98 protein-coding genes, 1 tRNA gene and 1 pseudogene (2 of these 100 cut by a window edge) are annotated in these 115,343 nt (G+C 64.3%); 50 read left to right on the top strand and 50 right to left on the bottom strand.

The annotated features are described in order from the left end of the window. Positions 1-987: the 3' portion of a hemolysin family protein gene (locus D3876_RS03200; RefSeq protein ID WP_119759642.1), read on the top strand. The gene continues 327 nt to the left of window position 1, outside the view; only the last 987 of its 1,314 coding nucleotides appear in the window; its start codon lies beyond the left edge, outside the window; it ends in the stop codon at positions 985-987. A 168-nt stretch (positions 988-1,155) separates the two neighbouring features. Further along, on the top strand, positions 1,156-1,698 hold the full coding sequence (locus D3876_RS20715) for an endonuclease domain-containing protein (RefSeq protein WP_238475219.1): 543 nt from the start codon (positions 1,156-1,158) through the stop codon (positions 1,696-1,698). 81 nt (positions 1,699-1,779) lie between these two features. Here the strand turns inward: D3876_RS20715 and D3876_RS20355 are convergent, their stop codons facing one another. Both D3876_RS20355 and purD read right to left on the bottom strand, forming a co-directional pair. Further along, on the bottom strand, positions 1,780-2,646 hold the full coding sequence (locus tag D3876_RS20355; RefSeq protein WP_182911849.1) for a hypothetical protein: 867 nt from the start codon (positions 2,644-2,646) through the stop codon (positions 1,780-1,782). Between the two features lie 184 nt (positions 2,647-2,830). Continuing rightward, complete coding sequence (gene purD / locus D3876_RS03180) at positions 2,831-4,108, bottom strand: phosphoribosylamine--glycine ligase (protein ID WP_119759639.1); 1,278 nt, start codon at positions 4,106-4,108, stop codon at positions 2,831-2,833. Between purD and xseA the strand changes: the two genes are divergently transcribed. The 3 genes from xseA (at position 4,107) to D3876_RS03165 (ending at position 6,624) form a co-directional block, all read left to right on the top strand. After that, positions 4,107-5,483 (top strand): exodeoxyribonuclease VII large subunit, encoded by a 1,377-nt coding sequence (xseA, locus tag D3876_RS03175; protein ID WP_119759638.1) that lies wholly within the window; start codon positions 4,107-4,109, stop codon positions 5,481-5,483. The two genes, purD and xseA, sit on opposite strands and share 2 nt — an antisense overlap. 32 nt (positions 5,484-5,515) lie before the next feature. After that, entirely contained in the window at positions 5,516-5,716 is a 201-nt protein-coding gene (locus D3876_RS03170) for a DUF2093 domain-containing protein (protein ID WP_119759637.1), read from the top strand. 104 nt (positions 5,717-5,820) lie between these two features. Then, positions 5,821-6,624 (top strand): M23 family metallopeptidase, encoded by an 804-nt coding sequence (locus tag D3876_RS03165; RefSeq protein ID WP_420801933.1) that lies wholly within the window; start codon positions 5,821-5,823, stop codon positions 6,622-6,624. Positions 6,625-6,635: 11 nt separating this feature from the next. On the opposite strand, the gene D3876_RS03160 is transcribed toward D3876_RS03165, so the two are convergent. Continuing rightward, positions 6,636-7,181, bottom strand: a complete 546-nt coding sequence (locus D3876_RS03160) for a hypothetical protein (RefSeq protein ID WP_119759636.1) — start codon at positions 7,179-7,181, stop codon at positions 6,636-6,638. 280 nt (positions 7,182-7,461) lie between these two features. Here D3876_RS03160 and D3876_RS03155 point away from each other — a divergent pair, with 280 nt between their 5' ends. From D3876_RS03155 to D3876_RS03135, 6 genes are all read left to right on the top strand, one after another. Continuing rightward, positions 7,462-10,650: a TonB-dependent receptor domain-containing protein gene (locus D3876_RS03155; protein ID WP_238475218.1), complete on the top strand. Its 3,189-nt coding sequence runs from the start codon at positions 7,462-7,464 to the stop codon at positions 10,648-10,650. 147 nt (positions 10,651-10,797) lie between these two features. Beyond that, positions 10,798-12,795 (top strand): tetratricopeptide repeat-containing sulfotransferase family protein, encoded by a 1,998-nt coding sequence (locus D3876_RS03150; RefSeq protein WP_119759634.1) that lies wholly within the window; start codon positions 10,798-10,800, stop codon positions 12,793-12,795. Beyond that, positions 12,792-13,952: an aspartyl/asparaginyl beta-hydroxylase domain-containing protein gene (locus D3876_RS03145; protein WP_119759633.1), complete on the top strand. Its 1,161-nt coding sequence runs from the start codon at positions 12,792-12,794 to the stop codon at positions 13,950-13,952. Before D3876_RS03150 ends, D3876_RS03145 begins: the two co-directional genes overlap by 4 nt. Further along, positions 13,949-15,460 carry a 2OG-Fe(II) oxygenase family protein gene (locus tag D3876_RS03140; RefSeq protein ID WP_238475217.1) on the top strand — a complete coding sequence of 504 codons (1,512 nt, stop codon included), beginning with the start codon at positions 13,949-13,951 and terminating at the stop codon, positions 15,458-15,460. The genes D3876_RS03145 and D3876_RS03140 overlap by 4 nt, the downstream gene beginning before the upstream one ends. An 8-nt stretch (positions 15,461-15,468) precedes the next feature. Further along, entirely contained in the window at positions 15,469-15,819 is a 351-nt protein-coding gene (locus tag D3876_RS20175; RefSeq protein WP_147417569.1) for a hypothetical protein, read from the top strand. Between the two features lie 525 nt (positions 15,820-16,344). Further along, positions 16,345-19,305, top strand: a complete 2,961-nt coding sequence (locus D3876_RS03135; protein WP_119759632.1) for a TonB-dependent receptor domain-containing protein — start codon at positions 16,345-16,347, stop codon at positions 19,303-19,305. Positions 19,306-19,380: 75 nt separating this feature from the next. On the opposite strand, the gene clpB is transcribed toward D3876_RS03135, so the two are convergent. Both clpB and D3876_RS03125 read right to left on the bottom strand, forming a co-directional pair. Further along, positions 19,381-21,960, bottom strand: coding sequence for an ATP-dependent chaperone ClpB (clpB, locus tag D3876_RS03130; RefSeq protein WP_119759631.1), 2,580 nt, complete (start codon positions 21,958-21,960; stop codon positions 19,381-19,383). Positions 21,961-22,292: 332 nt separating this feature from the next. Next, a complete protein-coding gene (locus D3876_RS03125; RefSeq protein WP_119759630.1) occupies positions 22,293-23,933 on the bottom strand; it encodes a M28 family metallopeptidase in 1,641 nt (546 codons plus the stop codon). Positions 23,934-24,246: 313 nt separating this feature from the next. On the opposite strand from D3876_RS03125, the gene D3876_RS03120 reads away from it, so the two are divergent. Next, positions 24,247-27,141: a M16 family metallopeptidase gene (locus D3876_RS03120; RefSeq protein WP_420801932.1), complete on the top strand. Its 2,895-nt coding sequence runs from the start codon at positions 24,247-24,249 to the stop codon at positions 27,139-27,141. A 24-nt stretch (positions 27,142-27,165) separates the two neighbouring features. Then, on the top strand, positions 27,166-27,468 hold the full coding sequence (locus D3876_RS03115) for a hypothetical protein (protein ID WP_119759629.1): 303 nt from the start codon (positions 27,166-27,168) through the stop codon (positions 27,466-27,468). Between the two features lie 170 nt (positions 27,469-27,638). Here the strand turns inward: D3876_RS03115 and D3876_RS03110 are convergent, their stop codons facing one another. From D3876_RS03110 to D3876_RS03090, 5 genes are all read right to left on the bottom strand, one after another. Next, positions 27,639-28,463, bottom strand: a complete 825-nt coding sequence (locus D3876_RS03110) for a MipA/OmpV family protein (protein WP_119759628.1) — start codon at positions 28,461-28,463, stop codon at positions 27,639-27,641. Between the two features lie 70 nt (positions 28,464-28,533). Beyond that, the gene (locus D3876_RS03105; RefSeq protein ID WP_238475216.1) at positions 28,534-28,929 is read right to left on the bottom strand and encodes a DUF2141 domain-containing protein; all 396 of its coding nucleotides are present in this window, start codon (positions 28,927-28,929) and stop codon (positions 28,534-28,536) included. After that, positions 28,889-29,677, bottom strand: coding sequence for a sterol desaturase family protein (locus D3876_RS03100; protein WP_420801931.1), 789 nt, complete (start codon positions 29,675-29,677; stop codon positions 28,889-28,891). The genes D3876_RS03105 and D3876_RS03100 overlap by 41 nt, the downstream gene beginning before the upstream one ends. Next, positions 29,674-30,258, bottom strand: a complete 585-nt coding sequence (locus D3876_RS03095) for a TetR/AcrR family transcriptional regulator (RefSeq protein WP_119759627.1) — start codon at positions 30,256-30,258, stop codon at positions 29,674-29,676. The genes D3876_RS03100 and D3876_RS03095 overlap by 4 nt, the downstream gene beginning before the upstream one ends. 76 nt (positions 30,259-30,334) lie before the next feature. Further along, positions 30,335-31,267: a DUF808 domain-containing protein gene (locus D3876_RS03090; RefSeq protein WP_119759626.1), complete on the bottom strand. Its 933-nt coding sequence runs from the start codon at positions 31,265-31,267 to the stop codon at positions 30,335-30,337. A 102-nt stretch (positions 31,268-31,369) separates the two neighbouring features. Here D3876_RS03090 and crtY point away from each other — a divergent pair, with 102 nt between their 5' ends. From crtY to D3876_RS03065, 5 genes are read left to right on the top strand one after another with little or no spacing between them, the layout of a single operon-like run. Then, positions 31,370-32,533 carry a lycopene beta-cyclase CrtY gene (gene crtY / locus D3876_RS03085; RefSeq protein WP_119759625.1) on the top strand — a complete coding sequence of 388 codons (1,164 nt, stop codon included), beginning with the start codon at positions 31,370-31,372 and terminating at the stop codon, positions 32,531-32,533. Beyond that, positions 32,530-34,023, top strand: a complete 1,494-nt coding sequence (locus D3876_RS03080; RefSeq protein ID WP_238475215.1) for a phytoene desaturase — start codon at positions 32,530-32,532, stop codon at positions 34,021-34,023. The genes crtY and D3876_RS03080 overlap by 4 nt, the downstream gene beginning before the upstream one ends. Continuing rightward, positions 34,020-34,601 carry an LOG family protein gene (locus D3876_RS03075; protein WP_119759624.1) on the top strand — a complete coding sequence of 194 codons (582 nt, stop codon included), beginning with the start codon at positions 34,020-34,022 and terminating at the stop codon, positions 34,599-34,601. Before D3876_RS03080 ends, D3876_RS03075 begins: the two co-directional genes overlap by 4 nt. After that, entirely contained in the window at positions 34,577-35,542 is a 966-nt protein-coding gene (locus D3876_RS03070; RefSeq protein ID WP_119759623.1) for a phytoene/squalene synthase family protein, read from the top strand. Before D3876_RS03075 ends, D3876_RS03070 begins: the two co-directional genes overlap by 25 nt. Continuing rightward, the gene (locus D3876_RS03065; protein ID WP_119759622.1) at positions 35,539-36,051 is read left to right on the top strand and encodes an O-acetyl-ADP-ribose deacetylase; all 513 of its coding nucleotides are present in this window, start codon (positions 35,539-35,541) and stop codon (positions 36,049-36,051) included. The genes D3876_RS03070 and D3876_RS03065 overlap by 4 nt, the downstream gene beginning before the upstream one ends. Here the strand turns inward: D3876_RS03065 and D3876_RS03060 are convergent. Both D3876_RS03060 and D3876_RS03055 read right to left on the bottom strand, forming a co-directional pair. Next, the gene (locus tag D3876_RS03060; protein ID WP_119759621.1) at positions 36,048-36,452 is read right to left on the bottom strand and encodes a hypothetical protein; all 405 of its coding nucleotides are present in this window, start codon (positions 36,450-36,452) and stop codon (positions 36,048-36,050) included. The genes D3876_RS03065 and D3876_RS03060 overlap by 4 nt on opposite strands. Further along, a complete protein-coding gene (locus D3876_RS03055; RefSeq protein WP_119760955.1) occupies positions 36,449-36,961 on the bottom strand; it encodes a sterol desaturase family protein in 513 nt (170 codons plus the stop codon). Before D3876_RS03055 ends, D3876_RS03060 begins: the two co-directional genes overlap by 4 nt. Positions 36,962-37,082: 121 nt before the next feature. On the opposite strand from D3876_RS03055, the gene D3876_RS03050 reads away from it, so the two are divergent. The 5 genes from D3876_RS03050 (at position 37,083) to D3876_RS03030 (ending at position 41,272) form a co-directional block, all read left to right on the top strand. After that, positions 37,083-37,394 carry a hypothetical protein gene (locus D3876_RS03050; RefSeq protein WP_119759620.1) on the top strand — a complete coding sequence of 104 codons (312 nt, stop codon included), beginning with the start codon at positions 37,083-37,085 and terminating at the stop codon, positions 37,392-37,394. 91 nt (positions 37,395-37,485) lie between these two features. Next, positions 37,486-38,685 carry an ADP-forming succinate--CoA ligase subunit beta gene (sucC, locus tag D3876_RS03045; RefSeq protein WP_119759619.1) on the top strand — a complete coding sequence of 400 codons (1,200 nt, stop codon included), beginning with the start codon at positions 37,486-37,488 and terminating at the stop codon, positions 38,683-38,685. Between the two features lie 46 nt (positions 38,686-38,731). Beyond that, positions 38,732-39,481: an electron transfer flavoprotein subunit beta/FixA family protein gene (locus D3876_RS03040; protein ID WP_119759618.1), complete on the top strand. Its 750-nt coding sequence runs from the start codon at positions 38,732-38,734 to the stop codon at positions 39,479-39,481. Beyond that, positions 39,478-40,407: an electron transfer flavoprotein subunit alpha/FixB family protein gene (locus D3876_RS03035; protein WP_119759617.1), complete on the top strand. Its 930-nt coding sequence runs from the start codon at positions 39,478-39,480 to the stop codon at positions 40,405-40,407. Before D3876_RS03040 ends, D3876_RS03035 begins: the two co-directional genes overlap by 4 nt. A 166-nt stretch (positions 40,408-40,573) precedes the next feature. After that, positions 40,574-41,272: an alpha/beta fold hydrolase gene (locus D3876_RS03030; protein WP_238475213.1), complete on the top strand. Its 699-nt coding sequence runs from the start codon at positions 40,574-40,576 to the stop codon at positions 41,270-41,272. 58 nt (positions 41,273-41,330) lie between these two features. On the opposite strand, the gene D3876_RS03025 is transcribed toward D3876_RS03030, so the two are convergent. Genes D3876_RS03025 through D3876_RS03015 form a run of 3 tightly spaced genes read right to left on the bottom strand, consistent with a single transcriptional unit; the run spans position 41,331 to position 44,134 of the window. Next, a complete protein-coding gene (locus D3876_RS03025) occupies positions 41,331-41,621 on the bottom strand; it encodes a GIY-YIG nuclease family protein (protein WP_119759615.1) in 291 nt (96 codons plus the stop codon). Positions 41,622-41,675: 54 nt separating this feature from the next. Then, positions 41,676-42,077, bottom strand: coding sequence for an acyl-CoA thioesterase (locus tag D3876_RS03020; protein ID WP_119759614.1), 402 nt, complete (start codon positions 42,075-42,077; stop codon positions 41,676-41,678). Then, entirely contained in the window at positions 42,074-44,134 is a 2,061-nt protein-coding gene (locus D3876_RS03015; RefSeq protein ID WP_119759613.1) for a S9 family peptidase, read from the bottom strand. Before D3876_RS03015 ends, D3876_RS03020 begins: the two co-directional genes overlap by 4 nt. Positions 44,135-44,416: 282 nt before the next feature. On the opposite strand from D3876_RS03015, the gene D3876_RS03010 reads away from it, so the two are divergent. From D3876_RS03010 to D3876_RS02990, 5 genes are all read left to right on the top strand, one after another. Continuing rightward, positions 44,417-46,210, top strand: coding sequence for an aminopeptidase P family protein (locus D3876_RS03010; protein WP_119759612.1), 1,794 nt, complete (start codon positions 44,417-44,419; stop codon positions 46,208-46,210). Positions 46,211-46,362: 152 nt separating this feature from the next. After that, on the top strand, positions 46,363-46,686 hold the full coding sequence (locus D3876_RS03005) for an antibiotic biosynthesis monooxygenase family protein (RefSeq protein WP_119759611.1): 324 nt from the start codon (positions 46,363-46,365) through the stop codon (positions 46,684-46,686). Between the two features lie 115 nt (positions 46,687-46,801). Then, positions 46,802-47,311, top strand: a complete 510-nt coding sequence (locus D3876_RS03000; RefSeq protein WP_182911848.1) for a Rid family hydrolase — start codon at positions 46,802-46,804, stop codon at positions 47,309-47,311. 144 nt (positions 47,312-47,455) lie between these two features. After that, positions 47,456-47,827, top strand: coding sequence for a MerC domain-containing protein (locus D3876_RS02995; RefSeq protein WP_119759609.1), 372 nt, complete (start codon positions 47,456-47,458; stop codon positions 47,825-47,827). A 238-nt stretch (positions 47,828-48,065) separates the two neighbouring features. After that, a complete protein-coding gene (locus D3876_RS02990; RefSeq protein WP_119759608.1) occupies positions 48,066-49,385 on the top strand; it encodes a site-specific integrase in 1,320 nt (439 codons plus the stop codon). A gap of 35 nt (positions 49,386-49,420) precedes the next feature. Here the strand turns inward: D3876_RS02990 and D3876_RS02985 are convergent, their stop codons facing one another. The 6 genes from D3876_RS02985 to D3876_RS20350 form a co-directional block, all read right to left on the bottom strand. Beyond that, complete coding sequence (locus tag D3876_RS02985; protein ID WP_119759607.1) at positions 49,421-49,747, bottom strand: DUF736 domain-containing protein; 327 nt, start codon at positions 49,745-49,747, stop codon at positions 49,421-49,423. A 430-nt stretch (positions 49,748-50,177) separates the two neighbouring features. Continuing rightward, entirely contained in the window at positions 50,178-50,624 is a 447-nt protein-coding gene (locus D3876_RS02980; RefSeq protein ID WP_119759606.1) for a Ros/MucR family transcriptional regulator, read from the bottom strand. A 192-nt stretch (positions 50,625-50,816) separates the two neighbouring features. Further along, entirely contained in the window at positions 50,817-52,550 is a 1,734-nt protein-coding gene (locus tag D3876_RS02975; RefSeq protein WP_119759605.1) for a ParB/RepB/Spo0J family partition protein, read from the bottom strand. A gap of 93 nt (positions 52,551-52,643) precedes the next feature. Continuing rightward, on the bottom strand, positions 52,644-53,105 hold the full coding sequence (locus tag D3876_RS02970; RefSeq protein WP_119760954.1) for a DUF2958 domain-containing protein: 462 nt from the start codon (positions 53,103-53,105) through the stop codon (positions 52,644-52,646). Positions 53,106-54,057: 952 nt separating this feature from the next. Continuing rightward, positions 54,058-54,297 carry a hypothetical protein gene (locus D3876_RS02965; RefSeq protein ID WP_220475410.1) on the bottom strand — a complete coding sequence of 80 codons (240 nt, stop codon included), beginning with the start codon at positions 54,295-54,297 and terminating at the stop codon, positions 54,058-54,060. Positions 54,298-54,378: 81 nt separating this feature from the next. After that, complete coding sequence (locus tag D3876_RS20350) at positions 54,379-54,516, bottom strand: hypothetical protein (RefSeq protein ID WP_164499238.1); 138 nt, start codon at positions 54,514-54,516, stop codon at positions 54,379-54,381. Between the two features lie 160 nt (positions 54,517-54,676). Here D3876_RS20350 and D3876_RS02960 point away from each other — a divergent pair, with 160 nt between their 5' ends. Continuing rightward, on the top strand, positions 54,677-55,045 hold the full coding sequence (locus D3876_RS02960; protein WP_119760952.1) for a helix-turn-helix domain-containing protein: 369 nt from the start codon (positions 54,677-54,679) through the stop codon (positions 55,043-55,045). Between the two features lie 3 nt (positions 55,046-55,048). After that, positions 55,049-55,939 carry an ImmA/IrrE family metallo-endopeptidase gene (locus tag D3876_RS02955; protein ID WP_220475408.1) on the top strand — a complete coding sequence of 297 codons (891 nt, stop codon included), beginning with the start codon at positions 55,049-55,051 and terminating at the stop codon, positions 55,937-55,939. A gap of 129 nt (positions 55,940-56,068) precedes the next feature. On the opposite strand, the gene D3876_RS02950 is transcribed toward D3876_RS02955, so the two are convergent. The 3 genes from D3876_RS02950 to D3876_RS02940 all read right to left on the bottom strand — a co-directional run bounded on the left by D3876_RS02950 (position 56,069) and on the right by D3876_RS02940 (position 58,212). Next, a complete protein-coding gene (locus tag D3876_RS02950; protein WP_119759603.1) occupies positions 56,069-56,581 on the bottom strand; it encodes an RNA polymerase sigma factor in 513 nt (170 codons plus the stop codon). After that, on the bottom strand, positions 56,578-57,027 hold the full coding sequence (locus D3876_RS02945) for a hypothetical protein (RefSeq protein WP_119759602.1): 450 nt from the start codon (positions 57,025-57,027) through the stop codon (positions 56,578-56,580). Before D3876_RS02945 ends, D3876_RS02950 begins: the two co-directional genes overlap by 4 nt. 264 nt (positions 57,028-57,291) lie before the next feature. Beyond that, complete coding sequence (locus tag D3876_RS02940; protein ID WP_119759601.1) at positions 57,292-58,212, bottom strand: nucleotidyltransferase and HEPN domain-containing protein; 921 nt, start codon at positions 58,210-58,212, stop codon at positions 57,292-57,294. A gap of 523 nt (positions 58,213-58,735) precedes the next feature. Here D3876_RS02940 and D3876_RS02935 point away from each other — a divergent pair. The 5 genes from D3876_RS02935 to D3876_RS21185 all read left to right on the top strand — a co-directional run bounded on the left by D3876_RS02935 (position 58,736) and on the right by D3876_RS21185 (position 77,644). Next, positions 58,736-60,481, top strand: coding sequence for a ShlB/FhaC/HecB family hemolysin secretion/activation protein (locus D3876_RS02935; protein WP_147417568.1), 1,746 nt, complete (start codon positions 58,736-58,738; stop codon positions 60,479-60,481). Then, the gene (locus D3876_RS02930; protein WP_119759599.1) at positions 60,481-75,423 is read left to right on the top strand and encodes a two-partner secretion domain-containing protein; all 14,943 of its coding nucleotides are present in this window, start codon (positions 60,481-60,483) and stop codon (positions 75,421-75,423) included. Before D3876_RS02935 ends, D3876_RS02930 begins: the two co-directional genes overlap by 1 nt. A gap of 141 nt (positions 75,424-75,564) precedes the next feature. After that, positions 75,565-76,233 (top strand): hypothetical protein, encoded by a 669-nt coding sequence (locus D3876_RS02925; RefSeq protein ID WP_182911847.1) that lies wholly within the window; start codon positions 75,565-75,567, stop codon positions 76,231-76,233. Continuing rightward, a complete protein-coding gene (locus tag D3876_RS02920) occupies positions 76,214-76,945 on the top strand; it encodes a TonB family protein (RefSeq protein ID WP_182911846.1) in 732 nt (243 codons plus the stop codon). Before D3876_RS02925 ends, D3876_RS02920 begins: the two co-directional genes overlap by 20 nt. A 54-nt stretch (positions 76,946-76,999) precedes the next feature. Then, entirely contained in the window at positions 77,000-77,644 is a 645-nt protein-coding gene (locus D3876_RS21185; RefSeq protein ID WP_420801930.1) for a plasmid fertility inhibition factor family protein, read from the top strand. Positions 77,645-77,736: 92 nt separating this feature from the next. Here the strand turns inward: D3876_RS21185 and mobF are convergent, their stop codons facing one another. From mobF to D3876_RS02885, 7 genes are all read right to left on the bottom strand, one after another. After that, positions 77,737-80,487 (bottom strand): MobF family relaxase, encoded by a 2,751-nt coding sequence (gene mobF / locus D3876_RS02915; protein WP_119759596.1) that lies wholly within the window; start codon positions 80,485-80,487, stop codon positions 77,737-77,739. Then, on the bottom strand, positions 80,487-82,253 hold the full coding sequence (locus tag D3876_RS02910; RefSeq protein WP_338014305.1) for a type IV secretion system DNA-binding domain-containing protein: 1,767 nt from the start codon (positions 82,251-82,253) through the stop codon (positions 80,487-80,489). The genes mobF and D3876_RS02910 overlap by 1 nt, the downstream gene beginning before the upstream one ends. 119 nt (positions 82,254-82,372) lie before the next feature. Beyond that, a complete protein-coding gene (locus tag D3876_RS02905; protein ID WP_119759594.1) occupies positions 82,373-82,741 on the bottom strand; it encodes a hypothetical protein in 369 nt (122 codons plus the stop codon). A 207-nt stretch (positions 82,742-82,948) separates the two neighbouring features. Further along, positions 82,949-83,488, bottom strand: coding sequence for a hypothetical protein (locus D3876_RS02900; protein WP_119759593.1), 540 nt, complete (start codon positions 83,486-83,488; stop codon positions 82,949-82,951). 65 nt (positions 83,489-83,553) lie between these two features. Next, positions 83,554-83,727, bottom strand: a complete 174-nt coding sequence (locus tag D3876_RS02895) for a helix-turn-helix domain-containing protein (protein WP_119759592.1) — start codon at positions 83,725-83,727, stop codon at positions 83,554-83,556. A gap of 177 nt (positions 83,728-83,904) precedes the next feature. Further along, positions 83,905-84,756 carry a hypothetical protein gene (locus tag D3876_RS02890; protein ID WP_147417567.1) on the bottom strand — a complete coding sequence of 284 codons (852 nt, stop codon included), beginning with the start codon at positions 84,754-84,756 and terminating at the stop codon, positions 83,905-83,907. Between the two features lie 195 nt (positions 84,757-84,951). Continuing rightward, positions 84,952-85,026, bottom strand: a tRNA-Gly gene (locus D3876_RS02885). Between the two features lie 181 nt (positions 85,027-85,207). Between D3876_RS02885 and D3876_RS02880 the strand changes: the two genes are divergently transcribed. Genes D3876_RS02880 through D3876_RS02870 form a run of 3 tightly spaced genes read left to right on the top strand, consistent with a single transcriptional unit; the run spans position 85,208 to position 86,924 of the window. Beyond that, a complete protein-coding gene (locus tag D3876_RS02880; protein ID WP_119760949.1) occupies positions 85,208-86,119 on the top strand; it encodes a tetratricopeptide repeat protein in 912 nt (303 codons plus the stop codon). After that, a complete protein-coding gene (locus D3876_RS02875; RefSeq protein ID WP_119759590.1) occupies positions 86,119-86,751 on the top strand; it encodes an LON peptidase substrate-binding domain-containing protein in 633 nt (210 codons plus the stop codon). The genes D3876_RS02880 and D3876_RS02875 overlap by 1 nt, the downstream gene beginning before the upstream one ends. Continuing rightward, positions 86,748-86,924 (top strand): Trm112 family protein, encoded by a 177-nt coding sequence (locus D3876_RS02870; RefSeq protein WP_119759589.1) that lies wholly within the window; start codon positions 86,748-86,750, stop codon positions 86,922-86,924. Before D3876_RS02875 ends, D3876_RS02870 begins: the two co-directional genes overlap by 4 nt. Positions 86,925-86,930: 6 nt before the next feature. Here D3876_RS02870 and D3876_RS02865 read toward each other — a convergent pair whose 3' ends face one another. From D3876_RS02865 to D3876_RS02855, 3 genes are all read right to left on the bottom strand, one after another. After that, positions 86,931-88,202 carry a DUF445 domain-containing protein gene (locus D3876_RS02865; protein WP_119759588.1) on the bottom strand — a complete coding sequence of 424 codons (1,272 nt, stop codon included), beginning with the start codon at positions 88,200-88,202 and terminating at the stop codon, positions 86,931-86,933. Positions 88,203-88,389: 187 nt separating this feature from the next. After that, a complete protein-coding gene (locus D3876_RS02860) occupies positions 88,390-91,548 on the bottom strand; it encodes an efflux RND transporter permease subunit (RefSeq protein WP_119759587.1) in 3,159 nt (1,052 codons plus the stop codon). A 12-nt stretch (positions 91,549-91,560) separates the two neighbouring features. After that, entirely contained in the window at positions 91,561-92,754 is a 1,194-nt protein-coding gene (locus D3876_RS02855; protein ID WP_119760947.1) for an efflux RND transporter periplasmic adaptor subunit, read from the bottom strand. Between the two features lie 245 nt (positions 92,755-92,999). On the opposite strand from D3876_RS02855, the gene D3876_RS02850 reads away from it, so the two are divergent. Both D3876_RS02850 and D3876_RS02845 read left to right on the top strand, forming a co-directional pair. Then, a complete protein-coding gene (locus tag D3876_RS02850; protein ID WP_119759586.1) occupies positions 93,000-93,260 on the top strand; it encodes a GlsB/YeaQ/YmgE family stress response membrane protein in 261 nt (86 codons plus the stop codon). A 110-nt stretch (positions 93,261-93,370) separates the two neighbouring features. After that, entirely contained in the window at positions 93,371-94,096 is a 726-nt protein-coding gene (locus D3876_RS02845) for an SIMPL domain-containing protein (RefSeq protein ID WP_119759585.1), read from the top strand. 96 nt (positions 94,097-94,192) lie between these two features. Here the strand turns inward: D3876_RS02845 and D3876_RS02840 are convergent, their stop codons facing one another. From D3876_RS02840 to D3876_RS02830, 3 genes are all read right to left on the bottom strand, one after another. Continuing rightward, positions 94,193-94,453, bottom strand: a complete 261-nt coding sequence (locus D3876_RS02840) for a GlsB/YeaQ/YmgE family stress response membrane protein (RefSeq protein WP_119759584.1) — start codon at positions 94,451-94,453, stop codon at positions 94,193-94,195. Between the two features lie 189 nt (positions 94,454-94,642). After that, positions 94,643-94,942 carry a CtrA inhibitor SciP gene (sciP, locus tag D3876_RS02835; RefSeq protein WP_119759583.1) on the bottom strand — a complete coding sequence of 100 codons (300 nt, stop codon included), beginning with the start codon at positions 94,940-94,942 and terminating at the stop codon, positions 94,643-94,645. 103 nt (positions 94,943-95,045) lie between these two features. Further along, positions 95,046-95,321: a hypothetical protein gene (locus D3876_RS02830; RefSeq protein WP_147417566.1), complete on the bottom strand. Its 276-nt coding sequence runs from the start codon at positions 95,319-95,321 to the stop codon at positions 95,046-95,048. Between the two features lie 148 nt (positions 95,322-95,469). Here D3876_RS02830 and mnmA point away from each other — a divergent pair, with 148 nt between their 5' ends. Beyond that, positions 95,470-96,579: a tRNA 2-thiouridine(34) synthase MnmA gene (mnmA, locus tag D3876_RS02825; protein WP_119760946.1), complete on the top strand. Its 1,110-nt coding sequence runs from the start codon at positions 95,470-95,472 to the stop codon at positions 96,577-96,579. On the opposite strand, the gene D3876_RS02820 is transcribed toward mnmA, so the two are convergent. From D3876_RS02820 to pdxH, 3 genes are read right to left on the bottom strand one after another with little or no spacing between them, the layout of a single operon-like run. After that, the gene (locus tag D3876_RS02820) at positions 96,576-97,370 is read right to left on the bottom strand and encodes a PhzF family phenazine biosynthesis protein (RefSeq protein ID WP_119759581.1); all 795 of its coding nucleotides are present in this window, start codon (positions 97,368-97,370) and stop codon (positions 96,576-96,578) included. The genes mnmA and D3876_RS02820 overlap by 4 nt on opposite strands. After that, positions 97,367-98,281 (bottom strand): cation diffusion facilitator family transporter, encoded by a 915-nt coding sequence (locus tag D3876_RS02815; RefSeq protein WP_119759580.1) that lies wholly within the window; start codon positions 98,279-98,281, stop codon positions 97,367-97,369. The genes D3876_RS02820 and D3876_RS02815 overlap by 4 nt, the downstream gene beginning before the upstream one ends. Continuing rightward, complete coding sequence (gene pdxH, locus D3876_RS02810) at positions 98,278-98,856, bottom strand: pyridoxamine 5'-phosphate oxidase (RefSeq protein ID WP_119760944.1); 579 nt, start codon at positions 98,854-98,856, stop codon at positions 98,278-98,280. The genes D3876_RS02815 and pdxH overlap by 4 nt, the downstream gene beginning before the upstream one ends. A gap of 109 nt (positions 98,857-98,965) precedes the next feature. Between pdxH and D3876_RS02805 the strand changes: the two genes are divergently transcribed. The 6 genes from D3876_RS02805 to D3876_RS02780 all read left to right on the top strand — a co-directional run bounded on the left by D3876_RS02805 (position 98,966) and on the right by D3876_RS02780 (position 103,678). Continuing rightward, a complete protein-coding gene (locus D3876_RS02805; RefSeq protein ID WP_119759579.1) occupies positions 98,966-99,907 on the top strand; it encodes a DnaJ C-terminal domain-containing protein in 942 nt (313 codons plus the stop codon). A gap of 6 nt (positions 99,908-99,913) precedes the next feature. Beyond that, positions 99,914-100,885 carry a YihY/virulence factor BrkB family protein gene (locus D3876_RS02800; protein WP_119759578.1) on the top strand — a complete coding sequence of 324 codons (972 nt, stop codon included), beginning with the start codon at positions 99,914-99,916 and terminating at the stop codon, positions 100,883-100,885. Continuing rightward, the gene (fabI, locus tag D3876_RS02795; RefSeq protein ID WP_119759577.1) at positions 100,882-101,685 is read left to right on the top strand and encodes an enoyl-ACP reductase FabI; all 804 of its coding nucleotides are present in this window, start codon (positions 100,882-100,884) and stop codon (positions 101,683-101,685) included. Before D3876_RS02800 ends, fabI begins: the two co-directional genes overlap by 4 nt. Beyond that, a complete protein-coding gene (locus D3876_RS02790) occupies positions 101,682-102,191 on the top strand; it encodes a GNAT family N-acetyltransferase (protein ID WP_119759576.1) in 510 nt (169 codons plus the stop codon). The genes fabI and D3876_RS02790 overlap by 4 nt, the downstream gene beginning before the upstream one ends. A 3-nt stretch (positions 102,192-102,194) precedes the next feature. Then, positions 102,195-103,262, top strand: coding sequence for a chorismate synthase (gene aroC / locus D3876_RS02785; protein ID WP_119759575.1), 1,068 nt, complete (start codon positions 102,195-102,197; stop codon positions 103,260-103,262). A gap of 170 nt (positions 103,263-103,432) precedes the next feature. Beyond that, the gene (locus D3876_RS02780; RefSeq protein WP_147417565.1) at positions 103,433-103,678 is read left to right on the top strand and encodes a hypothetical protein; all 246 of its coding nucleotides are present in this window, start codon (positions 103,433-103,435) and stop codon (positions 103,676-103,678) included. A gap of 167 nt (positions 103,679-103,845) precedes the next feature. Here the strand turns inward: D3876_RS02780 and D3876_RS02775 are convergent, their stop codons facing one another. From D3876_RS02775 to D3876_RS02750, 6 genes and pseudogenes are all read right to left on the bottom strand, one after another. Next, complete coding sequence (locus D3876_RS02775; protein ID WP_119759573.1) at positions 103,846-104,589, bottom strand: class I SAM-dependent methyltransferase; 744 nt, start codon at positions 104,587-104,589, stop codon at positions 103,846-103,848. Between the two features lie 56 nt (positions 104,590-104,645). After that, a complete protein-coding gene (locus D3876_RS02770) occupies positions 104,646-105,935 on the bottom strand; it encodes an adenylosuccinate synthase (protein ID WP_119759572.1) in 1,290 nt (429 codons plus the stop codon). Between the two features lie 63 nt (positions 105,936-105,998). Continuing rightward, a complete protein-coding gene (locus tag D3876_RS02765; protein WP_119759571.1) occupies positions 105,999-107,111 on the bottom strand; it encodes an ATP phosphoribosyltransferase regulatory subunit in 1,113 nt (370 codons plus the stop codon). After that, positions 107,108-107,359: pseudogene (locus D3876_RS02760) on the bottom strand (endonuclease domain-containing protein); the annotation flags it as partial. The pseudogene D3876_RS02760 and the gene D3876_RS02765, both read right to left, overlap by 4 nt. Before the next feature lie 184 nt (positions 107,360-107,543). After that, positions 107,544-109,130: a phosphoglycerate dehydrogenase gene (gene serA / locus D3876_RS02755; protein WP_119759570.1), complete on the bottom strand. Its 1,587-nt coding sequence runs from the start codon at positions 109,128-109,130 to the stop codon at positions 107,544-107,546. A 125-nt stretch (positions 109,131-109,255) separates the two neighbouring features. Further along, positions 109,256-110,416 (bottom strand): phosphoserine transaminase, encoded by a 1,161-nt coding sequence (locus D3876_RS02750; RefSeq protein WP_119759569.1) that lies wholly within the window; start codon positions 110,414-110,416, stop codon positions 109,256-109,258. Positions 110,417-110,587: 171 nt separating this feature from the next. On the opposite strand from D3876_RS02750, the gene D3876_RS02745 reads away from it, so the two are divergent. Together D3876_RS02745 and D3876_RS02740 are read left to right on the top strand one after the other, a co-directional pair. Then, positions 110,588-111,256, top strand: a complete 669-nt coding sequence (locus D3876_RS02745) for an extensin-like domain-containing protein (protein ID WP_119759568.1) — start codon at positions 110,588-110,590, stop codon at positions 111,254-111,256. Between the two features lie 41 nt (positions 111,257-111,297). Next, on the top strand, positions 111,298-112,182 hold the full coding sequence (locus tag D3876_RS02740; RefSeq protein ID WP_119759567.1) for an LOG family protein: 885 nt from the start codon (positions 111,298-111,300) through the stop codon (positions 112,180-112,182). Here D3876_RS02740 and D3876_RS02735 read toward each other — a convergent pair. Both D3876_RS02735 and D3876_RS02730 read right to left on the bottom strand, forming a co-directional pair. Beyond that, positions 112,179-112,781, bottom strand: coding sequence for a GNAT family N-acetyltransferase (locus D3876_RS02735; protein ID WP_119759566.1), 603 nt, complete (start codon positions 112,779-112,781; stop codon positions 112,179-112,181). The genes D3876_RS02740 and D3876_RS02735 overlap by 4 nt on opposite strands. Continuing rightward, positions 112,781-113,389: a c-type cytochrome gene (locus D3876_RS02730; RefSeq protein ID WP_119759565.1), complete on the bottom strand. Its 609-nt coding sequence runs from the start codon at positions 113,387-113,389 to the stop codon at positions 112,781-112,783. The genes D3876_RS02735 and D3876_RS02730 overlap by 1 nt, the downstream gene beginning before the upstream one ends. A 115-nt stretch (positions 113,390-113,504) precedes the next feature. Between D3876_RS02730 and D3876_RS02725 the strand changes: the two genes are divergently transcribed. Continuing rightward, entirely contained in the window at positions 113,505-114,401 is an 897-nt protein-coding gene (locus D3876_RS02725) for a prephenate dehydratase (RefSeq protein ID WP_119759564.1), read from the top strand. On the opposite strand, the gene D3876_RS02720 is transcribed toward D3876_RS02725, so the two are convergent. Both D3876_RS02720 and D3876_RS02715 read right to left on the bottom strand, forming a co-directional pair. Next, the gene (locus D3876_RS02720; RefSeq protein WP_119759563.1) at positions 114,398-115,246 is read right to left on the bottom strand and encodes a S1/P1 nuclease; all 849 of its coding nucleotides are present in this window, start codon (positions 115,244-115,246) and stop codon (positions 114,398-114,400) included. The two genes, D3876_RS02725 and D3876_RS02720, sit on opposite strands and share 4 nt — an antisense overlap. After that, positions 115,246-115,343, bottom strand: the 3' portion of a protein-coding gene (locus D3876_RS02715) for an isoaspartyl peptidase/L-asparaginase family protein (protein ID WP_238475211.1). 856 nt of this gene lie beyond the right edge of the window; 98 of the gene's 954 nt are visible here — the last part of the coding sequence; its start codon lies off the right edge, out of view; it ends in the stop codon at positions 115,246-115,248. Before D3876_RS02715 ends, D3876_RS02720 begins: the two co-directional genes overlap by 1 nt.

Here is a 115,343-nt window from a genome sequence, read left to right as displayed (position 1 = left end):
TTCGCGCTCGTCATCGTCGTCACCACCTATGCCTCGCTGATCGTGGGCGAACTCGTGCCCAAGCAGTTCGCGCTGCGCGCGCCCGAGCCGATCGCGGTGGTGGTCGCGCGTCCGATGCTCTGGCTCGCGCGCATCACCGCGCCGGTCGTCTGGGTGCTCGACAGGTCGAGCGCGCTGATCTTCCGCGTGCTCGGCATGAAGCGCGAATCCGACAGCCATGTGACCGCCGAGGAGCTGCACCTGATCGTCGCCGAGGCGAGCAAGTCGGGCGTGATCGAGGAGAGCGAGCGCGCGATCATTTCGGGCGTCGTCCGTCTTGCCGATCGCCCGGTGCGCGAGGTGATGACGCCCCGCACCGAGGTCGACTGGATCGACGCCGACAGTGATGCGGAGGCAATCCGCGCGCGATTGCTTGAAACCCCGCATACGCGCCTGCCCGTCGCGGAAGGATCGGCCGACGCGATCATCGGCGTGGTGCAGTCGCGCGACATCGTCGCGGCAATGCTCCGCCGCGAACCGCTCGATCTGCGCGCGCTGATGCGTCAGGCGCCGGTGCTGCCCGATCAGCTCGATGCGATGGATGCGCTCGATGCGCTGCGCCGGGCCGAGGTGCCGATGGCGCTCGTCCATGACGAATATGGCCATTTCGAAGGCCTGGTGACCCCCGCCGACCTGCTGATCGCGATCGCGGGCGAATTCGCGTCGGACGCCGATATCGGCACCGATCCCGCGCTCGTCGAGCGCGACGATGGCTCGCTGCTCGTCTCGGGCGCGATGGCCGCCGACCAGCTCGCCGAACGCCTCGCCATCGACCTGCCCGAAGACCGCGACTATGCGACTGTTGCAGGGCTGGCGCTGGCGGTGCTGCGCCACCTCCCCAATGCCGGCGAACATTTCACCGAACAGGGCTGGCGCTTCGAGATCGTCGACATGGACGGCCGCAAGATCGACAAGCTGCTGGTCAGCGACGCGCGCAAGCGCGGATAGCGGGGGCCATCAGGATGTCTGGAATGTCGTGGGATCCGGTCATTGGCTTGAACCCTCTCCCGCCTTCGCGGGAGAGGGTTGGGTGAGGGTCTTCTTTCTTCTACCTTGCGGTGCATGCATCCGGTCCGACGCCAGATCAGTCCACACGCTGCGCGCCTGAGGCGCGACATGACCGATGTCGAGCGCCGCGCGTGGCATGCGGTGCGCGATCGCCGGCTCGAGGGGTTCAAGTTTCGTCGCCAGGCCAGCATTGGCCCGTTCGTCGTTGATTTCCTGTGCGTCGAGGCGGGATTGATCGTGGAACTCGATGGCGGGCAGCACAGCGTGGAGGCCGACGCCCCGCGTACAGCATATCTCGAAGAACAGGGTTATCGCTTGCTTCGATTCTGGAACAGCGAGGTATCGAAACTTTCGAAGGCGTTCTCGAAACTATCGCCCGCGCGCTCGACAACGCTTGAGCAGGAAAGAAGAAGACCCTCACCCAACCCTCTCCCGCGAAAGCGAGAGAGGGCTCAAGGCATGTCTGAAATTGGGTCGATAGGCGCCATCCAGATGTGGGCGCAATTCGTGCTGTCCTACAGCCTGTTGATTGTGTCAGGCTGTATCCGTCCCATCCCTCGGACTCTTTTTCATTGTCAGTCTATGCAGCGATCCGGCGAGCCTGAGCCCGCCGAAGTTGCGGAACTATTATTTCGTCGTGGAGAAATTTAATTCCACGATTCAAGGGAAAAGTGCGAAGCCAAGACGCAAGCCGCTCGATCGCTTTCGCGAACGCGACATACTGAGTGGCGCTCAGTTCTCGCTGTCGAGCTTGCCGAACTTGGCCTCGAAGCTCTTGATGTCGCCCTTGGAGAGATAACCCGCCTGCTCGATCCACAGGTCGCGCGTGATGCGGCCCTTGAAGGTGCCGAGCTGTGCGTCGACACGTTCGATATCCGCCGGACCCCATGCCGCGATCTGCGCGAAGCTGTTGACGCCGAGGCCGTTGAGCAGCGTGACGAGCTTGGGGCCGACGCCCTTCAACTGAAGCAGATTATCGGGCTTTGCGGGCGCTGCGGCCTTGGCGGCGGGTTTTGCCGCGGCCTTGGGCTTTGCAGGCGCCTTGGCGGCAGCGGGTTTCGCAACGGGCTTTGCTGCGGGCTTGGCCGCAGGCGCCTTGGTCACCGGAGCCTTGGCGGCAGGGGCCTTTGTCACGGGTGCTTTCGTTGCCGGTGCTTTGGCGACGGGCGCCTTGGCGGTCCTGGCCGCGGGTGCTGCCGCCTTTTTGGCAGCGGGCGCGGCGGCGGTCTTCGGCGCAGCGGGTTTGGGCGCAGCCTTGGGCTTGGCCGCGGGAGCCTTGGCCGGGGCCTTAGCGGTGACGGGTTTGGGCTCGGCCTTCTTCGCTACCGCGGCCTTGGGCGCGGGCTTCACCGCGATCGGCGCAGGCGTCACGACGGGCTCCTGCGCGGGGATCTCGCCGGCAAAGGCCAGCGGCTCGGCGGGCTTGGGAGCGGGCTCGGCCGCTTTGGCGAGCGGTTGCGGAGTGGTCGCGGGGGCGGCGGGCTTGGCCGGAATCGACGGCTTGTCGGCGGGCGCGGCGCCGCGGCCCCAGACCCACCAGATGATGCCTGCACCCACGGCCAGCAGGATCAGCACAAATACCCAATTCACGTCGGTCATGTCCGCATCCCCTATTTCGCCGGGCCTTCTCGCCCCCTCAGACTGAAAAGCCTAGCGAATCGCGGTGCGCTGTCCACCCCCAATGGGTTACGCGAAGGTTACTGCCCGCCGCTGCCCCGGGAATTGCGCGATCCCGCAGAGCCCGCGAGCTTCAAGAACTCCTGCCGCCAGAAATTTTGCCGGGTTAGGTCTTTTCGCGTTCGACCTCGCGCCAGCCGATGTCGCGGCGGCAAAAACCCGAGGTGAAATCGATGGCATCAACCGCCTTGTAGGCGGCCGTCTGCGCTGCGGTGACGCTTGGGCCGGTGGCGGTGACGTTGAGCACGCGGCCGCCATTGGCGATGAGCGCGCCGTTCTTGATCGCGGTGCCCGCATGGAACACCTTGGCGCCCGTCGCCTCCGCGGCGTCGAGGCCGGTGATCGCGCCGCCCTTCTCAGGCGTACCCGGATAGCCCTTGGCGGCCATTACGACGGTGAGCGCGGTTTCCGCCTTCATCGCGGGCCTGGCCATGTCGGCGAGCCGTCCCTCGGCGGTCGCGAGGAGCAGGTCGAGCAGATCGTCCTCCAGCCGCATCATCAGCACCTGGCATTCGGGATCGCCGAAGCGGACATTATATTCGATGAGCCTGGGCCCCTGCTCAGTCAGCATCAGCCCCGCGAAGAACACACCCGAATAGGGCATGCCGGCGTCCGCCATCGCGCGTGCGGTCGGGGCGACGATCTCATCCATCACGCGTTGCTCGAGTTCGGGTGTCAGGACGCGCGCCGGGCTGTACGCGCCCATGCCGCCGGTATTGGGGCCGGTATCGCCTTCCCCGACGCGCTTGTGGTCCTGCGCCGATCCGAAGGGCAGCACGGTCGTGCCGTCGCACAGCGCGAAGAAGCTCGCTTCCTCGCCGGTCATGAACTCCTCGATTACCACCTCGGCGCCCGCCGCGCCGAAGCTGCCGGAGAACATGTCCTCGACGGCGGCCTCGGCCTCTTCGCGCGTCTCGGCGATGATCACGCCCTTGCCCGCGGCGAGCCCGTCTGCCTTGACCACCACCGGAAAGCCGAAGTCGCCGAGCGCGGCGAGCGCACCGTCCTTGCTCATCGCACGAACATAGGCGGCGGTCGGGATATTCGCGCGGGCGCAAAGGTCCTTGGTGAAGCCCTTTGATCCTTCGAGCTGCGCCGCGGCCTTGTTCGGCCCGAACACCGCGATGCCCATCGTGCGCAGATTGTCGGCGAGCCCGTCTACCAGCGGCGCCTCCGGGCCGACGACGACGAGCGCGATCGAATTGCGGATGCAGAAATCGATCACCGCGCGGTGATCGGCAGGATCGATCTCGACCAGCTCGGCATGCGCCGCTATGCCCGGATTTCCGGGGGCCGCGAACAGCCTGGTCAGCTTCGGCGATTGCGCCAGCTTCCAGGCGAGCGCATGTTCGCGGCCTCCCGCGCCCAAAAGCAGGACATTCATGAGCGATCCCTTCGACAACGATAATTCCGGGCGGCTGTTAGCCGAGGAGCGCGACGGGGACAACGCGCCCGCGCTTTCGGTCAGCGAATTGTCGGCATCGCTCAAGAGAATGGTGGAAACCAATTTCGGCCATGTCCGCCTGCGCGGCGAGATTTCGGGCTACAAGCGCGCCGCGTCGGGCCATGTCTATCTGACGCTCAAGGACGAGAATGCCTGTATCGACGCGGTGATCTGGAAGGGCCCGGCGAGCCAGATACCCTTTCGTCCCGAGGATGGGATCGAGGTGATCGCGACGGGGCGGCTCACCACCTATCCGGGCCGATCCAAATATCAGATCGTGATCGAGCGGCTCGAACTGGCGGGCGAAGGCGCGCTGATGATGCTGCTCGAGCGGCTCAAGGCGAAGCTCGGCGCCGAAGGCCTGTTCGATCCTGCACGCAAGGTTCCATTGCCCTTCCTTCCGCGCGTGATCGGCGTGGTCACATCTCCCACGGGAGCCGTGATCCGCGACATTCTCCACCGACTGGAGGATCGTTGCCCGACCCGGGTGATCGTCTGGCCCGTGCTGGTGCAGGGCGAGGGCGCGGCCGCGCAGGTAGCGGCTGCAGTCAACGGCTTCGATTTGCTGCCCGACGGCGGTCCCGTCCCGCGCCCCGATCTCGTCATCGTAGCGCGCGGCGGCGGTTCGATAGAGGATCTGTGGGCCTTCAATGAGGAAGCCGTGGTCCGCGCGGTCGCCGGCTGCTCTATCCCGATCATTTCGGCGGTGGGGCATGAAACCGACACCACATTGTGCGACTATGCCGCTGACGTCCGCGCGCCTACGCCAACCGCCGCCGCCGAGATCGCGGTGCCCGTCCGCGCTGACCTGATCGCGCATCTCGGCCAGCAGCGGCTGCGCATGATCCGCGCGGCCAATCGCTACAGGGAGCGTGGCGCCGAGAGGCTCCAGGCGCTGGCACGACTGCTGCCCAAGCCCGCGCAGTTGCTTGACCCCCAGCGCCAGCGCACCGATGAACTTGGGGAGCGCCTGCGCCGCGGGCTTGCACACCGCCTGTCCGACGCGCGCGGCGAGCTTGCGCGCGCAGGCGGGGCACTGCGCCCCGTGCTGCTCACGCACCGCATTGCACGCGACCGCGACCGGCTGGAGCGGCTATGGCGGCTCGCCCAGTCGCTCCATCCCGACAAGCCGCTTTCGCGAGGCTATGCCAAGGTCGAGAAACGCGGCGGCGGTGTGGTGACGACCGCAGCGGAAGCGCGCGCCGCGGGCGCGCTGACGCTCCATTTCGGCGATGGGGCGATCGACGCACGGGTTGAGCGTGCGGGCGGCAAGGCCTATGATCCGGCGAAGACCGAGCAGCCCAAGCTCCTTTGAGAGAGGGCTGCCAACAGGAGCATGAAGACCCGATGTTGATGTCGCATTCCGGACGGCCGGCGAAACTCCATTACATGGCGAACGGCTTCCGTGTGCTCGCATCGGGCGATCATGTCGTCTGCGCAGTGACGGGGGACAAGATCCCGCTCGATCACCTGCGCTATTGGAGCGTGGCGCGGCAGGAGCCATATGCCAGCGCCGAGATTTCGGTACGCGCTGAGCTCGATCGGTGAGGAACGCCCTGCGGCGCGGAAGCGGTGCCGCGATCGTGTTTTTGCTCGCCGGTTGCATCGCTGCTCCCGTATCGGCGCCATCGTCCGGCGCGGCGCCGGCCAGCGTGCCGATTCCTCAAAAACCGGCCGCTCCGGTGCGTCCCGATTTCGAACTTGCCGGACCTTTTATACAGGGCGGAGTCGCGCTCGGACTCGCACCTTCCGATGCCCTGTCTCTCGCGCTCGATGGCAGGCCCGTCGACATCGCCGCGGATGGCCGCTTTCTGATCGGCTTCGGGCGAGACGCCACCGCTTCGGCCGAGCTGGTCGCGCGGCGCGCCGACGGTTCGACGATCCGCCGGTCGCTGACCGTAGCGCCGCGCGCTTGGCGGATCGAAAATCTGAACAGGCTTGCGCGACAGTCACGGCCAAGTGTGGAATTCGAGCGGCTGCGCGCGCCCGAACTTGCGGAGATCAATGCCGCGCGCGCCCTCGTTTCGGACAGTCAGGGCTGGCGCCAGCGCTTCACCTGGCCTGCAACTGGCCGCATCTCCGGGCTCTTCGGATCGCAACGCATCTACCGGGGCGAGCCCGGCGCCTATCATTCAGGGGTCGATGTCGCGCGCGTCACGGGTACGCCGTTTTTCGCCCCTGCCGACGGCGTCGTCATTCTCGCTACGAACCGGCCCTTCACGCTCGAGGGCTATCTGCTGATGATCGATCACGGCATGGGGCTCAACAGCGCCTTCCTCCATCTCTCGCGGATCGATGTGAAACCGGGCGACGTCGTAAGGCAGGGGCAGGCGCTCGGTGCGATCGGCGCGACCGGCCGCGCGACCGGCCCGCACCTTCACTGGAGCATGAAGTGGCGCGACGAAAGGATCGATCCATTGCTCCTCGCGGGGCCGATGCCGCAGGCCGCCGATTAGTTTTCGCGCCGCTAATTTTCGCGCCGCACACGGACACTGGGCTGGCCGTTGAAGGAGGCGAAGTACGAACCCAGGGAGGCGCGACGGATCTTCACTTTCGTGCCGGTCCTGGGGCCCACGGCCACGGGTTTCTGGTCGATCTGCGACCAGCGCGCGCCATCTTCCAGCGTAAAGCGCCATCCACCGCCCACGGTGCGCCCGGTGCCGGCGATCGTCGCCTCGATTTCCTTGATTTCTTCCTTTTGGTCGGCGTCGTCGTTATCGCCATCGCCGAAGATCTTGAGCGACGGGAGCGTGAAGCCGAACAGCCCGCGCCGTGCTTCGCGGACCTGCTGCTTGTCGACGATGACGACGTCGCGCTGCTTTTCCGCGGTCTCGAGCGCGCTGACCTGCGCGTCGTAACAGGCGAGGCGCTGCGCGGATTCGGCGATCGCCTTGCAGTCTAGCAGATTCTGAAAGGCTTCGGCGCGCGGCTTTTCTTTGTCCGCGGTCTTCGCGGCCGCGGGATGCGCTGCGATCAGGAAGGCGAAGGCACTCAGAACGGCGGCACGCATCATTTGGCATCTCCCCTTGGTCATCGGTCTTGTGAAGTGCGCGCGGGCGCGATGCAAGATTGTTGGACGCACGGCGTGTCAGGTGTGTGTGGCATAATGGATACACACCGCGGACAACTTGGCCTTCAGCCGTGATCTGGCGTTTACAATACCGTGAACATTGGGGCATTTCGCTGCGCAGACTGCTGGGGGAGGGCCGCGCAGGGAGCGCGCGCTTGCCCAGACAGCTAACATAGTCGGGACGAGTACTTCGCCTCGATCGCTCCAGAAAAGGGACTGGATAGTGAGCAAATCTCCAAAATATACGAGCCTGCGCGGGGGCGTTGCGTCCTTTGCACTTGGCTTGGCCATGATCTCTGCGCCTGCCTTTGCGCAGGACGAGCCCCAGGCCGCCGAAGCGACCGAAGGCGAAGCCATCATCGTCACCGGTTCGCGCATTCCGCAGCCGAACCTCGAATCGGCTGCGCCCGTCACGGTCGTCAACAGCGAAGAAATCAAGCTGCAGGGCACCACCAAGATGGAGGACCTGCTCAACTCGCTGCCCGGCGTGTCCGCGAGCCAGGCCTCGACGCTTTCCAACGGCGCTGACGGCACCGCGTCGATCGATCTTCGCGGCCTCGGCACCAGCCGCACGCTGACGCTCGTCAACGGCCGCCGCCTGCTGCCGGGCGATCCGAGCCCCACCAGCGGTTCGGCCGCCGACATCAACATCATCCCCGCTTCGATCGTGAAGCGCGTCGAGGTTCTGACCGGCGGTGCGTCGTCGACCTATGGTGCGGACGCGGTTGCGGGCGTCGTCAACTTCATCATGGATACCGATTTCGAGGGTATCCGGTTCGACGGCCAGTACAGCTTCAACCAGCACACCAACCGCAACGAGTTCATGCCGCCGCTCCTTGATGCGCGCGCCAATGCGGGTCTCGACGGCTATGGCTATCCCAAGGGCAGCGTCGTCGACGGCGGCACCATCGACGCCACCGTTTCCTTCGGCACCAAGTTCGACGACGGTCGCGGTCATATCGTCGCCTATGCGGGCTACCGCAAGGCCAAGCCGATCCTGCAATCGCGCCGCGACTTCAGCGCGTGCACCCTGCAGAACACCGGTGGCGGCGCACCACGCTGTGGCGGTTCGGCTACCTCGGACAACGGCAACGTGATCGTGTTCGACACGTTCACACGTCCGCCGGGCCATCCGCAGGCGGGTCAGCCATTCGTCACCTCGACGATCTACACCTTCGCGCCCGGTGGCGGTTTCAACAATTCCACCACGCTCTACAACTTCGCGCCGACCAACTATTTCCAACGGCCGGACGAGCGCTATACCGCAGGCCTGTTCGCGAACTACGAGATCAACGACTCGATCAAGCCGTATCTCGAGTTCATGTTCATGGACGACCGCACGGTCGCCCAGATCGCACCGTCGGGTGACTTCGGCAACACGCTGACGATCAACTGCGACAACCCGCTCCTGTCGGCGGCTCAGAGCAACGTCGTCTGCGATGACGAAAACCTGATCAACGGCTTCCTGGGCGTCTTCCCGCTTGCAGTGGGCGCTCCCTACAACACCGGCGCGCCTGGCTCTGGCACGCCCGGACCTGGCGGATTGCCGATCGACTTCATCGATCCGACGACCGGTATGTCCTACAACAAGGCGTTCTTCCAGTTGCTCCGCCGCAACGTCGAAGGCGGTCCTCGCCGGTCGGATCTGCACCACGTCAATTTCCGTACGGTCATTGGTACCAAGGGCGATCTGGATGACGTCTGGTCGTACGACGCCTATTACCAGTATGGCCGGTCGAACTATACGCAGGTCTATTCGAACGAGTTCTCGGTGGCGCGTCTCAACCGCGCGCTCGATGTCGTGGTCGGTCCCAACGGTACCCCGATATGCCGCTCGGTCCGCGACGGCACCGATCCGACCTGCGTGCCCTACAACGTCTTCGGCGGCGCGGGCTCGGTGAGCCCGGCAGCGGTTTCCTATCTGTCGGCGACCGGCTTCCAGAAGGGCCAGACCTCGGAACAGGTCGCGAGCGTCTCGTTCACCGGTCTTCTCGGTGACTATGGCTTCAAGGCCCCCTGGTCCGAAGATGGCGTTGGCATCAACGTCGGCGCGGAATGGCGCAAGGAATCGCTGGAACTGAACACCGACAACGCCTTCCAGACGGGTGATCTCACCGGTCAGGGTGGCGCGACGCTGCCGCTTTCGGGCAACTTCCGCGTCTATGATCTGTTCGGCGAAGTCCAGATCCCGCTGGTGCAGGACAACTTCATCCACGACCTGTCGATCAACGCGGGCTATCGCAAGTCCTGGTACAAGACGAGCGCCGACCGCGAGTACGACACCGACACCTACAAGGTCGGCGTCGAGTTCGCGCCGATCCCGGACATTCGCCTGCGCGGCGCATATAACCGGGCCGTCCGTGCTCCGAACATCCAGGAGCTGTTCGCCACCAACACCGTCGCTTTGAACGGCAGCGTGGATCCCTGCGCTGGCGTCACGATCACGGCGGCGGATTTTGGCTGTATTGCTCAGGGTCTTCTGGTTGGCCAGCGGACCGCAGCAAATCCGGCGGGCCAGTATAACGGCCTGATCGGCGGCAATCCGGATCTACAGCCCGAAAAGGCGACGACCAAGACCTTCGGTGTGGTCCTTCAGCCCAGCTTCCTGCCGCGCTTCGCGCTGACCGTCGATTATTTCGACATCAAGGTCGACAACGCGATCCGCGCGTTCGGGCAGGACGCGGTTCTGAACGACTGCGTCGACAACTCGACCGCAACGTCCACGGCCCCATCGTGCGACCTCGTCAATCGTGACGCGGCTGGCTCGCTGTGGCTGACCCCGGGCGGTTTCGTTACCGACCTTCCGAACAATGTCGGTACGCTTCAGACCAAGGGTATCGAGGTCAACGGCTCGTACTCGCACAGCCTCAGCTTCGGTTCGATCTCGGCCAGCTTCATCGGGACCTATCTCGACAAGTACCGGATCGACAACGGTCTGACCGATCCCTTCGACTGCGCGGGCCTCTATGGTCCGACCTGCAGCCTCGGCGGCACCACCAATGCCGGTGCGCCGCTGCCCGAATGGCGGCACAAGGCGCGCGTGACGCTGAACACCGAAATGGGTCTCGGCTTCTCGGTGCAGTGGCGCTACGTCGGTGAGGTTTCGGCTGAAACGCTCGAGGACAACGAGTCGATCGGTGCACCTGTCAGCTCGCAATTCGATCCGGGTCTGAACATCAAGGCGCAGAACTATATCGACCTTGCCACCACCTACGCCATTGGCGAGAACTACCAGTTCCGCCTGGGCGTGAATAACGTGTTCGACAAGCAGCCTCCGCTGGTCACGTCGGGCAACGCCGGTCGTGCGGGCTCGAACCTGTGCCCGACCGGTCCGTGCAACGGCAACACCTATCCGGCGACCTATGATGCGCTCGGCCGTTACGTCTATGCGGGCGTGACGCTCGAGTTCTAAAGCTCGGCTCGGACTTCGATCTGGGGCGGTCGGTCTTCGGACCGGCCGCCCCTTTCTTTTTTGGGGCCGCGCCCTCCGGGGCCATGCGTATTCCGATTGCATTGGCGCGGCAGAACGGCTCAAACAGTGAAAGTGGCTACTGCATCCATGCTTGATCCAAGAACCGCCGATGTGCTCCGGCAGGCCGTGGCTGCCGCGCAGGCGGGCGATCTGCAGCGGGCGCAACGTTTGGCGGAAGGCGCGCTTGTGCAAGGCGGCGACGTTGCCGCACTCAACGCGTTTCTCGGCATGTTGCGCGCGCGATCCGGAGATGCCGCTGGCGCGATCCGCCATTTGAAGGCCGCGCATAGAGGACGGCCTGGCGATGTCACGATCGCGTGCAACCTGATCGCTGCGCTGATCGAGTCTGGTGAAACCACCGATGCTCTCGCTGTCGCGACGCGCGAACTCGCCCTTTCCGATTCGACGTTGCGCGTCGCGCGCTACCGGGGATTCCTTGCCCAATCGCTCGAACGTTTCGCCGATGCGGTCGAAGCCTATGAGCATGTGGTCAAGCACAACCCTGCGGATTTCGAGAGCTGGAACAATCTCGGAAACGCCAGGTCGGGCGTTGGCGATTTTGCGGGCAGCGTCCTGGCGCTGCAACATGCGTTCGAACTTGACCCACAGGCGCCCCCGACACGTCTGAACCTTGCCAACGCCCTGCGTGCGGCCGATCGAACCGCCGAGGCTGTGAGCATCCTTCGCGCTGCCGCCGCGGATTTTCCAGATGATGCGCGGGCGCTGTATGAGCTTTATGTGCAGTTCAAGCGCGAATCGCGGCAGGAAGAGGCGCTGCCTGTCCTGGAGGAGGCAGTGGCGCGCGACCCCAATAATGCGAGCTTGCAGCTCAAGCTCGGTGTGGAATGCGGGCTGGTAAACCGGATTGAAGACGCTGAGCGGGCCTTTCGCAAGGCGATCGCGCTCGATCTGCACATGGCCGATGCCTATCTGGGGCTGGTCATTCAATATGAGCACACCAATCGCGAGGACGAGTTCGCGCCGCTCATCGCACTCGCCGAAGAAAATGGGCTGGATCAAGGTGCACTGAGCTTCCTGCGGGCAATGGAGCACAGGCGTGCAGGACGGTTCGAGCTGGGCCTCGAATGCCTTGCGCTAGTGCCGTCGACGATAGAGCCCGAGCGAAGTGCACACATCCGCGCTACCTTGCTCGATCGCCTGGGGCGTTCCGATGAGGCTTTCGCGGCGTTTGAGGAGACCGCCAGGCTGCACGAAGCGCATCCAACCGAACCCGTGCGTCGTGGTAACGAGTTCCGCGACGAACTCCGTTCGGAAATCGAGATGCTCACGCCCGAATGGGTCGCGGGCTGGTCTGATGCGAATCCCGCACCCAAGTGCGCCGACCCGGTGTTTCTCGTCGGCTTTCCGCGATCGGGAACCACGCTGCTCGACACGATCCTGATGGGGCATCCGGGCGCGGTCGTGCTCGAGGAGAAGCCGCCGTTGAACCTTGTCGACATCGCGATCGGCGGGCTGGCGGGCATTCCGGCTCTCGATGAAGCCGGCATCGTCAATGCCCGCGCGCAATATTTCGACGAGGTCGGCAAGATCGAAGAGCTTGGTGCGTCCAGCCTGTTGATCGACAAGTCGCCGCTTTTTCTTCACAAGGCCGCGCTCATTCAGCGGCTCTTTCCCAATGCCCGCTTCATTTTGGCACTGCGTCATCCGTGTGACGTTCTGCTGAGCTGCTTCATGAGCAATTTCCGCCTGAACGCGGCCATGTCCAATTTCCTGAGACTTGAGGACGCGGCGGAGTTCTACGACCTCACCTTCCAGCATTGGGAGCGTTCGCGCGCACTGCTTCCGCTCAACGTCCATACGATCGTTTATGAACGGCTGGTCGATGACGTTGAAACCGAGGTCCGCCCGCTTTTCGATTTCCTGGGCCTCGAATGGCATGAAGGCGCGCTCGACCATCAGCGCACCGCCAAGTCGCGCGGGCTGATCACCACGGCGAGCTATTCGCAGGTGACCGAGCCCATCTACAAGCGCGCGGCGGGCCGCTGGCAACGTTATCGCAAGCATCTGGAGCCGATCTTTCCGACCCTTGAGCCCTGGGTTGAAAAGTTCGGCTATTCGCTTTGAGCGCCGAGCTGCCATCGCTGCTTGCCGAGGCCGATCGCGCCTCGGTTGCGCAGGATTTCGTGCGGGCACAGGCATTGTTGCGTCAAGCCGCCAATGCGCGCCCCGACGATGCGTCGATCTTTCTGAAGCTCGCCGGAGTAAGCCGCGCCGCTGGGGAGCCGCGCGTCGCCCTCGACGCAATACATCGCGCGCTAGCCATCTCGCCGCTCGACTTCACAGCGCTGCTCATGAAGGCGAGCCTGCTCGACAGGATCGGCGATCCATCGGCGGGGGAGGCGTGGGGGCACGCGCTCGCGCAGAAGCCTGATGGCGATCTGCCGCCACAGATCGCGGCAGTGCTCGCGCAGGGTGCGCTTCGCCATGCGGCCTGGCTCGATGCACGCGAAGATCATCTGAAAGCCGCGATGACCGCGGTTGAGGCGCGCGCTGAGGACGAGGAGCGGGGCCGCATCGCACGCTTCCGCAGCAATGTGCTGCGCAGGACGCGGCATTTCCACAGCGAGCCGACGCATTTCCAGTTTCCGGGGCTCAGCGAGCGCGAGTTCCACCCGCGCCGGCTGTTTCCCTGGCTCGCCGAGCTCGAGGCCGCAACTGATGTCATTGCCGCCGAGCTTGAGGCGGTCATGGCCGCCGAGCGCGCCGAACTCGTACCCTATATCCAGTATGCGGATCACCAGCCGCTTCGCCAGTGGCAGCCGCTCAATCACAATCCTGACTGGACCGCTATTCACCTGTGGCAGAATGGCCGACGGATCGAGCCCAATGCGCGTCATTGCCCGCGCACGCTGGCCTTGCTCGAACGCTTTCACCAGCCGGCAATCCCCGGCGCGTCACCCAATGCGATGTTCTCTCTGCTCGCGCCGGGCACCGCAATCCCGCCGCATGTCGGCGTCAGCAATGCGCGCCTGATCTGTCACCTGCCACTGGTCGTGCCCGAAGGCTGCTGGTTCCGCGTCGGCGCGGAAACGCGACACTGGCGGCGAGGTGAAGCCTTTGTTTTCGACGATACGATCGAGCATGAGGCGATGAATCCGAGCGATCAGCTTCGCGTCGTCTTCATCTTCGATCTTTGGCATCCCGATCTCAGCGAGGTCGAGCGCGAGGCGGTGACGGCGCTGATCACGGCCGATGGCGGCGCTCCGGCCGCGGGGTTGTGAGCTTCGAAGCCGTACTGGCCACGGCGCGCGGCACCCATGCCGATGCAGACAGCCTTGCCGATCTGGCCAGTATCGCGCTTGCCGAAGGTGAGGAGGACCGGGCACTCCCTCTCGTACGCGTCGCGGCGGAGCGGAACCCGGATGCACGATTGTGGCAATGGACGGGGCTGCTCGAGCGTGCGCTCGACGAACACGAAGCCGCGCTGCAGTCGTTCGCACGGGCGGCGCGGCTCGCGCCTTCGGATCCCAGCATTGCGCATGGTCATGCGCATGTCGCGCTCGAGGCGGGTGTCGATGCGGTGGAATTGTTCGAGCATGCGAACCGGCTCGGCCCGCCAAAGGGCGATGTTCTGATTGGCCTCGCGGCCGCGCGCATGGCGGCTGGGAACGGCGAGGAGGCTGCGGCCGAACTGGACGCGATCCTGCAACAAGCGCCACTCTGGGTTCAAGGGCACGCTCAACTGGCACAACTCCGCGCGACGATGGGGCGTCCCGAGCTTGCAAGCGCGTCGCTGGAGCGGGCATTGGCGGTGCTTCCGGGTGAGGCGTCGTTGTGGCAGGCGCTGTTCGATCTCGATCTTCGCCGCGAAAATTTTGCGGGACTGAGCGACAATGTGGCGCGCGCGCGCGCTGTGCAAGGCGCGCAGGCGCTATGTGCCGAATATGGGGCGATCGCGGCGGCGGAACTGGGCGACATCGAGCGCGCGGACGCGCTGTTCGAAGCGGCACCGGTGGACGCGCTTCCGGCGCTCGCGCTGTGGCGGATCCGGCACCTGCTGCGCACGGCCCGGACCGAACAGGCGTTAATGCTGATCGATCGCGAGCTTGAGACCGAGCGTGGCACAGGGGTCTGGCCCTACGCCGCCGCCGCCTGGCGGCTGACCGGGGACCCGCGAAGCGCATGGCTTGACGGCGATCAACGCCTAGTGACGGTGATGGATATCGCAGGGGAGCTTCCGGCGCTCGACGTGCTGGCCGATCGCCTGCGCGCACTGCATGTCGCCAAGGGCGAGTATCTCGATCAATCCGTGCGCGGCGGCACGCAGACCGACGGCCCGCTGCTCAGCCGCATCGAGCCTGAGCTGCGTGCTGCGCGTAGCGCGATCGTGCGTGCGGTGGAGAGCTACGTGGCGCAGCTTCCGCCCCCGGACAGCGCGCACCCGCTGCTGGGGCGTCGTCGCGATCGTCGCATTCGGTTCGCTGGGAGCTGGTCGGTACGGCTTCGAAAGAGGGGGCATCATGCCAATCATGTCCATCCACAGGGCTGGATCAGCTCGGCGCTGTATGTCTCGTTACCCGAGCGCGGGCCCCAAGAGGATCTTCACGCCGGCTGGCTCGCGCTCGGTGAGCCGCAGGCGGCGATCGGTCTCGACCTGCCCCCGATGAAGATGATCGAGCCGCGGCCGGGGAGGCTCGTGCTTTTCCCTTCATGGATGTGGCACGGCACGCGGCCTTTCGCCGAAGGCGAACGACTGACCATCGCGTTCGATGTGGCGTTGCCACGATAGATAAGGTCTTGTCGCTGGTCGAAAAATCCTTGGAACCTGGGGCCGGATGCGGCAAGTTCAATGTTATCTGGGTATCGAAAGGAGTTACGATGAGCCCTTTTGCACGTGTGACCGCATTGGGGGCTGTGATTGCCTTTGTGCTGGCGGTTCCCGCCGCGGCTGAGGATACGGCGGCTTCAAAGCCGAAGAAAGGCGATCCGGACGAGGTCGTTTGCGAGAAGCAGGAAGTGCTCGGAAGCCGACTCGCGGTGAAGAAGGTTTGCAAGACGCGCGCTCAATGGGAAGAGCAGCGGCGAGCGGATCGCGACCTGGTCCACAAGTCGCAAATGGGGTCGTGCGCGCGGCAGGCCGGTTGCTGACAAGACTGCGGAATGCCCGGATGAGGCGTTTGAGCCTCGTCCGCGCCCGTTAAATTGGTCCGCTTTTTCAAAAGCGCGCCTGGCAATGCCGGGCGCGCCGGTCGGCAGGTCGTACGATCGCCGTGCTTGATCGACGCATCGAGCCAATAAGCAAGTCGCCCTTGTGCCTTCTGCGCACGGCGCATCTCCCAGAACAAACAAGCTCTGCTGCTTCACTGCACCCAGCCGAAGTTGCTCCGGGTCCGTAGCGCCGCCGGCGTTTCGATGATTGGTGAACTCAAAAGAGGTTTTATAACAAACTTGTTAATCCGTCGTTCATGGAGGCGACGGTTGCCAAAACTGTTGCAAAAATGTGACAGCGCTTGATTCGTATTGTGTCAAACTAAAAGCCGAAATTTACAACGCCGGGAAGGTGGCTCATGGGACGCCATGCTGCGCGGGAAAGGGGTTTCCAGCGCTTCGACCAGATTTCTGGAACGGTTCTCGTTCCCAAATTAGTGTTGTATAAAAGGAAATCGACCCAAAATGAACAAGCGTTTGTTGCGTCTTCGGGCGGGTGCCGCGCATTTGGCAATCGGTCTGGCAGTCGTGTCCTTTCCTGCCCATGCGCAGGATGTCGCCGCCCAAAATGAGCCCGAAGCGATCGTCGTTACCGGCTCGCGTATTGCACAGCCCGAGATCGACTCCGTATCCCCGATCCAGGTGGTCGGCCAGGAAGCTATCGAGAATTCCGGTGTCACCAACATCCAGGAACTTCTCCTCGAAAATCCGGTTTTCGGCACGCCCGCGCTCAGCCGCACCAATTCCGCGTTCCTGACCTCGGGGACCGGAGCTGCCACCGTCGATCTGCGTGACCTTGGCTCGGACCGTACGCTTGTTCTGATCGATGGCCGTCGCGTGGTCGCTGGTCTGCCCGGCTCGTCGACCGTCGACCTCAACGTCATTCCCACGCAGTTCGTGGAGCGCGTCGACATCCTGACTGGCGGCGCGTCGTCGCTCTATGGTTCGGATGCGGTCGCCGGCGTGGTCAACTTCATCTACAAGAAGAACTTCGAGGGCCTCATTGCGGAGGGCCAATATGGCATCACCGAGCGTGGCGATGACGCGCAGTATCGCGGCAGTGTAACGTTCGGCGGCAACTTCGCCGACGATCGTGGCAACATCATGGTGCACATGGGCTATACCAAGCAGGAGGGCCTGCTGTCGCGCCAACGTGCAAACACCTTTTACGACGATGCCGACAAATGGGCCTACTTCACGGGTGATCCCGCGGATTTCGGCACCTCCGTCACGCCCTATTTCTCAAGCTTTGCGCCGCAGGGCAGCTTCCTGGCAGGCGGTCGCACCTTCACCTTCGACGCCAACAACGCGCTCAAGGAAGGCTTTTCGACCAACGGCCCGAACGGCGACGGCGTCGGTGCCGACGGCTTCAATCGTCAGTACTACCGCACGATCGCGGTGCCCGTGGAACGCTACCTTTTTGCGGCACGCGGCAACTATCAGGTGACCGACGCGATCAATTTCTTCGCGGAAGGCACCTATGCCAACACCAGCTCGTCGCGCCAGATCGAGCCCTCTGCCATCGGTTCGGACGACATCTTCAAGAGCTCGGGCGGGCTCGTGCCGATCGAGACGCGCGTCAACGGCGCCATCATGCTCAATCCCTATGTGCCCGCCGCGATCGCCGCGGCTGCTACGGACGAGGATGGCGATGGTCTGCGCGACATCAGCTTCTCGAAGCGTCTGTCGGATCTGGGCCCGCGCGATGGCAGCACCAGCCGCGATTATTACCGTTTCGTTGCGGGTCTCGAAGGCGATGTGTTCGACAAGTTCCACTGGGATGTCAGCTATGTCTATGGCCGCACCAGCGAGACGCAGCAATCGAACGGGCAACCGAACATTCTGAACTTCGCCAATGCGCTGTCCGCGGTGCAGGACCTTGGCGACGTCAACAATAACGGCCTGACCACCGACGTGATCTGCGCGAGTGCCGAGGCGCGTGCCCAGGGTTGCGTGCCGATCAACATCTTCGGCTTCAATTCGATCTCGCCGGAAGCCGCGAAGTACATCGCAGCCGAACAGTCCTACAGCACGCGGATCACGCAGCAGGTGGTGTCCGCGAACCTCTCCGGCACGCTGTTTGACCTGCCGGCGGGCGGTCTGGGCGTGGCGATCGGCGCGGAGTATCGCAAGGAAAGCAGCCGCGAGAACTGGGACGCGCTGACCAACGCCGGTCTCAACGCGGGCAATGCGCTTCCCGACACGCGCGGTTCGTTCGACGTCAAGGAAATCTACGGCGAAATCAACGTGCCGATCCTTGCCGACACACCCTTCTTCCATGACCTGTCGCTGCGCGCTGCGGGCCGTATTTCCGACTATTCGACGGTCGGGACGGTCTACACCTACAATGTCGGCGCCGAATGGTCTCCGATCCGGGATATCAAGTTCCGCGGCGGTTACGCGCGATCGGTGCGGGCGCCCAATGTGGGTGAGCTGTTCACGGGCGCATCGCAGACCTTCCCGAGCGGTCTCGTCGATCCGTGCGCGGGCATCGGTCTGACGGGCGGCGGCGCGATCGGCGACAATTGCCGCGCGGCCGCTGGCGTGCTCGCGAACATCCAGCAGAACGGTGTGTTCACGGTCAACCAGGCGGATCGCCAGGGGATCAGCGGCTATGACAGCGGCAACCCCAATCTGAAGGAAGAAAAGTCCGATTCCTACACCGTAGGCGTCGCAATCAATCCGCGCTCGATCAATGCGCTGCGCAACCTGACGCTGACCGTCGACTATTACAACATCAGCATCAAGGACGCGATCGTGGCGCCGCCGCGGCAGTTCATCCTCGACCAGTGCTACGGTCAGGGCGAGCAGTCGTTCTGCGACCTCGTCGATCGTCGTCCATCGCAGACGGCCATCAACAGCTCGGGTTCGCTCGAATATGTTGACGCACCGCTGTTCAATGGCGGGAAGCTCAAGGTCGAGGGCCTCGACGTCGCGGTGGCCTACAACACTGCGCTGAGCGCTTTCGGTGCCGACGGTCGCCTGAGCGGACGCATCGCCTATACCCGCGTCTTCGACGGCTATGTCGTTTCGGTCCCGGGCGCGGACAAGGATCCGTTCGCGGGCGAGGTCGGCAACTCCAAGGATCGTTTCACAGCGAACCTCGGCTATGGTGTGGACGATTTCAGCATCAACTTCACGGGCACCTATATCGGCAAGGCCTATGAGGACGACCAGTTGCTTGCCGCCTATGACCTCGATCCCCACGCGATCAAGATCGGTTCGGAATTCTATCTGGACACGCAGGCGCGCTTCAAGCCGACCGAGAAGGTCGAGATCTATTTCGGTGTCGACAACCTCCTCGACAACAAGGCGCCGCGCCTGCTGTCGGGAACCTCGTTCAACACGACGGGAACGGATACCGCCGCGGATGTCTACGACGTCTTCGGCCGCCGCCTCTACACCGGCGTGCAGTTCAAGTTCTGAGGCCTTCCCTTACGGCCAAAGAAGGAGGGGCAGAGCTTCGGCTCTGCCCCTTTTCTTTTGCGCCGGTTATCGGCGTCAGGTGGTGGTGAGGATCAGCGCGCCGTCGCCCTCGTCGACCTTGACCGTTGATCCGTCGGGGACCTCGCCGCGCAGGATCAGTTCGGCGAGCGGGTCCTGCAGATATTTCTGGATCGCGCGCTTGAGCGGCCGCGCGCCATAGACAGGGTCGTATCCCACGCGGCCCAGCCACGCGCGCGCAGCGTCGGTCAACTCGAGCGTGACCTTGCGGTCCTTGAGCAGCTTCTGGACGCGCGACACCTGGATATCGACGATCGGGCCCATATGCTGCTGCCCGAGCCGGTGGAACAGGATGATCTCGTCGAGCCGGTTGAGGAATTCGGGGCGGAAATGCCCGCGCACGATCTCCATCACCTGGGGCTCGACATCGGCGACTGACTGGTCGTCGGTCATGCCCGCGAGATACTGGCTGCCGAGGTTCGAGGTCAGGATGATCAGCGTGTTCGAGAAGTCGACCGTGCGGCCCTGCCCATCGGTCAGCCGCCCGTCGTCGAGCACCTGGAGCAGGACGTTGAAGACGTCCGGATGCGCCTTTTCAACCTCGTCGAACAGCACGACCTGATAGGGCCGGCGCCGAACCGCCTCGGTCAGCACGCCACCTTCCTCATAGCCGACATAGCCCGGAGGCGCGCCGATCAGACGTGCGACCGAATGTTTCTCCATGAACTCGGACATGTCGATGCGGACCATCGCGCTGTCGTCGTCGAACAGGAAACCGGCGAGCGCCTTGGTGAGCTCGGTCTTGCCGACGCCCGTGGGGCCGAGGAAGAGGAACGAACCCAGGGGACGATTGGGATCCTGAAGGCCCGCGCGCGAACGGCGGACAGCCTTCGACACCGCGTTGACCGCGGCTTCCTGCCCGATCACGCGCTTGCCAACCATCGCTTCCATCTGGAGCAGTTTCTCGCGCTCGCCCTCGAGCATCTTTTCGACGGGGATGCCCGTCCAGCGGCTGACGACCGCGGCGATGTCCTCGCTCGTCACCTCTTCTCGCAGCATCGCGCCCGCCGCCGCATTCTCGGCGTCGGCGAGTTGCTTTTCGAGCCCGGGGATCACGCCGTAGGAAAGCTCGCCTGCTTTCGCGAGATCGCCCGAACGCTGGGCCTGATCGAGCTGGAGCCGCGCGGCATCAAGCTGCTCCTTGATCCTGGCCTCGCCCGCGATCTTGTCCTTTTCGGCCTGCCAGCGCTGCGTCAGTTCGGCCGATTGCTGCTCGAGATTAGCCAGATCTTCCTCAAGCGTGGCCAGCCGATCCTTCGATGCCTGATCGCTCTCCTTCTTCAGCGCCTCGCGCTCGATCTTGAGCTGGATGATGCGCCGGTCGAGATTCTCGATCTCTTCGGGCTTGGACTCGACCTCCATGCGCAGCCGCGACGCGGCCTCGTCCATCAGGTCGATCGCCTTGTCGGGCAGGAAACGGTCGGTGATATAGCGGTTGGAGAGCGTCGCGGCCGAGACGAGCGCGCTGTCGGTGATCCGCACGCCGTGGTGCAGCTCGTATTTCTCCTTCAGGCCGCGCAGGATCGAGATCGTGTCCTCGACCGTGGGCTCGCCGACGAAGACGGGCTGGAAGCGCCGCTGGAGCGCGGGGTCCTTCTCGACGTACTTCTGGTACTCGTCGAGCGTGGTCGCACCGATGCAGTGGAGTTCGCCGCGCGCCAGAGCGGGCTTCAGGAGATTGGACGCGTCCATCGCGCCTTCGGATTTCCCCGCGCCGATCAGCGTGTGCATCTCGTCGATGAAGAGGATGATGTCGCCCTCGGCGCCGCGCACCTCGTCGAGCACGCCCTTGAGGCGCTCCTCGAATTCCCCGCGATACTTCGCGCCCGCGATCAGGCTGCCCATGTCGAGCGCCATGAGCGTGCGGTCCTTGAGGCTGTCGGGCACATCGCCATTGGCGATGCGCAGCGCGAGCCCTTCGGCGATCGCGGTCTTGCCGACGCCGGGTTCGCCGATCAGCACGGGGTTGTTCTTGGTGCGACGCGCGAGGATCTGGATGGTGCGGCGGATTTCCTCGTCGCGGCCGATCACGGGATCGAGCTTGCCGTCCTTGGCCGCCTGGGTCAGATCGCGCGCGAATTTCTTGAGAGCATCGTAGCGATCCTCCGCGGACGCGGTGTCGGCGCTCCGGCCGCCGCGCAGTTCGTTGATTGCACCATTGAGTGCATCCGCCTTCAAGCCCGCGGTCGCCAGAACCTTGCCCGCAACGGTCGTCGTCGCGAGCACGAGCGCGAGCAGCATCCGTTCGACGGTGACATAGCTGTCGCCCGCCTTCTGCGCGACCTGCTCGGCCTGATCGAGCACGCGCACGAGATCATTGTCGAGACCTGGCGTTTGCTGCGCACCACTGCCCGACACCGCCGGAATCTTGCTCAGCGCCTTGTCGACTTCGGCTGTCGCGGTTTGCGCGCTGCCGCCGGCTGCCTGGATCAGACCGGCGGCCATACCCTGTTCGTCCTCGAGCAACGCCTTCAGGAGGTGTTCAGGGCTGATCCGCTGATGGTTCATGCGGATGGCGACGGTCTGCGCGGACTGGAGGAAACCCTTGGCGCGATCGGTGAATTTTTCGAGGTTCATGAAGCTCCCCTTGTTTCAAATCGGTCGCGATATGGTGTTGTATTTATGCAACACAAGGTTTGAAGGATAAAATTTGCGAGGGTGCCAACGGGGCCACGCGCGCTTGTGTTCGCACTTTTCCCTTGAATCGTGACGCAAAATATCGCGCCCAAGACAGATAGTTACACGCGACGGCGCTTCAAGCCCGTCACAACCGGGCGGCCGACGATAATCTCTGCGCATCCGCCGAGCATGGCATGCGGGGTAGGTGTAGGACAGCCGATATTCGGAGTGGCTCCATGACGGCCATCCCTGGACCCCGGCTTCCGCCGGGGTGCCGTTGTCGGTCGAAGCTATTTTCCCGCCCTGGTTGCGGGCGCCTTTTCCTGCGCAGCGGCGAAGGTGTCACCGAAGAAGCTGCCGGCATACCAGCGCGGTGCTATCGGTGCGTCGGCGATCGCCTTGGCGATGAGATAATTGATCTTCGCGAATTTGGCGCTCGCGTCCCAGTTGAAGGGCAGGTCGATCTGGTCGCTGACACGGTGGTAATGCGTCGACAGGAAGCTCTGGAACGCCTTTTCGCCGCCATTGGCGAAGCCCGTCATCAGGAAAATAGAGGGAATTCCCTGCTGGACGAAGCGATAATGGTCGGAGCGCGTGAACAGCCCTTCCTGTGGCAGCGGATCGGGCGACAGCTTCACACCCGCGCTGGCCGCGGCCTTTGCGGTGATCGGACCGAGCGTGGAATGTTCGGCGCCGAAGGCAATCACGTCGGTGAAATCGTAGAGCAGGATCGGCATGTCGAGATTGACGACGCCAACGACCTTGCCATCCTTGGTCAACGGATGACGCGCGAGATATTCGGAGCCGAGCAGCCCGTCCTCCTCCGCGGTCACCGCCGCGAACACGACGGGGCGTTTGGGCTTGTCGGGCGCGGCCGCCATGGCGCGCGCGACCTCGAGCATCGTGGCGATGCCTGCGGCATTGTCCATCGCGCCATTGTAGATCTTGTCGCCGTCCTTTGCGTCGCCCTTGACGCCCTCATGGTCGAGATGCGCCATCAGCAGCACATATTCGCCCGCGAGCGCAGGATCCGAGCCGGGGAGGACGGCCACGACATTGGGGCTGGTGAAGCGGCGTTGCTGAACCTCACGCTCCATCTTCACCACGGACTTGAGCGCGAAGCCCTTGGGCTTGCCGCCCTTCTTGTCGGCCTGTGCGAGGATCGTGGAAAGCGTCTTCGGCGCGCCCTTGAACAGCGCGTCGGCCGCGGGCGTGTTGAGCGTCGCAGTGAAGCGGATTTCGGGCGTGTCGCTGTGCGCCTTGCCTGCCGCATCGGCCCAGGCGATGTCGGGTTCATCGGCGAACTGGACGGTGCGCGCCCAAGGACGCAATTTCTGGCGCTCGAGCGTCTGGATCGAGATGACCCCGATCGCACCGCGCGCCGCCGCCATCTTGTTCTTTTCGGAAGCGAGGTGCGCGCCGATCTCGCTCGGCGTCCCCTTGGGCGCCCCGCTCAGCACCGCGACAATCTTGCCCTTCACATCGAGCCCGGCATAGTCGTCAAAGCCGAGTTCAGGCTTGTCGAGGCCGAAGCCGACAAACACCACCTCGCCCTGCATTGCGTCGCGCGCTTCGGAGGTCTCCGCGCCGATCAGCACGTCGCCCGCATTGGCAAAGCGCGTATTGCCGATGGTGATCGCGGCGCTGTCCCTGGCCTTCAGTTTCATTTCGACAAAGGGGACCTGCTGATACCAGCCGCCGTCGGCCGCAGGCTTCAGCCCCAGCGCCTCGAAGCGCGTGGCGACGTAACGCGCGGCGATGTCGTAGCCGCGGGTGCCCGCATCGCGGCCTTCAAGCAGATCATCGGCAAGGAATTCGACATGCGCCCTGACCGCTTCGGGTCGAAATTCGGGTTGCGCGTCCGATTGCGCGATCGCCGCGGTTGAGGCCGATACGAGCGCCAGCGCCGCGGCGATTGTCGGAAATTTCATTGCGTGTCCTTGGAGATGGTGTGTGTGATGGGACTGAGGCCTATCGCATATGCGTGCGGTGAGAAAGATGCAGATGAAACGAAAGTTGTCGCCCCAGCGCAGGCTGGGGCCCAAGCAATGCTGTGAAGCATATTGAAGGTTTGGGGCTCGCGTACGCATCGTCTGGGCCCCAGCCTGCGCTGGGGCGACGGGACGCAGATGATGGCAGGGCAGTTTGCCTTCGTCGGTCCCCGTCATACCTTTGCAGAAGCGCCGCTTGTCAGTGAGATGGCGGCTGCTATTGTCCCGGCAGGTTTCGAATAAGGATGTATTGATGCGTCATATGCTCGCCGGCCTGCTCGCCGTGCCCCTGATCGCGTTCTCGTCGTATTCCGCAAGCGCGCAGCCGGCCGAACCCGCGCCCGCTCCGGTCAGCAGTCTCATCAAGAAGGTCGACATACCCTATCAGGAATTCACGCTGGCCAACGGGCTGCGCGTGTTCGTCCACACCGACCGCAAGGCCCCGATCGTCGCGGTTTCGGTGTGGTACGATGTCGGGTCGAAGCATGAGCCCAAGGGCAAAACAGGCTTTGCGCATCTTTTCGAGCATCTGATGTTCAACGGTTCGGAGAACGCGCCGGGCGATTTCTTCGAGCCGCTCCAGCAGATCGGCGCCACCGATCTCAACGGCACCACCTGGTTCGACCGCACCAATTATTTCGAGTCGGTCCCCACAGCCGCGCTCGAGCGCACACTGTTCCTCGAATCCGACCGGATGGGGCATTTGCTCGGCGCGGTGACGCAGGAAAAGCTCACCAACCAGATCGGCGTCGTCCAGAACGAGAAGCGGCAGGGCGACAACCAGCCCTATGGCCTGGTCGAATATGCGCAGATCGCGGCGATGCTGCCTGCCGATCACCCCTATGGTCATTCCACGATCGGTTCGATGGCCGATCTCGACGCAGCGAGCCTTGAGGACGTCAAGAACTGGTTCCGCCAGCATTATGGCCCCAACAACGCCATCCTCGTGCTCGCGGGCGATATCGATGCGGCGACCGCAAAGCCGCTGGTCGAGAAATATTTCGGCGACATCGCGCGCGGGCCGCAACAGGCGAAGATCGCGTCGCCCGTGCCGACGCTCAGCGCGCGCAAGGATGAGGTGATGAAGGATCGGGTCGCGACGACGCGGCTCTATCGTGACTGGATCGTGCCCGGGCTCAACGATGCCGATGCGGTACCGCTTTCGGTGGGCGCGACGGTGCTTGGCGGGCTCGCCAGCTCGCGGCTCGACAATATTCTGGTGCGCGATGAGAAGCTGGCGGTGCGCGTCTCTGCGGAGCTGCAGCAGTTCGCACAATTGAGCATGTTCGAGGTTCAGGTCGATGTGAAGCCCGGCGTCGATGCCGCTGCAGTTTCGAAACGGCTCGATGCGATCCTCGCCGACTATTTCAAGAACGGTCCCAGCGCCGAAGAGGTGAAGCGCGTTGCCACCAGGACCGTGGCGAACCGCATCTCCGGCCTTGAATCGGTGGGCGGCTTTGGCGGCAAGGCGGTCGCGCTGGCCGAGGGCGAGCTCTATTCGGACGATCCCGAATTCTACAGGAAGCAGCTTGCCGGCTATGCCGCTGCGACGCCCGCGCAGGTGACCGCGGCGATGCAGAAATGGTTGAGCCGCCCGGTTTACGCGCTGACCGTCGTGCCCGGTGAGCGCGAAGCCTATGAGGAGGCCAAGGCGTCGCGCGGGACCTTCGCGCCGTCCTATTACAAGGCGCCCGCAAAGGGCGAAAAGCCCCTTGCGGCGCCCGCCAAGATCGCGCCCCTGGAAGCGACGGAAGGATCCGGGACATCCGCCCCGCTCGCGGCGGTCGACCGTTCCAAGCTGCCCGATGTCGGACCGATTGCGGATCTCGATTTCCCGACGGTGACGCGCGCGAAGCTCTCCAATGGCATCGAGATCGTCTATGCACACCGCGACGCGGTGCCGATCACGCAGGTGTCGCTGAGCTTCGATGCTGGCAACGCCGCCGATTCCAAAGCCAGGCTCGGCACCCAGTCGCTGATGCTGGCGCTGCTCGACGAGGGCACGACGACGCGCAACTCGGTGCAGATCGCCGAGCGGCAGGAAATCCTCGGCGCGTCGATCAGCAGCTATGCCTCGATGGACCGCACCTCGGTCAACCTCTTCGCGCTGTCGGACAATCTGGCGCCTTCGCTCGAACTCTATGCCGATATCGTCCGGAACCCGGCTTTCGCCCCAGCCGAGGTCGAGCGTCTGCGCGTCCAGCAGCTCGCGCGGATCTCGGACGAGATGACGCAGCCGCAGGGGCTGGCGCTCCGGACGCTGCCGCCGCTGCTCTATGGCAAGGCGCATCCTTACGGCGTTCCCTTCACGGGTACGGGCGATCCCAAGGCGGTGGAGAAAGTGAGCCGCGACGAACTGATCGCCTTCCACCGCGCGTGGTTCCGTCCCGAGAAAGCGACGATCTTCGTGGTGAGCGATCAGCCATTGGCGACGATTACCCCGTTGCTCGAGACGCGCTTTGGCCAGTGGGCGGCGACCGGCCCGGCGGGAGCGAAGAATTTCAGCGCCGCCATCCCCGCGCCCAAGCCCCGCATCGTTCTCGTCGATCGCAAGGATTCACCGCAGTCGCTGATCGTGGGCGGGCTCGTCCTGCCCTTGAAGGGCACCGAGGAGATCACGTCGCTGCTTTCGGCCAATGACGTGCTCGGCGGCAATTTCCTGTCGCGGATCAACATGGATCTGCGCGAAACCAAGGGCTGGTCCTATGGCGTGCGCGCGCAGGTCAACCGCGTCGTCGAACGGACGCCCTATCTGGTATTCGCGCCCGTCCAGGCCGACAAGACGGGGCCGTCGATCGCCGCGCTTCAGCAGCAGATCCGCGACTTCCTCGGAAGCAAGGGGGTGACGGCCGCGGAACTAGAACGCACGAGGAACGGCAGCATTCGCGAGCTTCCGGGCAGCTACGAAACCGCGGCCGACGTGCTCGGCGGGATCCAGCGCAATGTGCTCTACCGGCGTTCGGACGATTATTACGACACGCTCGCCGCACGCTATCGCGCGATGACAGCAGCCGAACTCGACAAGGCCGCGCGCGACGCGATCAAGGCGGACCAGATGGTCTGGGTCGTCGTCGGCGATGCCGCCAAGATACGCAGCCAGCTCGACGGGCTGGGACTTCCCGTCGAGGTCGTCCCCGCAGCGCAGTGATTTTTGACCAAGGGAGGATATGACATGGCTAATGTGGACGGCGCCTGGGATTGCGTCATCAAGTCGCCGTTGGGCGATCAGAAGGCGGTGCTGACGGTGAACAGCACCGGCGGCAGCTTTGTCGGCAACATGACCGGCGCGATGGGCGCGATGGACGTCGAGGACGGCAAGGTCGACGGCGATACGCTGAGCTGGAAGATGAACCTCAAGGTGCCCATGCCGATGACGCTCGACTGCACCGCCAGAATCGACGGCGACAGCATCACGGGCAGCGCGGGTGCAGGCGCGTTCGGCAGTTTCCCGCTGACGGGCACGCGTCAGGCGTAACGCATTCCCAAATCTTAACCGTCACCCCAGCGAAAGCTGGGGTCTCTTGTCGAATTCCGCGCGAACTCTTCGGGGGATGAGCATCGGGTTGAACATGCCCCGCATGTTCAAGGATCGTCCGGCGGACGATCCGGCCCGACGCTCTTTCGCTGGCATGACGGCAATAGGATTCAGAAAGTGTAGGCCACGCCGAACGCGCCGAACCACTGGTCGTCGTCGCCCGCTTCGCTCACCACCGGGCTGCGCTTGAAGTCGCCGAGCAGCTTGGTCCAGCCGCCTACTGCAAAGAGCGACCAGCCCGCGCGCAGATCGCCCTCGAGCGACTGCGCGCCGAGCAGATTGAGCGAGACGCTCTTGAAGCCGCCATCGGCATCGAACGTGGACAGGCCGCTCGCGGCGGAGCCCGCCGGGCTGACGCTGTAATAATAGCGCGCAAAGCCATCGCCCACATAGTCGGCGGACGCGCCGACCCCGACATAGGTCTGCTTGCTGAGTGGCGTGCCATATTCGATGGAGGGGGTGATGACATAGCTCTTGTGCGCGCTTGCGACATCGGCGGTGTAGGCCACACGGAAGGCCAGGCTGTCATAGGCGCTGGTGATCACGCCGGTCTTGCCGATACCGACATAGGCGCCGAGCTCGAAAGCGGGGTCGAGCTTGCCGAGCGCACGGACCTGCGCATCCTTGATGCTCGTCACGCGGTTGAGCCGCGCACCCACCACCGGCCCGAACGAGAGATCCAGCGTCTCCTCGGGCGCTTCACGCACCAGATCAGCATAGAATTGCAGCCCGCGCATGAAGAAGCTGTAGCCGTCAACCTTGCCGCGCACCTGTGCGCCCGGGATGATCTGGTAATCGTCCGAACCCTCGTAACTGGGGCCATAGGCAACCCCTCCGCCGAGCGTGACGGTATCGTCCTCTCGGGCGAGAGCGGGGGTGGACGCGCACAGGACAAGCAATGCCGCGACGCGCAATAAGGGTGGTCGACCTGTCATCCGGTATCCTTTCAGGTGCTACCCAACAGAAACGTGGCGCGACGTCAAATAGTTGCGCAACCGTCACCGATCACAGGAAATAGCGGAACCGGACGGTCTGCTTCACGGGCGCTGTTCCAACGGCGAAGCGCGCCGAATTGAAGCCGGGCGGGCCGAAGGTGATCACGGGGTTGCGCGAGAAGCCAAAGCCCTCGCGCGGGATGCCGGCAAAGGTATCGAGCCGGGCATTGGCGTTCTCGTCATGGATCACCGAAACGGCATAGTCGCCAGCCGCAAGCGCATCGAAACGCGTGCTGCGCTGCCCAGCTTTTAGCGTGCGGGTGATGGCGCTGCTGTCCGCCTTGCAATCCGGAAAGCCCTTGGGGTTGGCGGTGAGGCAGATCTGGATCAGCCCCTTGGCCGACCGCAACCCCTCAAAGTCGAGGTCAAGCGATCCCGGCGCCGTCGCCCCGCCGAGCACGGTCATGATCAGCACCGCGCCCGCGATCCGGCGGATCGAAGCGGCCAAGCCCATTGTCGGTGCCGCACAACCGATCCCAGACGCGGAAATAGAGCCCATAGTTGCACCTGTAATCCTGATGGTGCCGCTGATGATGGCTCGCGGTGATCAGCCAGCCCCCCAAAGGCCCTGAATGGACGAAACGCGGGAAGATTTCCCACCCCATGTGATTGGTCACACCCATAACCGTCATGATCGTGAGCACAAGCGCGAGCGCGCCGACATGGATCGGGATCAGAAAGACGAGCGCGGGAATGACCACCGCGCCGGTTAGCGCCTCGATCGGGTGGAAGCTCATCGCCGCCCATGCGGTGGGCGGGCGGCTGGCATGATGGACCGCGTGCGCGATGCGGAAGGGCTGCGGACGATGCATCCAGCGGTGCGTCCAGTAGAACCAGCTATCGTGCGCGGCGAGGTAGAGCAGCACCGATAGCGGCCAGTACCAGAGCGGCCATTCGCCAAGCGTCGAATAGATCCGCGTCCAGCCCCGGTTCTGCCAGCCCCAGGCGATGACACCCGCGGGGACGCCGTAAATTGCGGCGCTGGCGAGCGACCAGCCGATCTCGCGCCGCATCTGCGCATCAAGCCCGGCATAGAGCCCAGGATGGCGCAGCCGCGTCGCGAACGCGAAGCCGCCGCTCGCGACCAGATAGCGCACGCCAACGATGAGCGTCATCGCGAGCGCCGAAAGCGCGATGGCGCCAGCGATGCTCATCGCGGCACGATCGCCTCGATTGCCTGCGCGGCGATCGCCTCGAGCGTTTCGCGGGGTTGCCCGGCGCGCACCCGGACGCCGAGCGAATGGATGGCCGCGCCGACAAGCTGCGCGCGGCCTGCGCCGTCGGCAATGCCATCGCGCACGAACCAACGCGCGATCCGCGTGTCGACGAGGGCGAGGGTGCGATCAAGCGCCGCGCGAATATCCGCGTCCCGGACGGCTTCGGCGGAAGCGGTGCCGACGGCGAGGCAGCCGCGCGCACCATGCGGGCCCGCAAGATAGCTGGCGATCGACCAGGCGAAGAGCGCGGCGATCGTGTCGCGCAGGCCAAGCGCCTCGGCATCCAGTCGGTCGAAAGACTGGGCGATCGCGTCGTGCTGGCGCGCGAGCGCGGCCAGATACATAGCCTTTTTGTCGCCATAGGCGGCATAGAGGCTGGGACGGTTGAGCCCCGTCGCCGCGGCGATCTCGTCGAGCGAGGTTGCGGAATAGCCGCCATCGCGAAAGCAATCGGCGACAATGCCGAGTACCTGTTGCGCATCGAAGCTGCGCGGGCGTCCGCGGGCGGGTTTGTTCAATTTCTATGCCGTTTCGAAGACAAGTTCTGCGCGGTCAGTTTTCTGCGAAACGATACAAAATACAAGGCGCGTGCGATCAGTGCTTCACCCGGTGCACCACCGCGACGATCGCTGCGCCGATCGCGAGACCGACGATGCCCGCGCCGATGGCGCCGACAATCCATTCGACCGCGCCCCCCGCGAAGGGCATCGCGTGACCCGCAACCTCGGCGGTGTGATGAATGAAATGGGGGATCGTCTCGAGCCCGTATTGCTCGATCCCGTGAACGATGATCCCGCCGCCGACCCAGATCATCGCGGCGGTGCCGATCGTCGCCAGCGCCGAGAGCAGCCACGGCATCGCCTTGACGAGACCTCGACCGATCTGGCGCAGGACAGCGGACGGCTTTTCCGCGAGATGGAGCCCGATATCATCCATTTTCACGATCAGCGCGACGACGCCATAGACACCCAGCGTCACGAGCACACCGACCACCGCGAGCACCGTGCCCTGCGTCCAGATCGGCCGGTCGGCGACGTCGGCGAGCGCGATCGCCATGATCTCGGCCGAGAGGATGAAGTCGGTGCGGATCGCGCCGCTGACCTTTTGCTGCTCGAGATGCGCCGGATCATCGCTTTCAGCGACGCTTTCGCCGGCATCATGCCCGCCCTCGCCGAAAAGGGACTCGATCACCTTTTCGGCGCCCTCGAAGCAGAGATAGGCGCCACCCAGTATCAGCAATGGCGTGATCGCCCAAGGCGCGAAGGCGCTGAGGAGCAGTGCTGCGGGCAGCAGGAAGAGAAGCTTGTTCTTGAGCGAACCCAGCGCGATACGCCAGATCATCGGCAGTTCGCGATTGGGATGGAAGCCGACGACATAGCGCGGCGTGACCGCGGTATCGTCGATCACGACCCCCGCGGCCTTGGCGCCCGCCTTGCCAGCCGCCGCCGAGACATCGTCGACCGACGCGGCGGCGAGCTTGGCGATGCCTGCGACGTCGTCGAGCAGAGCGGCTAGTCCCGATGGCATGGTGCGGCTGATCCCCTTTTGCGCCCCGGTGAAGCCGAAAGTCGCGCAGCGCGACTCCAGCCCTTTGAGCTTTCACAAAAAGCTCTGTAGGGCCGGGGCCAAATGCCAAGCAAGACATCCTGTGACATTGCGATCGTCGGCGGCGGCCTCGCCGGCTCGTTGATCGCACTCGCGCTCCATGCGCGCCGCCCCGAACTCGACATCCGGCTGATCGAGACGAGCGCCGTCATCGGCGGCGATCATGTGTGGTCCTTTTTCGGCAGCGACGTCGCCGCCGAGCACCGCTGGCTCGTTGCTCCTGCGGTCGCGCATATGTGGCGCGGCCATGACGTCGCGTTTCCGGCGCACAGCCGATCGCTCGATGGGCGCTATTATGCGATCCTGTCCGAAACGCTCGACCGGCATGTCCGCGCGACGCTGCCCGCAAAGGCGCTGATGACCGAGCGGCGCGTTGCCGCGCTGACGCGATCGAGCGTGGTGCTGGCGGGCGGCGACCGGATACGTGCGCAGGGCGTGATCGACGCGCGCGGCGCGGCCGATTTGTCGGCGCTCGACCTCGGCTGGCAGAAGTTTGTCGGGCAGGAGCTGGTGCTGGCCGAACCGCACCTGCGCGACCGCCCGATGGTGATGGACGCAACGGTTGCGCAGCAGGACGGCTATCGCTTCGTCTATGCGCTGCCCTTTGGCGAGGAACGTGTCTTCGTCGAGGACACCTATTACAGCGATACCCCCGGCGTCGACGCGATGCGGTTGCGCGGGCGGATCGCCGATTATGCGCGGGCGCGCGGCTGGCTGGTCGATCATGTCGCGCGCGAAGAGACGGGCGTGCTTCCAGTCTGCATGGGCGGCGATTTCGAACGTTATTGGGACATGGGAGGCACACAGGTGCCCAAGGCGGGGATGCGCGCGGGGCTGTTTCACCCCACGACAGGCTATTCGTTGCCCGATGCGGTCCGCACCGCGATCCTGATCGCGGACATGCCCGATTTCGCGGGCGAGGCGCTGCACGACCGGCTGTTCGAACATGCGCGCGACGCGTGGCGAAGCCGCGGCTTTTACCGGCTGCTCAACAAGATGCTGTTTCGCGCCGCCGAGCCCGATCAACGCTACCGGATTCTGGAGCGCTTCTATCGGCTTGATCCCGCGCTGATATCCCGCTTCTATGCCGCGCGCTCGACGGGGCTCGACAAGCTCCGGATATTGAGCGGGAAACCGCCCGTGCCGATCGGACGGGCGATCGCGGCGGTCAGGGAGAAGCGCGCTTGAGCCTGGGGGGAAAGAGGGCGGCGATCATCGGGGCGGGTTTTGGCGGGCTTGCGCTCGCGATCCGCCTGCAATCGGCGGGCGTGGACACGACGATCATCGAGGCGCGCGACAAGCCCGGCGGGCGCGCCTATTACTGGGAAAGGGACGGCTTCACCTTCGATGCGGGCCCCACAGTCATCACCGATCCGCGTTGTCTGATCGAGCTGTGGGCATTGTCTGGACGTTCGATGTCGGACGATGTGACGCTCGAGCCCGTGTCGCCCTTCTACCGGCTCAACTGGCCCGACGGGACGCAGTTCGACTATTCGAACGACGAGACGCAGCTTCGCGCCGAGATCGCGCGGCTCAACCCGATGGATCTGCAGGGATACGAGAAGTTCCTCGACTATTCCGCCGGAGTGCACGCCGAAGGCTATGAGAAGCTGGGCGCCACCGCGTTCCTCGACTTTGCGACAATGATCAAGGCCGCACCCGCGCTGGCGCGCTATCAGGCCTGGCGATCGGTCTATTCGATGGTCTCGCACTTCGTCCAGAACGAAAAGCTGCGCGAGGCGCTGAGCTTCCACACGCTGCTCGTCGGCGGCAATCCGATGACGACGAGTGCGATCTACGCGCTCATCCACACCATCGAGAAGCGCGACGGTGTGTGGTTTGCCAAGGGTGGCACCAACCGGCTCGTTGCGGGCATGGTGACGCATTTCGAGCGGCTGGGCGGCACGCTGCGACTGGGCGATCCGGTGGCGCAGATCGAAACCGTGGGCGACCGCGTCTCGGGCGTGCGCACCGAAAGCGGCTGGCACATGGAGGCCGATGCGGTGGCGAGCAATGCCGACATCATGCACAGCTATCGCGACCTGCTCGGTGGCAATCGGCGTGGGGCACGCATGGCTGAAGCGCTGTCAGCCAAGCGCTTCTCTCCCTCGCTGTTCATCGTCCATTTCGGGATCAAGGGTACCTGGCCGGGGATCCCGCATCATTCGATACTGTTCGGCCCGCGCTATCGCGGACTGCTGACCGATATTTTCGACCACGGCGTGCTGAGCGAGGATTTCGCGCTCTACCTCCACCACCCGACGGTGACCGACCCATCGCTCGCACCCGAGGGACATTCGACCTTCTACGCGCTCGCGCCCGTCCCCCATCTCGGCAAGCTGCCCGTCGACTGGGGCGAGATCGGTCCGATCCTCGAGAAACGCATTCTCGACGAGATCGGGCGGCGGCTGATCCCCGACATTCATGAGCGGATCGTGACCAAATTCCATTATGCGCCGAGCGACTTTGCGGTCGATCTCCGCGCGCATCACGGCAGCGCCTTTTCGCTCGAGCCGATCCTGACGCAGAGCGCGTGGTTCCGTACGCACAACCGCGACGACGCGATTTCCAACCTTTACTTCACGGGCGCGGGCACGCATCCCGGTGCGGGCATCCCCGGCGTCGTTGCGAGCGCCAAGGCCACCGCCGGGTTGATGCTGGAGGATTTGAGACGATGACGAACTTCACGGTCTTTTGCGGTTCGAGCCCGGGCTTCGACCCGGCGCACCGCGAGGCCGCCGCCGCGCTCGGCCGCGAACTCGCGAGCGCGGGGATCGGGCTCGTCTATGGCGGCGGCAATGTCGGGCTGATGGGCGTGCTCGCGGATGCGGCGCTTGAGGCCGGCGGCGAGGTGATCGGCGTGATCCCGCAGGCGCTGGTCGAGCGCGAGCTCGCGCATCAGGGCTGCACCGAACTGCACATCACCGCCAATATGCACGAGCGCAAGGCGCTGATGGCCGAGCGCGCCGACGGCTTCATCGCGCTCCCCGGCGGGATCGGGACGATGGAGGAGCTGTTCGAGGTCTGGACCTGGGGACAGCTCGGCTATCATCCCAAGCCCTGCGCGCTGATCAATGTCGGCGGCTATTACGACGCGCTGATCGCGTTTCTCGACAATATGGTCGTGCAAGGTTTCCTGACGCAGGATCACCGTGACATGCTGATCGTCGCCGAAAGCGTCGCCGACCTCATTGACCTGCTGGCGGACTATGTTCCGCCGCAGACAGGCAAATGGATCGGCCGCAAGGACCTGTGACCGGCGCAAGCCGCGAGGCGCTCGTGGCGACCGCGGGCGAGAGTATCGCACGCGGTTCGCGCTCCTTCGCGCTGGCCAGCCGACTGTTCGACCGGACGACGCGCGAGCGCGCCTGGCTGCTCTATGCCTGGTGCCGCAAATGCGATGACCTTGCGGATGGGCAGGATCATGGCGGGGACATGGTCGCCGTTGCCGACCCCGAGACGCGGCTGGACTATATCAGCGCGATGACCGAGGCAGCGCTTTCGGGCCAGATAGCGGGCGAACCCGCCTTTGATGCGCTGGGCATCGTCGTGCGCGAATGCGCGATCCCGCATCATCTGCCGCTCGACCATATTCGGGGCTTCGCGCTCGATGCCGAGGACTGGCGCCCGCGCACTGAGCAGGACCTGCTGACCTATTGCTATCATGTCGCCGGCGTCGTCGGGGTGATGATGGCGCGTGTCATGGGTGTTGACCGCGAGGATACGGATACGCTCGATCGCGCCGCCGATCTCGGCATCGCCTTCCAGCTCGCCAATATCGCGCGCGATATCGAGGAGGATGACCGCGCGGCGCGCTGCTATCTGCCGCTCGACTGGCTGGTCGAACTCGACATTCCGCCTGGCGAGCAGATGAAGCCGCAATTCCGCCCGCGCCTGGCGGTGATGGCGAAATGGCTGGGGGAGATGGCTGCCGAGTATGAAGCGTCGGCGCGGAGCGGCGCCATGCGGCTGCCGTTCCGCGCGCGCTGGGCAGTGCTTGCGGCCGCGGGCATATATGGCGATATCGTGCGCACGGTCGTCGCGTCCGGCGATCACGGATGGGACCACCGCGTCGTGACGTCGCGTCGAGCCAAGCTGGGCTGGGTGGCGCGCGCGCTGGCGCAGGCGTTGGGAAAGCCATCGCGCGCGCATTCGCGTGACGGATTGTGGACGAGACCGAAGGAGCAGCCGTCATGAGCGGTGACCGCATCGAGGCGCTGCAAGTCGATATCACGCGGCTTGCGGTGGATGCCATCGTCAATGCCGCCAATTCGAGCCTGCTCGGCGGCGGCGGGGTGGATGGGGCGATCCACCGCGCGGCTGGCCCCGACCTGCTCGCTGAATGCGCCGCGCTGGGCGGATGCCCGACGGGCGAGGCGCGGATAACGCGGGGCTACAGGTTGCCTGCGCGCCATGTGATCCACACCGTAGGGCCCGTCTGGCGCGGCGGCGGGGCCGGGGAACCCGACCTGCTCGCATCCTGCTATCGCCGCAGCCTGACGCTCGCCACCGATTGCGGCGTTGCGAGCATTGCGTTTCCGGCGATCAGTTGCGGGATCTATGGCTATCCCGTCGATGCGGCGACCGCGATCGCGGTTCGCGAGGTGCGCGATTTTCTGGAGGTCGAGCCCCAGATCGAGCGGGTGATCTTCGCCTGTTTCGGCAGCGATGTGCTTGATGCCTATCGCCGGGCGCTGGCGGACTAGATCCGCGGTTCGGCGGCATCGGCCAGGCGGCGCCAGTGACCGAGCGCACGCCACAACAGGAAGACGCCGGCCGCCAGCAGCGCTGCAATCGCGATCAGCGCATAGGTGATCGATTCGAGCCAGGGCTCGAGCGCGTTGCGTGGCGGGGACGGGGGCAGCGCAACCAGTTTGCTTGCGCCCGTCCCTTGCGCCCGGGAAACGTCACCGCCTCGCGTTTCGGTATCGGGGGAGGACCGAGGATCATCGGGCAGCTCGGTCGGTTGGTGTGCCATGTCCATGCGCAGCCGCTGTTCGATGCTGCCCGATGGGATCGCGGCGATGGAGCCGATGATCGAAAGCGTCGCGATCAGGCTCAGCGCGACAATTATGGTGCGCGCAAGCCAGTCGAGCGCTCGCGTCACCCCGCGCGATCCTGTGCCGCTGGCGCTCGAACGCCCGCATGGCCGCGCGCCGCGAGCGTGGCCTTGAGCACCTCGGGACGCGGCGCCCAGAGGAAGCCGAAGCTGACCGTGCCCTCGCGGGTTTCGACCACATGATGCAGCCGGTGGGCTTGCACGATCCGCTTCATATAATCGGATTTCGGCAGATAGCGGTGATCGAGCCGCTTGTGCACGATCACGTCGTGAAAGCCGAAATAGATGGCGCCATAGCCCGCGATGCCCGCGCCAACCCATGTGGCCCAGTCGCCCCAGTCGAGCTGGACGCCGCCCAGCAGCAGCACGATCGAAGGGACCGCGAAAATCACCGCGTAGAGATCATTGAGCTCCCAATTGCCCGTACGCGGCCGGTGATGGCTCTTGTGGAGAAACCAGCCGGGCCCGTGCATCACCCAGCGATGCGCGGCATAGGCAAAGCCCTCCATCGCCGCGATGGTGGCGGCGAAAAGCAGGATGCCGAGTGACCAGTGCATGGGATGGATATAGGCGTCACACGCCTCTTCCGTCACCCTGAACTTGTTTCAGGGTCCATCTGTCCGTCTTGCGGGGTCTTCGATATGGATGCTGAAACAAGTTCAGCATGACGGAGTGTTAATGCGTTATAGCCATGTTTGCCTCATACCGCTGCTCGCGCTTTCGGCGTGCGCGACTCCGGAAACCCGGCTGCGCAATGGCCTGCAGGACGCGGGACTTTCGCCTGCCATGGCGTCGTGCATGGCCGATCGCATGGTCAACGAACTGTCGATTGCGCAATTGCGCCGCATCCAGTCGCTGGGCAGTCTGAAGGGCGATCGCATCAGCGATCTTTCCGCTACGGAATTCCTCCACAAGGTCCGCGCCTTGCGCGACCCCGAGATACTTGCCGAGACGAGCAAGGCCGCCGCCGGCTGCGCGCTGGGGTTTTGAACCCCAAAGCGGGGGGTTTCCTTCGTGGCCCAGCTATGCTTAAGCCGCCAGCGACTCTCCCTGTTGCAATGCGGAAAGGCTTGGATCGCCCATGAACATCCACGAATATCAGGCGAAGGAATTGCTCGCGAAGTTCGGCGTGCCCGTTCCCGCCGGCCATGCGGCCCTCTCGGTCGAGGAAGCGGTCGAGGCCGCCAAGAAGCTCCCCGGGCCGCTCTATGTCGTGAAGGCGCAGATCCATGCGGGCGGCCGCGGCAAGGGCAAGTTCGTCGAGCTCGGCCCCGACGCCAAGGGCGGCGTCCGCCTGGCCAAGACGCTCGACGAGGTGAAGGCGCATGCGACCGACATGCTCGGCAACACGCTGGTCACCATCCAGACGGGCGAAGCCGGCAAGCAGGTCAACCGCCTGTACGTGACCGACGGCGTCGACATCGAGAAGGAATTCTACCTCGCGGTTCTCGTCGATCGCGCCACTGGTCGCGTTGCGATGGTCGTCTCGACCGAAGGCGGCATGGACATCGAGACCGTCGCACACGACACGCCCGAGAAGATCCACACGCTCGACATCGATCCCGCCACGGGCTTCATGCCGCACCACGGCCGTGCGGTTGCCGCGGCGCTGGGGCTGACCGGCGACCTCGCCAAGCAGGCGCAGAATGTTGCGGCCAAGCTCTATGACGCGTTCCTCGGCACCGACGCCGCGCAGATCGAGATCAATCCGCTGGCGATCACCGGCGACAACAAGCTGATGGTGCTCGACGCCAAGGTCGGTTTCGACTCGAACGCGCTGTTCCGCCACAAGGACCTGATGGAACTCCGCGACGAAACCGAGGAGGATCCGATGGAGCTCGAGGCGTCGAAGCACGACCTCGCCTATATCAAGCTCGACGGCGATATCGGCTGCATGGTCAACGGCGCGGGCCTTGCCATGGCGACGATGGACATCATCAAGCTCAATGGCGCTTTTCCTGCCAACTTCCTCGACGTCGGCGGCGGCGCGAGCAAGGAGAAGGTGACTTCGGCGTTCAAGATCATCCTTTCCGATCCCGCGGTGAAGGGCATCCTCGTCAACATCTTCGGCGGCATCATGCGCTGCGACATCATCGCCGAGGGCATCGTCGCCGCAGCGAAGGAAGTGCACCTCTCTGTACCGCTGGTCGTGCGCCTCGAGGGTACAAATGTCGCCGAGGGCAAGAAGATCCTGTCCGAATCGGGGCTTGATATCGTTCCCGCCAACGATCTTGGCGATGCCGCGAAGAAGATCGTGGCGCAGGTAAAGGTAGCCGCCTGAACATCCTCCCCGGGGAAGTTTGAGCGAAGCAAGGAAGGCAAGAGCCATGAAAGTGCTGGTCCCGGTCAAGCGGGTGCTTGACTATAATGTGAAGCCGCGCGTGAAAGCGGATGGCACGGGCGTCGATCTGGCGAACGTGAAAATGTCGATGAACCCCTTCGACGAAATTTCGGTCGAGGAAGCGATCCGCCTGAAGGAAAAGGGCGCCGCGACCGAGATCATCGTGGTGTCGATCGGCGAGGCCAAGGCGCAGGAAACGCTGCGCACGGCGCTGGCGATGGGCGCAGACCGCGCGATCCTGATCACCGCTGAGGGCGAGGTCGAGCCGCTGGCGGTGGCCAAGCTGCTCGCCAAGGTCGTCGAGGCCGAGGCGCCTGAGCTGGTGATCCTCGGCAAGCAGGCGATCGACGACGACAGCAACCAGACCGGCCAGATGCTCGGCGCACTGCTGGGCTGGGGTCAGGGCACGTTCGCGTCGAAGCTCGAGCTCGAGGCCGGCCAGGCCAAGGTGACGCGCGAGGTCGATGGCGGTCTCGAGACCGTGTCGCTGAAGCTGCCCGCGATCGTGACGACCGATCTTCGCCTCAACGAGCCGCGCTATGCTTCGCTCCCCAACATCATGAAGGCCAAGTCCAAGCCGCTCGAGCAGAAGACCCCGGCCGACTACGGCGTCGACACGGCCCCGCGTCTCAAGACTTTGAAGGTCACCGAGCCGCCCGTGCGCCAGGCAGGCGTCAAGGTGGCCGATGTCGATGAACTGGTTGCGAAACTCAAGGCTCTGGGAGTGGCGGCATGAGCGTCCTCGTCCTCGTCGAACATGACAATGCGTCCGTGAAGGACGCGACCCTTGCGGCGGTTACCGCCGCATCCAAGCTGGGCGAAGTCCATGCGCTGGTCGCTGGGCAGGGCGCGCAGGGCGCCGCCGATGCCGCCGCCAAGATCGCGGGCGTGGCCAAGGTGCTGCTCGCGGACGACGCGGCCTATGGCCATGCGCTCGCCGAGAACGTCGCACCGCTGGTCGCCGACCTGATGGCCGGTTACGACGCGTTCGTCGTGCCCGCCACCTCGAACGGCAAGAACATCGCGCCGCGCGTCGCAGCACTTCTCGACGTCGCGCAAATCTCGGACATCCTCTCGGTCGAGAGCGCCGATACCTTCACGCGTCCGATCTATGCGGGCAACGCGATCGCAACGGTGCAGTCGAGCGACGCCAAGAAGGTGATCACTGTGCGCGGCACTGCCTTTGAAAAGGCAGCGACCACGGGCGGTTCGGCTGCGGTCGAGAGCGTTTCGGGCAAGGGCGATGCGGGTCTGTCGAGCTTCGTCGGCGCCGAGATCGCCAAGTCCGAGCGTCCCGAACTGACGAGCGCCAAGGTGATCGTCTCGGGCGGCCGCGCGCTGGGATCCTCCGAGCAGTTCCACGCGGTCATCGATCCGCTCGCCGACAAGCTCGGTGCAGCGGTCGGCGCGAGCCGCGCCGCAGTCGATGCGGGCTATGCGCCCAACGACTATCAGGTCGGGCAGACGGGCAAGATCGTCGCCCCCGAGGTCTATGTCGCGGTGGGCATCTCCGGTGCGATCCAGCACCTCGCCGGCATGAAGGATTCCAAGGTCATCATCGCCATCAACAAGGACGAGGACGCACCGATCTTCCAGGTCGCCGACATCGGCCTCGTCGGCGATCTCTTCAAGATCGTGCCCGAGCTGACCGGCAAGCTCTGACGCGAAACACGCATTTCGACACGGAAAGGGCCTCGGCGAAAGCCGGGGCCTTTTTCGTTTGCGTCCAGCGCAAGCACCGTCTTCGCGCCTGCAAAATGCGCATGTGACGGAACTGTTACTATTTTTGGCCATTATTCCATGTCATGAAAATGTCATGGGTCGAGTCGTGAGCCAGTTACAGACGCAATATGTCAGTGCACCCCCACTGGGGGCGCTGCTGCGCGAGGTGCGCGTGCTTGCCGATCTGCGCCGCGGCTGGCGCTATGGGCCCGCGCTGCGCTTTGAGCATGACGGCGAGCGGAAGCCGGTGATGGTGCTCCCGGGCTTTCTCGCCTCCGACGGCTCCACGGTGATGCTGCGCCGTACGCTCAAAGCGGCCAACTATATGACCTATAGCTGGGGCCAGGGCCGCAATTTCGGCGTCCGCAGCGACATCATCGAGCGGCTCGACCGCAAGATGGACCGGATCGAGCGCGAATGCGGACAGCCCGCCGCACTAATCGGCTGGAGCCTCGGCGGACTGATCGCACGCGAATATGCCAAGCATCGGCCCGACCGCGTTTCGCGCGTCATCACGCTGGGCAGCCCCTTTTCGGGCGATCTGCGCGCCAATCACGCCTGGCGGCTCTATGAACTCATCAACCGACATCCGGTCGATCGCACACCCTTGCCCGTCAACCTCACCGAAAAGCCGCCGGTGCCGACCTTTGCGCTGTGGTCGGAGAATGACGGCGTCGTTGCGCCCGCCACGTCGCGGGGCCTTCCACATGAGCGCGATCATGCGCTCGAGGTCGCGTGCGGCCATATGGGCTTCACCACGTCGCCCGATTCGATCGAGGCGATCCTGAAGGCGCTCGAGGCGTAAGGCTCCGGTTCCTTTGCTGTCATTCCCGCGAAAGCGGGAATCCAGCGCGATGCCGCAATCAGGCCAAGTCGCTGAAAAGATCGCGCCAGTCAGGATTGTGGCGTTCGATCAGTTCCAGCTTCCACGCGCGGCGCCATTTCTTGATCGCCTTCTTGCGCGCAATGGCAGCGTCGATATCCCCGAACTCCTCGGCATGAACCAGCGTGGTCACGCAATATCGCTTGGTGAACCCATCGGTTTGACCATTGCGATGCTGCCAGATGCGATGCGCGAGCGATCCGGTTACGCCCGTGTAAAGCGTGCCGTTGCGGCCGCTGGCCAGGATGTAAACGTGATAGCTTTTGCCCACGCCGGGCACCGTACTGGATTCCCGCTTTCGCGGGAATGACACGTAGGGAAGCGCTCAGGCCTTTTCCAGAAACCGCGCCGACACTTCCTTGGGCACGCGCAGGATCCGACCGCTCGCGCGGTCGATGATCGCCCAGGTCGATCTGGCGCGGACCTTTACCTTGCCGTCCTTGCCAGAGAATTCGACATGGCGGTCGAAGCGCGCCCCGCGCGGGCCTTCGGGGTCGACCCAGGTGCGCGCTACAACGCTCTCGCCCGGGCCGACATTGCCGAGATAATCAATCTCATGGCGCACCACGACCCAGATATAGGCGTCGGCATGCACGGCATCGGCGCGCGCCGCCCAGTGCGACACCGCCATGTCCTGGATCCAGCGAACCCAGACGGCATTGTTCACATGGCCGAGCTCGTCGATGTCGCCAGGCTCGGCGGTGATGCGCTTTTCGAAAGCGCTCATTCGCCTCCCATCTGCCACAGCACGAAGGCATAGGCTTCGGCATCTTCCTTGAGGCTGTCGAACCGCCCCGACTTGCCGCCATGGCCAGCGCCCATATTGGTCTTCAGAAGCAGGACGTTCTTGTCGGTCTTGGTCTCGCGCAGCTTTGCCGCCCATTTGGCGGGCTCCCAATAGGTCACGCGCGGATCGTTGAGCCCGCCAGTGATGAGCATCGGCGGATAGGATTTGGCCTCGACATTGTCATAGGGGCTGTAGCCGCGGATGAGTTCGAACGCCTCTTTGTCGGTGATCGGATTGCCCCATTCGGGCCATTCGCCTGGGGTGAGCGGCAAGCTCTCGTCGAGCATGGTGCTCAGCACGTCGACAAAGGGCACATCGGCGACGACTGCACCCCAGAGTTCCGGATCGGTGTTGGAGACGACGCCCATCAGCTCGCCGCCCGCCGACCCGCCGTTGATCGCGATATTGCCGGCACGCGTGAACCCGGCCTCGACCAGCCCCTTCGCGACGTCCGCGAAGTCGTGGAAGGTATTCCACCGCGCCTTGGCCTTGCCCTGGAGATACCAGTTATAGCCGAGATCGTCGCCGCCGCGGATATGCGCGATCGCATAGGCATAGCCGCGATCGAGCAGCGAGAGGCGGACCGTGGAGAAGCTCGGCGGGATCGCATAGCCATAGGCGCCATAGGCGTAGAGAAAGAGCTTGCCCTCGCCGTCCTTCCGGAAGCCCTTTTTGTAGACCACCGAGACGGGCACCTTGGTTCCGTCGCGTGCGGTGATCGTTACGCGCTCGGTCGCGTACTGGCTCGGGTCGTAGCCCGAAGGAATCTCCTGCACTTTCAGGGTGGTCAGCATATTCTTCGCCGGGTCGTACTCATAGGTCGTCCGCGGCGTGACCATCGACGAGTAGGAGACGCGGTAGACGTCGGGGTCGTACTCGGGATTGCTAGACAACCCGGCCGAATAGCTCGCCTCGGCGAAGGGGACGCGGCTTTCCTTGCCGGTTTCATAGTCGCGCAGGATGACCTGATCGAGCCCGTCGACGCGCTGGCTGAGGATCATGTGCTTTTTGAAAGTCGCAACGCCCGTCAGATAGACACGGTCAGATCCCGGGATCACGGTCTTCCATTCGCCAGGGTTCTTTGGATCGGCCTCGGCGAGGCGGAAGTTTACATGCTCGTCATTGGTGTGGACCCAGAGCTTGCCATGCGCTGAATCGACAGAATAGAGCCGCTTTTCCTTGCGCGGAGAAATCAGAATGGGCTCGGCCGCGGGGTTTGAGGCGGGGAGCAGGCGCAGCTCGCTCGTCTGGTTGTCGCCGGTGCCGATGACGATCCACTGCTCGTCCTGCGTGTCGCCCACCGCGACCTGGAAGCCCAGCTCGTCCTTTTCTTCGTAGATGACCTTGTCGGTCCTGGGATCGGTGCCGAGCACGTGATGCAGCGCGCGATAGCTGCGCCACTGGTCGTTAACCTCGGTATAGACGAGGCTCTTCGAGTCGGAGGCCCAGACGACATCGCCGTTGACGACGCTGCTGATCGTCTCGAGCTCCTTTCCGCTCGCGATCTCGCGCACTTTCAACGTGAAGCGTTCGGAGCCATTGCTGTCTGCGGCATAGGCGATCAGCTTGCCGTCAGGGCTGACCTCGAGGATGCCGAGGCGGTAATATTCCTTGCCCTCGGCCTCACTGGGCTCGTCGAACAGCACCATGTCCTCGCCGCCTGCGGCAAGCTTGCGATAGTGGATCGGATACTGGCCGCCCACCTGATAGGCATACCAGTAGAGCCAGTCGCCGTCCTTTTGCGGCACGCTCGAATCGTCTTCCTTGATGCGCCCCTTCATTTCCTTGAACAGCGTGTCGACCAGCGCCTCGCGCGGCTTCATCGCGGCGTCGAAATAGGCGTTCTCGGCTTTGAGATAATCGAGCACGTTCTTGTCGTTGACCTCGGGATATGCCGGGTCCTTCATCCAGAAATACGGATCGTCGATGGTGTAGCCGTGGCGCGAATATTGATGCGGGCGCTGTTCGGCCTTGGGCGGTGCGGGAAGCTCGGTCATCGTGTCTTTCTGGGCGAGAGTTGGAGTGGGGGTAGCGAGCAAAAGTGCGGCGGCAACGCCTGGAGCCTGATCGGTTGAGGTGGAAGCACTTCGTGCTTCCGCCGATGCCGTGAATCAGGCTCTATTCAAACGGTTGAGACCTTGATTCACGTTTCAGGTCGATTCAACCTGAAACGATCAAGGTCTGGACGCATCAAGGCTCTTTCGTCTCCGGGCAAGACTGGCAAGGCGAATGCCAAGGCCCTATGTTGATCGTCTGCAATAGAAATCAAGGAATACCCGATGTCCACCCATGAAGCGCGTCTCAAGGCGCTGCGCGACCAACTCAAGGCCGACCGTCTCGACGGCTTCGTCGTCCCCATCTGCGACGAGCATATGAGCGAATATGTCGGCGCCTATGCGCAGCGGCTCGCGTGGCTGACGGGGTTCCAGGGATCGGCGGGAGCGGCGGCGATCCTGCCAGAGGACGCCGCGATCTTTGTCGACGGGCGCTATACGCTTCAGGTCCGCGATCAGGTCGATGGCAATCTCTGGCAATATCAGAGCGTGCCGCAAACCAGCGTCGCCGCCTGGCTCGGCGAGAACGCGCCCGAGGGTGGGCGGATCGGTTATGACCCGTGGCTCCACACCAAGGCGTGGGTCGAGCAGGCCACCAAAGCGCTCGCCGAGCGCGGCGCCGAGCTTGTCGCGGTTGACACCAATCCCGTCGACAAGATCTGGCCCGATCAGCCCGAACCCAGCAAGGCAAAGCTGGTCGTCCATCCCGAGGAACTTGCGGGGCGCAACGCGCACGACAAGCGCCAGGAGATCGCTGACTGGCTGCACGCGAAACATGCCGATGCGGTTGTGCTGTCGGCGCTCGATTCGATCGCCTGGACCTTTAATATTCGCGGCAAGGATGTGGAGCGCACCCCCGTCGCGCTCGCCTATGCGATCGTCCATGGCGATGCGACCGCCGATTTCTATGTTGCGCCCGAAAAGATGGCGGACGATGTCGCCAAGCATCTCGGCAACGCCGTGCGTGTTCATGACCGCGGCGCGTTTGCGGGCGATTTCGCGAAACTGAAGGGCAAGCATGTCGTCGTCGATCCCGAGCGTGCGGTTTCCGCGATCTTCAAGGGACTCGACGATGCGGGGGCGATCGTCCACCCGATGCGCGAGCCCGTGGTGCTCGCCAAGGCGATCAAGAACCCCGTCGAGATCGCGGGGCACCGTGCCGCGCAGGCGCGCGACGGGGCGGCGCTCAGCAAATTCCTGCGCTGGATATCTGTGGAGGCGCCCAAGGGTGGTGAGACCGAGATTTCCGCGCAGGACAAGCTGCTCGCCTTCCGCGAAGAAACCGGGCTGCTTGAGGATCTGTCGTTCGACACGATCTCGGGCGCGGGGCCCAATGGCGCGGTCGTTCACTACCGGGTGAGCGAGGAAACCAACCGGCCGCTCGAGATGAACTCGCTCTACCTCGTCGATTCGGGCGGGCAGTATCGCGACGGCACCACCGACGTGACGCGGACGGTGCCAATCGGCGAGCCGACGCAGGAGATGCGCGATCGCTTCACGCGCGTCCTGAAGGGGCATATCGCGCTCGCCCGCGCGATCTTCCCCGCGGGCACGCGCGGCGGCCAGCTCGACACGCTGGCGCGGCAATATCTTTGGGAGGCGGGCCTCGACTATGCGCATGGCACGGGCCACGGCGTGGGCAGCTTCCTGTCGGTGCATGAGGGGCCTCAGCGCATCGCCATGTCCGCGGGCGGTCAGGCGGGCACCGACGAGCCGCTCCGCGCGGGGATGATCCTCTCGAACGAGCCGGGTTATTACAAGACCGACGCCTACGGCATCCGCATCGAGAACCTCGTGCTCGTCGTCGAGCGCGATGTGCCGGGCGCGGAGAAGCCCGTGCTCGGTTTCGAGACGCTGACCTTCGCGCCCATCGAGCGGCGGCTGATTGATGTATCGATGCTGTCGGCGGTCGAGCGCCAATGGGTCGACGACTATCACGCCAAGGTCCTCGAAATCGTCGGTCCGCAGCTCGAGGGTGCGGACAGGGCGTGGCTGGAGGCCCAGTGCGCGCCGCTTTGACCTGACGGCTCCGCAGTTAGGCCGAGCCGTTACGTCACCCTGAACTCGTTTCAGGGTCTATGAACACCGGCGGTGCAATACCTGACGAGCCCGTGTTCATGGATGCTGAAACAAGTTCAGCATGACGATTCAATTGGCCGAGGAGGTCTGCCATGTTCGTTGCGGTCTATTGGTGGCGCGTCCATCCGGGCAAGGAGGACCAGTTCCGCGAGGCCTGGCGGCGCGGCACCGAACAGATCACGCGGATCTATGGCAGCTACGGCTCGCGGCTCCACCAGGATCGCGACGGACGCTTCGTCGGCTATGCCGAATGGCCCGATGAGGCGACGTGGCAAAGGGCGTTCGACGCCAGGATGGTCTATGAGGACCAGGAAGCCCGCGCGATGTTCGTCGATGCGATCGCCGAAACGCCGCCGGGCCACGCGCCCGTATTCACGATGACCGTGACCGATGACCTGCTGACCCGGCGCGCATAAGCTGGGTCGCAAAAACTCGGCCTTTTGTCGAATATCGCGCGCGCCCCTAATCGATATTGCCACTTCTTCTCGTCGGGCGCTCTCCGGCAGCCCGATGCAGGAAGGGGCAATATCGATGCGTTTGAAATCTACGTCCGTCGCGATCCATGTTGCGCAGGGCTGCGGCGCTCTGCTGGCCGTGGCGCTGACGCCCGGCAACGCGCTTGCGCAGGCGCGTACCGAGCAGACGGTGCTGATGTCCGCCAACCCGCGCGAGCGCGCGGGGCAGGAGCAATATGGTTATGCCAGCGCAGTGATCGCGGGCGGCATGATCTACGTCTCGGGTGTCGTCGTCGGGCAGGGGCCGGGCGAGGCCGATCTCGTTCCCGGCTATGAGCGCGCCTTCGATCAGATCGAAGCGACATTGAAGCGCATGGGCGCCACGCTGGACGATGTCGTCGAAATGACGAGCTTCCATACGGATATCACGGCGCAGATCGACCTACTGTCAACCGTCTCCAAGCGCAGGCTGAAGGGCCAGCCCCCCGCATGGACCGCGATTGATATCGATCGGCTGCTGCCTGATCAGGGGCTGACGGAGATCAAGATCGTTGCTTACCGGCCGGGCGCCGCGCCCGTAAAATAGCCAGGTAGCGCACGGGACAGTGGCGGCCGCGAAAAGATTTGAGCGCGCGCGTTGACAGGCGGATGCGTCCTTCCCAGATACACGTCAACGCAACGATACATTATATCATTGCGTTGACGTGTTGATGGATTATGGAAGCTTGTCATGGATCAATCGCGGCGCCGGCAGCGCATCTGGGACGCGGCGGCAATTGGCGCATCCGCAATTTGCCTGATTCACTGCCTGGCATTGCCCGTGCTGATCGCGGCGCTCCCGGCGCTTGCTGACCTGCTGCACTTGCCCGAGCGCTTTCATCTTGCCGCGCTCGCGCTGGCGCTTCCCATGAGCGCGCTGGCGCTCGCCGCGGGCTGGCGTCGGCATGGTCTCTGGCTGCCGCTGGTAACCGGTATCTTGGGTCTGCTGCTTTTGGGCTGGGGTGCGCTTGGCGGACATGCCGTTGCGGCCGAGACGGGTTTGACCGTGGTCGGCAGCATTCTGTTGACCGTCGGCCACGTCGCCAACTGGCGCGCGCGCTGAAGCGATAGCGATTTTGTGGATCGCTGGAGCGGGCGAAGGGATTCGAACCCTCGACCCCAACCTTGGCAAGGTTGCGTTTCGGCGTTTTTGGCTGTTTTCCGTTGATTGCCTCTGACTGCAAAAATCTCGGTAATCCGCCATTTTATTCCAATTTATCCTCCAGCAATCATCGGGGAACACCTTCGCGGTGGTAGCCCGGTGGTAGCCCAGAGAGAGAAAATTTGCTACACGCCTGTCCATGAAAACGAAACTCTCAAAGTCGGTCGCTGAAGGCGCCGAAACCCGAACCAGCCGCTATAATCTTTGGGATTTTGAGATTTCCGGTTTCGGATTACGGGTGACCCCGGCAGGAATAAAAACCTGGGTGGTGAAGTACAGAACCGGCGAAGGGGGCCGAACCGCGGTAGCCCGTTGGTACACTATAGGCACATTTCCCGAGATTTCTGCGTCCGACGCCCGAAAGGCGGCCGAGATTGCGCTCGCGCGGGTGCGTCTCGGGGAAGACCCCGGTGGCGAGCGCATCATAAAGCGCGCCGAAATGACATTGGCGCAGGCCATAGACTTCTATGAGCAGGAGGGCTGTTTCGTGCAGCGCGGCATCCGGCAGGGCGAGCCGATGAAGCCGATGACCAAGGCCTATACTCTCGCGCGCCTTCGTCATCACGTCGTGCGGCTGCTGGGCAAACGGCGCGTCACCGAGATCGACGAGGGTGACATCACGACATTCGTGCGCGACGTAAGCGCCGGGAAGACGGCCCGTGACGAGTGGGTCGTCGCCCCCGAAACGGGGAAGCGCAAGCGCGTGATCGTGCGCGGCGGCGAGGGCGCGGCGCGCAAGGTCGTGCGCGATCTGTCCGCGGTTTATTCCTTCCTCAAGACGCACAAGCGAAAGACGCGTGTCACCCACAACCCGGTTGAGGATGCAAGCGTCCGGAAGACGGACAACAAGCGCACGCGCTTCCTCTCGATCGAGGAAGTGAAGCGGTTAGGCGCCGCGCTAGACGCAGTCGAAGCCGCAGGCGCGAACGCCAAGGCGGTGAACATCGCGCGCTTGTGGGCACTGTCCGGCTGCCGGCGAAACGAGATTGCCGGCCTGAAATGGTCCGAGGTCGATCTCGAACGCGGATTGCTGATCTTCGACGATTCGAAAACCGGCCGAAGCGTTCGCCCACTTGGCGCGGCTGCCACTGCGCTTCTTGAAGCCATGAAACCCGATGAGGCCGTGGGCTATGTGTTTCCGGCGGAGCGCGGCGACGGCTTCTATCAGGGGACAAAAACCGTCTGGCAGGTGGCGATCAAGAAAGCCGAACTGCCGGGTGTGACGCCGCACGTCCTGCGTCATACCTTAGGTAGCGCTGCCGCGTCGGCGGGCGAAGCGCTCCTGATGATCGGATCGCTGCTGGGGCATGCGAATGCCCGGTCGACCGCTATCTACGCGCACATCTCGCATGATCCGGCCCGCATGACAGCGGACCGTGTAACTGCTCCTATCGCAGAAGCGCTCGGTCGGCCCGTCCAGGCGGGGAAAGGAGAGCCGGAAGTCGCGGCAGCGCCTTAATCCCGCCCGGCACACCGGGCGGGATGTCGAGCCGTTCAGTCTCCGCCGCGGCGGCCGGGACGCGACCAGATCAGGTTGAAGCTTTCACTGCCCTCGTCGTCGAAAAGGTTGGCGTAAATCGGAGCGGCGAAGCTCGGATCGTCGAGCTTGAGTCCGAGATAGTCGCGGCCTTCGCTCGACTGCTTGGCCCAGGCGGCGCCGATCTCGGCGCAGCCGACGAGAACCCGGTGCGAGGGAGCATTTTCGCTGGTCCGATTGTCTTCGGGGACGATGCGAACCCCATTGGCCTGAACGCTGAGTGTCACGATGTCGCCGACGAACTCGCCCTTGGCGGTCTTCTTGAAAGTGCCGATGGTAGCCATGTTGATGTCCTTCCAAACTTGAGACCATGCCCTTCATGGCCTCGATGGCTTGGGAAGTGGCCGGGACTGCCGCGGCCGCAGCCGAAGGCCCGCAAGCGAAGCTGGAGGACGACAGGGGCGCTCTTTTTTGTCTCGCGAGGAATGACGGCGCTTGCCTCCGGCAGGGGAAAAAAGGGCGAACCGGCCGTTGCGGCCTCGAGCGGCAGAGGCGCAGCCGGTCTCGGTCATCAAGCCATTTCGAAGAGGGCGTGACGGGCCTTGGTTCGTGCGGTGCGACGGAGACTGGCTGGCACGTTCGGCTTTCACCAGACCGGCGCGCCGTCTGTCGGGACCGAAACGGATCACCTCGCCAAGGCATATCCGCTTCCTCGGCAATTGCACCAGCAAACCGCCGTCGGCTGTTTCAGCCGCGGGCCGAGACAGGGGTGCGTCAGGCGCCCGCTTTGGCGCGACTGCGCTCCGCAGGTGCCGCCTTCGCGGCCGGCTTCCTGCCGCCACCGCGCCCCTTGGTGCCAAGACCGATCTGCTTGGCGAGCGCGGGGCGCTTCCCGGCGTAATTCGGCGCGACCATCGGATATTCCTGCGGCAGGCTCCACTTGGCGCGATAGTCGTCGGGCGTCATGCCGTAGGCTGTCATCAAATGACGGCGCAGCATCTTCAGCCGCTTGCCGTCTTCGAGACAGGCGATGTAGTCGGGCTTCACCGACGAACGGATCGGCACCACGGGCCGCTGTTCCTCGACCGGCTCCTCGGCAGGTCCGCCAAGTCCAGCAAGCGCGCCATGGACGCGCGTAATCAGGTCGGGAAGATCGGCCACGCCGACGCTGTTGTTCGAGACATGCGCCGCGACAATATCGGCGGTCAGGGTGAGCAACATATCTTAGGCATCGTTGGCCATTGGCGATCTCCTTTTTCCGCCTATGCCCTATCAACTGCCTTGCCATCTGACCCATAGGGCATCGCGCCGTGCGCCCGCCAAGGGCGCGCGGCGAGCGATTTTTCGGGGACCGGCGCCGGACGCGAGAGATCAGGAAAAGGGCGCCGCCGCCCGCGCCGCCGCCCCTTATCGTCACGCGGCCTGGCGTTGCGGCTCTTCCTCGGCCTCGGGTGCCGCTATCTCGCCATGCGCCGCGACGGTGCCGACCCCGCCGCGTGCCGTGTAGGCGGCGGGCGGGAAGGTCATCCATTTCGGGACCCAGCCTTCGACCTTGGTGCGGCCGTTGGTGCCGTCCAGATGATCGCGGATAATCGCCTTGAGCGTCGCGCTCTTCTCCTTGGCATTGGCAGCGGCAACCTCGGCCCCGCTGACCTCGGCGACAAGCGCGGTCAGCACTTCCTTGTCGCGAAGCCCGTCGAAAAAGGCATTATCGGCGTTCCACCATGAAGCCATGTCGATGCCGATGTGGAGGCCCACTGCCTCGACCGCCGCGCTCCCGGCGAACAGCGTTTCGCCGATAACGATGGCGATCACGTCCATCACGGCACGGTCGGGAAGGTCGAGCAGCCGCTTGAACAACGGCGCAAGCGGCATCGAATTACCGCCGGTCACGCTCGGCTCGTCGGCATCGAAGCCGATCAGTGCGAGCACCGCGCGGCGTTTCTCGTCGAACATGGTTTCGGCGCGGCAGACCTCGACGCTCTCGCGCACGTCGTCTTGCCTCGCCGACTGTGGCTCGATCCTGACATTCCACAGCGGCGACCCCGCGATGGCATGGGCAACCATCAACCGCAACGCGACGGCGGGATGCCCGGTCAACGCCGCGCGCACGGCGGCATGACGATGGAGGTCGACATAGGTCTGCATCCGCGAAGTCAGTTCGGGACGCTTGGGCTTAGGCGCGGCCTCGATCCTTTCTCCCTTGTCGAGCCGCGCGGCTTCCTTGGCGGTGACATAGCCTTCGCGAATGTCGATCTCGCCGCTGCCGTGCACCTCGATATAGATGCGACCGCCTTTGCGCTTCGGCGCATGTCGAAATTCCCACTCACGGAAATATTCACCCTTGGGCAGAACGGCCACCTCGGCCCAGCCATCCTCCAGAAACCGCGCACGGCGCGCCTCGACGGCGGCGAGCTGCGCGGTCCAGAAGGCATCGCTGTCGGCAAAATAGCGCTCGTCGCCGAACAGGTCGGCAATGATCGCGAGGCCGCTCGCCTCGACGTCGAACAGCGCATGATCGACCTTGATCGCGCCGCCGCCGAACAGCCAGTTCTTGAGCTGGTTGCCCTGCGGGCAATAAGCGTCGGCATCGTCGAACAGCGCCAGCCATGCGCGCTGCTGGCCTTTCGACGCCATCGTCAGATGTCGCACCGTGCCCGCGCTGATCTTTTCCTTGGCGTAGAGCGACCGGATGCGCGGCAGGAGATTGCCGAGCGCGAGGATGCGCCTGACCATCGGCTCGGGCATCCCGAACGTCTCGGCGAGGTCGGCGACGCTGCGGCCTTCCATCACCAGCCGGGTATAGGTCACCCACTGGGTGACCTCGTCGGCATCGCGCCGCGCGACATTCTCGATCAGCGAGGCTTCGAGCGCGGCGGCATCGTCACCCTCTTCGAGAATGGCGCAGGGCAAAGGTTCGGCCTCACCCTTTTCACCGGCAACGATGGTCGCCGCCGTGAAGCGCCGCGCGCCCGCAACGATCTCGAATGCGCCTTCGGCGCAATTGGGGCGCACGATCAAGGGAACGAGAACGCCGCGCGCGCGGACCGTGGGCAATATATCCGACACGTCGGGCGCTTTCTTCGCGTAGCGCATATTGGCCTTGCTGATCGAAAGCTTGCCAAGGTCGATAAAGTCGAGTTTCATCACTTTCACCTTTCTCACGTTGAAGGTGCCGGTCCGTCGAGTTTCGCGATTGGGCGGACCGGCTAGCGATGACGGCGAAACGCGCCGCCTGCGTCAGCCGTCGCCCCTGTTGCCCAAGGGTTTCGGAAGCTCGTCGCCGCGCACCGCAGCGCGGCAGAAATTCTGTTCGGCAGTGATGATCGATCCCGCGCGGCGCGCCGCAGCGGCCCAGCCCGACAAGGGAACCCCGGAATCGAAATCCAGATCGCGCTCGATGCCAAGGCCGAAGCGCAGTCGCACCGACAAGAGTTCAGCAAGGCTGAACGCCCCCAGCTCGGGACAGCCGAAACCGAGATCGGCAAGGCCGAACAAGGTGTCGCCATCCTCGCCCAATTCGGTCGCGAGCCACGTCGCCGCACCGACCGGCGAGAAGAATTTGGCGACCGGCACGAAATCCGGTTCCACCGCACCCTCCATCACGGCAGCGCGCCGCGCCTCGTCATTGGCGCGCAACGCAGCGCGCAAATCCGGCGACAGGAGCTTTCCTCCATCACGACGTTCGTTGGCCCTGACCATCTCATCCTCCATCCCGCCCCCTAACCATCAGGCCCCCGGCGGAGCGGGGGTGGGCGGCGAGAGCGACCTGCCGGGCGCGGCCAGGAAGGCGGCCCGCACCCGAAGGGCTGGAACGAAGAGGAAGAGCCAGTCCTGAGCGAAGTCGAAGGGCGGCTTGCGGGACGCCGGGACGTGCCCAGAGGGGAGAGCCGGCCAACCCAGCGACAGACGGGAGGCCGATCAACAACGCCGCCGCGACCTGCGCGGCGTCGACATGATCGTCAGCGACGAAGACTTAGCCGCCGCGTCGGCGGATCGTGAGAAGGAGCGCGCTCTCGGACCGGCCGTGGGCGTTGCGGCGTGCGTGCGCAGCCGTGCTTAGCCGCCGCACCGCCAAGACAGACGCGCCGAGTGCGCAGCGCGGTCAGGACAAACGCGCGATCCCTGCTGGCGCTCGTCGCCGGCAGCGAGCGCCCATCGGCAACCGCGCTCATCAGACCGGGGCGTCGCGGGGGCGGCCAGCCCCCCGCGGAAGGGGTGCGGCCGGACCGCGACCGGCCGTCAGGAGAAAGCGTTCCCCTCCTTTCCCCAAGCCATAGCGAGACTATGGGCTTTATCTCCGCATGCGTACAAAAATCCTGCGTCAATTTGCGTCGCCGTTGTCGCGCGAACGTCGGGAAATAGGAGAGCATCACGACGTGGAAGACAGGATTGATCGAGGTGCGGCTCATTGGAGATACGCCTCATCCGCGACCGTGCCATCACGGGCAGCCACGATGAGCGACACGTAGTCTTCGTTATCTCTTCAGTTGAATACGCGCCCCACGACGGTCCAAATCTGCCGGTTCTGGGGATACTGTCGATCTTGGCCTTGTATGACGCCCGGATTCAAAATCAGATCGCCTATTCCCGGAGCCTGGCCCGCAAAAACCTCGTCCGCACAATCCCCAATCTGGTGATTAGCGAGGACGAATTAGTTGATGGTATACTCCCGCCAAGGGATATTACGAAGCGGCACCGACGAGAGGAAGCGGGCAATGTCCGGACGCCCATAATAGGTAGGTCGCCCGCGCCCATCCTGCGCCATCAACACGACAGGAACACCGAATACCGGCGCGAAGCTGCGAATGGCATCTGCCGCCGCGCTTCTGTTCTGAACGACATGAGGCTTGACGATGACGATCGCAAAGGACTGCCCCTGCTCGCGGATCATTGCTCCTTGAACTCGCATAATATCAAATCCTTCGTTCACATGGGAAAAGAGCCGGACCTGGTCCGGCTCTTCCCTACTTTGCTACTTTCCGCGGTTCGGTCGCTGCGTCAGCGCCGATGCGGCCGCGCTCTTAGCCGCCGGACTCGACTTGGGATCGCTGAGAACCTTCGCCGCCGCCGATGCCGCCTTTGCGCTCGTCACTTCCTTGTTGCCTGCCATTTCATTTACCTCCTTTCCTTCCGACCGATCGGGAATCGACGAGCCGTGACGCTTTATTTGCAACGCGCGCTTGATATGTCAAGCATCAATCAAGCGCGCTTGCTATATCAAGCAGAAACCGCTAGAATTCGCCCATGCAAAATCGCAGTTTGGATTGATCGTGCTCGACGGCAATAAGCAGGCGTCAACGCTGGGGGGCTACCTGGCGGCTGTGCGATCCGATCGCGGCTTCTCTTTGCGACAGGTCGAGGAAATGACCGGCAAGGAAGTATCCAACGCGTATCTAAGCCAGCTTGAAAACGACAAGGTGAAGCAGCCGTCGCCTAACGTGCTTCATGCTCTTTCGATAACCTATGATATCGACTATATCGGCCTGATGGAACGTGCGGGATATTTGACGCCGCAACAATCTTCTGACGCACCTAAGCGTCACGGTAGAGCAGCTACCTTTGCCGAGATTGACCTGTCTTCGGACGAGGAAGCCGAGCTTCTTCGCTTTCTCAAATTCATGCGAAGCGAGAAGAAGTAGGTAGTGCGCAAAGACGACAGTTCGTTAAGCCACGCCGAAAGGGAGTTTGTCGAGAGCCGGGCGAGGATGCTTCTTCAACGGGCCGATGCTTGGGGCGTTGTCCCGGTCCCGATCGACGATTTGCTGAGCGCGGCCAATCTCAAGGTTGCACCGACAAGCATTTTCGACCCTCGCGCCATTGCCGCTTACGCCATCGCGAAAGGCAAGCAGGCTGCGAATCTCGTCAAACAAGCCATCGGGAAAGTTCTGGGCATTCTAGATGCTCACGAAGAGGTCATCCACATCGACGATACTGTGCTGGAATCACGCCAGCGGTTTTTGAAGCTGCATGAAACGGGCCATTTCGAGCTTCCCCATCAACGCAAAATCTTCCGATTTTTTGAAGACAGCCAGGAAGAGCTAGATCCTTCAATCGCGGACAAGTTTGAGCGAGAAGCGAACAACTTTGCTCGGTTCGCGATTTTCAACGGCAATGCTTACGCCGAGAGAGCGGCTGATCTTCCGCTCTCCTTCTCGTCGGTCAAGAAGATGCAGCGCGGTTTCAAAGTGTCTTTGTATGCGGGCTTGCGCGAATATGCGCGGACCCACCGCCATGTTTGCATCGCGATGGCCATCGAAAAACCTGCAATATGTCCGATAAATGGTTGGAGCGCGGAGATTCGCAGGGTCGAAACGTCCCTTTCTTTCGAGCAACAGTTCGGGCGACCACAGCTTCCCACGATCACGAAGACCCATCCGCTCTGGCCGCTCGTCCCGTTTGGCAAGGCGACAAGGCCAACGACCATCCGGCTTACCGACCTGGATGGGGAGCACCACGAGTTCATTGGGGAAGCGCTGGATACCTCCTACAATATCTTGCTGTTTGCGTGCCCGACCACCCTCTTTAGAAGCTGAAGCCACTTTCACGGGGAGGGGCAAGATTGAACCCGTGGAATTTATCGAACGACCGCTTTGAGGTGACACCCGCTTTGGCCCGAACGCCCGACCTCGGGCGCGAAGCGGTCGTCTCGGCGCTTCTCCCATTCACCACCGTTGGAACGCTACCACCTTTCGACATCGCGCGAGTGCGCGCATCATATGGTACTCGACTCCCTGTTCGCTAATGCCAATTTCTTCCGCGATTTCCCGGCAGGTCTGACGCCGCAACCGGTGCATCAGGAATATGCGCCGCGTGCGACGAGGCATCGCCAGAATTGCGCGCCGTAAGCCACGCCGCAAATCCGATGCTTCCATAGCCAACGCCTGTTCTGGGCCGGCGGGTGCGTCACGCTCTTCATCGAAAGGAAATAGCCCGGATTTCTTGCGCATTCCTCGACGTGCGCGCTCGATCACGAGATTCCGGGCAGCGCGAAAAAGGTAGGCACGGGGATTTTCCACCCGGTCGAATGCCCCGGTACGCAACATTCGTGTGAACGCTTCTTGCGTGAGGTCGGATGCTTCCTCGCGCCCCACTCGACGCCTGAAAAAATGGAACAACTGGTTATTCTCGCTCCGGTAAAATGCATCGAACGACGCGAATGGACCGGGGGGCGTCATGGCTGCCGCTCCCGAAGGGAATATTCGGGTAGCGGCGCATCCCGCGAAGCGCGGTAGAGGGTGATGCCGGCCTCGATGCGATCGAGGATAAAAGTGTCGCGCTCGGCCTTGGCCGTGCGAATGTCGGACTTGGAATAAATCTCGACGTCGACGGCGCATCGATTGCCGAGTTCCCGGTCGATCGTCGCCAGCGCCCGCCGCCAGCAGTGTTCGTCGGCGAGCATGGGGTGGTTGACGACGACCCAGAACTCGTAATCGGAAAATTCGAGCGTCCGGCTGTCTTCATACCAGGATCGTCGCGCGTAGGGGCCTATCAGGATGATCCGCTTGATTTGTCCTGGCTCGGGCGCCTGTACCCGTGATGGATCGAACAGGCAGCGCAATATGCGGGCGATGCGTTCGATTTCTCGCTGCTTGCGTCGGATGAGATGGCCGACGCGTGCCATCACGACTTCGCGCGCGTAAGCGTCGTTCGAATGTGGGGTAGTCATTTGCAGCTCGCACCGCGGCGGTCCGCGCATTCATGCGCGGATGGGCAAGCGGTGTTCGCTGTCGGACCGCTGGAGCGGCTATCAGCAACCGTCCGACACGCGGCCGGACCTACATGATGCCTGGCAGGATTATCCCCGGAATGGCCGCCAGTCGTTCCATTCCGTGAGGCGGATTATGCCAGAATCCGGGAGTCTCGGCAAGTCACGAGGGTTCAGCGTCTACTTGCGTACCGCCGCCTCAAGCTCGGCGATCTTGTCGGAGCAGACCTGATGGACGACACGGCCGAGCTCCTCGACGCGCTCGCCCAGCCAGGACAGCTCTTCTTCGCTGATCTTGTAGTGCTTCGAATATCGGGCCTTGGTGTAGGCTTCCTTCAGCTTCTGGAACGTCGATCGCTCGCGACGATTGCTCTCGGGCCAGATGCCATAGAGGCGCCGGTCGTGTCCTTCAGCGAGCGATCGCAGGAAGGCGATATTGTGGTTGTATGGTGTATAGAAGGTCAGCGTCAGCAACAAGCACCCGTATAGTCGCTCGGTTGCCTGATGCAGCTGAAAGGCTGACTCCTTCAGCCTGCCCCGGCTAAGCGCATACTTCGACGTATCGAGAAAGCCGGCTGCGCTGGGCATCCATTCCTCAAAATACTCTGTGGCAGCCTCAAGCGCTTGCTCGGCAGTTTTGGGCTTGGGCGTCGCCAACCCTCGGTCATCGGCGTCGTAGAGCGCAATCCCATCCTTGGCGACTTCCATGAAGAAGACGCGTCCGTGCGAGAGCCCGTCGTTCACCTCATGCAAACTGTGGACGATGAAGTTAACCGGCGTGCGGAGCGTCTTCTCGATCGTATAGGCGCGGATCATCCGTTCCTCGGCCTTAGCCCAATAGGCAGCGCGATCAGTGAGCTCTTTCTGGCTGACGATGATGAGGATGTCGTAGTCGGATTTATACTGGTTGGCCGACAGCGGCGCGTCGACCCAATCGCCGCGGGCATGGCTGCCGAACAATATGATCTTGAGGATGCGCGCGCCCTTGCGCGGGCCGGTCGCATTCTCCGTCGCACCGCGAAACTCGTCGAAGATCGCCTCGACGACGCGTTCAAGCTCGCGCTGCTTGGCGGCAGGAAGATGATCGAGATCGGTGCGCATGCATCGGAATCTTCGGGCAATCCCCGTCGGTTGGCAAGGGCAATCGCGGGCGACGCATAGGCCGCGGGGAACGTGGGCGCCCCGAAGTTCGAATCGATTTTATGGGAATTGCTTCGATTGAGACGGCATCTGGATTGCCTGAAATCGCGGTGCGGTTGCGGGAATATCGATATCGGATTTCATGGCCATATGTCTTCAAAAACCGCTGTTTTTCAAGCTGATTTGGAGGATTTTCCCAAATATACAATAGTTTACGCTTTCTTCCGGAAATTCCATGCTAGCCGGTCGATATTCCGGTTTTGCGGTCGCACCGGACGGAGCTGGGGGCTTTCCTCCTGTGGCGGGTGATGCGGTAAACAGCCGCGCGCTCGCACGTCGCTAACGATGGATGATCTCTCCGATGGCGGTATGCGCCGTCGGGAACGGATCGCCGCGCGTCGTCCGGTTATCGTGCCCGATCGGGAGGAAGGTGTAGCGCGTGGGTGAGCGACAAAAAACTCGGGTTGCGTCGGTGCGACCGGACGTGCCGGCGTCTCTTCAGCCGACGGGCGGCAGCCGGACCGGACGTGTCATGCGAATGGTTGGCGTTTCGGGCATCCTTATCCTGCCGGTCCCAGCGCCCGTTTTTGCCCAATCGGTCGACCGGCAGGCGGAGCGCATTCAGGAGCAACTGAGGGAACGCGAGCGCGAGCGCGCCGAGACGTTTCGCGAGGACCAATCACGCCCGCCAACGGGCGAGGCGCCGGTGGCGATCGAGCCCGAGGCCGCTCAAGTGGGCGGGGAATGCGCGTCGATCCGCGAGGTCCGCATCGAGGGGCTGACGCGTTTCAGGCGCGGGGATTTCGCCGAGGCGCTGGCGCCGCTTGCGGGACCTTGCGTCGCGGTTGGGGCGATCGATGCCGCGCTCAGGGCGATCACTAATCACTATGTCGCGGCGGGCTATGTGACCTCGCGGGCCTTTGTGGGTCCGCAGGATTTGAAGTCGGGCACACTCGTGATCACTATGTTCGAGGGGCGGGTTGGCGGAGTCGAGGGTGAAGGCGACCGGCCCTATGGCGGTGGTGAGATCGGCGCCGCTTTTCCCGGTGTAGCAGGTGGTCTGCTTAATCTTCGCGCGCTCGAACAGGGCGTCGACCAGCTTGCGCGGTTGGGCAAGGCCGAGCCCTCGATCGATATAGCGCCGGGCGCGACGCCGGGCACGAGCAAGGTGCTGGTCAAGCGCAAGGAGGCTGGAAGCTGGGTTCGGCCGAGCCTGTCGCTGAACAATCAAGGCTCGACCTCGACCGGACGCTGGCAGGCAACTTTGGGGCTCGATGTGGATTCGCCGCTGGGGATCGCGGACAGCTGGTCGCTCTATTATCAGAATGAGGTCGACGGCGACGGTCAGCGCGGCAGCGAAGCCTATGGCGGCTTCGTGTCACTTCCTTATGGCTGGTGGACCTTGTCGCTGAACGCGGGCGCCTCGCGCTATCATTCGGTGCTGGAGGGAAACGGCTTGTCGTTCGCGACGCGCGGCCAAAGCTGGAACGCGGGTGCGAGCCTCGACCGCATGATCTATCGCGACGCGAAGACCAAGCTCGCGCTGATCGGCGGGCTCGCGGTGCAGGACACCAAGAATTTTATCCAGGGCATCGCGCTCAGGACCGGAAGCTACCGGATCGCGAGCGCGAAGATTGGCGCACGCTGGCAGCGCCGCGCGAAGGCAACGCTGTGGTCGGCGTCGCTTGGCTTCGAGCAGGGTCTGGGCCTGTTCGGCGCACAGACGGTCGATACCGGACCCGGCGGGGCGAAGGGCAAGTTCAGCCTCGTCGCGGCCGACGTCGCGGCGCAGACCGGATTTGAGCTTGGGGGCATGCGCTTCACCAATCGCGCGATGCTCCGCGCACAGTGGGGTCTCACAAATCTCTTCCCGGCGCAGCGCTTCAGCGTCGGCGGCTTTTCGACGGTGCGCGGATTTAGGGACGACGGCATATCGGGGCGCTCGGGCGCGAGCTTTCGCGAGGAGCTCGGCGTGAGCCTCGTCGACCTCGCCGCCAGATCGCCCATGCGCACCAATGTGAGCGCCTTTGTCGGCTACGATGTCGGCGGAATCCTGCCGCATGATTTCGATGCCTATGAGCGCGGTCTGCTGCAATCGCTGAGCGCGGGCGTTCGCGCGCAAGGCCGGCATGTGCAAGCCGAGCTTGCGGTCGCGGTGCCGGTTTCGGCGCCATCCTGGGTCCGCCACCGCGGCGCCGAGGTCATGGCATCGGTGAGGATGACATTGTAATGCGCAAAGACTATCGGCGCGCCCGCCATTCGGCTGCCGCGGATGACACTTCGGGCCTTCGTCATGACCGCGGCAGGTCGCCGCGACACGGATTGTCGGCGCTGCTCATCGCGGCGCTGACGACGTCGGCGCTGTCGCCCGCTTCCGGGCAGTCGGCGCCGGTCGCCGCGCCGCAGGTGAAGCCCGCCGACCCACGCACTTCGCTCGACGTGACGCCCGGCGGCACGCCGATCGTCAACATCGCCGCGCCCGATAAGAACGGCGCTTCGCACAATGTCTACACCGAGCTGTCGGTCGGCCAGGAAGGGCTGATCTTCAACAATAGCCCTGAAGTCGGGCAATCGACGATCGGCGGCTTCCTTCTCGCCAACCCCAATTTGCAGCGTTCGGGTTCGGCGAGCCTGATCCTCAATGAGGTGACGGGCGGGGTGCGCACGCGCCTCGCGGGGCCGATGGAGGTTTTCGGTCCCAAGGCGGCACTCGTCATCGCCAATCCGACCGGCATTACGTGCGATGGCTGCGGCTTCATCAACATGAGCCGGGTGACGCTCGCTTCGGGGCGGCTGGTGTTCGGCGCCGACGGTGCCTTTTCCGGGCTTGCCGTCGATGGCGGCGATGTCAGCGTCGAGGGCAAGGGGCTGCTCGCGGGCAATGTCGATTATTTCGATATCGTCGCGGGCGCGGCGCATATCAACGCCGAGCTTTATGCCAGAGACCTGACGGTCGCAGGCGGCGCGGCGGATTTCGACTATGACGCGCGCACCGCGAGCGCCCGGGGAGGCGGCGTGGGCAGCGGGATCGCGATCGATTCGACGCTGCTCGGCGGCATGTATGCGAACCGCATCCGGCTCATCGGCACCGGCGACGGAGTCGGCGTCAACATGGCCGGTCTTGTCGCGGCATTGGACGGGCCGCTTCATATCACCGCCGACGGGACGATCGGGCTCGGCAAGGTCGCCGGCGCGGGCGACGTGACGGTGACGGCGGCGCGCGGCGGGATCGCGCTTCGCGATCAACTGTACGCCGGTGGCGCTGTCAATCTCGCCGCTGATGGTGCGATCACGCAGGATGCGGGCTTTATCGGCGGCGCGGGCGATGTGACACTTGCCGCCGTCGGCGACGTGGTGACCGGCGGCAGCGGCGTCTATGCGGGCCTTGGCAGCGACGGGACGCTCAGCGGCACCGGCGCGCTGCGCGTTACGGCGGGCGGCGCGATCGAGACGCGCGCCGCGACATTGGCGGCGGAGACCATCGACCTCACCGCGGGGGGTGCGCTCGCCGCGAGCGGGGTGATCGCCGCGTCGGGCAACGCGAGCCTCAAGGGCGACAGCGTCAATGTCACGGGGACGCTCGGCGCCGATGGCAGGCTCGCGATCATGGGCCGCGCGATCGCCATCGGCGGCACCGCGACGGGTCTCACAGGCGCGAGCGCCACAGCCGCGGATAGCCTGGCTCTGGGAAGCGACGGCGCGCTGCAAAGCAATGGCGCGCTCGATGTATCGGCATCGACGCTGGCGAACGATGGGACATTGATCGGTGGTGCGGGCGTCAGCCTGACGACCGGAAGTCTCGCGACCCGCGGCACGATCCTGTCGGGGGCGGACATCCTCGTCCAGAATGCGGGCGACGCGGCGCTGGGCGGCACGATCGAGGCCAATGGCGGGGTCAATCTCGCGGTCGGCGGCAACGCCGCGACGACGGGTCGGATCGCAGCGGCAGGCGATGTTGCACTCGATGGCGCGCGGATCGACCATGCGGGCAGCCTGGTCGCGGGCGGCAATATCGCGCTCGGCGCTTCGAACGCGATCGTGCAAGGCGGAAGCATCGAGGCGAGCGGCACGCTGATGCTCCGCGCGCCCGCGCTCGCCCTGGCGGGCCGCACGGTCGGCGGCGCGGGCGTGACGATCGAGAGCGGCGCGCTGAGTTTCGCTGCCGGCTCGGACCTTCAATCGGGTGGTAGCCTCGCCATCGCGGCTACGGGCGATCTCGCGACGCTCGGCAATATCGCGGCGCTTGGAGCGATCCACGTGTCGGCGGCGGGGAGCCTCGACCAGCAGGCGGCGATCGCCGGCAATGACCGGGTCACGCTCGCCGCGGCGCGCGATTTGCGCCAGGCCGGGTCGGTCGAGGCGCTCGGCGACATTGCCCTTTCCGGCGACAGCATATCGAACAGCGGCGATATCGTCGGCAATGGTGGTCTCGCGCTGACCGCGGCGACCGGGATCGTCTCGACGGGGACCCTCGGTGCGATGGGCCGGGTCGATCTGGTTGCCCCGCGGCTTACGCTCGGCGGCACGATCACCTCCAACGATGTACTGGCGCTGACCGCGCGCGATGTCACGCTCGAAGGAACGGCCGCCGGGATCGCGGGCATCGACGCCAATATTTCCAATCTCACCCTCGGAGCGAACGGCGCGCTGCAAAGCGGCGCCGGTCTCGACCTGGCGCTCGCGGCCCTCGACAATCGGGGACTCCTCTATGCCGCCGGTCCCACGCGCATCGCGAGCAGTGGGTTGTTCGCGAATGGCGGCGAGATCGTCTCGGGGAACAGCCTCGCTCTGGTGGCGGGCGCGGACCTGTCCTCGACCGGGCTCATCCAGGCATCGACCGATCTGGCCGCCGATGCGGCGGGCGCGATGAGTCTCGCGGGCACCGTCTATGCGGGCGGCGACGCCCGGCTCGGCGCGGCACAGCTCGATGCGGCAGGCGTCCTCTCGGCGAAGGGCGCGCTCGCGATTGATATCGAGGGCGCCGCGACCTTTGCGAGCGCATCGACAAGCTATGCCGGCACCGCGCTGGCGCTTGGGGCGGCCGATGTCAACACGGCGGGCGCCATACAGTCGGACGGCACGCTGGCGATCGCCGCGACCGGCAACCTTGCGCTCGGCGGCCAGATCGAGAGCGGTGCGACCGGCGATGTGAGGGCCGGAAACGGCGCAAGCATCACGGGGACGCTCGTGAGCAAGGGCGCGCTCGCCTTGAACGCCGCGACCATCGACATAGGTGGCGCGATCATCGGCGAGGACGGGGTGACGGTCACCGCGGCAAGCGGCGATATCGCGCTCCCCGGCACGATCAGCGCGGGCGGCGACGTACGCCTTGCCGCGCTGCATACGCTGACGATCGGAACCGCGCCGGGCGAACCCGGCTCGGGCGGCGAACCGGGAACGGGCAGCGAGCCCGGCTCGGGCAGCGGAGCCGGCTCGGGTGGATCGGGAACTGGCGGAGCCGGAAGCGGGTCGGGCGACGGCTCGGGCGGCACGGCGGGCGATGGCGGCGAACTTGTGGCTCCGGGCGGCGCTGGGGATGCCGGGAACGGCGAGATGTTGGTTCCGGGCTCGCTCAGCGCTGTGGGCAAGGCCGAACTCGAAGCGGAGGATATTCGCATTTATGGCCTGGTGGCGAGCGGGGGCGACATGTCGCTGCTCGCGAGCCATATCCTCAAGGTCGACGGCAGCGCCTGGAGCCAGGGCGGGCTCGGCGCGTCGGTCGGCAGTCTCGACATCGGCGCGCGCGGCACGCTCGGCGCCGACGGGCTGGTCGCGATCCGCGCAGCTGACGGCATCGTCAATGCAGGCAATCTCGCCTCGAACGGCGCCGACCTCGATCTCGAGCTTGGCGGTAGTTTCGCCAATAGCGGCACAGTCGTCGCCGGCGGCACCTACCGGGTCTCCAGCATCGCCGACTATGCCGACGCCGGAACGGTGGAAGCAAGCGTGATCGACATCGCTGCGCGCGATGTGTCGCTCGGCGGCCCGATGGTCGCGAACGACCGGCTCGGCGTCGGTGGACGCAATATTTCGCTGTCGCCTGGCGGCGATCTCCAGAGCGGCGATGCGCTGGCGCTCGATGCGGCGGACGCGATCGCTCTGGACGGCAGGATTGTCGCGAACGGCGACGCCCTGCTCACGTCGGGAACGACGCTGACCCTTGGCGGCGGAGCCGATGTTGCAGCGACGCGGCGCCTGTCGCTGACCGCCGCCGGGGCAATCACCGCCGCGAGCGGCAGCCGCATGGCGAGCGGCGAAGCGCTGGGCCTTTCGAGCGCGGCGATCACGCTCGATGGCGATGCGCTCAGCAACGGGACATTGACCGCCGACGCGGCAGGGCGCCTTTCGACCAGCGGAACGCTGAGCGCGCTCGGCGAGCTGTCGCTCAGTGGTGGCACGCTCGATCTGGCCGGCGCGATCGCGACGAACAGCCTTTTGTCGCTTGTCGATCGGGCCGGGCCGACAACCATCCGCGAGAGCGCATTGCTGAGCGGCGACCGGATCACGATCGGGGCGGTTAGTGACGTCTTCAATGCGGGGACGCTCGCCGCCGTGCACGGCCTCGAGGCCGACATCGGCGGCACGCTCACCAATGCCGCGACCGGCACGCTGCAAGCCGGGACGTTCGACGATGCCGGCAATGTGACCGCGACCGGCGACATGCGGCTCGCCGCCGGCGCGGCGATCGACAATCAAGGCCTGATCCTCGTCACCGGCGTGCTCGATATTGCGACGCCCAGTTTCGCGAACAGCGGCACGCTGGTGAGCGCGAGCGACATCGATCTTGCCGCCCCCAGCCTGTCGCTCGGCGGCACGATGATTTCCTTCGGCTCGGTGCGCGCGGCGAGCACCGCGGGCAATCTTGAGGTGAGCGGCGGGCTCGAGGGCCGCGATGTCACGCTGGCGGCGACCGGCGGCGATCTGTTGCTCGGAACCGATTCACATATCACCGCCTATGGCAGCGGCGCGCAAGGTTTTGCGACACTGACGAGCTCGGGCGATATCGCCGCGCTCGGGACGATCGCGGCGAACAATGACGCGAAACTCACCGCCGATAGCGCGATTCATATCGGCGCCGACCGGAGCGCGGCCGATGGCAGCCTCGTCCATGCGCTGACCAGCCAGGCGAATATCGCGCTCAGCGCGGGCGGCGCCATCGTCAATGACGGCACGGTCCAGGCGGCGGGTTCGCTGACGCTTGCGGGCGCGAGCCTTGCCAGCAACAATCTCTTGTCCGGCGCGGCACTCGATTTCCGTTCCGCGGGCGACATCGTACTTGCCGGGACGACCGCCGCGGCAGGGCCGATCGATCTGGGCTCGACCGGCGGCGATCTGACGCTGGGTACGCTCGCGCGTGTCGAGACCGCCGACGCGATCCGCCTTGCCGCGGCGGGCGATCTCGTCAACGACGGCATCATTGTCGCGGGCGATGCGAATGCGGCCGCACCGCTCGGGACGATCACGCTCGCGGCGGGCGGTCGGCTCGTGTCGAACGGCGCGATCGTCTCAAACAATGGCGATGTCGCCTTCGAGGCCGGAAGCGTCACGCTTGGCGGCAGCCTCGCATCGGGCGGCGGCACCTGGGCCGCGCGCGGCCTTGCCTTCGATACCGCCGATCTTCGGATCGCGGCGGGCGGCGAGGCGATCGCCGGCGCCGATCTGGCGTTCGAGGGCCGGACTCTCACGCTGGACGCGGGCAGCCTGCTGCAATCGAACGGCAATGTTGCGATCACGCTCGGCGATGCGAGCCTGGCGGGACGCTATGACTCGGCGGGCCAACTCGTCGCGCTCGGCAACCTGTCGCTCGGCGTCGAGGGTGTGCTCACCAATCGGGCCGGAAGCGGCATCTTCGCCGGCGGGTCGGGCGATGCGCGTATGGGCGGCGATATTGTTCTTGATGCCGCGAGCCTCGACAATGCAGGCGTGATCGCCGCAAGCGCTGCGCCGGACGGCACGCGCGGCAATGTGACGATCGCTGGCGGCACGGCCGTAAACAGCGGCCTGATTCACGCCGACACTGCGCTGGGGCTCGATGTGCAAAGCCTGACGCTCGCGGCACCCGCCGGCGACGGGATGGGCGTCGTCGAGAGCGGCGACGCGCTGACCCTCAGCATCCCCGACATCACGATCGCCGATGGCGCGACGCTCCGGAGCGGCGATGCGGTGACGATCGCGGCGACGCGCTTTTCGAGCGCGGGCGATGTGCTCGCGGGCGGCGACATCGCCATCGCGGCCCGCGACACGCTGACGTCGAGTGGCACGGTCGCGACCGTAGGCGCGGTGGATCTGAGCACCGGCGGCGCGCTCGATCTTGCGGGGATGGTATCGGCGGGCAAGACGCTCGGCATCGAGGGCGGCAGTGTCGCGCTTGCGGGCACGGTGCAGGCATGGAACGCCGCCGATCCTGCGACGAATGTAGTGACGGTCGCCGCGACGAACGGCGCGCTCGATATCGATGGCGCGCTGCTCAGCGGCGGCAGCCTATCCTTGCAAACCCCCGCTGCGCTGACGCTCGGCGGCCAGGCCGCACTCTATGGCGGCACCGGCGTCACCGGCGAAGCGGACAGCATCGCTATCGCCGCAAGCCTCGGTAGCGCGCCGGGCATCGCCAGCGGTGGCGATATCCGTTTCGCTTCGCAAAGCGGTTTCGTGCAGGGCGGTGCGATTATCGCCGATGGCAGCGTGGCGCTTGCCGACGCGACCTTGCTCGATCTGCGTGGCGGGAGCTTGGTCTCGGCGGGCACGACTGAGTCTACACCCTCGATCTCGGCGAGCGCCGTCATGCTGTCGGCACCCAGCATCGCCGCGAATGGCGACATTCGGACGACCGGGACGCTCGGCTTTGCGGCGTCGAGCCTCGCGATCGGCGGCAGCGCGGTCGCCAATGGCGATATTTCGCTCGGCGCGCGGAATGGCGGCGCGGCGCCGACGCTTGCCATCGCCAATGGCGGCACGCTCGCCACCTATCTCGGCAACGCCGACCTTGGCGCGCTTGGCGGCGCGAATATCGCCGGCACGCTGCTCGCGAGCAGCGGCGATGTGTCGTTCAGCGCGCCGGGCGCAACCATCGCGGCGACCGGCGAAGTCGCCGCGGGGCGCGATCTCAGGATCGACATCACCGGCGGCGGCGCGCTCGCCATCGACGGCAGCCTGCTCGCCAATCGCGACATCCGGCTTGGCGGCGGGACGCTTGCAGTCGGTACGAGCGGGAGCGCGCGCGCGGGGCAGGATCTCGTTTTTAGCACGGTCGATGCGCGTAGCGGGACCGGCCCGGTCAGCGTCAATGGCATCGGCTACGCCATGAGCGGAACGCCGATTTCGGCGGAGGTCGCCGGCAAGCTCGGCGCCGGGCGCGATCTGACGCTTGCCATGCCGGGTGCGCTCATCGTGCATGGCAGCGGTGAAATCAGCGCCGTCAACGATATCGCCGTCACCGCCGGCCAGGCGCTTGTGGGCGCGCGCACCAGCACTGACGCTGCCGGCAATCCGACCGCCCTTGGTGTTATCGCAGGCCGCGACTTCACGCTCACAATCGGCGCTGGGGGCAGGCTGACGCTCGACGGCTCGATCCAGGCGGGGCGCAACCTGCTCGTCGATGCAACCGGCGATGTGACCTCGACCGCTGCATCACAGTTCATCACAGGCGACACGCTCAGCGTCTCGGGCGCGTCGCTCGACCTTGCCGGGACGAACAGCGCCCAGAATCTCGTGCGGCTCGCTGGAACCGGCACGGTCCGGCTGGCAGGCGCGACCGCAACAAACGGACGCATCGAAATCCGGGGCGACAGCACGCTCGTTACCGTCACCGGCTCGCTCTCGGCGGCGGGCGGCGCGGCGAACGCGGTAACGGTCGGGCGCGATATTGGGGCTGAGGCCAATATCGATATTCAGGCCTCGGGCGATATCGTCAATGAAGGTTCGATCTGGTCTGACGGGACCGTCTTTCTGCGTTCGGCGAGCGGTAATATCGTCAACAATGCCGGCGGCGCCGATGGCGGGATCACCGGCCTCAATACCCTTGTCGTTCAGGCGGACGGCGGTTCCTTCGTCAATAGCGGCGGCGCCTTCCGCACCGCGAACGCCGGTCTCTATCTCGGCGGCGATTTCGACAATGCGGGGACCTTCGCACCGTCCGGCAATTATCTCATCTCGGCGGCCAATATCAGTAACAGCGGACTGCTCGCCGCCTCGGGCAATCTCACCCTCGATGCCGCCGGCAATCTCGTCAACACCGGCACCATCTTCGCCGGCGACAATCTCGCCTTCCATGTCGGCGGCACGCTCACCAATGGCTATGCGGGCGACGATCGGGGCAATGGCAACCACGGGCTGATCCTCGCCGCGAACGATATCTCGATCACCGCGCACGACGTCGTCAATGAATCGGCGACGATCCAGTCGCTCGGCGGCGATATCGGCATCACGCTCATCGGCGGCGATCTCGTCAACCGCATCAAGACGCTCGTTATCAGCGAGGTTCCGGGAACGGGCGCCCAATATCCGGTGCTCGATGGCCCCGACGAGGTAGCCGCCGTCTTCGCCGAGGTCGGTTGCGGCGGCAGCGGCACGCTCGCGAACGGAACGCTCGCGACCTTCACCTGCACCTCAGCGACCACGGTCAAGGTGCGTTACCAGTCACTGAGCGGCGCAAGCGCCACTTACACCTTCGGCTATCATACCGAAACGCGTCAGAACGACACCACCGACTCGTCGAACAGCGGCACCGCGACGATCTCGGCGGCGGGCGACCTCACCATCGCGGGCGGCGCGGGCACGATTACCAACCGCAATTCGGCGATGCTCGCGGGCGGCAACCTCGGCATTTCGACCAGCGGAACGGTGAACAATATTGCCGATCTGCTTATCAAGAACGAGACCGCGGGCGGCACCACGACGCTCACCAACCGGATCATCCCCGGCGCGCCGACGCTGATCCAGGCCGGCAGCACCGTCAGCATCCAGGCGGGCGACTTCAACAATATCGCAAACAATCTGGTCGCCGCCGACAGCTATTCGGGCAGCCAGGTCCGCCCGAATGCAGCGCCCGGCGCGCCCGGCAACGGAACGCCGGGTACCGGCAGCGCTGGGACCGCTGCCGGCGGTTCGGCGGCTGCGGCGGGTGCGGCGTCGGGCGGCGGCGTAACAGCGCCCGGCGGCAGCGCCAATGCCGTCGGCGCCAGCGGCCTTGCCGCCACGGCGCCCGGCACGGGCGGACTCACGGACACGCAAGGCGGCACGCTTAGCACGGCGGGTCTTGCCCTCGGGGGCACCGCGCCGGTCGCGACCGCGCGCATCGGTGTCGCGGGCGGCAGCGATGGCGCGGACACGCTCGCACCGGTCGCCATCGATACGGCAAGCGGCGCCGACGCCAGCGTGGACGGGCTCAGCCTCGCCTCAGGGAGCATCGACGCGCTCGGGCTCACCGGCGGCGATGCCGCCGCTCTTGGCGGTCCCACCGGCGCCGGCGGCGCGGACAGCGTAATGCTGGCACTCGGGCCGGGCTTCGCCGGAACGGGCCTCCCCGCGCTCGGCGGACAGGATTTCGCGGGTTTCCTTGGCGGCTTCCTGCAGCAGTTCAATCTGATTGGCGCCGATGGCGGCTTCGCGCTTGCGGGCGGCGGCTCGCTCTTCACCTATAACAACAATCCAGACTCCGCCTATCTGTTCACAACCAATGCGGCGCTCGCCTCCGAAGCCGCGCTTTATGATTCGAGCTATTTCTTCGGAAAGTTCGCGCCCGATCGCGCGACCACCTACACGCGCCTCGGCGACGGCTTCTTCGAGGCGATGCTTATCTCGCGCGAAGTCCAGGCGGCGACCGGACAGGCCCAGCTTGGGGCCTTCGGGTCGACGCTCGATCAATATCAGGGCCTCCTCAAAAATGCCGCCGATGCGCAGGCCCGCCTCGGTCTGCAGCTGGGAATTGGCCTCACCGACGCCCAGGTCAGCGAACTTGTCGAGCCGATGCTCTGGTATGTGAGCGCGAAGGTCGCGGGCCGCGACGTGCTCGTGCCCGTGCTCTATCTCGCGGCAACCGACAGTAAGACGATCCACGCCGGGGCGCTGGTCGCGGGCGAGAATGTGCTTGTCAGCGCGACCGGCAACATCACCAACTCGGGCACGATCGATGCGCGCAACGTCGCCGCGCTCTCCGCTGGCGGCAATATCGTCAACGCGAGCGGCGGCGTTGTTACGGGCGGGAGCGTCGTCGCGAGGGCCGCGGGCGACATCTTGCTCGGCGGCGGCAGCACGATCGCCGCCAATGGCACGGGCAGCTATGTCGTTCCCGGCGGCTCCGTGGTGCCGGGCGGGACGGTCGCACTCTCCGCCGGGCGCGATATTATCGGCACCACCATCACGACGACCGCGACCACCACCGAAGGCCAATTCGCCTCAGCGCGCAACTGGTCGTCGAGCACATCGAGAACCGAGACGGTCAGCGGCGCGACGATCAGTTCGGCCGCCGGGACGTCGCTCAGCGCCGGGCGCGATATCGACCTCAAGGCTGCCGATATCACTTCGGGCGGCGCCACGACGATCGTCGCGGGCCGCGACGTGACGCTCGGCGGCGCCATCGCCACGAGCACGACGCGCGAGGCCGAACAGACGGGCAAACATCGCTTGTCATCGACCGTCACCGAGGAAAAGACGTTTATCGGTACGAGGATCACCTCGGGCGGGCCGATCACGATCGGTGCTTTGGACGGCAAGCTGTCGATCACCGGCGGCAGCATCGCCACCACCAATCCCGGCGCCGGCGACATATCGCTCTACGGGGGCGAAGGCATCGACATCGCTGCGGGACAGAGCAGCGTCAGCTCTGACGAGTTCGCACGGCTCGCCAAGCGCAAGACGGTCACCACCACGACCGACGCCGTGACGAACGATCTCGCGACTATCGATGCGGCGGGCTCGCTCGGCGTCACGACACCGGGTGCGCTCACGATCGCGGGCGCCGAATTGAACGCCGCCGGGGCGCTCGATGTCGATGCGGGCAGCATCGCCATCTCGGGCGTGATCGACAGCAGCAGCTACACGCAGGACAGCGTCACGAAGAAGAGCGGTCTTCTCTCGTCGAAGAAAACCACCACCCACAGCGAGGGTATCGACCAGAGCGTCATCGCCTCGACGCTGTCGGGCGATACCGTCAACCTCAGCAGCACCGGCGACACGAGCATCCTTGGCAGCAATGTCGTCGCCTCGAACGGGGTGACGATCGCTACGGGCGGCGATCTGACCGTCGGCGCAATCGCCGCCACCGACACCGAGAGCAGCAGCACCAAGGTCAAGAAGTCCGGGATCAGCATTAGCGGCGGCGGGCTGTTTGCCGGGGTTGCGAAGTCGACCACCGAGAATGAAGCGACCAGCGTGACCCACACCGGATCGCTCATCGGCAGCGAGAAGGGCGATGTGACGCTCGATGCGGGCAAGGCGCTCACCGTCTCGGGAAGCCAGGTCGTCGGCACCGGTACCACGACGCTTGCGGGCGAAAGCGTCACTATCGAGCACGTCACCGATACGGTCGACACGAACAGCATGTCCAAATCGTCGAGCTTCGGCGTGAGCGTCGGGATCAACAATCCGGTGGTTGCCGGAATCGAGACGGCGGCGCGCATGGGCGAGATTGCGACCGGCGGCGGCGCCAACGAGCGCACCAAAGCTGTGGCGGGCCTGGCTGGGGCGCTTGCGGGATACAATGCCGTTGACAGCCTGACCTCCGCGAACGGCGATCCCCTCAAGGCTCTCGACAGTCTGACCTCAGTCAGCGTCACGCTGGGCATATCGAAAAGCAAGTCGACGAGCGAGACCCATGACGAAACCGCTGTCGGCAGCCAGATCGCGGGCCAGGACGTAGTCATCGCCGCTAGCGGCGCGGGCGCGAACTCGACGATCGCCGTAACGGGCAGCGATGTCCATGCGACGCGCGACCTGACACTCGCGGCCGAGGGTGGGATCGCGCTGGCGTCCGCCGCCGAAACCGACACGATGGCCTCGCAGAACAAATCGTCAGGCTTCAGCGCGGGGGTGTCGATCGGCGCCGGCGGGATCACGCCGACCGCTTCGGTCAATCTGGGTAGGGGCAACGCGTCGGGCACCGACGTCACCCATGTCGAAAGCAGTTTGTCGGCAGGCGGCACGGCCAGCGTCACCACGCCGGGCGCGCTATCGATGAAGGGCGCGACGCTCTCGGGGAGCCGGGTCGCGGTCGACGTCGGCTCGCTGTCGATCGAGAGCGAGCAGGACACGTCTACCTACCGCTCGAAGCAGTCGAGCGTGGGCCTGTCGGCGAGTCTCAGCGACGGGCTGTCGGTAGCGGGCAATCTGTCGAAGGAGAAGCAGCGCGGCGACTTTGCCAGCGTCGCCGAGCAGTCGGGGATTTATGCAGGATCGGGTGGATTCGATATCAAGGTCGGCGGCAACACCAACCTCAAGGGCGCGGTGATCGCAAGCGAAGCCGACGCGTCGAAGAATCTCCTCACCACCGGCACGCTATCGGCGAGCGATATCGCGAACAGTGAGAGTTACCGCGCGAGTTCGGTCACAATCGGTGGTGGTATCGGCGGGATCGGCAAGGATAAGGATGGCAACGCAAGCGCGGGAGGGGACAAACTGCCCGGCAGCGATCTTCCCGGCCTCCAGACCGGCATCGGGACAATCAGCGCGACCCCGCCGGTTGCGATGGGGGCGAACGGGAGCCAGTCGGGAACGACCGTGTCGGCGATCGCGCCGGGGGCGATCCTGATCACTTCGGGCGACGCGGCAAGCGAAGCGGTCGCAGGCAGTATCAGCCGGGACACCGACGCCGCCAATGCTGGCGCGCTCGCGAAGGAATTCGACGACGCCAAGCGTCAGGAAATCGCGCTCGGGTTCGAGGCGAGCCGGACACTCACTGGTGAGGTGGGCACCTTCTTTGCCAACCAGGCCAAAAAGCAGGAGCAGGCGGAGCGCGAAGCGAGGCCCGCTGAAGACAAGGCTATCGCCGCGGGCGTTCTGCGCGATTCGAACGGGGTTCCGATCCGCGACGAGACGGGCAATCTTATCGCGCTCAACGCCGAGGCACAGGCTTGGGTCGATCTCGCGCGCCCGGCTGCTGAGCGCGCGTCGAGCCTCGGCAACGACTATGGCGCGGGAAGCACCGCACGCCTGATCGCGACTGCCGTCAGTGGCGCGGCGGGATCGAACGTAACCGGTTCGGTCGGCGGTCTGGTCCAGGCGAGCGCGGTCAATGTGCTGCAGGGTCTTGCGACGAGCGAGGTAAAGGGAATCGCCGACAGCCTCGGCAGCGAGGAGGCGCGCGCCGCGCTGCAAGCAGTGGTCGGCTGCGGTGGCAGTGCAGCCGGCGGCTCGGGCGACTGCGGTTCGGCGGCGATGGGTGCCGCGGCCAGCGTCGTGCTCAACAATCTGCTCTCGAGCGGCGACACGGCCTCGACCGACAAGGACGGCAAGCCGCTCTCGCTTGCTGAACAGCAGGGCCGCGACAATCTGATCGCGACGATCGTTGCCGCCGTCGCGACCGGGGCTGGACTCGATGCGGGATCGGCGGTCAGCGCCTCGCAAATCGAAACCCAGAATAATGCCGAGCGCGATGCCATGGGTAACCTGATCGTCAAGGATCCGGTGCAGAGCAAGCCCGGCGAGGATGTCTTCGCCCACAACCTCGCCGTGCTCGATGCGCTCAAAAATAGCCGTCCCGACCAATATGCTGATCTCGTCGGCAAATTTGGTGGGGACACGGCGGAGGGCCGCGCGAAAGCGGCGCTCTATCTTGCCTATAGTGGGGACAGCTTCAAAGCCGCGCATGGCGGCGAGGTCAATGTCGTCGCCGTGGTCAATGGCGTCTATGACCAACTTGTCCATGGGCTCAACCCCGACCTGGCAAGCCACGAGCAACTGCTACAGGCGGCCCAGATGGGGCGCGGCGATGGCGGACCCGATTATGGCACCGCTAGTTATGCGCGGCAGCAGATAGCGGGCGAGAATGCTAGGCCGACCGCCCAGCAGCTCGAATTTGCGACCTCCGCCGTGTTCAGCGGCGGAGTGGAACTCTCCGACGTCACGGCTTTCGCTACCTTCTATGGTGGGTTGGACAAGATTGAATTGGGAGAAAATGCCGCGGGCCTCGGCCAGCAGCTCGGCACCGCCTACGCCCAGTCGAAGGCTGCATTCGAAAAGGTCGGGCAGAACGACATCGCCTATTGGAACGACCCAGCGCACACGGCTGAGTTGATGGCGTTGTCCCAGCAGCAGCGGGACGAAATCACCCAAGCCTATAATTATGCACGTGCTACCGATCAGTTGCTCAAACCGATTTCGACCGGGGAGCGGATCGAGGCCGGGATCGATGCGGTTGGCCATGGCGTCACCGCCCTGCTGACCGGCATCGGCACGGTCGGTTCGCTTGAACTCTGTGCGTCGATCATTGGTTGCGCTGTTCCCGGCGGTCTGGGCTTGATGACAGCGACCGAGGCCGACAATGCCGTCACGGCGTTCAATCGTGCGCGTACGGGGCTCGAACAGCAGACGGGAGGCGGCTATATCGCAACTCGCGTCTTTAGCGTTGATGCCAACACAGGCGAGAAAATCTACGTTGGTGTTCAGGTCGGCGGCGCGGTTCTTACAGGAGCGGCGGCGAATGCGATTCTCAGTGGCGCTGCCGCGCCTACCCGCTCTGCGGCGGGGGTAGATCTCAATTCAAAGCTGCCCGATCCGGTCGCCGGGTTCGACTATGCCCCCAAGCCTCTCTCGGGCGGATCGGAGGCAAATCAACTCTCACAGCTCCGCGGTTATCAGGCCGAATTGCAACTGGCGAACCGCGTCGCCGACTTGCCGGGCGAGACCGTCGTGCGCTACGGCAGCAACGTAAACACGTCCGGTGCCGACGTCATCTCGGTCAATGCCGATGGGACTGTCACCCTGTGGGATAGCAAGTTCTTGTCCAACCCCAAGATGATTGGATCGTCGCCAACGTTTACGGAAAATTCGCGCACGTTAGCGAGTGCCGTCAAACAGGCTCGGGAGGCTATTGACGTAGCGAAGTTGCCGCCTGCCGTTCGAGACAAGGCATTGGCAAACTTAGACGTCGGCAACTTCATCGCCAACACGCCAGGGGCTGGTGCAGCCAAAAACTCGGTCAGCATTCGGTATTGTGGCAATAAGATTTGTGGGAATTGAGCAATGGTTTGGAATGCGGCTCGCGTCCGTGAAGCGTCCGAAGAGATGCTTCCTTTCGATCTCAAGCGTACTCCGCCAGCGGGAGGCCCCATAGGCAATTTTGGCATAAGCGACGTTACCAATTATGTCAGGCGTGCCTTGGTGGGCTATTCTCAGGAAGCCCAACCGCTCTTGATCCGAGGCAATCAGCGGATAGATCAAGGGCTGGCTGCTAAAGAATATGAGTGGTTCGGATCTGTGCCTGCCCAGCATCAGCACAACCTCCATCAAGCCCGGGCGCTGGGGGCTTGGCTGGAGGATGGCCTGCTGGCCTCGACGCATTGGAGTGAAAGCCGCCGCTTTTTAGAAGCCTGGTGGCGCAGCGAAAAAAACCCTTGGACGCGTCAGGAGATCATCCGCGACGGGCTGGACGACTATATGGCGTTGGCTGCTTTGGGAGGCGAAGCGGTCGATTCCAAAGGGGGCTTTGATCCTTACCGCGCCGGGGTTGACATGTATGAGCATTGGCTGGGCGAACCGAAAATCTCCCTCGGCAAAGCGTTGAAGCCGCGCGAACTCGGCTATGTGTTGTGCCGCCATTATCTGAATTTCGAATTTAATCGTGACGAGGTTTTGGACGCAGGTCGGCGAATGCTAACGGCACACTTGGAATCTGACTGGTTGGAAAACGGGCAAACGCTGAGAGCCGCCATGTGGCTGATGCTGGTCCACTGGTATCCGGCATTCTATTATGACGAAGAACTGCCTTCGCCGATCGACGTGCTGCTGAAGGTCTATGAGGACATGCCTCATGTCGCTCGGCCATTTTGATCAGGCAGCCGGAGCGACCGGAATTGTGCGCGACCGTCTCAGCTTAGCCGCGGCCCTACAGATTACATTTGCGAGACGAATGAAGAATGCAACGATGCATTTTTGTGTTTCTATCTCGATATTTGCCTCTGTTCTGGCCACATTGCTCGCCGGCCCGACGCAAGCGCAGCCGGTTATTGTCGAGGAAGCGAAATGGGCTTCCACTGAAATCAGCCTTTTGGTGCCTGACGAGATCAAGCCTACCGGAGAGCATGGTACAATCGTGCTCGAAGGTGAAGTCACCGACGAAAAACGCATCGGAAACTTGGAGGTGGCGCAATCCAGTCGATCGTCCGCTATCGATCAATTCGCGCTGCAACGGTTTGCAAATGCACGTGTGAGCCCGACGCTGCTGGAGCATAATCCCGCTAGAATCCGACTCACAGTGGCCGTCTACAATATCAAAGGGCTTGATTTCGGATCCGATTATTCCTGCCGACAGGCTGTACTGGATGCGGATTGGTATGCAAAAGCCTTTAATACAACGGAAATCGAGAAGAGTTCGTTATACTATCTGCTCAGGGGTGGCGGGACGATTTTCGGAAACAAGAAGCTTGCATTTGCGAAAGACGACGAGAAGTTCGATTTGGTTTGGAGGCACACTCTTATGGCATGTCGAGAGTTTCCCGACGAAAAATTTGTCGGAGTACTTCTTGTACTCGGGAACAGGTGACAATGCTCGCATTGGCGCAGAAGAGGAGCGGTTACTAGGGCGAGAATCTGAGAGATGTTCAAGCGAAAATGTCGTCCAAATTCCCGCGGGCTGGACGTGCCCACTCGAGTCCCTCTCAATATCTGGCAGTTTCTGGACGGTATGGCTGTTCGCCGTGAGTTGGCCCGTTTGGGTGCCGCCTCACCGCCGCGCCTTGATGAATGTAAGTTCGATCAGCTTAGCGCCGGGCGAGCGACTTGGCGGCTGACATATGGTCGGGGACTTCACGCATATGTTTCGGTTAATCGAGGTGAGTACAACGAGGAACGCTATGTCGTTTTACTCGATGCCGAACGCTTCTACAGGGCGTGGCTCTCATCAAGCCTGACCTCCCCTGCGTCCCCGCGCGACTGCTTTGCGAAAATTCGAGAGCGCATGCCGCTCGATTACAAATTCGAAGAGGCCGTCAAAGGCTTTCGACACGGGCGCGAGAACCCTGTGCCGCTCCCAACAATCACTTCATGGCATAGTTCGAAGGGGCCGCGGATTGGATTCTCGGATGGCGTGACTCGAACCTATTGGCTACTCTACAATCGTGTGGGCGTTTTCCCGGCAGAAGTACGCAGCCAAGAGGACGCTCATATACTTCATGGCCTGGTTGGCGCTGGCCTTGGCCCCATGCGCTGTAGCGACATCTTCAGACGTCGCGACGCACTATAGTGGGCGCTAGAAGTGAACGATCTTGCTGGTTTCAGGCAGACGTGGGGTCTACTGCACTTGCTGAACAGGCGTTTTACGCGCGTCGCCATCCCTCATCCTAGCCCGGCCCCAGCAGCCTTCCCAGCCGATGCTGTCGGGACAGCGGCTTGTGCGATAGCGGTTTGCACCTGCCCTGCACGCTCGCTGATGGCGGCAATGAGCTTGGCGCGATCATTGGTGAAGATCGTCGCAGACTCCTTCGATCGGGAAATCCCGACATAGAAGCTTTTTTGATCGACCAGATTGGTGGCACGGCTGTCGGCGTGGATGATGACGTGATCGGCGGTGCGGCCCTGCGCCGCGAAGGCGGTGTCGACATAGCCATGCGTTATGTGCCGGTCTCGCGCGGCATCGACGCGCAGCGTTTGAACCTGACCTCGCGCACCCCGTACGGTAACGGTCTTTGCCTCGGCATCGACCGCCGTCACCTCTGCGCGCGCGCCGTTCACTCTGCCGGCCTCGCGATCGTTGCGCGTGAACCGGATACTGTCCCCGGCCCGGAGTGCGAGACGCTGCGTTTCGAACACCTGCACCTTACCGGCACCCCATTGCCGCAAACGCCAATCCACCTCGCGCCCATCCTCCGATCGCAGTGCGACCGCCGCCTTGGCCGGATTGACGCCTTCCACCCGGAACGCCTCGCCGCGCGCAACGCCCTTGTCTGCGTAATCCCGGGTAAAGCGGACGACGTCGCCCTTGTCGTAGCTGAGCGGGTCGCGCGCTTCGGCACGGGTCAGTCCCTTGTTCACGAGACTTTCAACGGCCACATCCGGTCCCCTGAGCGCGCCCGATCGGACGAGCGCCTGACGAATATCCGCCGTTAAGGCGTCGCGGCCTTCGCGCGACGGTTCGATGACCAGCGTGCGGGCGCGGCTGGCTTTGTCGAGATCAGCATAGCGCTCGGCGATGGCTGCGAAGCGTTCGGCGCGGTCGGCATTTTCGACGATTGCACCGCCGCCGCGATCGAGGGCGGCAAGCGCCTTCTTCGCATCGCCCTCGATGGAGGCCAGCACGGCGTCCTTTGTTGCGCTATTTGTCTGCCGGACGATGTCCCCGAGCTTGGCTGTTTCCATGCCCGCCGTCTGGAGCTGCTCAAACGCCGCGCCGGCCTCGACCGATCCGAGCTGGTTCACGTCGCCAACGAGGACGATCCGTGCTCCATGCTTCTCGGCCAGATCGAACAGCCGGGCCGTATCGCGAGCCGAAAGCAGCGAGGCCTCATCGACGATCCAGACGGCGGTCTGATCGGATGCGGAATGTCCCGGCGACAGCATGTGGCGCGCGACCGTCTCTCCGCGCGTTCCCAGCGCCTCGCCAAGCACCATCGCCGCCGATGCCGTCGGCGCAAGCGCGACGACCGATACCCCTCGCGCCTCAGCTTCGCGGGCGAAAGGCGCCAGCACCGTCGTGGTCTTCGCAGTGCCGGCATAACCTTGCACCGCGGTTATCCGGTTGCGGCTTATCAGAAGCCGTTCGGTCGCCGCGCGCTGATCGGCATTCCAGACAAAGCCGTCGCGTTCGGCCCGCCGCGAGGCGGCAGCGACCGCCTTTGCCGCGGAGAGCGGCGATGCGATCGGCGCGAATGCGCCGCGACCCGCCGCCTCGATGCGAAGCAAGCGGGTTTCGGACTCGATATTTTGCCGAGTGGTGAGGCCGGCAAACTCCGCACCGCGCCGGTCGAGAAAGATACGGTCGATCAAGTCACCTCGCGCGCTTGCCGCCTCAATCGCCTCCCCGATTTGCGCGTAGCTGACTTTTCCCAACCCGACGCGCCCCGCTTCTTCATGCAGGGCCGCGACCGAGAAGACCGATTGCCGCTCACCGAGCCTGTCCGCGGCATGGGCCACCGCGCGTTGGGCGGCGCTCGTCCGCTCTAAATTGTTTGCAAGGCTCTCTGCGTTAGCCTGCGCGTCTCGAACGAGCGCAAAACGCGCGCTGGCATCGAACCCGGCCTGGTCGGCGGTCGCACGCCAGTTCGCGACCAACGAAGCCTGATCGGCCGCTACCTTCGCCTGCCGCGTGTCGAGCGCGGCCACCTGCTTCTCGGCGGCGCTCGCTTCCTCGCGCGATGTTCCGCGGTCTCCTAGCGCGGCTTCGATCTCGGCGCTGCGAGTGCTGAACGCGCTGATGACTTCGGCGGAGACGCCGCTGATCTCGAACATCGAGTCCTTGCCCGTCTCGATCTCATAGCCGAGTTCGCGAACCTTCAGCGCGAGTTCCTGCCGATAGATGGCGCCGATCTGCTTCTGGAGCTGATATATGGCGCGCGGTTCGAGGCTGCGCCACGAGCCATCCTCGCCCTGCGTAGCGTTCATGATGACATTATGGGTATGAAGTTGCGGGTCTTGCGCACGGCTGGTGCCATGCTGGAAGCTCGCAACGACAAGATTGCCGGTCGCGTCGCGGGTCACGCTACCGCCGTGCCGGACGCGGGTCGCGGCCATATGCGTCTCGACATGGGCAAGCGCCGTCTTCACCGCTTCGCCGTGCGCCGCGATCAGGCGCCGGTCTCCGGCGACCTCGGCCATGATCGATACCGACTTGGGCGCGCTTAAGGTTACATCCCAGCCGGGGCGATGCTCAAGCTGGCCGTCGCGCATCGTGCCGAGCTGCCGGTCGCCGACCTTGCCGTCGAGCAGGTCACGAAAGGCGTCGCGGTCCACATCGCCCGACAGGCCAAGCTCATCGGCGCCCTTCCCGTGCCATTCCGACGGCGACAGGCCTCCCTCGGCATAATAATCATCGGCCTCATAATAGCTGCTCGCGTGCGCTGAACTGGTCAGTGGCGATACCGACGCAACCATCAGACCGGCCCATCATCGGCATTCGGTGGCGGGGAAGCAGGCGGCTTCTGCCCGATCTTCGGTTTCTCGGCCGCTGGCGGCAGGGGGGGCTCGGATTCTTCGGCGAGAGGCCCCTCCAATGACCGGTGCCAGAGGGTCGTCTCGGCGTTTGCCTCGACGAAGGCAGGCTGGCGCGGCTTGCCGCGTTTCTCGATATGATCGGCGGTGAGCGCGATGCGCGCGACCGGGAACCCGTCGGGAAACAGCAAATAGCCCTCGTGGCGCGCGAGGCGAAGTTCGCTCTCGAATACGGCTGGACGGGTTTGACGCTGGCGGCCCAACGTCATCCGCGGCTTGTCGCCATCGCCGCCGAGCGCGCCGGTCATGGTGTGGACCTCGACCTCACAGGTGCCGATCGTGTCGCTCGCCCAGCGTCGGGACTCGCCGTCGGTCATCTGGAGGAAGAGCTTAGTGTTGCAGCATCCGAGCATGGATTCGGCCAAATCCTTGCCGTAGCGATGCCGCATCAAGCCTATTGCCTGGAACGTGATAACGACCGCCGCGCCGAACTTGCGGCCCTCGGGCAGCAGACGCGCGAGATTGTCGACGCGCGGTAGATCGGCAAGCTCGTCGAGGAGGAACCAGATACGTCTGTCGGGCGATGGGGACAGCCCGAGCATGGCACTTGCGGCGCATTCGAGCCAACAGGCGAGCAGGGGTTTCGCCGCGGCAAAATGCTCCTCTTTCCGTGGTACGAAGATCCACGGCTTCGCGCCTTTCCGCTCGTCGAGGCCGGTTATGAAATCGCGGAAGGCGAAGGCTTTCTCGCCTTCTTCAGGCATCCGAAGGAATTGGATCAAATTCGCGGCCTTCGCGAGCATGAAGAGCACACTACCGGTGGCCCGGTCGGCATCGTCGGAGAATGTCCGCGCCGACGATGTGTCCTTCAGCCAGGTCTTGAGCTTATCCTTGTCCCACTTCTGCAGCGCTTCGAGCAGGTCGGGCAGCGTGCATTTCTTCTCCTTCCACAACTCCCGGAGCATGTTGGCGACGAGGATTCGGCTCGTTTCCAGCCAGACATCGTTGTCCTTGTCGCCGGTCTCGGGAATGAGTTGCTGCGCAACACGATCGGCGTCGGCCGGATGCGCGATTTCGGCGAAAGGCGACCAATAGACGCAGCGGGCATCGAATGGATTGAGGATGATGTCACCGCATTCGGGCCTGTAATAATGGGCGATGAACTCGCCGCTCGTGTCGTAAACCAGCGCGGCCTCGCCGCGCGCCGTGATCCCGTCGAGCATTTGGCGCAGCACCGTGGTCTTGCCGCTGCCGGTCGTTCCGACCATCACCATGTGCCGGGTTTCGAGGCGGCTGGGAAAGGGCACGGGGCCAATCGCCAGCGGATGCTTGCCAGCTTCGGCTCGTGCAAGTTTCGCGAGCTTCGTCTCGGTAGTCACCTCGGTGCCACCAATGACGCGGTCCCGGAGCGCCCGCTCGCGACGGCGCGCTGCAACACCGCGAAGCAGAAACAAGCCCGACAACCACGCGACAAACCCCAGCATGCTGCCGCGCATGACAAACGAAGTGGTGATGCTGGCTCGGCGAACAAAATAAGGATCGGTCGCGACCGTGCGAGCGGGAGTCAGATAATCCGTCCCCTCGTAATGGATCACCATGCCGGGATCGCTGACGGCGCTGCCCGCAAACCATGACAGCATCTTCGCATGATAATGGGTGCCGGCGTCCTGAACGATCTGTGGGTCGAGCATCAGATAGGGCGCGGCCAAACCCCCAAGCGCGATCGACGAGAGCATGATGGCAACTTGCCGTTTGAACCGCTGCGTCTGGCTGTAGCGAAGATGACGCCGCAGCGTCTCGGCGTGGAGCCGGCGATCGTGAGGCTCGCTCATGGCCGTTCCGCCATCGCGGCGCGCTGCCGATCATAGGCCCGGTTGGTCTCGGTGCTGATGATCTCGTCGGTCTTGCCGCCGCCCATCGCCGCGCTGCGAGCATAGCAATAAGCAGCGCATGCCGTGAACAGGGTGCGGTCGAGTATCCGTTCGACATCGTCGAGACGGGTACTGACCAACGCCAGTTCGGCAACCAGCTCTCGGTCATGGGAGTGGCTGGCCGGGGGGGTCGACTGGCCCTCGATTCCCGCTCGGACGCTGCGCTGGAGCATCGCATAAACCGTCTTGCCCTGCTGTTCCGCAAGCGCGCGAAGCGCCTTGTCGAGCGCGTCGGACAACCGAACTGAACGATGAACCGCCTTCATCGCACCGGCTCCGCGAGGGTGCGGATCGCACCCTCGGATTTCGTCTGAAATGCGCGGTTTGGGCGACGCGCTGATGGAGCGCACCCGGATCGCACCCTCCAAAAGTGGCGGAAAAGCTGGATGCACCCGTGCGTGAGGTGTGTATCCAAATTACGGGTCCGATGCGTAGCATCGCGGCCCTGCGACCTTGCCCGAAAAGCGATCAGTTCAGACATGATCCGGACCCTCCGCGACAGGCTTTGTGACGGAGCGGTTCGCTTTGTTCCGGGCGACCCAATCGGCGATCATTGCCTGGGCTTCGCGGTCGGCAGCCTGGCGGTCGAACTGATTCGAGGCCGGAATAATGTCGCGGCGACCATTGTCGGCCAACCAAGCGAGGATGGCGCGTTCGATTGCTGCCCTCATATGATCGCGAAGCTCACTTGCCTCGAAAGGACTGAGGTCAATCGTGACGCCGTGGCTGAAAATGGACCCTCCCAAGGGAAGCGCATAATCGCCCGCGAATTGAAGCGGACCGTCGATGTGGCAGTGGCTCACATCGCCATCATAGATAGCCAGAGGGGGGCGCTCGGCGTGGCGCCAGAAATTGACTGCTGCGCGGTAGGTGTCGCCGTCCTCGCCATCGTCGAGCAGCTTCTCGATGATCGGACGCATAAAAGCCGCGGGCCGAACATCGGCGTCGAAGTGTAGGTCGGTCTTCTCGCGCGAACGAAAGATGCGGGCGAGCGTATTGCGGATTAAGGACATGTCTTGTCCTCCTGAAACCGATTGTGTTGAGGGAAGGCGCGGGCGATGCATTCGCCGCGCCGGCATCAAGCCTCGCGCCGGGCCTCGGTGAGCCGCGTGATCGACGCCGTAGTGATCAGCGTGCGCGTGCCGATCTTGAGCGCATCGACCTGCCCGGTCTTGATGAGCTTGTAGATGGTGCTGCGGCCGACGCCGAGTGCCTTCGCCGTGCGGTTAATCGAGTATGTGAGTTCATCCATTGTCGCCTCCGTTGGAGTGCCGCGATGCTGCGGGCGACAGGATCATTTGCAGCTATGCGCCGACAGTTCCAACGGTGTGCGGATGCACCGGAAATCCGCCGTTCGTGGCTGTCCCCCAGTAATTGCCATCGAACAGAGCCACGCAAATGCGTGGTTCCTCGGCAATTCAGCGTGGGATTAAGACGAACGATTTTTCGCGATCGTCTCCAGAATCTGATTTGCGTAAGGCGCAAGCTGCGTCTCGCTGGGCACCTTTAGGCGCCTGCTGCGATACCAATCCTCTAGCAGTTCGATGATTTCCCTCTGATTGCCGCGCTTCTTGGTGATGTCGAGCGCCCGCACCTTGGGGTGATCAATCAGCGCGATGATTGCATTGGTATGATCGTACTGCTTCGGCGCTCCCCTGCGACTTGGCTCGGCCTTGGCGTCCGCAATGAGCCCGTCGATGTCCGCTTCGAGGAAAAGTTCGCGGTCGAACCAGAATCCTACCGGGCCGACGAGCGCGCTGCGAATCGCACCATCTCTCGTCACATGGGCAGCCCGAAGTTTGCCGAAGAAATAGCGGTGATCCACATCGCGGCGCGTTCCATTCTTCGTCCAGTAGAAGGCGCGCAAGGGCGATTCGCGCTGAAGCAGAGAGAAAAGCCGTTCCAGGTTTCGCGCGGCGGGATCGTCGGCGTTGGCATATAACGCCACCTGCTGCGCGGACGCTTTCATCCCGCCGTATTGGAACACGCGCCATGAGGCGAACATCGTCATCGTCAGGACAAAACATACCAATCCGATGATCAGAACAATATCGGCGCTAGGGGTTTCGCTGAGGGTCAGAATGATGCCGGGTATGAGCGTGATCAAGGTGGCAAAGGCTGTGGCGACAAGGGCAAGCCATAACAGCCAATAGCGTTTCTGGATGACGCGCGAAGCATCCGCCGCAATGCGGTCCAGTTCGAGGAGGCCAACCTGTTCGTCAGTGCTGATAAAGCGAGCCGCGACGATGCGGAGCGGCAATACTTCCTTCCGGTCGTCCACCATCTTCTCCTAGCGAGAGATGGCCACATTGCCTTGATTGCGTCTCCGATACAAATGCTTGCGCAATCATTGGCGTGCTGCAGCGGATGCGAGCGATCAGCCTTGATCCGTGGTAGCCCGGTGGTAGCCCAGAGAAAAAGACGGTTTGAGACGCCGAACTGGCGTCTCACAAACCGCTAAAAATCCTAGGAAAACTGGAGCGGGCGAAGGGATTCGAACCCTCGACCCCAACCTTGGCAAGGTTGTGCTCTACCCCTGAGCTACGCCCGCTCGATGCGTACCCGGTGGCCTGAGCCACTCGGTGGGTGAGGCGCGGCTGTTAGCATCGGGTTCGGGGGGCCGCAACCCCCTTTGCGAAGAGTTTTCGCTTTATCCTGCGACGCGGCTTTGGTCTTGGCATATGAGGGCCGCGCCCCACATAAGGGCGGCTATATTTTGAAGGAGCGTGATGGTGGCGAGTCTTGGACTGGGTGCGGAAGAGCGCGAGGCGCTGGAGGCGTTCAAGCGCGACGTGGTCGAACCCTCGATGACCCAGCTCGTGATCCTCGATTTCTGGGCGGAGTGGTGCGGGCCGTGCAAGCAGCTTGCGCCGGTGCTCGAGAAAGTCGCGGAGAGCTATGCGGCCAAGGGCGTGAAACTCGTAAAGATCGATGTCGAGGCGAACAAGGCGATCGCTGCGCAGTTTCGTATCCAGTCGATACCTACGGTCTATGCGGTGTTTCAGGGCCAGATCGTTGCCGATCTGACGAGCGCGCGTACCGAAGCCCAGTTTTCGCAGATGCTCGACCAGATCCTGCGCCAGCTTCCCGTGCAGAGCGCCGAAGCCGATCTGAAGCAGGAGATCGCGCCGCTGCTTGCAATGGGTGAGGAGGTTCTGGCTGGAGGCGACGCCGAGCGTGCGCTCGCCATTTTCGGCCAGATCGTGGAAATGGCGCCTGAGGAGCCCGCCGCGCTTTCCGGGCAGCTTCGCGCCGCGATCGAGGCGGGGCATGTCGACGCCGCGGAAACGATGCTGGCGGAGCTGCCCGAGGAACTGAAGAAGGATCCGGCGATCCAGCGCGCGCAATCGGCGTTGGCGCTGAAGAAGGAAGCGGCGCCCGTCGACGACCTCCAGGGGCTGCGTGCGCGCGTCGATTCGAATCCCGATGACCATGAGGCGCGGTACGAACTTGCAGGCGGCCTCATGGCGGCAGGCGACCGTGAAGGTGCCGCCGACGCGCTGCTCGAGATCGTCCGTCGCGAGCGCGACTGGAACGACAATGCCGCGCGCGGCCGGCTGCTGAAGCTGATGGAGGTCGTCGGGCTCGAGGATCCCTGGGTCTCCGCGCTGCGGCGGCGGCTTTCGGCGATATTGTTCACCTGATGGCCGACAAGACTACGCGGCTTTCGGTTTTTCCACTCGGCGGCGCGATCCTGTTTCCGAGAATGCAGTTGCCATTGCACGTGTTCGAGCCACGCTACCGCGCGCTCGTCAGCGATGCGATGGCGCGCGACCGGCGGATAGGGATGATCCAGCCCAAGGCGGGCGGCGACCCGCCGCCGCTGTTCGACATCGGCTGCATCGGCCGGATCGCGCATGTCGAGGCGCTAGAGGACGGACGCTATAATATCGTCCTAGAAGGCGTGTCGCGCTTTCGCGTGCTGCGAGAGCTCGATGTCACGACGCCCTTTCGGCAGCTCGAGGTTACGCTCGAGGGTTTCGAATGCGATTCGGATGAGCGCGCGCTCGCCATTGCCGAGCGCGCGGGGCTGGAAAGCGAGGCGCGGCGCTTTGCCGATGCGCAGGGCTATGCGGTCGACTGGGAAGCGGTGACCCGGCTCGACGACGAATCGCTGGTCAACGGCATCGCACAGATCGCGCCCTTCGACGTCGCGGCGAAGCAGGCGCTGCTCGAAGCCGCCGACGTCGCCGAGCGGTGCGAGCTGATCATCCAGCTCATGCAGTTTTTCGGCCGGCATCATGGCGGCGAGGAAGACGGCGTGACGCTGCAATGAGCGTTGGGCCCGATCAGGCATTGCTCGCGATCCTGGTTTGCCCGGTGACGCGTCAGAAGCTGCGCTATGACGCGGAGCGAAACGAACTGGTCTCGGAAGCTGCGGGGCTCGCCTACCCCATACGCGATGGCGTGCCCGTGATGCTGGTGGAAGAGGCGCGACGGCTGGACTGAGCCGGTTCAGATCCAGATATCGGCGGTGTGGATGATGAGGCCGACGAGCCCGCCGACAAGCGTCCCGTTGACGCGGATATATTGCAGGTCGCGACCGACTGCGTTCTCGAGCCGGCCGGTGATCGTTTCGGCATCCCAGCCGCGCACGGTATCGGATACCAGCCGGACCAGCCCGTCGCCATAGGTGGCGGTCGCGCCCACGGCGGTGCGCCGCGCGAAGCGGTTGATCGTTTCACGCAGCGCCGCGTCCTGCTGCAACGTCATGCCGAGATGGCGAAGCGCCTCGCCCAGCTTGCCGGCGAGCGCCGCGTCGGGATCGCGTGCGGCCTTCAGCAGCCCCCGTCGCGCCTGTTCCCACAATCCATCGATCCAGCGCTGCATCGCGGGGTTCTTGATGATCTCGCCCTTCCAGCGATCGACCTTGGCCTGCATGTCCTTGTCGTGCTGAAGGTCGAAGGCGAGATTTACGAAGGCCTCATTCACGCGCACGCGCAAGGGATGGTCGGGGTCGTCGGCCATGTCGAACAGCAGCTTGTGCAGGCCTTTGATGATCGCGTCCGCGACATTTTCGTCAAGACCCGTCCAGCGCAGGATCGCGCCCGCGCGTTCATGGACCATTTCGCGGATGAGATGCTCGTTGGCCGCCAGCGTCTGGCCCGCCCAGTTGATGATGCCTTCCTGAAGGGGCAGGTGGCGGCCCTCCTTCATCGCGGCGTCGAGCGCCTGGCCGAGGATGGGGCCTACCTTGAGCGCGTCGAGGCGTTGCGCGATCGCCTGCTTGACCATGCCGCCCAGCCGTTCCTGATCGAGCGCATCGAGGATGTCGGCAGCCAGCCGCGATGCGCCCTGGCGCAGCCGGCCTTCGCCGGTGACGTCGGGATTGGCGAGGAAGCGTCCCGCCGCAGCGGCGACGTCGACACGGTACATTCGCCGTGCAACCACGGTGGGGGTGAGGAAATTGTCGCGCAGGAACAGCGCGAGCGTGTCCCCGATGCGATCCTTGTTGCGTGGGATGATCGCGGTGTGCGGGATCGGCAGGCCCAGCGGGTGGCGGAACAATGCAGTGACCGCAAACCAGTCGGCGAGGCCACCCACCATCGCCGCCTCGGCAAAGGCCTTCACGAAACCCCAGGCCGGATGGGTATGTTCGAAGACACGCGCGACAAGAAAGACCGCCGCCATCAGGACGAGCAGTCCCGTGGCGGCGGCACGCATTCCGGCTGCGCCATTGGGCGCGACATTCAGGCGTGAAATGCCCGTTCTTGCGAACAATCCCATGCTGCTAGAGCCTTTCCCGGCAGGGCGGAACCGACCTGCCGGATAAGAAAGGCTCTCGGCTAATTATCTTGAGAGCATCAAAAATGAACATGCCGGGGACATGTTCATTTTTTGATGCTTCCTTCCCGAAAAACCGGTTCCCACTTTTTCGGGGAAGTGCTCGAGAATGATCCGGCAGCGAAATGGTTCACTCCGCTGGCTGAGGCGCGCTATGACCGCCCGCTTCATGTTCGGGGCGATAGGTGAGCAGGCGACGCCGGAGGCGCGGCCCGACCCACCGCTCGATGCCGATCGCGAGGCTGAAGGTCGCGGGAACGATCAGCAGCGTCAGCACCGTCGAGACGAGCAGGCCGCCGATGACCGTGATGCCCATGGGCTGGCGCCATGCACCGTCGCCGGACAGCGCCAGCGCGGTCGGGACCATGCCCGCGATCATCGCCACGGTGGTCATCAGGATCGGCTGCGCGCGCTTGTGGCCCGCGTCGATGATCGCCTCGGTCTTGTCGACGCCTTTTTCCATTTCCTCGAGCGCGAAGTCGATCAGCAGGATCGAATTCTTGCCGACGATGCCCAACAGCATCAGCACGCCGATCAGCACAGGCAGCGAGATCGCCATGCCTCCCATCAGAAGTGCCAGGCCGCCGCCCAGCGGCGCAAGCAGCAGCGATCCCATGTTGACGAAGGGCGGCATCACCGAACGGTAGAGCAGGACGAGAACGCCGAAGACGAGCGCGATGCCGGAGATCAGGGCGATCATGAAGCTGATCATCATTTCCTGCTGCCATTTGGATTCGCCCAGGATCAGGCGCTTGATGCCAAGCGGCAGGTTCTGGACGGTGGGCAGCGCGTTGATCTTTTCCATCGCTTGACCAGATACCAGCCCGGGTGCGAGATCCGCGCCGATCGTGATCTGGCGAACCTGGTTAGTGCGATCGATCTGGGTAGGACCGGCGCCAAAGCCGATATCGGCCACGAGGCGGAGCGGCACAGATCCGCCGGCCTGGGTGGGGACGGGCAGGTTCTGGATCGTCGCCAGCTTTTCGCGGGCATCCTGCTCGATGGCGACCCGGATCGGGATCTGGCGGTCCGACAGCGAGAATTTGGCGCTGTTCTGGTCGATTTCGCCCAATGTGGCGATACGTATCGCATTCGACAGCGCAGAGGTGGTCACGCCCAGATTCGCGGCGAGATCGAGCCGTGGCTTGAGGACGATTTCGGGGCGCTGCAGGTTGCCCTCAATGCGCGGAGCGACGATTTCCTTCAGCCCCGACATCTCGTTGAGGAGCTGACCTGCGACCCGCATCAACTGTTCGGGATCATCACCGCCCAGCGTGAGTGAGATTTCGCGGTTCGTGCCACCGCCGCCGCCGCCGAACTGACTCTCGAAATTGACGCGCGCGTCGGGGATTTCAGCCAGTGCGCGCGCGCGCGAGCGCTCGAAATCGATGCTGGTGATGTCGCGGTCTTTCTTGAGTCGCAGATAGACCGTCGCCTGACCCACATCGATGCGAGAGAAGGCGCGTTCTACGATCGGCTCCTTCTCCATCATGACTACTACCTTGTCGGCGACCGCTTCGGTCTGGGCCAGCGTCGTTCCGGGCACCATGCGGATGCCGATCCGGCTGGTGTCGGAATTGAGCGCAGGCTGGAAGGTGAAGGGCAGCATGGCGAACACGATGATCGTGAGCGCGAACGCCAAACCGCCAGCGCCGACGACCCACATGCGATGGTCAGCGAACGGCGAGAGCCAGCGTTTACGGTCCTTGCGCTCGCGCATGCGCTTTGCCTTGCTGTCGTCAAGCGTCCAGTGGAGCACGCCCATATAGCGGTCCATCAGCCAGCCCTCGCCGTGGCTCGCCTCGCCCTTTGCCTGGAGAAAATAGGCGGCGACCAGCGGTGTGATCAGGCGGGCCACCGCAAGGCTCATCAGCACCGCGGCGACGACGGTGAGCCCGAAATTCTGGAAGAACTGGCCCGATACGCCGGGCATCAGGCCAACGGGCAGGAACACCGCAACGATCGTCATTGTGGTGGCGAGCACCGCCAGGCCGATTTCATCGGCCGCATCGATCGATGCCTGATATGCGCTTTTCCCCATGCGCATATGGCGCACGATGTTTTCGATCTCCACGATCGCGTCGTCGACGAGCACGCCCGCGACGAGGCTGAGCCCGAGCAGCGTCATCGAGTTCAGTGTGAAGCCCATAAGGTCCATGAACCAGAAGGCTGGGATCGCCGACAGCGGGATCGCAAGCGCCGAAATTGCGGTCGCGCGCCAGTCGCGCAGGAACAGGAAGACGACGAGCACCGCGAGCACGGCACCCTCGACCATCGCCAGCATGGCCGAGCTATATTGTTCCTTCGCATAGTCGACATTGGTGAAGAGCTGGGTGAACTTCACCTTGGGGTTCTGCTTTTCGAGGTCCTTCAGTACCTTCATCGCGTCGTCATAGACGGTGACGTCGGAAGTGTTCTTGGCGCGCTCGAAGCCGAAGCTCACGACCTGCTTGCCAGCAGTCTTGGAGATCGAACGCTGTTCAGCGAACAGATCGCGGACATCGGCGATATCGGCGAGCTTGACGGTGCGCCCGGCGCCGATCGCGATCTGGGTTTGCCCGAGCTGAAAGGCGTTCTTGGCGTTGCCCAGCACGCGAACCGACTGTTCCGACCCGGCAATCTCGGCGCGCCCGCCGGCCGCATTGATGTTCACCTGGCGTAGCTGGTTGTTCACGTCGGAAGCGGTCAGTCCAAAGGACTGCATCCGGACGGGGTCCAGGATGATGCGTATTTCGCGGCTGACGCCGCCACGCCGGTTGACATCGCCCATCCCCGACACCGAGAGCAGCGCCTTGGCGACGTTGTTGTCGACATACCAGCTCAGCTCTTCGAGCGTCATGTCGCTCGTCTCGGCCGCGAAGAAGGCGAGGGTGTTGCCCGAAGTGGACAGGCGGATGACCTGCGGTTCCAATATGCCTTCAGGCAGATCCGAGCGAATTTGCGTAACGGCGTCGCGCACGTCCATCACCGCACGGTCGATCGGCGTGCCGATCGCGAATTGCACAAATGTCTGCGAGTTGCCCTCGGTCACCGTCGAGTTGAGCTCGTCGATTCCTTCGATGCTGCGGATCGCCGATTCCACGCGCTGCGTCACCTGCGTTTCGAGCTCGGTCGGCGCGGCGCCCGGCTGGGTGATCGTGACGATCACCCCGGGAAAATCGATGTCCGGATCGTTCTGGACGTCCATACGCATGAAGCTGACCAGCCCCGCGATGGTGAGCGCGACGAAGATGACGAGCGGCGGAACCGGGTTGCGGATCGACCAGGCCGAGATGTTGCGGAAGTTCATCGCAGCGAACTCCTAGCGCGCGGCTTTATCGAGCACGGGTTTGACCGTCTCGTCCGGATTGACGAAGCCGCCGGCCGACGACACGATGCGCTCGCTGCCCGTCAGGCCTTCGCTCACGGCAACGCCCTTGTCGGTTACCTCGCCTACCTTGATATCGCGGCGGACGATCTTGTTCGCCTTGTCGACCAGATAGACGAAATTGCCCTTCTCGTCGCTCTGCACAGCGGATTCGGGAAGCATCGGCGCTTCCTGTGACCCGCGCACGATATTGGCCGCGGCGAAGCCGCCGGGACGCAGCGCCTTGTGATAGCTGAGCGCAATGCGCGCAGTGCCCTGACGCGTCTGGGGGTCGACGACGGGCGAAACCTGCCACACTTCCCCGGTGAAGCTTTCGCTGCTTCCCACCGGGGTCACCGTGGCCTTGGCGCCCACGGGCGTGGTCACGAGATCGGCTTCGCCGAGCTGCGCCAGAAGTTCCATCTCGCCGCCCTTGGCCAGACGGAACAGCACGCCGCTACCCGAACCGACGACCTGACCCGGCTCGACCGCGCGCGTGAGCACAAGGCCCGCGGCCGGCGCACGGATGTCGAGCCTGCCGGTACGCGCCCGGTTCTCGCCAAGCGTCGCTTCGGCCACGCGAACGCGCGCGACGGCGGCATCGCGCGTCGCGGTCTTGCGATCGATATCGGCCTTGGAAATGAACCCGCGACCGACCAGCGCCTGCGCGCGCTCCAGCTCTGCCTGTGCAAGCCTTGCGTCGGCGCGCGCGACATTGATTTGCGCCGCGAGCTGCGCGTTCTGCTGCGCCTGAACCGAGCGCTCGATCGTGGCGAGCACCTGGCCAGCACCCACCCAGTCGCCCGGTTCCACAAGAACGCGCGCTACCATGCCGCCTTCGCCGACAACGCCGACGGGCATCTCGCGGCGAGCCGCGAGTGATCCCGTGGCGGAGACGACGCGATCGACGACATCCCGGCCGGGGACCATAACGGTCACCACCGGCACTGCCTTGGCAGCGCCGTCACCGGCAGCAGCGCCGCCCGACTCCTTGTCGCCGCCCAGCGCGAAGATCGTGATCAGCGCCACCACAGCCAGTGCTGCCGCGGCCGCAATGATGATCCAGCGCCGGTTACGCCGTGCGCGTTCCTCGTCGGACAAAAGATCTATCTCGCTGCCGGTTTCGGTGAAGCGCGATTCGTAGTTCATCATTGCCTGCTTTCAGCCTGGATGCATCTGGGTATGCGGCAAGTGTATTACATCAATAAGTCACCAGCCTCAAGCGGGACTTTTGAGAAGCGCGCTTCCTGCGCCCAGTCCGGCGCGAAATCAAGGAATTTCGTACTGAATCGTATAGTTGTGACGCAGGCGTCGCATTTCCTCGCTTGCCATTTGACACGATCGAAGGAACATTGCGCCGCGCTTTCGGACGCGCTGTTTAGGGAGGGACGGCAATGGGCGATTTTCTCTGGTGGATACTCATCGGTCTCGTCGCGGGCGGGCTGGGCAAGCTCATCATGCCGGGCAAGGACCCTGGCGGTTGCCTTGTCACCATCCTGATCGGCATCGCGGGCGCGCTGCTCGTTGGCTATGTCGGCCAGATAGTGGGCTTTTACGAGCCGGGCGAATCGACGGGCTTCATTGGCGCGACAATCGGCGCGATCGCGCTACTCGTCCTTTACCGGATAATTTTGAAAGTGCGCGGCAAGGGCTGATGGCGATGCAGCCCACCGGATGCGCATTCAGCCGCCGTGCAGCCAATCTGTGTTCATAAGACCTTGACGGCGAAGGGTGTCCCTTCGCTGAAACAAGGAGTTACGCGTAGATGCACAAGACCTTCCCAGCGCTCGCGCTTGCCGCGTTGGCTGCTACGCCCGCCGCACTTTCCGCGCAGTCGACTGTCGCGGTGCCCGTTCCCGTGATCCAGGGAACCAAGCTCGATATCGTTGCCACGGGCGAAACAAGACGTGTACCCGATGTCGCTGTGATCAATGCAGGCGTCGTCACGCAGGGCGCGGACGCGGCCAGTGCGATGCGCGAAAATGCACAGCGGATGGCGCGCGTGACGGCCGCGCTGAAGAAGGCGGGGATCGCCGACCGCGACATTCAGACGAGCACCGTCAACCTCCAGCCGCAATATCGCTATGGAGAGAACGTGCCGCCCGTCATCACGGGTTATCAGGCGACTAATACCGTAACGGTTCGTTTCCGCGACGTCGGCAAGAGCGGCACGATCCTCGATGCCCTCGTCGCCGAGGGCGCCAATCAGATCAACGGGCCAAGCCTGCAGATCGACAAGCCCGAGGCGGCCGAGGACGAGGCGCGCGTCGATGCCATAAAAAAGGCGCGCGCGCGCGCCGTGCTGTATGCGGGTGCAGCGGGGCTGAAGGTGAAGCGCATATTGTCGATCAGTGAAGCGGGCGGCTATGCGCCGCCGCCGCCGATGCCCTATGTGATGGCGTCGCGCGGAAAGGCCGAAGCTGACACCGCCATCGCTCCCGGCGAACAGACCGTGGGCGTTACCGTCACGGTAAGCTTCGAACTCGAATAAAGGCGAGCATCTCCACTTACGGGAAGTGCTCCAACAGTTCTGAACCGAGCCGCGCGAATGCGTTCCGCGCGGCTCTTTTTCAGCAATTGTCTGGCGTCAGCGCACGCTGCCGCGACGGATCAGATTGACGATGCCGAGGAGCACGACCGCGCCGACGAACGAGGCGACCAGCGAGGTCACGTTGATGCCCGCATTGTTGATCGATCCGCCCGACAGCACCAGGCCGGCCAAAAACGCGCCGACGATTCCCACGATAACATTGAGAAAAATGCCCTGTTGCGCGTCGGTGCGCATCACGATGCTAGCGAGCCAGCCGATGACGCCGCCGATGATCAGCCAAAGAATGAAAGAGAGCATATTCCGTCCTCCTGCCTTGGCGCGCCTCTTGGAAACGGGCCGCCTGACGGAAGTTATACGGATAATCGGGGTGTTTGTTCCATGCCCGTCACGTAATTCGCCGGGCCCGAAAAACGATTTCTCCGCCCTCGCTTGATGAAAGGGCGGAGAATATGGAGCGCGCGGGTGCTGTCGATACCGCGCCGCGCTTCAGTATTTCTGCTGGCGTTCGTAAAGCGACTTGTAGTGCTGGATGCGCGTCACGCGCAGTCCGGGCATGCCCGAGCGATCAACCGCACGCTGCCAGCCCGCAAATTCCTCGAGCGTCAGCCGGTAGCGCTCGCAGACCTCATCGACCGAAAGCAAGCCGCCATTTACCGCCGCGACGACCTCGGCCTTGCGACGGACAACCCAGCGCGAGGTGGAAGGCGGCGGCAGCGTGTCCAGCGTCAACGGTTCACCGAGCGGACCGATCACCTGGGCGGGGCGGATTTTTTGGTTTTCGATCATTCCTACCTCAATTGACGGGCGTTTCTGCCTCGAACCTTCTTGCTGAATCAATCTACTCCGGGTGCGTTGAAATAAACCTAAAGCGCTAGGGTAAATTTTCCGGTCATTTTCCTGAATCGATCGACAACGCGCGCGCCACTTCGGCGTTGAAGCTTCCCGAACTGGCGCGCGCGGCTGCGCGAGCATTCTGTGCGAAAAGATCAACGGGCGGCAGCGTCTCTCCGCCACCGGAGGAGCCGGGATTATCCAGTAATATCTGATGTCTGGCGGTCGCGGTCGCCGACTGATGCGCGGACAATCCCGCAATCAGCACCGCGAAATCCGGCGCCGGCAAATCAGAAGCCCGTGCTGCCTCGAATCGTGAAAATTCCAGCTTCATCGCGACTCGGGTGCCCCTGTTATTCTTCTCTCCAAGTAACCTGGAATGCTGAATCAGCCGTAAATTCAGGGCCGTCCGGTGCACGAAAATGCGTCCCATGGAAGCGATTTTTGCCTCCTGGGCCAAACCGGGCTATGGGGCGCGCGCAATGTCCCCCGATTTCCAGCTCGATGGCCCGATGAAGGCCCGTCGCATCGTCGTCGCCATGTCGGGCGGCGTCGACAGTTCGGTCGTTGCCGCGCTCGCGGCGCGCACGGGCGCGGAGACGATCGGCATCACGCTCCAGCTCTATGACCATGGCGCCGCGGTGGGGCGCACCGGTAGCTGCTGCGCGGGGCAGGATATCCGCGATGCGCGTGCGGTCGCGGACCGGCTGGGTATCGCGCACTATGTCTTCGATCATGAAAGCCGTTTTCGCGACTCGGTGATCGAGGATTTTGCCAGCGAATATATGGCGGGACGCACCCCCATTCCCTGCGTGAAGTGCAATATGGGGGTGAAGTTCACCGACCTGTTCAAGCTCGCGAAAGATCTCGGCGCCGATTGCCTTGCGACGGGCCATTATGTCCGCCGCGTCGAGGGCGAAGCGGGCGCCGAACTGCACCGCGCCGCCGATCCCGCGCGCGACCAGAGCTATTTCCTTTTTGCGACGACGCAGGACCAGCTCGACTATCTGCGATTCCCGCTGGGCGGCATGCCCAAGCCCGCGGTGCGCGAGATCGCGAAGGAACTGGGGCTGGGCGTCGCGATGAAGCCCGACAGCCAGGACATCTGCTTCGTGCCCGACGGCGACTATGCCAAGATCGTCCGCAAGGTCCGCCCCGATGCGGACACCGCGGGCGAAATCGTCGACCTGTCGGGCCATGTGCTCGGCGCGCACAAGGGCTTCATCCATTTCACCGTCGGCCAGCGCCGGGGGCTCGAGATCGGCGGACAGGCCGAGCCGCTCTACGTGATCAGGCTCGAGCCCGAGACGCGCCGCGTCGTGGTTGGGCCGCGCCGCGCGCTTGGCGTTTCGGCGGCACGCATCTCGGGAATCAACTGGATCGGGGGCCATCATTCAGGCCCGGTTTCCGCCAAGGTGCGCTCGCTCGCCAAGCCCGTGCCCGCGCGGCTGGAAGGCGACCGGGTCGTGTTCGACATGCCCGAATATGGCGTCGCCCCCGGCCAGGCCGCAGTGCTTTATGATGGCGACCGCGTGCTTGGCGGCGGCTGGATCGAGGAAACCGAGGCGGCGGAGCTGGCGGAAGCGGCCTAAAGGCTGAACACGCCCTCGATCACTGTGACACAGGGCGCGTCCAGGATAACGCGATCGCCCTCCAGCCTGCATCGCATGTGTCCCCCGCGCGCCGATGCCTGAAAGGCAGAGAAGGTGTCTCGGCCAAGCCGTTCCGCCCAGAAAGGGACGAGCGCTGCGTGCGCCGAGCCGGTAACGGGATCCTCGTCTATCCCCCAGGCCGAGACGAAGACGCGGCTGGCGATGTCGGCGCTATCGCCGGGTGCGGTGACGATCGCCATTGTGTCGACTTCGGCAAGCCTGCGAAAATCCGGCCTGACCGCGCGCACAGCCGCTTCGTCGGGCAGCAGGACTATATGAATGTGTTCGACGCCATTACATGCCACGAAAATCGATGCATCCGGCAATCCCAGAATGTCGAGCAGCGTGTCGTCGCTGCCAGGCTCCATGTCCGTCGCGGGCAGATCGAGCGCGTAGCCAGTGCCCGCGCGCTGTACTTCCAGCATGCCTGCCTTGCGCGTCAGAAAGCGCACGCGTGCCATCGATTGATCGCGGGAAAGCACGAAATGTCCCGCGGCCAGCGTGGCATGGCCGCAGAGCGGCACCTCGGTGGTCGGGGTGCACCAGCGCAGCTCGTAATCGGCATCGTCCGAGGCGGGCACGAGAAACGCGGTTTCGGAGAGGTTGTTCTCCATTGCGATCCTGATGAGCAGTTCGTCGGGCAGCCATGCGTCGAGCGGGATCACCGCCGCCGAATTTCCCTGAAAAGGCCGGTCGGCAAAGGCGTCGATCTGGGCGAAGGGCAGCTTCATTCGGGTGTCTCCCGCAGGGCTTCGTCGGGCTCGCCCAGTCGATCGATCTGACCTTCGGGGTCGAGGTGGATAAGGATTTCGGTGTCGGGAAAGGCGGCCATCAGCTTTTGTTCGACACCCTCGGATATCGCGTGCGCTTCCGCGACGGTCATGTCGGGACGGACCCAGACGTGGAATTGCACGAAGTCCTGCGCGCCGCTGGAGCGCGTGCGCAGGTCGTGGATGCCGAGCAGCTCGGGTTGCTGCGCCGCGATCGCAAGGAATCGCTGCCGCTTCTCCTCGGGCCATTCGCGGTCCATCAACTGGTTGATCGCGGTGGTGGAGGCGCGCAGCGCGCCATAGAGGAGCCACAGCGCGATCAGGACGCCGAACACGGGATCGGCGCCGGTCAGCCCAAGGTACTGGTCGAGTACGAGCGCGGCGATCACCGATCCGTTGAGCAGCAGGTCGCTCTGGTAATGGACATTGTCCGCGGTGATCGCGACCGAGTTCGTCTGCCGGATCACATGACGTTGATAGGCAATCAGCAGGAGCGTCGCGGCAAGCGCGGCGATCGAAACGCCGATGCCATATTCGGCATTGGCGCTGACATCACCCGCGATCAGCCGCCGCACCGCCTGCACCGCGATGCCGCATGCCGATATCGAAATCAGCATGACCTGAAAGAGCGCGGCCAGCGCCTCTGCCTTACCATGCCCGAAACGGTGCTCGGTGTCCGCGGGCTGGGCGGCGTAGCGCACGCTGAACAGCGTCACGAGCGAGGCGACGAGATCGAGCCCGGTATCGGCGAGCGAGCCGAGCATTGCCACCGAGCCGGTGACCCATGCTGCCCAGCCCTTCAGCGCCAGCAGCAGCACCGCGGTGCAGACGCTGGCGATCGCCGCGCGTTGGGTCAACGCGGCGCGGCTCACGGGTAGAGCAGCCCTTCGTCCCAGCCATCGTCGGTGCGCGTGAACAGCCGTCGTTCGTGGAGGCGGTGTTCGCGGTCCTGCCAGAACTCGATGCGCTCGGGCGTCACGCGATATCCCGACCAGTGCGGCGGCCGGGGCACGTCCTGCCCCGCGAAGCGCGCCTGCATCTCGTCGAAACGCGCTTCGAAAGTCTCGCGGCGATCGAGCGGGCGCGACTGGTCCGACGCCCAGGCGCCGAGCTGCGAATCGCGGCTGCGCGTCGCAAAATAGGCATCGGCGATGGCTGGGTCGACCGGCGTAATATGTCCTTCGATTCGAATCTGGCGGCGCAGCGACTTCCAGTGAAACAGCAAGGCTGCGTGCGGATTGACGGTCAGCTCGCGGGCCTTGCGGCTTTGCTGGTTGGTGTAGAAGATGAAGCCCTCTGGCCCGTGCCCCTTGAGCAGCACCATCCGCAGCGACGGCTGTCCCTCCGCGTCGACCGTGGCAAGCGCCATCGCATTCGAGTCATTGAGTTCGTTCGCGCGCGCTTCGGCAAACCAGTGGTCGAACAGCGTGAAGGGGTTTTCCGTCATGGTCAGCGCCATAACCGATGGAGGGTTATAGGGAAACGGCCAGTCTTGAACGCGTGGCATTGCTTCCAATCTGTTGTCTCAGCGCACGAACCGCGCCAAAAGGAAGGTTATGGCAGCAGATCCGTATCAAATCCTGGGCGTCGAGCGCGGCGCGAGCGAAACCGATATCAAGAAGGCGTATCGCAAGCTCGCGAAGGAACTCCACCCCGACCGCAACAAGGACAATCCCAAGGCGTCCGAACGCTTTTCGCAGACGACGGCGGCCTATGACCTGCTGACCGACAAGGACAAGCGCGCACGCTTCGACCGTGGAGAGATCGACGGCGAAGGCAATCCCACGTCACCTTTTGGCTTTGGCGGCGGCGGTGGACCGGGCGGGGGCTATCGCCAGCAAGGCGGCGGCGCGCATTTCGAATTCGGCGACGACGGCGCAGATTTCGGCGATATTTTTGACGGACTGTTCGGTGGCGGGCGCAGTCGCGGCGGCTTTGGCGGTTTCGGGCGTGGTCGCCAGGCGCCGTCGCCCAAGGGGGCCAACGTGGCTTACAGGCTGGCGGTGTCGTTCGAGGATGCCGCGGCTTTGACGCCGCAGCGCATCACCTTGCAGGACGGCAAGACGATCGATCTGAAACTGCCAAAGGGGGTCGAGACGGGCACGCAGATGCGGCTCGGCGGCAAGGGGCAGCCCGGTCCTGGCGGCGCGGGTGATGCGATCGTGACGATCGAGGTACGTCCGCACCGTTTCTTCAAGCGCGATGGCTACAATGTCCGACTCGACCTTCCGGTAACGCTGAAGGAGGCGGTCGCGGGCGCCAAGGTAAAGGTTCCCACGGTTGACGGGCCGGTCATGCTCGCGGTGCCCAAGGGCTCGACATCGGGCAAGGCGCTGCGCCTGAAGGGCAAGGGCTTTCACGCCAAGTCGGGCGAACGCGGCGACCAGCTTGTGACGCTGATGATTGATATTCCGGCGGATGATGCCGCGCTGAGCAGCTTCGTCGAGGGTTGGACGGAAGATGACGGGCGCAACCCGCGGGCGGGACTGGACGTATAGTCCACGATGCAGGACCTGCACCCCCAATCCCCTGAGGAGCGTCGCAAGCGCCTGGCGCGCGCTGCGCGGGAGGCGGTGCAGGAGGGCATCGACAGGGTCCGGCCCGGCACTTACCCCTTCACTGTCGCCAAGCGGGTGATCCTCGGCGTCTATGACGACGGCTTTCTCCATGCAGGCAACCTCGCCTATCTCGCGCTGGTCACGCTGTTTCCATTCTTCATCGTGGCGGCGGCGATCGCGCGCCTGTTCGGGCGGACCGAGGACGGGATTGCGACGGTCAACGCTTTCCTGCTCACCATACCGCCCGATGTTGCCGCGGTGCTTGAAAAGCCGATCAACGACGTACTCGCCGCGCGCTCGGGTTCGTTGCTCTGGATCGGCGCGCTGATCGGACTGTGGACCACGGGCAGCTTCATCGAGACGATCCGCGACATTCTTCGCCGGGCCTATGGCGTGCGTTATACGCGTCCATTCTGGGAATATCGGCTGGGATCGATCGGGATCATCTTTGCGTCGGTGATCCTCGCATTCGCCGCGTTCAGCTTTCAGGTCGTGCTCGTCGGCATCGAGCAATTTATCGATCGCTTCCTCCCCTTCAACGCCGATGCCGCATGGTATGTCGCGACCTCGCGCGTCGCGCCTGCGCTCGCATTGTTCGCTGCGCTTTACATGCTGTTCCTGTCGCTGACGCCCAAGACCTATCGCGGCGCGGGTTATCCCAAATGGCCGGGAGCGCTGTTCGTGACAACATGGTGGCTCGGCGTGACCGAGCTGCTGCCGCGTGCGCTGTCGCACGCTACCAGCTATGATCTCACCTATGGCAGCCTTGCCGGCGTGATGATCGCGCTCATTTTCTTCTATCTTGTCGGCTTCGGCGTGGTAATCGGGGCCGAATTGAACGCGGCGCTGGCGGAGAGCCCGGACATACGCTCGACGCCCGTTGCCACCGAAGACGCAGAAATAACGGAGGAATTGTGAGCGGTTTGATGACCGGAAAGCGCGGATTGATCATGGGCCTTGCCAATGATCGCTCGCTGGCGTGGGGAATCGCGCAGAAGCTGCATGAGCAGGGCGCGGAACTCGCGTTCAGCTATCAGGGTGAGGCGCTGGAAAAACGCGTGCGGCCGCTGGCCGAGCAACTGGGCTCGGATTTCCTGATCGATTGCGACGTCTCGGACATGGGGGCGCTCGATGCGGCGTTTGCGGCGCTCGCCGCGCGCTGGCCGACGATCGATTTCGTCGTCCACGCGATCGGCTATTCGGACAAGAACGAACTCCGTGGCGGCTATGTCGACACCAGCCTCGAAAATTTTCAGATGACGATGAACATTTCGGCCTACAGCTTCGTCGCGGTGACGCAGCGTGCGCGGGCGATGATGCCGGGTGGCGGCAGCCTGCTGACGCTCAGCTATTACGGCGCCGAAAAGGTGATCCCGCATTATAACGTGATGGGCGTGGCCAAGGCCGCGCTCGAGACCAGCGTCAAATATCTGGCGATGGACCTGGGGCCCGAGAATATCCGCGTCAACGCGATTTCGGCCGGGCCGATCAAGACGCTTGCAGCCTCAGGGATCGGCGATTTTCGCTATATCCTCAAATGGAACGAGCTCAATTCGCCGCTGCGCCGCAACGTCACGATCGAGGATGTTGGCGGGGCAGGGCTCTATCTGCTCAGCGATCTCGCGAGCGGGGTGACCGGCGAGATCCATCACGTCGACGCCGGCTACAATGTCATCGGCATGAAGGCCGAGGACGCGCCCGACATCGCATTGCAATGACGGTTAAGCTTCGCGTTGAGGCGCCGGGCGATGCGGCCGCGATAAGAGCGGTCAATTGCGCGGCGTTTCCGACCGAAGCCGAGGCCGATCTCGTCGAGGCGTTACGAGCCGATGGCGATGCCGCCATCTCACTGGTTGCCGAGGACAATGACGAGATCGTCGGCCATGTGTTGCTGAGCACGATGCAGGTGAGCGCGGATGGGCGTGCCGTCCGCGCGGCCGGCCTCGCACCCGTCGCGGTCGTACCGGGGCGGCAGGCGCAGGGAATCGGCTCGGCGCTGGTGCGCAGTGCGATCGATGCTGCACGTGCGCAGGGCTTCGAGATGCTCTTCCTGCTCGGCGAGCCTGAATATTACGGTCGCTTCGGCTTTTCGGTCGAGGCGGCCGCGCCTTTTGCCTCGCCCTATGCAGGCCCCTATTTTCAGGCATTGATGCTTGAACCCGCGATGGTTTCGCCTAAGGCGGGGGACGCCCGCTACGCGCGGGCGTTTTCCGACCTGGGGTAAGAGATGAGCTTCAACAGCTTCGGACGCGTTTTCCGCTTCACGACCTGGGGGGAGAGCCACGGGCCCGCATTGGGCGCGGTCGTCGACGGGTGCCCGCCGGGGCTGGCGCTCTCGGAAAGCGACATTCAGCCCTTTCTCGACAGGCGTCGTCCGGGGACTTCGCGCTTCACCACGCAGCGGCAGGAGCCCGATCAGGTCCGGATCCTCTCGGGCGTGTTCGAGGGGAAGACGACGGGTACGCCGATCAGCCTGATGATCGAGAATGTCGACCAGCGCTCGAAGGACTATTCCGAGGTCGCCAAGGCCTATCGCCCCGGCCATGCCGACTATGCCTATGACGCCAAATACGGCTTCCGCGATTATCGCGGCGGCGGGCGCAGCTCGGCGCGCGAGACCGCGGCGCGCGTTGCGGCGGGCGCGGTGGCGCGCGCGGCGATTGCCGAGGTGGCGATCACCGCCTGGGTCTCCGAAATCGGCGGCGATGCGATCGACCCCGTCAATTTCAATGCCGACGAAATCGGCAACAATCCCTTTTTCTGCCCCGACGCCGAAGCCGCGAAGCGCTGGGAGGCGCTGGTCGACGGCGCGCGCAAGGCGGGGTCGTCGCTCGGCGCAGTGGTCGAATGCGAGGCGACGGGCGTTCCCGCGGGCTGGGGCGCGCCGCTCTATGCCAAGCTCGACAGCGAACTCGCTGCCGCGATGATGTCGATCAACGCGGTGAAGGGCGTTGAGATCGGCGACGGCTTCGGCGCGGCGCGGCTGCGCGGCGAGGAGAATGCCGATCCCATGCGACCGGGCGATGACGGGCCGCTGTTCCTCGCCAACCATGCTGGCGGGATAGCCGGCGGCATATCGACCGGCCAGCCCGTGCGCGTGCGCATAGCCTTCAAGCCCACCAGTTCGATCCTGATTCCCGTCGAGACCGTTACGCGCGAGGGCGAGGCGAGCGAGATCATGACCAAGGGTCGTCACGACCCTTGCGTCGGCATCCGCGGCGTGCCCGTGGTCGAGGCGATGATGGCGCTGGTGCTCGCCGACCAGAAGCTGCTCCACCGCGCGCAATGCGGATGATTTGATGCGCGATCTGGCCGTTTTGCCGGCCAGCCGTGTTCAATTCGTCTCGCGGTACGTTCAAGATGGCCATCGCGCGTGTCGATCGCGCGACGAGCCGCGCTTGCGATTCCGAACGATTGCGCAGGCCGGGGGTTGTCGGGGTGCAGTTACAACCTCCGGAGAATATAATGCGTATGAAAATGATTGCGGCGATGACGCTGCTTGCTCTGCCCACCGCCCTGATGGCGCAGGCGGCACCCGATCAGGCCGCGCCTGCCGAGAGCGCTCCCACGGCGCCTGCGCCAGAGGCGGCAACCGAGCCTGCGCGGTCGCCCGAAGCCGCCACCGGCCCCGCGACGTCGGCCGAAGCCTCGCAGCCCGCGGCGGACCATGCCGAGCACGAGGAAAAGAAGAAGGCTGACAAGCCCGAATAACGCACATCATGTGCGCTTAAGGAAGGCGGTCGGCTCCCCCCTTGCCGGCCGCCTTTTCCTTAGAGCCTGATCGGTTGAGGCGGAAGTACTTTGTGCTTCCGCCGATGCCGTGAATCAGGCTCTATTCAAACGATCAAGGTCTAGCCTGATCGGTTGCAGTGGAAGCGTCAGCGCCTTCGTTGACCGATCAGCGTCCCCTTGGTGCCCTTCTTGGAAACACGGAAGCTGAAATTCGGCCAGCGCTTCTTCCAGCGCGCGCCCACGACGCGTTCGCCGGGCCGTGCCCCATCGTCGAGCAGCACGACACCGCCAACCGGAATACGGTCAAACAGGCATTCGGCCGCGCCGCGGACATAGGGATGGATGGTCCAGGGCGGCCCGTCGATCACGAGCATCCAGATCTGCTCGGGGAGTGCGGTGACATCGTACCAATAGCTGGGCCAGTCGTCGGGCGCGGGGACCAGCGCAGCGCTTCTCATGTCGGCTTCCAGCCCATGCTCCGCAAGCCAGTTGCGCGTCGCGGCGACAAAATCGGCATGCTGGTCGAAGCTGGTAAGTCGGCCGCCGCCGTGAAGCTCCAGCGCGCGCGCCGTGACCAAAGTCGTCGCACCTGCGCCAAGCTCGACGACGGTTTCGGGGCGCAGCGCCTCAACATGATCGACGATGAGGTGGAGCAGCGTGGTATCGGCCTTCCAACTCCCCAGATTGGGAAGCGCATCACGAGGGAGCTTCAGGCGATCGAGCAGCGCTCTCTTGTCCGCCCTTGTGCCACCCGAGAGGCTTCTGAGCAGCCAGGGCCAGCCGATCGCGCCAAAGGCGAGTATGTGCGCCCAGTCGGAAATCGATGTGACGCGCGTGTCTTGCGCGCCATGCGACCGGGGGAGCAGGCTCGTTGCTTCGCGCGAGGTCATGCGCGAATCTTGATCGGTCAGGCACCGCTACACAAGCGGCGAGCCATCATCTTGCCTCAATCGGCGAACGGATCGCGTACCAGAATCGTATCCTCACGCTCGGGGCTCGTCGAGACCAGCGCCACGGGGCACTGGATGAGCTCCTCGACACGGCGAATATATTTGATTGCCTGCGCGGGAAGCTGCGCCCAGCTCCGCGCGCCCGCGGTGGATTCGGACCAGCCCTCGATCTCTTCGTAGATCGGTTCGATCGCGGCCTGATCGGCGGCGTTGGCGGGATAGTGCTGCAGCGTTTCGCCGCGCAGCTTGTAGCCGGTGCAGATCTTCACCGTCTCGAAGCCGTCGAGCACGTCGAGCTTGGTGAGCGCGATTCCGGTGACGCCCGACACCGCGACCGACTGGCGCACCAGCACCGAATCGAACCAGCCGCACCGGCGCTTGCGTCCGGTAACGGTGCCGAATTCATGTCCACGTTCGCCGAGACGCTGACCGATTTCGTCCTCGAGCTCGGTGGGAAAGGGGCCCGATCCGACGCGCGTGGTGTAGGCCTTGGCGATGCCGAGCACGAAGCCGACCGCGCCGGGGCCGAGGCCCGATCCGCCCGCAGCGGTGCCCGCGATGGTGTTGGACGAGGTGACGAAGGGATAAGTGCCGTGGTCGATGTCGAGCAGCACGCCCTGCGCGCCTTCGAACAGGATGCGCTTGCCCGCGCGGCGCGCGTCGTTGAGCATCAGCCAGACGGGCTTGGCGAACTGGAGAACGAAGTCGGCAATCTCGCGCAGATCGGCGAGCAGCCGCTCGCGGTCGATCGGCGGCTCGCCAAAGCCAGCGCGCAGCGCGTCGTGATGCGCGGTCAGACGGTCGATCTGCGGCCCGAGTTCGCCCAGATGCGCCAGATCGCAGACGCGGATCGCACGGCGGCCGACCTTGTCCTCATAGGCCGGACCGATGCCGCGGCGCGTGGTGCCGATCTTGCCGGCGCCCGAGGCGTCCTCGCGCAGCGCGTCGAGATCGCGGTGAAAGGGCAGGATCAGCGCGCAATTGTCGGCGATGTGGAGCGTTTCGGGGCTGATCGATACGCCCTGACCGGCGAGCTTTTCGACCTCGGCCTTCAAGGCCCAGGGATCGAGCACCACGCCGTTGCCGATCACGCTCGGCGTGCCGCGCACGATGCCCGAGGGAAGCAGCGAGAGCTTGTAGACATTCTCGCCGATGACGAGCGTGTGCCCGGCATTATGGCCGCCCTGGAAGCGCACGACCATGTCGGCGCGTTCGGCGAGCCAGTCGACGATCTTGCCCTTGCCCTCATCGCCCCATTGGGCGCCGATCACTGCTACGTTCGCCAAGATTCCAACCTTCCAGGATTGTTACGCGCGACCCCTAGTCGCCCAAGTCGATTCGGTCCACCTTCAGGCGGGGACCGGCGCTCCGTCCTTCAGGACATGCGAGCAGATCTGCGCCGCCGGCGTATCGTCATCGGTCAGCGCAGCCACCGTGACCCAACCTTCAGCGCGCATTCTGGCAGCCAGCGCGGGATCCGTCCCCACGGGCACGAACAAACGCTGCCGCTCGTGCGGGGCCAGCCCGGCATCGACGAGCGGATCGCAATAGATCGAAAAGCCGATGGCGGGTTCCTCACGGCCATCCTCATGGACGATCGTGTACGAGCCACCGCGGCCGATTTCGCCGCTGACGCCCTCGGCGAAGAGCGAGAAGCCGAACCAGCTCTGATATTCGAAGCCGTGACGTTCGGTAGGATCGAGCGTGAGCGCGACCGCCGCGTCGAGCGGAGCCGCGATCGCTTCCAGCGCGTCGAGCCGCGAGACCAGCGCCCCATCCGCAAAGCCGCGCAGCCGGGCGACCGCCGCGTCGAAAGGCCCCGCGGCCTCGACCAGCGGCAGGAAGGCTTCAGCCTTTGCGGCAGCCAATCCGCCTGCATCCTTGGCATCGAGCAAGGCGCGAATCTCGGATATGCGCGCGGGCTCGGTGGCGAGCGACCCCTGCGCCAGCGTTTCAACCAGATTGGGCAGCGTGAAATCGAGAGTAATGCCGCTGACGCCCGCCTGGCCCAACGCCTCGATCGCGACCGAGACGATCTCGCGCGCGGCGGCGACGCTGTCGAGCCCGATCAGCTCTGCGCCGACCTGCATCATCTCGCGCTCGGGACGGAGCTGCGTCGCCTTCAGCTTGAGCACCGACCCGCCATAGGCGAGACGGACGGGGCGCGGATGGTGCGCCATGCGCGTCGCTGCGATGCGGCCGACCTGTGCGGTGATGTCGGGGCGGACCGCCATCGTCCGCTGCGACACGGGATCGACGAAACGCAGAAGATCCTGCGCACGCGTCGATTTAAGGCGCCCGACCAGCCCCGCCTCGAACTCGGCAAGCGGCGGTGAGACGCGCTCATAGCCGTGGCTCGCCGCGGTATCGAGGACGCGACGGACGAGGCGGGCAATCGCTTCGGCTTCGGGTGGAAGCCGATCGCGGAAACCTTCGGGAAGCAGGCCGGGAGGGATGGTCACTCCCTCTCCCCTCCGGGGAGAGGGCTGGGGAGAGCGGCCGTGTTCAGGGCAGCCAAGATGGCTACCTCTACACCCTCTATGTTCTTCATCACCTCGCCGTTAGTGAACCGGATCACGCGATATCCTTTCGCTTCCAAAAAAGCGGTGCGTCTTTCATCATATTCAGCCGTTTCGCCGTGCGTATCGCCATCAATTTCGATCGCCAATCCCTGCAGGCGTGCAACAAAGTCGACGATATAAGGCGCGACTACGACTTGCCGCGAGAATTTGAAACCTTCGACGCGTTTGGCTCGAAGAAGAAGCCAGAGTTACCGTTCCGCGGGGGTGGGGTCGGAGCGCATGTGCTTTGCGCGGTCCAACAGAATTTCGTCTGTCTTAGACACTGCCCCTCTCCCAACCCTCTCCCCAGAGGGGAGAGGGCTAGTAGCACGATCAGAACTTGAGCGCCTTGACCTTGTTGACACCCGGCAGGTTGCAGACGTTCCACAGCACCGGTTCGGGCACGGGGCCGTCGACCGAGAGCAGCAGCGCCGCCTCGCCGCCCGGGCCATGCGAACGGCGGCCGAGATGGAAGGTTGCGATGTTGACGCCGGCTTCGCCCAGCGTCGAACCGATGCGGCCGATGAAACCCGGCGCGTCCTGATTGACGACATAGAGCATCTCGCCATCGAGATCGGCTTCCATCTTGATCCCGAACAGTTCGACGAGGCGGGGTTCGGAGTTGCTGAACAGCGTGCCCGCGACCGAACGCTCGCTGCCGTCCTCGAGCTTGATCGTGACGCGCAGCAGCGTGTGATAATCGGCCTCGCGGTCATGGCGCACCTCGCGCACGTCGAGCCCGCGCTCCTTCGCGAGGAAGGGTGCGTTGACCATGTTCACAGTGTCCGAATAGACGCGCATCAGCCCCGCGAGCACCGCGGCGATGATCGGCTTGGCGTTGAGTTCTGCGGCCGCGCCCTCGGTCTCGATCGAGACTCCGCGGATATGATCGCTCTCGAGCTGACCGACAAGTCCGCCGAGCTTTTCCGCAAGCGCCATGTACGGACGCAGTTTGGGCGCCTCTTCGGCCGAGAGCGAGGGGACGTTGAGCGCGTTGGTGATCCCGCCCGCGACCAGATAGTCCGCCATCTGCTCGGCGACCTGGATCGCGACATTGACCTGCGCTTCCGAAGTGGAAGCGCCGAGATGGGGGGTCGAGATGAAGTTGGGCGTGCCGAAGAGCGGGCTCGCCTTGGCGGGTTCCTCGACGAACACGTCGAGCGCCGCGCCCGCGACATGGCCCGAATCGAGCGCCGCCTTGAGCGCGGCCTCGTCGATCAGGCCGCCGCGCGCGCAGTTGATAATGCGCACGCCCTTCTTGGCCTTCGCCAGATTCTCGGCCGAGAGGATGTTGCGCGTCTGGTCGGTCAGCGGGGTGTGGAGCGTGATGAAATCGGCGCGCGCGAGCAGCTCGTCGAGCGCGACCTTCTCGATCCCCATCTCCACCGCGCGTTCGGGGGTGAGGAAGGGGTCGTAGGCCACGACCTTCATCTTGAGCCCCAGCGCGCGATCGGCGACGATCGAGCCGATATTGCCCGCGCCGATCAGGCCGAGCACCTTGTTGGTCAGCTCGACGCCCATGAAGCGGTTCTTTTCCCACTTGCCCGCCTGGGTCGAGGTGTCGGCCTCGGGAAGCTGGCGCGCGAGCGCGAACATCAGCGCGATCGCATGCTCGGCGGTGGTAATCGAGTTGCCGAAGGGCGTGTTCATCACGACGACGCCCTTGGCCGAGGCGGCCGGGATATCGACATTGTCGACGCCGATGCCGGCGCGGCCGACGACCTTCAAATTGGTGGCGGCGTCGAGTACTTCCTTGACGACCTTGGTCGCCGAACGGATCGCGAGGCCGTCATACTGGCCGATGATCGCGATCAGTTCTTCCTTGGTCTTGCCGGTGATTTCGTCGACCTCGACCCCGCGCGCGCGGAATATCTCGGCGGCCTTGGGATCCATTTTGTCGGAGATGAGAACTTTGGGCATTGGTGTTTCCTTGTCCCTATGCCGTCATCCCCGCGAAAGCGGGGATCCAGGAACACTGGCTTGGACGGTCAAACCTTGAATTCGGTGTTCATGGATTCCCGCTTTCGCGGGAATGACGGTGCAATTTAAGCCGCGCGCGCCTGCTGCCAGGCCCAATCGAGCCAGGGGCCGAGCGCCTCGATATCCTTGGTATCGACGGTCGCGCCGCACCAGATACGAAGCCCCGGAGGCGCGTCGCGATAGCCCGCGATGTCGTATGCTGCGTGCTCGGCCTCGAGCAGCGACGCGATCTTTTTGACGAGCGCCAGCTTCGCCTCGTCATCAAGCCCTTCGACCGCATGGTCTGCGAACTTGAGACAGACGCTGGTGTTCGAACGGATCGCCGGATCGGCGGCGAGATGGTCGAGCCAGTCGGCCTTCTCGACGATCGCTTCGAGCGCCTTCGCATTGGCTTGCGAGCGCGCCTTCAATGCATCGAGCCCGCCGATCTCCTTCGCCCATTCGAGCGCGAAGATATAATCCTCGACCGCGAGCATCGAAGGCGTGTTGATCGTCTCGCCCTTGAAGATCCCCTCGATCAGCTTGCCGCCCTTGGTCATGCGGAAGATCTTGGGGAGCGGCCATGCCGGCGTGTAACTTTCCAGCCGCTCGACCGCGCGGGGGCCAAGGATCAGCACGCCGTGCGCGCCTTCGCCGCCCATCACCTTCTGCCACGAGAAGGTGACGACATCGAGCTTGTCCCACGGCATGTCCATCGCGAACACCGCCGAGGTCGAATCGGCAATGGTCAGGCCCTTGCGATCGTCCCTGATCCAGTCGCCATCGCGCACGCGCACGCCCGAAGTCGTGCCGTTCCAGGTGAAGACAATGTCGCTGTCCTGATCGAGCGCGGCCATGTCGGGAAGCTCGCCATAGGGTGCCTTCACCACCTTCGCGTCGAGCTTCAGTTGCTTGACGACATCGGTGACCCAACCCTCACCGAAGCTCTCCCACGCAACCATCGTCGCGGGGCGGGCGCCCAGCATCGACCACAGCACCATCTCCACCGCGCCGGTGTCCGAAGCGGGGACAATGCCGATGCGGTGCGTGTCGGGAACACCGAGGATTTCGCGCGTGAGGTTGATCGCGTGCTCGAGGCGCGCCTTGCCCAGCTTGGAGCGGTGCGAGCGGCCGAGCGATCCGGTGGCGAGTCTTTCGGGGGCCCAGCCCGGCGGCTTTGCGCAGGGGCCGGAAGAAAAGTGCGGGCGTGCAGGTTTGGTGCCCGGACGGGGTAACGTATCAGTCATATAGTCTCTCCTTGCAGAGAGCACGCGCGGCGTTGGGACCGCGTGGCCCGCCGCCGCTCCTAGAGGCGCGCGCGCGCCTGTCAACCGGATTGTCGGTAAGCCGCGCAAGAAAGCGTCGGTATCTTGTCGGTACAGGCTTTCAATTTTCCCCGATTTCGGGGAAAAAGGCGTATGTTCGTGCGTCGGGGGTTTCGCGTCCTTTGGGTCCCGTTGATCGCGTCGGTGATGCTTGCCGGCTGCGGAGGAGGCAGCGAGCGCGCGCGAATCCCCGAAAAGGAGCCGATCTATGAAACGCCACGCCTCAGCGAGCGGGAATTGCGCCAGTGCATGGCCGATCTGCGCGCGGCCGAAGTGAAGTACGACCCGCTGCCCGATCGCAACTTCGGCGGCGGCTGTTCGGCGATGGATTCGGTCAAATTGCTCGATGTCGGGGTTCCAGTGGCCAATCTGGGCGCGATGCAGTGCCCGCTCGCGCGGACCTTCGCGCAATGGGCCTTTTATGCTGCGATGCCCGCAGCGCGAAAATTCCTCGGAAGCGAGCTTGTGAAGATCGAGACGATGGGCAGCTATGCATGCCGCAACGTCAACGGTGCTTCGACAGGCCGGCTGTCGGAACACGCCTTTGCCAACGCCGTCGACGTCGCGGCCTTCATCCTGGCGGACGGAAGGCGCGTCACCGTGACCAGCGGCTGGCATGGATCGTCGGACGAACGCGCCTTCCTGCGCGCGCTTCATCAGTCGGCATGCAAGCGCTTCCAGACCGTGCTCGGTCCCGACTACAACCGAGCGCATTACGATCATCTGCATTTCGATATGGGGCGTGGTCCCTATTGCCGATGAAGGGCTTGGGGCTTTCACGATAAACCGCTAAAGCCCGCTCAATGACTACAGAACCGATCGTACCAAGCCGCGTCTTTGCGAAAGCCAGGCAGGACGCAGAGACCGCCAAGCAGGGCGTGTCCACCCCGCAGACCGAGCATCCCGCTTACAAGCTCGCCTTTCAGGATACCGATTTCCTGCTGCGCGAGGATCTGCGTCCGGTGCGTTTCCAGCTTGAACTGCTCAAGCCCGAACTGTTGCTCGACGAGGCGCGGATCGGTTCGATGATGGTCTTCTACGGCTCGGCGCGCATCCCTGAACCCGCCAAGGCCGAGGCGCTGCTCGAAATCGCCAGCGACGAGCAGAGCCGCAGGATCGCAGAAAGCCTGATCGCCAAGTCCAAATATTACGACGTCGCGCGCGAACTCGCGCGACTGGCGAGCGAATGCCCGCGCGACATGGACGGAAAGCGTCATTTCGTCGTTTGCTCGGGCGGCGGTCCCTCGATCATGGAGGCCGCCAACCGCGGCGCGACCGATGTCGGCGCGGACACGGTGGGGCTCAATATCGTGCTGCCGCACGAACAGGCGCCCAACGAATATGTGACGCCGTCGCTCAGCTTCCAGTTCCACTATTTCGCGCTCAGGAAGATGCATTTCCTGCTGCGTGCGCGCGCGGTCGCGGTATTCCCCGGCGGCTTCGGCACCTTCGACGAGATGTTCGAGCTGCTGACACTGATCCAGACGGGCAAGATCAAGCCGATGCCCGTGCTGCTTTTTGGCCGCGATTTCTGGGAGCGCGTTGTCAACTTCGAGGCGCTGGTCGACGAGGGCGTGATCTCTCTGCGCGATCTGGAACTCTTCCATTTCGTTGAAACCGCCGAGGAGGGATGGGCGATCGTGCGCGATTTCTATTCGGTGCCCGACTGCGAGGGATTGGCGATCTAAAGCGCCTTCATCCAGAATTGCATCGGCTTCTCGGTTTCGGCGGGGTCGCCGATATCGCGCCACGCGAAACCTGCTACGAGCCCATCGACCCTGGCATAACCGCGTTTGGTCCAGAAGGTGTCGAGCGGCGCATAGTCCGCGGGCCGGGCGGGGTGATCTGCGGGCCGTGTCACCGCGCAAAAGGCGGCATGGCGGCGCCCGAGCGCGCGACCGCGTTCTTCGCGCGCGTCGAAAAACGCGTGGCCGATGCCTTGCCCGCGATATTGAGGCAGCAGGACCGACTCTCCGAAATAATAGATGGTTGAAATGTCGATGCCGCGCGCCGCGAAGGGGGCGGCGAAATCCTCGGCATGATCTTCCATCGGCGCGGCGGTGGTGACCCCGACCAGCCGATCGCCGTCGAATGCGCCCATTACGAGCGCGTCGGGGCTTGTCGCATAAGGGCGTAGATACGCGGCCTCATAGGCCGGATCGCCTTCGTAGAGATAGGGAAAGTCGCGAAAGACCGCGATTCGAAGCGCGCCGATCTCCGGAAGGCGGCGGGCGAGCGAATCACCCGCCAACAGCTCGGTGCGGACGCTGGCGCCCGCAGCCAACATCAATGCGCGGCGGGGGCCGCTGCGTTTTCGGCCGGGGCCGCGGCATTGCCCGCCGCCGCGGTGTCGGCGGCAGATGCTGCGCCGGCCGCGGGAAGCGGCAGGTTCGAGCCCTGGCTGTTCATATAGGCGAGCAGGTTGGCCCGATCCTCGGGCTTTGAAAGGCCGGCGAAGGTCATCTTGGTGCCCGGCGCATATTTGCGGGGGCTTGCGAGCCACTTGTCCATGCCCGCGAAATCCCAGTTGCCCGGAACGCCCTTCAGCGCGTCCGAATAGGCGAAGCCGGCGACATGCCCGTGCGGTTTGCCGAGCGCACCCCAAAGATTGGGGCCGATGCCCTGGGCGCCGCCCTGGTTGATGGTGTGGCAGGCGGTGCACTTCTTGAAGACTTCCGCGCCCTTGGCAGGGTCGGCGGTGGGGAGAAGCGTGGCGATATCGACCGCTGCCGCGCCGCCACCCTCGCCTTCGGCGGGCGTTGCGTCCGCGACTTCATAACCGGGCTTCTCGGGCGCATGGCCCTTGAAATACATCCCGCTTGCGATGGATCCGCCAAGCGCGACGATACCCGCCGCCAGAACCCATCCCGCAATCGTGTTGAACCGGTCGTCCATCGAAATCCCTCTGCTCACCCGGGCATTAAATCGCGGCACCCTTTATCGGGGCATTGCGCAGACCGCAAGCCGCGCCTTGCCGATCGTCGTCATTGTCCCTAAGCGCACTGCGCCCATGGAAAACTATCCCGCTCCCGCCCGCCGCCTTGTCGAACAGATGGCCGAAGCCGCCATCGCCGATCCCGCGCGTGCGGTCGCATTTCAGGGGGCTCCCGGCGCCAATTCGCACATCGCGGTCGAACAGGCCTTTGCCGACGCGCTGCCGCTGCCCTGCTTCAGTTTCGAGGACGCGATCGACGCGGTGAAGGAAGGGCGCGCCGACCGCGCGATGATCCCCATCGAGAATTCGCTGCATGGTCGGGTCGCCGACATCCATTTCCTGCTGCCCGAGTCGGGGCTGGTGATCGTCGGCGAACATTTTCTGCCGATCCACTACAGCCTGATGGCGCTGGGTCCGATCGAGGGCATTCGCGAGGCGACTAGCCATCCGCAGGCGCTCGGCCAGTGCCGCAAATGGTTGCGCGCGCGCGGCATCACCTCGGTCGGCTATGCCGATACCGCGGGCGCAGCCGCACTCGTCGCGGAACTGGGCGACCCGAAGGTCGCCGCGATTGCGCCGCCGCGCGCCGCCGCACTCTATGGCCTTCAGACGCTGAGCGAAGGACTCGCGGATTCGGACGATAACACCACGCGCTTCGTCGTGCTGGCGCGCGAGGGCGTGGTTCCTGAGCCTAATGGTCCGGTGATGACCACCTTCATCTTTGAGGTGAAGAACGTGCCCGCCGCGCTCTACAAGGCGATGGGCGGCTTTGCGACCAACGGCGTCAACATGACCAAGCTCGAAAGCTATCAGCGCGGCGCAAGCTTCGCGGCAACCGAGTTCTACGCCGATATCGAGGGAGGTCCGGGCGATGCCGCGATCGATCGCGCGCTTGAGGAACTGCGCTTCCACACCAAATGGATGCGCCTGCTCGGCACCTATCGCCAGGCGCAGCCGCGCACGATCGCCTAGCCGAGCGCTTCGTCAAGCATGCGCGCGAGCCTGATCCCGCCGCGCTCTACCTGCAGGCGCAGCGGCCGGATCAGCTTTTCGATTGTCGTGTTGTCGAGCGTCACGCGCCCGCCGGGCACAGGGCCGCATGGGTCGCCGCCATAGGCGCTGGCATAGACCGTTTCGCGGGCGACCTGCCAGTTCTCGCGGCTCCAGTCCTCGACGCTACCCGAACCCATCGCCGCGCGCTCTTCCGCGGAATAGACACGGACGATCGATGGCGGCGTGGAGATTGCGCGCTCGGCGAGATAGCCGTCCCAGATCCCGTGCAGGTTCATCCGTTCGGTCACCGCGTCGCCATAGCCTGCCTTGACCCGGTTGCCGCCAAGGTCGCCGCGGTCGCCGGCGTGAAGCGGCATATGGAGATCGCCCGTGAAATGGACGAGAAAGGCGAGCGCCATCAGCCGCTCGCGAACCGGCACGGTCTTGTCGGCGAGCAGCTTTGCATTGCGCTCGATCTGGGCGGAGACGCAGTTGCCATCCTTGCACGCCGCCTTCAGGTCGAAGGGCTTGCAGACATCGACATTCTGATAGTGCCACGAATAGGCGTAGCTGAAGCGGTCGTTCAGCGGCTTGACGCAGTCGGCCCAGTAGCTCGCATGTTCGATTGTATTGACGGGGCAGGTGGGCGTCTCGAGCAGCCGGCCCTGCCTGAGCAGCGCGGAGATCGCGGCGCGCGTCTTCGGCGTCACCTGCTTCCACGCGATCGCCGCCACCGTTTCATGGCCATAGTCCCACCAGGCCTTGGCGGGCGCGGGAACGAGCATCAGCGCGCCGACAAGCGCCGCAAAAAAATGTCGCAGCATCAGCCCTCGTCGCCGTAGATCGCAACCTTCTTCACACCCTCGCTGTTCGCCTTGCCGCGGTACATGCCCGGGGTGTTGAATGACCAGTCGGCACTGC

Source organism: Sphingomonas cavernae, assembly GCF_003590775.1.
Lineage (GTDB): Bacteria > Pseudomonadota > Alphaproteobacteria > Sphingomonadales > Sphingomonadaceae > Sphingobium_A > Sphingobium_A cavernae.
The sequence above is the reverse complement of the archived record's forward strand: the minus strand, read 5'-3'. Positions and strand labels throughout refer to the sequence as shown.

What these genes read in the sequence shown, in the direction of transcription:
- D3876_RS20715 (WP_238475219.1), top strand. Translation starts at nt 1,156, where the DNA reads ATGACCGATGTCGAGCGCCGCGCGTGGCATGCGGTGCGCGATCGCCGG.
- D3876_RS20355 (WP_182911849.1), bottom strand. Translation starts at nt 2,646, where the DNA reads ATGACCGACGTGAATTGGGTATTTGTGCTGATCCTGCTGGCCGTGGGT.
- xseA (WP_119759638.1), top strand. Translation starts at nt 4,107, where the DNA reads ATGAGCGATCCCTTCGACAACGATAATTCCGGGCGGCTGTTAGCCGAG.
- purD (WP_119759639.1), bottom strand. Translation starts at nt 4,108, where the DNA reads ATGAATGTCCTGCTTTTGGGCGCGGGAGGCCGCGAACATGCGCTCGCC.
- D3876_RS03170 (WP_119759637.1), top strand. Translation starts at nt 5,516, where the DNA reads ATGTTGATGTCGCATTCCGGACGGCCGGCGAAACTCCATTACATGGCG.
- D3876_RS03160 (WP_119759636.1), bottom strand. Translation starts at nt 7,181, where the DNA reads ATGATGCGTGCCGCCGTTCTGAGTGCCTTCGCCTTCCTGATCGCAGCG.
- D3876_RS03150 (WP_119759634.1), top strand. Translation starts at nt 10,798, where the DNA reads ATGCTTGATCCAAGAACCGCCGATGTGCTCCGGCAGGCCGTGGCTGCC.
- D3876_RS03135 (WP_119759632.1), top strand. Translation starts at nt 16,345, where the DNA reads ATGAACAAGCGTTTGTTGCGTCTTCGGGCGGGTGCCGCGCATTTGGCA.
- clpB (WP_119759631.1), bottom strand. Translation starts at nt 21,960, where the DNA reads ATGAACCTCGAAAAATTCACCGATCGCGCCAAGGGTTTCCTCCAGTCC.
- D3876_RS03125 (WP_119759630.1), bottom strand. Translation starts at nt 23,933, where the DNA reads ATGAAATTTCCGACAATCGCCGCGGCGCTGGCGCTCGTATCGGCCTCA.
- D3876_RS03120 (WP_420801932.1), top strand. Translation starts at nt 24,247, where the DNA reads ATGCGTCATATGCTCGCCGGCCTGCTCGCCGTGCCCCTGATCGCGTTC.
- D3876_RS03115 (WP_119759629.1), top strand. Translation starts at nt 27,166, where the DNA reads ATGGCTAATGTGGACGGCGCCTGGGATTGCGTCATCAAGTCGCCGTTG.
- D3876_RS03110 (WP_119759628.1), bottom strand. Translation starts at nt 28,463, where the DNA reads ATGACAGGTCGACCACCCTTATTGCGCGTCGCGGCATTGCTTGTCCTG.
- D3876_RS03105 (WP_238475216.1), bottom strand. Translation starts at nt 28,929, where the DNA reads ATGACCGTGCTCGGCGGGGCGACGGCGCCGGGATCGCTTGACCTCGAC.
- D3876_RS03100 (WP_420801931.1), bottom strand. Translation starts at nt 29,677, where the DNA reads ATGAGCATCGCTGGCGCCATCGCGCTTTCGGCGCTCGCGATGACGCTC.
- D3876_RS03090 (WP_119759626.1), bottom strand. Translation starts at nt 31,267, where the DNA reads ATGCCATCGGGACTAGCCGCTCTGCTCGACGACGTCGCAGGCATCGCC.
- crtY (WP_119759625.1), top strand. Translation starts at nt 31,370, where the DNA reads ATGCCAAGCAAGACATCCTGTGACATTGCGATCGTCGGCGGCGGCCTC.
- D3876_RS03075 (WP_119759624.1), top strand. Translation starts at nt 34,020, where the DNA reads ATGACGAACTTCACGGTCTTTTGCGGTTCGAGCCCGGGCTTCGACCCG.
- D3876_RS03070 (WP_119759623.1), top strand. Translation starts at nt 34,577, where the DNA reads ATGGATCGGCCGCAAGGACCTGTGACCGGCGCAAGCCGCGAGGCGCTC.
- D3876_RS03065 (WP_119759622.1), top strand. Translation starts at nt 35,539, where the DNA reads ATGAGCGGTGACCGCATCGAGGCGCTGCAAGTCGATATCACGCGGCTT.
- D3876_RS03055 (WP_119760955.1), bottom strand. Translation starts at nt 36,961, where the DNA reads ATGCACTGGTCACTCGGCATCCTGCTTTTCGCCGCCACCATCGCGGCG.
- D3876_RS03050 (WP_119759620.1), top strand. Translation starts at nt 37,083, where the DNA reads ATGCGTTATAGCCATGTTTGCCTCATACCGCTGCTCGCGCTTTCGGCG.
- sucC (WP_119759619.1), top strand. Translation starts at nt 37,486, where the DNA reads ATGAACATCCACGAATATCAGGCGAAGGAATTGCTCGCGAAGTTCGGC.
- D3876_RS03040 (WP_119759618.1), top strand. Translation starts at nt 38,732, where the DNA reads ATGAAAGTGCTGGTCCCGGTCAAGCGGGTGCTTGACTATAATGTGAAG.
- D3876_RS03035 (WP_119759617.1), top strand. Translation starts at nt 39,478, where the DNA reads ATGAGCGTCCTCGTCCTCGTCGAACATGACAATGCGTCCGTGAAGGAC.
- D3876_RS03020 (WP_119759614.1), bottom strand. Translation starts at nt 42,077, where the DNA reads ATGAGCGCTTTCGAAAAGCGCATCACCGCCGAGCCTGGCGACATCGAC.
- D3876_RS03015 (WP_119759613.1), bottom strand. Translation starts at nt 44,134, where the DNA reads ATGACCGAGCTTCCCGCACCGCCCAAGGCCGAACAGCGCCCGCATCAA.
- D3876_RS03010 (WP_119759612.1), top strand. Translation starts at nt 44,417, where the DNA reads ATGTCCACCCATGAAGCGCGTCTCAAGGCGCTGCGCGACCAACTCAAG.
- D3876_RS03005 (WP_119759611.1), top strand. Translation starts at nt 46,363, where the DNA reads ATGTTCGTTGCGGTCTATTGGTGGCGCGTCCATCCGGGCAAGGAGGAC.
- D3876_RS03000 (WP_182911848.1), top strand. Translation starts at nt 46,802, where the DNA reads ATGCGTTTGAAATCTACGTCCGTCGCGATCCATGTTGCGCAGGGCTGC.
- D3876_RS02995 (WP_119759609.1), top strand. Translation starts at nt 47,456, where the DNA reads ATGGATCAATCGCGGCGCCGGCAGCGCATCTGGGACGCGGCGGCAATT.
- D3876_RS02990 (WP_119759608.1), top strand. Translation starts at nt 48,066, where the DNA reads ATGAAAACGAAACTCTCAAAGTCGGTCGCTGAAGGCGCCGAAACCCGA.
- D3876_RS02985 (WP_119759607.1), bottom strand. Translation starts at nt 49,747, where the DNA reads ATGGCTACCATCGGCACTTTCAAGAAGACCGCCAAGGGCGAGTTCGTC.
- D3876_RS02980 (WP_119759606.1), bottom strand. Translation starts at nt 50,624, where the DNA reads ATGTTGCTCACCCTGACCGCCGATATTGTCGCGGCGCATGTCTCGAAC.
- D3876_RS02975 (WP_119759605.1), bottom strand. Translation starts at nt 52,550, where the DNA reads ATGAAACTCGACTTTATCGACCTTGGCAAGCTTTCGATCAGCAAGGCC.
- D3876_RS02970 (WP_119760954.1), bottom strand. Translation starts at nt 53,105, where the DNA reads ATGGTCAGGGCCAACGAACGTCGTGATGGAGGAAAGCTCCTGTCGCCG.
- D3876_RS02965 (WP_220475410.1), bottom strand. Translation starts at nt 54,297, where the DNA reads ATGATCCGCGAGCAGGGGCAGTCCTTTGCGATCGTCATCGTCAAGCCT.
- D3876_RS20350 (WP_164499238.1), bottom strand. Translation starts at nt 54,516, where the DNA reads ATGGCAGGCAACAAGGAAGTGACGAGCGCAAAGGCGGCATCGGCGGCG.
- D3876_RS02950 (WP_119759603.1), bottom strand. Translation starts at nt 56,581, where the DNA reads ATGACGCCCCCCGGTCCATTCGCGTCGTTCGATGCATTTTACCGGAGC.
- D3876_RS02945 (WP_119759602.1), bottom strand. Translation starts at nt 57,027, where the DNA reads ATGGCACGCGTCGGCCATCTCATCCGACGCAAGCAGCGAGAAATCGAA.
- D3876_RS02940 (WP_119759601.1), bottom strand. Translation starts at nt 58,212, where the DNA reads ATGCGCACCGATCTCGATCATCTTCCTGCCGCCAAGCAGCGCGAGCTT.
- D3876_RS02930 (WP_119759599.1), top strand. Translation starts at nt 60,481, where the DNA reads ATGCGCAAAGACTATCGGCGCGCCCGCCATTCGGCTGCCGCGGATGAC.
- D3876_RS02920 (WP_182911846.1), top strand. Translation starts at nt 76,214, where the DNA reads ATGTCGCTCGGCCATTTTGATCAGGCAGCCGGAGCGACCGGAATTGTG.
- D3876_RS21185 (WP_420801930.1), top strand. Translation starts at nt 77,000, where the DNA reads ATGTTCAAGCGAAAATGTCGTCCAAATTCCCGCGGGCTGGACGTGCCC.
- mobF (WP_119759596.1), bottom strand. Translation starts at nt 80,487, where the DNA reads ATGGTTGCGTCGGTATCGCCACTGACCAGTTCAGCGCACGCGAGCAGC.
- D3876_RS02905 (WP_119759594.1), bottom strand. Translation starts at nt 82,741, where the DNA reads ATGAAGGCGGTTCATCGTTCAGTTCGGTTGTCCGACGCGCTCGACAAG.
- D3876_RS02900 (WP_119759593.1), bottom strand. Translation starts at nt 83,488, where the DNA reads ATGTCCTTAATCCGCAATACGCTCGCCCGCATCTTTCGTTCGCGCGAG.
- D3876_RS02895 (WP_119759592.1), bottom strand. Translation starts at nt 83,727, where the DNA reads ATGGATGAACTCACATACTCGATTAACCGCACGGCGAAGGCACTCGGC.
- D3876_RS02875 (WP_119759590.1), top strand. Translation starts at nt 86,119, where the DNA reads ATGGCCGACAAGACTACGCGGCTTTCGGTTTTTCCACTCGGCGGCGCG.
- D3876_RS02870 (WP_119759589.1), top strand. Translation starts at nt 86,748, where the DNA reads ATGAGCGTTGGGCCCGATCAGGCATTGCTCGCGATCCTGGTTTGCCCG.
- D3876_RS02865 (WP_119759588.1), bottom strand. Translation starts at nt 88,202, where the DNA reads ATGGGATTGTTCGCAAGAACGGGCATTTCACGCCTGAATGTCGCGCCC.
- D3876_RS02860 (WP_119759587.1), bottom strand. Translation starts at nt 91,548, where the DNA reads ATGAACTTCCGCAACATCTCGGCCTGGTCGATCCGCAACCCGGTTCCG.
- D3876_RS02855 (WP_119760947.1), bottom strand. Translation starts at nt 92,754, where the DNA reads ATGAACTACGAATCGCGCTTCACCGAAACCGGCAGCGAGATAGATCTT.
- D3876_RS02850 (WP_119759586.1), top strand. Translation starts at nt 93,000, where the DNA reads ATGGGCGATTTTCTCTGGTGGATACTCATCGGTCTCGTCGCGGGCGGG.
- D3876_RS02845 (WP_119759585.1), top strand. Translation starts at nt 93,371, where the DNA reads ATGCACAAGACCTTCCCAGCGCTCGCGCTTGCCGCGTTGGCTGCTACG.
- D3876_RS02840 (WP_119759584.1), bottom strand. Translation starts at nt 94,453, where the DNA reads ATGCTCTCTTTCATTCTTTGGCTGATCATCGGCGGCGTCATCGGCTGG.
- sciP (WP_119759583.1), bottom strand. Translation starts at nt 94,942, where the DNA reads ATGATCGAAAACCAAAAAATCCGCCCCGCCCAGGTGATCGGTCCGCTC.
- D3876_RS02830 (WP_147417566.1), bottom strand. Translation starts at nt 95,321, where the DNA reads ATGAAGCTGGAATTTTCACGATTCGAGGCAGCACGGGCTTCTGATTTG.
- mnmA (WP_119760946.1), top strand. Translation starts at nt 95,470, where the DNA reads ATGTCCCCCGATTTCCAGCTCGATGGCCCGATGAAGGCCCGTCGCATC.
- D3876_RS02820 (WP_119759581.1), bottom strand. Translation starts at nt 97,370, where the DNA reads ATGAAGCTGCCCTTCGCCCAGATCGACGCCTTTGCCGACCGGCCTTTT.
- pdxH (WP_119760944.1), bottom strand. Translation starts at nt 98,856, where the DNA reads ATGACGGAAAACCCCTTCACGCTGTTCGACCACTGGTTTGCCGAAGCG.
- D3876_RS02805 (WP_119759579.1), top strand. Translation starts at nt 98,966, where the DNA reads ATGGCAGCAGATCCGTATCAAATCCTGGGCGTCGAGCGCGGCGCGAGC.
- D3876_RS02800 (WP_119759578.1), top strand. Translation starts at nt 99,914, where the DNA reads ATGCAGGACCTGCACCCCCAATCCCCTGAGGAGCGTCGCAAGCGCCTG.
- D3876_RS02790 (WP_119759576.1), top strand. Translation starts at nt 101,682, where the DNA reads ATGACGGTTAAGCTTCGCGTTGAGGCGCCGGGCGATGCGGCCGCGATA.
- aroC (WP_119759575.1), top strand. Translation starts at nt 102,195, where the DNA reads ATGAGCTTCAACAGCTTCGGACGCGTTTTCCGCTTCACGACCTGGGGG.
- D3876_RS02780 (WP_147417565.1), top strand. Translation starts at nt 103,433, where the DNA reads ATGCGTATGAAAATGATTGCGGCGATGACGCTGCTTGCTCTGCCCACC.
- D3876_RS02775 (WP_119759573.1), bottom strand. Translation starts at nt 104,589, where the DNA reads ATGACCTCGCGCGAAGCAACGAGCCTGCTCCCCCGGTCGCATGGCGCG.
- serA (WP_119759570.1), bottom strand. Translation starts at nt 109,130, where the DNA reads ATGCCCAAAGTTCTCATCTCCGACAAAATGGATCCCAAGGCCGCCGAG.
- D3876_RS02750 (WP_119759569.1), bottom strand. Translation starts at nt 110,416, where the DNA reads ATGACTGATACGTTACCCCGTCCGGGCACCAAACCTGCACGCCCGCAC.
- D3876_RS02745 (WP_119759568.1), top strand. Translation starts at nt 110,588, where the DNA reads ATGTTCGTGCGTCGGGGGTTTCGCGTCCTTTGGGTCCCGTTGATCGCG.
- D3876_RS02740 (WP_119759567.1), top strand. Translation starts at nt 111,298, where the DNA reads ATGACTACAGAACCGATCGTACCAAGCCGCGTCTTTGCGAAAGCCAGG.
- D3876_RS02735 (WP_119759566.1), bottom strand. Translation starts at nt 112,781, where the DNA reads ATGTTGGCTGCGGGCGCCAGCGTCCGCACCGAGCTGTTGGCGGGTGAT.
- D3876_RS02730 (WP_119759565.1), bottom strand. Translation starts at nt 113,389, where the DNA reads ATGGACGACCGGTTCAACACGATTGCGGGATGGGTTCTGGCGGCGGGT.
- D3876_RS02725 (WP_119759564.1), top strand. Translation starts at nt 113,505, where the DNA reads ATGGAAAACTATCCCGCTCCCGCCCGCCGCCTTGTCGAACAGATGGCC.
- D3876_RS02720 (WP_119759563.1), bottom strand. Translation starts at nt 115,246, where the DNA reads ATGCTGCGACATTTTTTTGCGGCGCTTGTCGGCGCGCTGATGCTCGTT.